The sequence below is a fragment of the Cellulosimicrobium sp. SL-1 genome, assembly GCF_011033075.1.
Lineage (GTDB): Bacteria > Actinomycetota > Actinomycetes > Actinomycetales > Cellulomonadaceae > Cellulosimicrobium > Cellulosimicrobium funkei.
The window spans coordinates 55,432-148,865 of sequence record NZ_JAACJC010000013.1; the positions used below are offsets into that span (position 1 = coordinate 55,432).

68 protein-coding genes and 1 pseudogene are annotated in these 93,434 nt (G+C 74.4%); 57 read left to right on the forward strand and 12 right to left on the reverse strand.

Going from position 1 to position 93,434, the window contains the following annotated elements; translation table 11 throughout:
* Nucleotides 1–2,466 (forward strand): VWA domain-containing protein, encoded by a 2,466-nt coding sequence (locus tag GWJ10_RS18445; RefSeq protein ID WP_206158444.1) that lies wholly within the window; start codon nucleotides 1–3, stop codon nucleotides 2,464–2,466.
* An 85-nt stretch (nucleotides 2,467–2,551) separates the two neighbouring features.
* Here GWJ10_RS18445 and GWJ10_RS18450 read toward each other — a convergent pair whose 3' ends face one another.
* A complete protein-coding gene (locus GWJ10_RS18450) occupies nucleotides 2,552–4,015 on the reverse strand; it encodes a DNA repair protein RadA (protein WP_163188850.1) in 1,464 nt (487 codons plus the stop codon).
* Nucleotides 4,016–4,099: 84 nt separating this feature from the next.
* On the opposite strand from GWJ10_RS18450, the gene GWJ10_RS18455 reads away from it, so the two are divergent.
* From GWJ10_RS18455 to GWJ10_RS18540, 18 genes are all read left to right on the forward strand, one after another.
* Nucleotides 4,100–4,636 carry a potassium channel family protein gene (locus GWJ10_RS18455; protein ID WP_085388456.1) on the forward strand — a complete coding sequence of 179 codons (537 nt, stop codon included), beginning with the start codon at nucleotides 4,100–4,102 and terminating at the stop codon, nucleotides 4,634–4,636.
* Nucleotides 4,637–4,879: 243 nt separating this feature from the next.
* On the forward strand, nucleotides 4,880–5,611 hold the full coding sequence (locus GWJ10_RS18460; RefSeq protein ID WP_163188851.1) for a hypothetical protein: 732 nt from the start codon (nucleotides 4,880–4,882) through the stop codon (nucleotides 5,609–5,611).
* Between the two features lie 79 nt (nucleotides 5,612–5,690).
* A complete protein-coding gene (gene proC, locus GWJ10_RS18465) occupies nucleotides 5,691–6,566 on the forward strand; it encodes a pyrroline-5-carboxylate reductase (RefSeq protein WP_163188852.1) in 876 nt (291 codons plus the stop codon).
* A 35-nt stretch (nucleotides 6,567–6,601) separates the two neighbouring features.
* Nucleotides 6,602–7,654: a LacI family DNA-binding transcriptional regulator gene (locus GWJ10_RS18470; protein ID WP_137281595.1), complete on the forward strand. Its 1,053-nt coding sequence runs from the start codon at nucleotides 6,602–6,604 to the stop codon at nucleotides 7,652–7,654.
* Nucleotides 7,655–7,767: 113 nt separating this feature from the next.
* On the forward strand, nucleotides 7,768–9,441 hold the full coding sequence (locus GWJ10_RS18475) for an FGGY-family carbohydrate kinase (RefSeq protein ID WP_163188853.1): 1,674 nt from the start codon (nucleotides 7,768–7,770) through the stop codon (nucleotides 9,439–9,441).
* The gene (locus GWJ10_RS18480; protein WP_163188854.1) at nucleotides 9,438–10,196 is read left to right on the forward strand and encodes an L-ribulose-5-phosphate 4-epimerase; all 759 of its coding nucleotides are present in this window, start codon (nucleotides 9,438–9,440) and stop codon (nucleotides 10,194–10,196) included. Before GWJ10_RS18475 ends, GWJ10_RS18480 begins: the two co-directional genes overlap by 4 nt.
* 124 nt (nucleotides 10,197–10,320) lie before the next feature.
* Nucleotides 10,321–11,829, forward strand: a complete 1,509-nt coding sequence (gene araA, locus GWJ10_RS18485; RefSeq protein ID WP_163188855.1) for an L-arabinose isomerase — start codon at nucleotides 10,321–10,323, stop codon at nucleotides 11,827–11,829.
* A 381-nt stretch (nucleotides 11,830–12,210) separates the two neighbouring features.
* The gene (locus GWJ10_RS18490) at nucleotides 12,211–13,230 is read left to right on the forward strand and encodes an ABC transporter substrate-binding protein (RefSeq protein WP_031315144.1); all 1,020 of its coding nucleotides are present in this window, start codon (nucleotides 12,211–12,213) and stop codon (nucleotides 13,228–13,230) included.
* Nucleotides 13,231–13,465: 235 nt separating this feature from the next.
* The gene (locus GWJ10_RS18495) at nucleotides 13,466–15,004 is read left to right on the forward strand and encodes a sugar ABC transporter ATP-binding protein (protein ID WP_061269177.1); all 1,539 of its coding nucleotides are present in this window, start codon (nucleotides 13,466–13,468) and stop codon (nucleotides 15,002–15,004) included.
* A complete protein-coding gene (locus tag GWJ10_RS18500) occupies nucleotides 15,001–16,059 on the forward strand; it encodes an ABC transporter permease (protein WP_043655183.1) in 1,059 nt (352 codons plus the stop codon). The genes GWJ10_RS18495 and GWJ10_RS18500 overlap by 4 nt, the downstream gene beginning before the upstream one ends.
* An 83-nt stretch (nucleotides 16,060–16,142) precedes the next feature.
* Nucleotides 16,143–17,120: a galactofuranose ABC transporter, permease protein YjfF gene (gene yjfF / locus GWJ10_RS18505; protein ID WP_021482614.1), complete on the forward strand. Its 978-nt coding sequence runs from the start codon at nucleotides 16,143–16,145 to the stop codon at nucleotides 17,118–17,120.
* A 263-nt stretch (nucleotides 17,121–17,383) separates the two neighbouring features.
* Nucleotides 17,384–21,265, forward strand: a complete 3,882-nt coding sequence (locus GWJ10_RS18510) for an alpha-L-arabinofuranosidase C-terminal domain-containing protein (protein ID WP_163188856.1) — start codon at nucleotides 17,384–17,386, stop codon at nucleotides 21,263–21,265.
* Nucleotides 21,266–21,473: 208 nt separating this feature from the next.
* Nucleotides 21,474–25,652, forward strand: coding sequence for a beta-L-arabinofuranosidase domain-containing protein (locus tag GWJ10_RS18515; RefSeq protein WP_163188857.1), 4,179 nt, complete (start codon nucleotides 21,474–21,476; stop codon nucleotides 25,650–25,652).
* 156 nt (nucleotides 25,653–25,808) lie between these two features.
* Entirely contained in the window at nucleotides 25,809–28,706 is a 2,898-nt protein-coding gene (locus GWJ10_RS18520) for a family 43 glycosylhydrolase (protein WP_163188858.1), read from the forward strand.
* Nucleotides 28,707–28,858: 152 nt separating this feature from the next.
* Nucleotides 28,859–31,273 carry a family 43 glycosylhydrolase gene (locus tag GWJ10_RS18525; RefSeq protein ID WP_163188859.1) on the forward strand — a complete coding sequence of 805 codons (2,415 nt, stop codon included), beginning with the start codon at nucleotides 28,859–28,861 and terminating at the stop codon, nucleotides 31,271–31,273.
* A gap of 224 nt (nucleotides 31,274–31,497) precedes the next feature.
* Nucleotides 31,498–36,435 (forward strand): family 43 glycosylhydrolase, encoded by a 4,938-nt coding sequence (locus GWJ10_RS19930; RefSeq protein ID WP_163188860.1) that lies wholly within the window; start codon nucleotides 31,498–31,500, stop codon nucleotides 36,433–36,435.
* Nucleotides 36,436–36,558: 123 nt separating this feature from the next.
* Nucleotides 36,559–39,135, forward strand: coding sequence for an immunoglobulin-like domain-containing protein (locus GWJ10_RS18535; protein ID WP_163188861.1), 2,577 nt, complete (start codon nucleotides 36,559–36,561; stop codon nucleotides 39,133–39,135).
* 282 nt (nucleotides 39,136–39,417) lie between these two features.
* Nucleotides 39,418–40,113 carry a hypothetical protein gene (locus GWJ10_RS18540; RefSeq protein WP_163188862.1) on the forward strand — a complete coding sequence of 232 codons (696 nt, stop codon included), beginning with the start codon at nucleotides 39,418–39,420 and terminating at the stop codon, nucleotides 40,111–40,113.
* 58 nt (nucleotides 40,114–40,171) lie between these two features.
* Here GWJ10_RS18540 and GWJ10_RS18545 read toward each other — a convergent pair whose 3' ends face one another.
* Entirely contained in the window at nucleotides 40,172–41,497 is a 1,326-nt protein-coding gene (locus tag GWJ10_RS18545) for an MFS transporter (protein ID WP_163188863.1), read from the reverse strand.
* 77 nt (nucleotides 41,498–41,574) lie between these two features.
* Between GWJ10_RS18545 and GWJ10_RS18550 the strand changes: the two genes are divergently transcribed.
* On the forward strand, nucleotides 41,575–42,153 hold the full coding sequence (locus tag GWJ10_RS18550; protein ID WP_163188864.1) for a winged helix-turn-helix domain-containing protein: 579 nt from the start codon (nucleotides 41,575–41,577) through the stop codon (nucleotides 42,151–42,153).
* A 420-nt stretch (nucleotides 42,154–42,573) separates the two neighbouring features.
* Here the strand turns inward: GWJ10_RS18550 and GWJ10_RS18555 are convergent, their stop codons facing one another.
* On the reverse strand, nucleotides 42,574–43,278 hold the full coding sequence (locus GWJ10_RS18555; RefSeq protein ID WP_061269154.1) for a TrkA family potassium uptake protein: 705 nt from the start codon (nucleotides 43,276–43,278) through the stop codon (nucleotides 42,574–42,576).
* Between the two features lie 172 nt (nucleotides 43,279–43,450).
* Nucleotides 43,451–44,827, reverse strand: coding sequence for a potassium transporter TrkG (locus tag GWJ10_RS18560; RefSeq protein ID WP_021483424.1), 1,377 nt, complete (start codon nucleotides 44,825–44,827; stop codon nucleotides 43,451–43,453).
* A gap of 210 nt (nucleotides 44,828–45,037) precedes the next feature.
* Between GWJ10_RS18560 and GWJ10_RS18565 the strand changes: the two genes are divergently transcribed.
* On the forward strand, nucleotides 45,038–46,264 hold the full coding sequence (locus GWJ10_RS18565) for an acetoin utilization protein AcuC (protein ID WP_163188865.1): 1,227 nt from the start codon (nucleotides 45,038–45,040) through the stop codon (nucleotides 46,262–46,264).
* A 185-nt stretch (nucleotides 46,265–46,449) separates the two neighbouring features.
* Entirely contained in the window at nucleotides 46,450–46,548 is a 99-nt protein-coding gene (locus GWJ10_RS18570; protein WP_003792170.1) for an AURKAIP1/COX24 domain-containing protein, read from the forward strand.
* A gap of 94 nt (nucleotides 46,549–46,642) precedes the next feature.
* Here GWJ10_RS18570 and GWJ10_RS18575 read toward each other — a convergent pair whose 3' ends face one another.
* Complete coding sequence (locus GWJ10_RS18575) at nucleotides 46,643–47,515, reverse strand: HAD-IB family hydrolase (protein WP_163188866.1); 873 nt, start codon at nucleotides 47,513–47,515, stop codon at nucleotides 46,643–46,645.
* Nucleotides 47,516–47,564: 49 nt separating this feature from the next.
* Here GWJ10_RS18575 and GWJ10_RS18580 point away from each other — a divergent pair, with 49 nt between their 5' ends.
* Both GWJ10_RS18580 and GWJ10_RS18585 read left to right on the forward strand, forming a co-directional pair.
* Complete coding sequence (locus tag GWJ10_RS18580; protein ID WP_241005903.1) at nucleotides 47,565–47,855, forward strand: glutaredoxin family protein; 291 nt, start codon at nucleotides 47,565–47,567, stop codon at nucleotides 47,853–47,855.
* Between the two features lie 56 nt (nucleotides 47,856–47,911).
* Nucleotides 47,912–48,586, forward strand: coding sequence for a redox-sensing transcriptional repressor Rex (locus GWJ10_RS18585; protein ID WP_021482510.1), 675 nt, complete (start codon nucleotides 47,912–47,914; stop codon nucleotides 48,584–48,586).
* A gap of 121 nt (nucleotides 48,587–48,707) precedes the next feature.
* Here the strand turns inward: GWJ10_RS18585 and GWJ10_RS18590 are convergent, their stop codons facing one another.
* Nucleotides 48,708–49,259, reverse strand: a complete 552-nt coding sequence (locus GWJ10_RS18590) for a YceI family protein (RefSeq protein WP_009862579.1) — start codon at nucleotides 49,257–49,259, stop codon at nucleotides 48,708–48,710.
* Between the two features lie 162 nt (nucleotides 49,260–49,421).
* Between GWJ10_RS18590 and GWJ10_RS18595 the strand changes: the two genes are divergently transcribed.
* From GWJ10_RS18595 to ccsB, 6 genes are all read left to right on the forward strand, one after another.
* Nucleotides 49,422–49,949 carry a MarR family transcriptional regulator gene (locus GWJ10_RS18595; protein WP_163188867.1) on the forward strand — a complete coding sequence of 176 codons (528 nt, stop codon included), beginning with the start codon at nucleotides 49,422–49,424 and terminating at the stop codon, nucleotides 49,947–49,949.
* A 71-nt stretch (nucleotides 49,950–50,020) separates the two neighbouring features.
* Nucleotides 50,021–50,692 carry a histidine phosphatase family protein gene (locus GWJ10_RS18600; RefSeq protein WP_043655743.1) on the forward strand — a complete coding sequence of 224 codons (672 nt, stop codon included), beginning with the start codon at nucleotides 50,021–50,023 and terminating at the stop codon, nucleotides 50,690–50,692.
* Between the two features lie 211 nt (nucleotides 50,693–50,903).
* Nucleotides 50,904–51,479 (forward strand): TlpA disulfide reductase family protein, encoded by a 576-nt coding sequence (locus GWJ10_RS18605; RefSeq protein ID WP_061269150.1) that lies wholly within the window; start codon nucleotides 50,904–50,906, stop codon nucleotides 51,477–51,479.
* Between the two features lie 95 nt (nucleotides 51,480–51,574).
* Entirely contained in the window at nucleotides 51,575–52,330 is a 756-nt protein-coding gene (locus tag GWJ10_RS18610; RefSeq protein WP_163188887.1) for a cytochrome c biogenesis protein CcdA, read from the forward strand.
* Nucleotide 52,331: 1 nt separating this feature from the next.
* Entirely contained in the window at nucleotides 52,332–54,272 is a 1,941-nt protein-coding gene (locus GWJ10_RS18615; RefSeq protein WP_163188868.1) for a cytochrome c biogenesis protein ResB, read from the forward strand.
* Nucleotides 54,269–55,303 carry a c-type cytochrome biogenesis protein CcsB gene (gene ccsB / locus GWJ10_RS18620; protein WP_061269144.1) on the forward strand — a complete coding sequence of 345 codons (1,035 nt, stop codon included), beginning with the start codon at nucleotides 54,269–54,271 and terminating at the stop codon, nucleotides 55,301–55,303. Before GWJ10_RS18615 ends, ccsB begins: the two co-directional genes overlap by 4 nt.
* Before the next feature lie 205 nt (nucleotides 55,304–55,508).
* On the opposite strand, the gene GWJ10_RS18625 is transcribed toward ccsB, so the two are convergent.
* Nucleotides 55,509–55,973, reverse strand: coding sequence for a PLDc N-terminal domain-containing protein (locus tag GWJ10_RS18625; RefSeq protein ID WP_163188869.1), 465 nt, complete (start codon nucleotides 55,971–55,973; stop codon nucleotides 55,509–55,511).
* A gap of 31 nt (nucleotides 55,974–56,004) precedes the next feature.
* Between GWJ10_RS18625 and GWJ10_RS18630 the strand changes: the two genes are divergently transcribed.
* Nucleotides 56,005–56,379: a DUF4229 domain-containing protein gene (locus GWJ10_RS18630; protein ID WP_206158445.1), complete on the forward strand. Its 375-nt coding sequence runs from the start codon at nucleotides 56,005–56,007 to the stop codon at nucleotides 56,377–56,379.
* A 91-nt stretch (nucleotides 56,380–56,470) separates the two neighbouring features.
* Here the strand turns inward: GWJ10_RS18630 and GWJ10_RS18635 are convergent, their stop codons facing one another.
* Both GWJ10_RS18635 and GWJ10_RS18640 read right to left on the reverse strand, forming a co-directional pair.
* The gene (locus GWJ10_RS18635; protein ID WP_043660717.1) at nucleotides 56,471–57,340 is read right to left on the reverse strand and encodes a 1,4-dihydroxy-2-naphthoate polyprenyltransferase; all 870 of its coding nucleotides are present in this window, start codon (nucleotides 57,338–57,340) and stop codon (nucleotides 56,471–56,473) included.
* 80 nt (nucleotides 57,341–57,420) lie between these two features.
* Nucleotides 57,421–58,716 carry an AMP-binding protein gene (locus GWJ10_RS18640; protein WP_163188871.1) on the reverse strand — a complete coding sequence of 432 codons (1,296 nt, stop codon included), beginning with the start codon at nucleotides 58,714–58,716 and terminating at the stop codon, nucleotides 57,421–57,423.
* 95 nt (nucleotides 58,717–58,811) lie between these two features.
* Here GWJ10_RS18640 and GWJ10_RS18645 point away from each other — a divergent pair, with 95 nt between their 5' ends.
* Both GWJ10_RS18645 and GWJ10_RS18650 read left to right on the forward strand, forming a co-directional pair.
* Entirely contained in the window at nucleotides 58,812–59,882 is a 1,071-nt protein-coding gene (locus GWJ10_RS18645) for a DUF3048 domain-containing protein (protein WP_076403219.1), read from the forward strand.
* A 131-nt stretch (nucleotides 59,883–60,013) separates the two neighbouring features.
* The gene (locus GWJ10_RS18650; RefSeq protein ID WP_076403217.1) at nucleotides 60,014–60,271 is read left to right on the forward strand and encodes a hypothetical protein; all 258 of its coding nucleotides are present in this window, start codon (nucleotides 60,014–60,016) and stop codon (nucleotides 60,269–60,271) included.
* 10 nt (nucleotides 60,272–60,281) lie between these two features.
* Here GWJ10_RS18650 and GWJ10_RS18655 read toward each other — a convergent pair whose 3' ends face one another.
* Nucleotides 60,282–61,289 (reverse strand): 1,4-dihydroxy-2-naphthoyl-CoA synthase, encoded by a 1,008-nt coding sequence (locus GWJ10_RS18655; RefSeq protein ID WP_061269147.1) that lies wholly within the window; start codon nucleotides 61,287–61,289, stop codon nucleotides 60,282–60,284.
* Nucleotides 61,290–61,312: 23 nt separating this feature from the next.
* The gene (locus GWJ10_RS18660; RefSeq protein WP_082774789.1) at nucleotides 61,313–62,242 is read right to left on the reverse strand and encodes a DMT family transporter; all 930 of its coding nucleotides are present in this window, start codon (nucleotides 62,240–62,242) and stop codon (nucleotides 61,313–61,315) included.
* 66 nt (nucleotides 62,243–62,308) lie between these two features.
* Between GWJ10_RS18660 and GWJ10_RS18665 the strand changes: the two genes are divergently transcribed.
* The 6 genes from GWJ10_RS18665 (at nucleotide 62,309) to GWJ10_RS18690 (ending at nucleotide 69,892) form a co-directional block, all read left to right on the forward strand.
* Complete coding sequence (locus GWJ10_RS18665) at nucleotides 62,309–63,781, forward strand: PLP-dependent aminotransferase family protein (RefSeq protein ID WP_163188872.1); 1,473 nt, start codon at nucleotides 62,309–62,311, stop codon at nucleotides 63,779–63,781.
* Nucleotides 63,782–63,813: 32 nt separating this feature from the next.
* Nucleotides 63,814–64,425, forward strand: coding sequence for a TetR family transcriptional regulator (locus GWJ10_RS18670; protein ID WP_061269140.1), 612 nt, complete (start codon nucleotides 63,814–63,816; stop codon nucleotides 64,423–64,425).
* 32 nt (nucleotides 64,426–64,457) lie between these two features.
* Complete coding sequence (locus GWJ10_RS18675; RefSeq protein ID WP_163188873.1) at nucleotides 64,458–65,177, forward strand: DUF1345 domain-containing protein; 720 nt, start codon at nucleotides 64,458–64,460, stop codon at nucleotides 65,175–65,177.
* Nucleotides 65,178–65,272: 95 nt separating this feature from the next.
* The gene (locus GWJ10_RS18680; protein WP_163188874.1) at nucleotides 65,273–66,271 is read left to right on the forward strand and encodes an o-succinylbenzoate synthase; all 999 of its coding nucleotides are present in this window, start codon (nucleotides 65,273–65,275) and stop codon (nucleotides 66,269–66,271) included.
* Nucleotides 66,268–68,154 (forward strand): 2-succinyl-5-enolpyruvyl-6-hydroxy-3-cyclohexene-1-carboxylic-acid synthase, encoded by a 1,887-nt coding sequence (menD, locus tag GWJ10_RS18685; RefSeq protein WP_163188875.1) that lies wholly within the window; start codon nucleotides 66,268–66,270, stop codon nucleotides 68,152–68,154. Before GWJ10_RS18680 ends, menD begins: the two co-directional genes overlap by 4 nt.
* A 94-nt stretch (nucleotides 68,155–68,248) precedes the next feature.
* Nucleotides 68,249–69,892, forward strand: coding sequence for a trypsin-like peptidase domain-containing protein (locus GWJ10_RS18690; protein WP_163188876.1), 1,644 nt, complete (start codon nucleotides 68,249–68,251; stop codon nucleotides 69,890–69,892).
* A 167-nt stretch (nucleotides 69,893–70,059) separates the two neighbouring features.
* Here GWJ10_RS18690 and GWJ10_RS18695 read toward each other — a convergent pair whose 3' ends face one another.
* Complete coding sequence (locus GWJ10_RS18695; RefSeq protein WP_061269253.1) at nucleotides 70,060–71,424, reverse strand: isochorismate synthase; 1,365 nt, start codon at nucleotides 71,422–71,424, stop codon at nucleotides 70,060–70,062.
* A 63-nt stretch (nucleotides 71,425–71,487) separates the two neighbouring features.
* Between GWJ10_RS18695 and GWJ10_RS18700 the strand changes: the two genes are divergently transcribed.
* From GWJ10_RS18700 to GWJ10_RS18785, 18 genes and pseudogenes are all read left to right on the forward strand, one after another.
* Entirely contained in the window at nucleotides 71,488–72,183 is a 696-nt protein-coding gene (locus GWJ10_RS18700) for a demethylmenaquinone methyltransferase (protein WP_043653744.1), read from the forward strand.
* Nucleotides 72,184–72,579: 396 nt separating this feature from the next.
* On the forward strand, nucleotides 72,580–73,881 hold the full coding sequence (locus GWJ10_RS18705; protein WP_233139588.1) for a geranylgeranyl reductase family protein: 1,302 nt from the start codon (nucleotides 72,580–72,582) through the stop codon (nucleotides 73,879–73,881).
* 121 nt (nucleotides 73,882–74,002) lie between these two features.
* On the forward strand, nucleotides 74,003–74,365 hold the full coding sequence (locus GWJ10_RS18710; protein WP_021481795.1) for an NADH-quinone oxidoreductase subunit A: 363 nt from the start codon (nucleotides 74,003–74,005) through the stop codon (nucleotides 74,363–74,365).
* A gap of 57 nt (nucleotides 74,366–74,422) precedes the next feature.
* Complete coding sequence (locus GWJ10_RS18715) at nucleotides 74,423–74,974, forward strand: NADH-quinone oxidoreductase subunit B (protein WP_021481794.1); 552 nt, start codon at nucleotides 74,423–74,425, stop codon at nucleotides 74,972–74,974.
* 47 nt (nucleotides 74,975–75,021) lie between these two features.
* Entirely contained in the window at nucleotides 75,022–75,747 is a 726-nt protein-coding gene (locus GWJ10_RS18720) for an NADH-quinone oxidoreductase subunit C (RefSeq protein WP_076404018.1), read from the forward strand.
* Between the two features lie 113 nt (nucleotides 75,748–75,860).
* A complete protein-coding gene (locus GWJ10_RS18725) occupies nucleotides 75,861–77,123 on the forward strand; it encodes an NADH-quinone oxidoreductase subunit D (protein ID WP_232322817.1) in 1,263 nt (420 codons plus the stop codon).
* Nucleotides 77,120–78,004, forward strand: a complete 885-nt coding sequence (gene nuoE, locus GWJ10_RS18730) for an NADH-quinone oxidoreductase subunit NuoE (protein ID WP_061269251.1) — start codon at nucleotides 77,120–77,122, stop codon at nucleotides 78,002–78,004. The genes GWJ10_RS18725 and nuoE overlap by 4 nt, the downstream gene beginning before the upstream one ends.
* The gene (gene nuoF, locus GWJ10_RS18735; protein ID WP_163188877.1) at nucleotides 78,001–79,368 is read left to right on the forward strand and encodes an NADH-quinone oxidoreductase subunit NuoF; all 1,368 of its coding nucleotides are present in this window, start codon (nucleotides 78,001–78,003) and stop codon (nucleotides 79,366–79,368) included. Before nuoE ends, nuoF begins: the two co-directional genes overlap by 4 nt.
* Entirely contained in the window at nucleotides 79,368–82,052 is a 2,685-nt protein-coding gene (locus GWJ10_RS18740) for an NADH-quinone oxidoreductase subunit G (RefSeq protein ID WP_163188878.1), read from the forward strand. The genes nuoF and GWJ10_RS18740 overlap by 1 nt, the downstream gene beginning before the upstream one ends.
* Nucleotides 82,049–83,461 carry an NADH-quinone oxidoreductase subunit NuoH gene (gene nuoH, locus GWJ10_RS18745; protein WP_085388429.1) on the forward strand — a complete coding sequence of 471 codons (1,413 nt, stop codon included), beginning with the start codon at nucleotides 82,049–82,051 and terminating at the stop codon, nucleotides 83,459–83,461. Before GWJ10_RS18740 ends, nuoH begins: the two co-directional genes overlap by 4 nt.
* Nucleotides 83,454–84,185, forward strand: a complete 732-nt coding sequence (gene nuoI / locus GWJ10_RS18750; RefSeq protein ID WP_076403183.1) for an NADH-quinone oxidoreductase subunit NuoI — start codon at nucleotides 83,454–83,456, stop codon at nucleotides 84,183–84,185. Before nuoH ends, nuoI begins: the two co-directional genes overlap by 8 nt.
* The gene (locus GWJ10_RS18755) at nucleotides 84,182–85,111 is read left to right on the forward strand and encodes an NADH-quinone oxidoreductase subunit J (protein ID WP_163188879.1); all 930 of its coding nucleotides are present in this window, start codon (nucleotides 84,182–84,184) and stop codon (nucleotides 85,109–85,111) included. The genes nuoI and GWJ10_RS18755 overlap by 4 nt, the downstream gene beginning before the upstream one ends.
* On the forward strand, nucleotides 85,111–85,410 hold the full coding sequence (nuoK, locus tag GWJ10_RS18760) for an NADH-quinone oxidoreductase subunit NuoK (protein ID WP_021482715.1): 300 nt from the start codon (nucleotides 85,111–85,113) through the stop codon (nucleotides 85,408–85,410). The genes GWJ10_RS18755 and nuoK overlap by 1 nt, the downstream gene beginning before the upstream one ends.
* Before the next feature lie 13 nt (nucleotides 85,411–85,423).
* Entirely contained in the window at nucleotides 85,424–87,454 is a 2,031-nt protein-coding gene (gene nuoL, locus GWJ10_RS18765) for an NADH-quinone oxidoreductase subunit L (RefSeq protein ID WP_083711178.1), read from the forward strand.
* A gap of 13 nt (nucleotides 87,455–87,467) precedes the next feature.
* Nucleotides 87,468–89,138: an NADH-quinone oxidoreductase subunit M gene (locus GWJ10_RS18770; RefSeq protein ID WP_163188880.1), complete on the forward strand. Its 1,671-nt coding sequence runs from the start codon at nucleotides 87,468–87,470 to the stop codon at nucleotides 89,136–89,138.
* Nucleotides 89,135–90,916, forward strand: coding sequence for an NADH-quinone oxidoreductase subunit NuoN (nuoN, locus tag GWJ10_RS18775; RefSeq protein ID WP_163188881.1), 1,782 nt, complete (start codon nucleotides 89,135–89,137; stop codon nucleotides 90,914–90,916). Before GWJ10_RS18770 ends, nuoN begins: the two co-directional genes overlap by 4 nt.
* A 65-nt stretch (nucleotides 90,917–90,981) precedes the next feature.
* Nucleotides 90,982–91,986 (forward strand): polyprenyl synthetase family protein, encoded by a 1,005-nt coding sequence (locus tag GWJ10_RS18780; protein WP_034652106.1) that lies wholly within the window; start codon nucleotides 90,982–90,984, stop codon nucleotides 91,984–91,986.
* Between the two features lie 355 nt (nucleotides 91,987–92,341).
* Nucleotides 92,342–93,434 (forward strand): annotated as a pseudogene (locus tag GWJ10_RS18785) (fibronectin type III domain-containing protein); the annotation flags it as partial.

Consider the following 93,434-nt stretch of genomic DNA (forward strand, 5'->3'; position numbering starts at 1 on the left):
GTGCACCGTCGTCGGTCGTTCGCACAGGTCGGGAGGTCCGCCGCGGCGGGCGCCGCGGCGCTCGTCCTCGTGGGCCTCGCCGCCCTCGCCACGGGCACCTCGGCCGTGGCCGAGGTACCCGAGCCCGGGGAGGGCGAGGCCGTCGTCACCGTCCGCGTGGGCGGGGACCGGGTCGGGACCCGGGAGGTCGCCCCGCTGCCCGGCGTCGTGCTCGGGTTGTACACCGAGGGGGCGACGCCCGAGCCGGTCGACCAGCCTTGGGCGCTGTGCACCTCCGACGCCGACGGGGACTGCTCGTTCGTCGTCCCGGCTACGGGCCCGGGGGGCGCGAACGCCGGTGCGCGGTTCCTCGTCCGCCAGCTGTCGGCGCCCGCGGGGTGGTACACCAACCCGACCCTGCGGACGGGAGCGGGGAGCGGGTCGGGCTCCGTCGCCCGGCCGTACGAGTTCCTCACGCCGCCGCTCGAGGCGGGCCAGACGTACAGCTCCCTGGCGGCCGAGCCGCCCTTCATGTTCGGCAGCGCCGGCAGCGGCCGACCCGAGACGGACTCGGAAGGGGTGTGGCAGCAGTCGCGCACGAACCCGGAGTTCGCCGCGCAGTGCGGGGTAGACGTCGCGCTCGTGCTCGACCTGTCGGCGTCCCTGGGCAGCCAGGTGACGAACCTCAAGGCCGCGACCGACTCGATCGCGGACGCGCTCGTCGGGACGCCGTCGCGGATGGCGGTCTTCTCGTTCGACGGGACGTCGCCCGCGACGAACGGCGGCAACGCCCCGACGCTCGTCCCCGTCTCGACGCAGGGCGGCGCGGACGCGTTCAAGGCACAGTACGCGGGCTGGGCGACAGGGTCCGGGACCAACTGGGACCAGGCGCTGTGGGCCGTCGCGCAGGCCGCGCCGGACTACCAGGTGGTCGTCCTGCTCACCGACGGCAACCCGACGCGGTTCAGCGCCGACCCGCTGCTCGGCAGCGGCGGCACCACGCACTTCCGCGACGTCGAGAACGGGATCTACTCCGCCGACGCCGTCAAGGCACGGGGATCCCGGCTCCTCGCGCTCGGCGTCGGCAGCGGGATCGACGACGTGACGCGCCTCAACCTGCGAGCGCTCTCCGGCGAGACCTTCTACGAGGGCGGCGACCCGCGGTCGGCCGACTACTTCGACCTGGCCGACTTCGAGTCCGCGGGGTCCGCGCTCCGTGACGTGCTCCTCTCGGGCTGCGCGTCGCGGCTCACCGTGACGAAGGAGCTGGTCCCCGCGGAGAACCTCGGCGAGGACGTGACGGGCGCGGTGCCCGCGGGACCGGGGTGGGAGATCTCGGCCGGCACGACGACGGCCGGGGTCACGGTCACGCCGCCGACGCAGACGACGCCCGACGACGGCACCGGCAGCGTGGTGTTCGACGTCGACTACGGCGGCCAGCCCCAGACCGCGACCCTGACCGTCGCGGAGACCCAGCAGGACGGCTACGACCTCGTCACGGCCGCCGGGGCGAACGCCGTGTGCGTCGACAAGCTCGCGCAGGACGCCCCGGTCGCGGTCGAGAGCTCCGGTGCCACCGGCTTCACGGTCGACCTCCCGCCCTCGGGGTTCGTGAGCTGCACGATCCGCAACCGGCCGCAGTCCGCGGTCGTCGTCGACAAGACGTGGGTCGTGCGCGGCGAGACCTTCGCCGAGGGCGAGCAGCCGGAGGGCCTGGAGGCCGCGCTCACGCTCACCGGGCCCGACGGCGCGGGCCCCAGCGCCCAGCCGTGGGGCGCCGAGCGGGGCGGGTACGCGGGCGCGCAGGAGGTCGTCGTGGACGAGACGACGACCCTTCCCGCGGGCTGCGTCCTCACCGGTGCGCGCGTGACGTCCGTCGACGGCGAGACGGTCGACGAGGCGCTGCCCTTCACGACGACGGCGGGGTCGCCGACGCGCGAGGTGGAGGTGACGAACGAGGTCGTGTGCCCGCCGATGCTCACGCTGGTCAAGGAGGTCGTCAACGACGACGGCGGCACCGCCGCGCCTGCCGACTGGACGCTCACGGCGTCCGGGTCTGCCGAGACCGGCGACCTCGTCGTCACGGGGGCGTCGGGGAGCGACGACGTCACCGCGGTGCCCGTCGAGGAGGGGACGTACGCGCTGGCCGAGGACGGGCCGGCGGGCTACACCACGCTCGGGTGGGAGTGCGCCGACGGGGAGGGTGCGGCGCTCGCGGTCGAGGACGAGGTCGTCGTCGTCGGGCCCGACGACGCCGTGACGTGCACCGTGACCAACGACGACGACCCGGTGCCGCCCACGACGCCGGCGCCCGAGCCCTCCGAGCCGGGAGCCACGGCCGCACCCGCCCCCGGTGGCGGCGGCCCGCTCGCGACCACGGGCGCGAGCGTCGCGCTGCTCACGGCGCTCGCTGGCCTGGCCGTAGCCGTCGGGACGGGGACGGTCCTGCTGGTGCGGCGCCGTCGCTCGGCCGGCGTCGAGGGCTGACGACCGCGGCGGGGCGGCCGTCGGGCCCCGCGCGCGGGCCCCGCTCGGTGGCTGCCCGGCAGCTACCCCGCCGCGGCCTGTGCGCTCAGCTCCGCGCGAGCTCGACCGCCTCGCCGAGGTGCCGCGCCGGGTGGATCGTCATGCCCTCGACGGGGCGCGGGAACGACCCCCGCGGCACGACGGCGCGCGTGAAGCCGAGGCGCGCGGCCTCGGCCAGCCTGCGGTCGAGGCCGGCGACGGGGCGGATGTCCCCGGCGAGGCCGACCTCGCCGAACGCGACGGTGCCCTGCGGGAGGGCCTCGTCCTCCCGCGCGGACAGGACGGCGAGCGCGATCGAGAGGTCGGCGGCCGGCTCGGTCACCTTGGCGCCGCCCACGGTCGACGCGTAGACGTCCTGGTCGACGAGCCGCACGCCCGCGTGCCGGTGCATGACGGCGAGGATCATCGCGAGGCGGCTCGAGTCGACGCCGCTCGTGGTGCGGCGCGGGTTCGTCAGCGAGCTCGGCACGACGAGCGACTGGATCTCGAGCGCGAGCGGCCGGCGGCCCTCGAGCGTCACGGTGACGCACGTGCCCGGTACGCCCGCGCCGGTGTGCGAGAGGAAGAGGCCGCTCGGGTCGGCGAGCCCCACGATCCCGTTCTCGGTGAGGTCGAAGCAACCGACCTCGTCCGTGGGCCCGTAGCGGTTCTTCACCGCGCGGACGAGGCGCAGGCGCGAGTGCCGGTCGCCCTCGAACTGGCACACGACGTCGACGAGGTGCTCGAGCGTGCGCGGGCCGGCGACCGAGCCGTCCTTCGTGACGTGACCGACGAGGATCACGGGCAGGTCGCGGGCCTTCGCCGCGGTGATGAGCGACGCCGCGACCTCGCGCACCTGGCTCACGCCGCCGGGCGCGCCCTCGACCTGCGCGGACGCGACGGTCTGGACGGAGTCGACGACCAGCAGGTCGGGCTCCGTGGCCTCGATGTGCCCGAGGACGGTCGCGAGGTCCGTCTCGGCCGCGAGCAGCAGCCCGGGCGCGAGGGCGCCGACGCGCTCGGCGCGCAGGCGCACCTGCCCGGCCGACTCCTCGCCCGTGACGTAGAGGACGCGCCGCGGGACGGGCGCCGGGCGCGCGGGCTCCGCGGGCGCGGGCTCTCCGGCGGGCCGGACCGTCGGCAGGTCGGAGCCGCCCGCGGCGACGTTGCTCGCCACGGCGAGCAGGAGCGTCGACTTGCCGACGCCCGGCTCCCCGGCGAGGAGCACGACGGCGCCCGGCACGATGCCGCCGCCGAGCACGCGGTCGAACTCGGACACGCCGGTGGGCGTGGCGCGCGCGGCCTCGACGCTGATCTCGCCGATGGGGCGCGCAGGGGAGCGCGTGGGGGACACGGCCGTGGTGCGGGGGCCCGAGGCGGCCGGGGCGTCCTCCGTCACCGTGCCCCACTCCTGGCACTCGCCGCACCGGCCCACCCACTTCGCGGTGGTCCACCCGCACTCGCTGCAGCGGTAGGCGGGGCGGGCTCGCTTGGCGGCCGCGGAGCGGGCCGCGGTGGTCGACGACGTCACGCGCCCCAACCTAGCCAGCGCCCCTGACACCGGCACGCCGCCGCACGCCGCGACGAGCGGGCGTCGGCGCGGGATGCTGGGCCCATGCGCAAGCGCGGCCTCCCGCACGACAGCCCGTGGTGGACGCCGATCCTCACGGTGACCTCGACGGCCGCGTGCCTCACGGTCTACTACGGCGTGCCGCTGCCCGACGACGACGCGCCCGAGGTGGTCCAGCTCGTCTCCTTCGGCGTCGGGCTGGCGCTGCTGTGCGGGCTCCTCGTGGTCCAGGTGCGGCGCCAGCTCCGCGCGTGGGAGACGCCGAGCGTGCGGGTCCAGTCCGTCATGGGCCTGCTGCTGCCGGTCGTGACGTTCTTCGCCCTCGTCTACTACCTCCTCGCGGACCAGTTCGTGGGGATCGAGAACCGGACCGACGCCCTGTACTTCGCCGTCGTGACGCTCGGGACGGTCGGCTACGGCGACGTCCACCCGACGGGCGAGGCCGCCAAGATGGTGGCGATGGTCCAGATCGTGCTGGACCTCGTCGTCGTCGGCGTCCTGGTGTCGATCGCCACGTCGCGCGCGCGGGCCCGGGCGGAGCACCGCGAGCGCGCGGTGCGCACCGAGCGACGCCCCGACTGACGTCACCGGCCGGCGGCCCGTGGCCCACGGTCCCGGGCGGGCGGTCCCCGGCGGGCGGTCCCCGGCGGGCGGTCCCCGAGGCGGACGCCGGGGCACGACGGCCGGGTGAACCCGCTCCGCCCGGACGACACCCCGCGTCACCGCAGGGGGTCGGGCCCGCGCGCGTCCTACGCTGGGCCGCGGGGCCAGGCCCCGGAGGATCGGCGGCCCACGAGGACGGCCGGGAGCAGAGAGGTGCGCGCGATGAGCCAGCCGCCCGGCGGGGGCACGCTAGGACGGGCCGCCACCCCGGCGCGCCCCGGGGCGACGGCGGGCCCGTCGGGTCCCCGCCGTCCCGCCGACGCGACGGGCGCGCGCGACCGGCGGCACTCCCGCCCCCCGTCGGCGGCGGTGTACCGGCGCCGGCGGCTCGTCGTGCTGGTCGGCCTCCTGGTCGTCGTCGGCCTCGTGCTGGCGCTCCTCGCCTGGGTGTGGCCCGGGTTCGCCCGCTCGGACGCCGCTGCGGAGCCCGAGCCGACGGTCACCGTCACCGCCGACCCGCCCACGCCGACGCTCGAGCCCGTGGCACGCACCGGCACGACCGCGTTCGCGCAGGCGCTCCCGGACACCGTGCTCGACCTCGTGCTCCGCAGTGACTCGGCGACGGACGCGTGGACCGCCGCGCGCGCCCTGGAGGCGTACCAGCTCGAGTACGCCGACGGCGAGGGGGACGACGCGACCCGGGTCACCGTCGTCGCGGGCCAGTGGCCGACGTCCGCGGAGGCGGAGGCCGCGGCGGACGACCTCGTCGCCGCGGCGGGCACGCCCACGGAGGAGGGCGACGTCGAGGTCGCCGGGGAGGTCGCGGGCCGGTACGCCGTGACCGACGCGGGCGACGGCCGGGCCACCGTCACGTGGCGCAACGACACGGCCGTCCTCCAGGCGACGGGGCCCGCCGACGTCGTGGCCGACGTCTACGCCGCCTTCCCGCTCTGAGCACCGGGGCCCTCGCGGCGGCCCGGACTCTCCGGGTGCGCAAGAATGCCCTTCACCGACTCCCGGGAGCTGATCGCCCATGACCGACCTGCCCACCCCCTCCGCGCCCCGGCTCGCCGTCCTCGGCACGGGCGTCATGGGCGAGACCGTCCTCGCGGGTGCGCTCGCGTCCGGGTGGCGACCCGACGACGTCGTCGCGACGGTCCGCCGGCCCGAGCGCGCCGACGAGCTCGCCGCGCGCCACGGCATCCGGACGACGCGCGACAACGTCGAGGCCGTGCGCGGCGCCGGGGTCGTCGTCGTCGCGGTGAAGCCGAAGGACGTGGCCGCGCTGCTCGCCGAGGTCCACGACGCGGTGGGCGAGGGCACGGTCGTCGTGAGCGTCGTCGTCGGCCTCCCGACCGCCTTCTACGAGGAGCGGCTGCCCGCGGGCACCGCCGTCGTGCGGGTCATGCCGAACACGCCGTCCGTCGTGGGTGCGGGCGTGAGCGCCGTGAGCGGCGGGAGCGCCGCGGACGACGACGACGTCGCGGTCGTCGAGCGGCTGCTCGCCGCGACGGGCCTCGTCGTGCGCGTCGCGGAGAAGGACCAGGACGCCGTCGGCGCGCTCTCCGGCTCCGGGCCCGCGTACGTCTTCTACGTCATCGACGCGCTCGCCGAGGCGGGCGTGCTGCTCGGCCTGACGCGCGCGACGGCGCTCGAGCTCGCGACCGCGACCGTGCACGGCGCGGCCACGATGCTGCGCGAGACGGGCGAGCACCCGGCGATCGCGCGCGAGCGCGTCTCGTCGCCGGGCGGCACGACGGTCGCGGCGCTGCGCCGTCTCGACGCCGGCGGGGTGCGCGCCGCGTTCCTCGACGCGCTCGAGGCCGCGCGCGACCGCTCGGCCGAGCTCGCGGCGGCGCTCGCGGACGCCCCGGCGCCGCGCGCGGGGACCGAGGGGGCGGGGTCGTGAGCGACGGGCCGTCGCCCCGCACGCGCCCGCCCGCGATGTCGGACGTCGCGCGGCTCGCCGGCGTCTCGCACCAGACCGTGTCCCGCGTGCTCAACGACCACCCGAGCGTGCGGCCCGAGACCCGCGACCGCGTCCTCGACGCGATCGCGACGCTCGGCTACCGCCGCAACAGCGCGGCGCGCGCCCTCGTGACGATGCGCTCGGGCACGATCGGCGTGGTCACCACCGGCTCCGCGCTGTACGGGCCGACGTCGACCCTCATCGCGGTCGAGGAGGCCGCGCGCGAGCAGGGCTACTTCGTGAGCGTCGCGACGATCCGGCGCTACGACGCCGACACGATGCACCGGGTGCTCGAGCACTTCATGGACCAGGGTGTCGAGGGCATCGTCGTCATCGCGCCGCAGACGGACGTCGCGGCGGCGGTCGACTCGTTCCGCGCGCCGGTCCCCGTCATCATGATCGCCGCGCGCGACCTCCCCGCCGACGGCGAGGCGACCGACGTCGTGCGCCCCGCGCCCGGTGCGCTCGGTGCGCCGGGGGCGATCCTGTCCATCGCTGTGGACCAGCGTCTGGGTGCGCGCGTCGCGACGGAGCACCTGCTCGGTCTGGGCCACCGCACGGTGCTCCACCTGTCCGGGCCGCTCGACTGGTTCGACGCGCGCGAGCGCGAGACGGGCTGGCGCGCCGCGCTCGAGGAGCGCGGCGCCCCGGTGCCCGAGCCGGTGCGGGGCGACTGGTCGTCGGACCGCGGGTACGCCGTCGGGCGCGAGCTCGCGGCCGCGGTCCGCGCGGGCGACGGCCCGACGGCGGTGTTCGCGGGCAACGACCAGCTCGCGCTCGGCCTGCTGCGCGCGTTCTGGGAGCAGGGCGTGCGGGTGCCGGCGGACGTCTCGGTGGTCGGGTTCGACGACGTCGCGGGCGCCGGGCACTTCATCCCGCCGCTGACGACGGTGCGCCAGCCGTTCGGGTCCCTGGGCCGCCGGTGCATGGGGATGATGATCGACGCGCTGGCGGGCGCGACGGTCCGTCCCGTCTCCATCCCGCCCGAGCTCATGGTGCGCGAGAGCACGGGAACGCCGCGCGACTGACCGCGCGCTCGCACGGGCGAGCGCGGAGGGAGTTGGCCTCGCCGGTTGTGAGCGCTAACATTCGAAGGACACTCAACGACCGAGGCGCGACGCCGCGACGAGGAGAAGCAGCAATGGTGCAGCAGGACGAGGTCGGGCGCCGTCGGGCGGCCGTCGTGGCGGGGGACACCGCGCTCGGGATCGAGCTCGGGTCGACGCGGATCAAGGCGTGCCTCGTGGACGGCGACGGCACGCCGCTCGCGAGCGGGAGCCACGCCTGGGAGAACCGGTTCGAGGACGGCGTTTGGACGTACCCGCTCGACGCCGTGGAGGCGGGGCTGCGCGAGTGCTACGCGCGCCTCGTGGCCGACGTCGAGGAGCGGTACGGCGTGCGACCCACGACGTACGGGGCGCTCGGCGTCTCCGCGATGATGCACGGCTACCTCGCGTTCGACGCCGACGGCGAGCTCCTCGTCCCGTTCCGCACGTGGCGCAACACCTCGACCGGCCCGGCCGCCGCCGAGCTCACCGAGCTGCTGGGGTACAACGTCCCGCTGCGCTGGTCGGTCGCGCACTGGTACCAGGCGATCCTCGACGCCGAGCCGCACGCGGCGAGCGTCGCGTCGCTCACGACGCTCGCCGGGTACGTCCACCGGCGGCTCACGGGCCGCCACGTGCTCGGCGTCGGCGACGCGTCCGGCATGTTCCCGGTCGACCCGGCGACGCGCGACTACGACCACGCGCTCCTCGCGCTCGTCGACGAGCGCGCCGCCACCCACCGGGCCGGGCCGAAGCTCGCCGAGCTGCTGCCCGACGTGCTCGTCGCGGGCGAGAGCGCCGGGCGCCTGACCGCCGAGGGCGCGGCCTGGCTCGACCCCACCGGGTCGCTGGAGCCCGGCGTCCTGCTGTGCCCGCCCGAGGGCGACGCGGGCACGGGCATGGTCGCGACGAACGCCGTCGCGCCGCGCACGGGCAACGTCAGCGCGGGCACGAGCATCTTCGCGATGGTCGTGCTCGAGGGCCCGCTCGCCGCCGTGCACCACGAGCTCGACCTCGTCACGACGCCGGCGGGCGACCTCGTCGCGATGGTCCACTGCAACAACGGCGCGAGCGAGCTCGAGGCGTGGGCCGGCCTGCTCGGCGAGCTCGCCGCGGCCGTCGGCAGCGACGCGGGCCCGGACGACGTGTTCGGCGCGCTGTTCCGCGCCGCGCTCGACGGCGACGCCGACGGCGGCGGGCTGCTCGCCTACAACTACCTCGCGGGGGAGCCGATCACCGGGCTCGACGAGGGGCGCCCCCTGGTCGTCCGCACGCCCGGCAGCCGCCTGACGCTCGCCAACTTCGCGCGGACGCAGGTGTACGGCGCGTTCGGGACCCTCGCGCTCGGCATGCGCGTGCTCGCGCGGGAGGGCGTCCGGATCGACGGGATGCTCGCCCACGGCGGGATGTTCCGCACCGCGGGCGTCGCGCAGCGGCTCCTCGCGGCGGCGATCGGCGCGCCCGTCAGCGTGGGGCGCACCGCGGGCGAGGGCGGGGCCTGGGGCATCGCGGTGCTCGCGGCCTTCGCGCGCGCCCGTGCCGGGGAGCGCGCGCCGGGCGCCGACGTGGGCGCCGACCCGGGTGCGGACCTGGGCGACTACCTGCGCGACCACGTCTTCGCGGCGGCCGAGACCGTGACGGTCGAGCCCGACCCCGCGGACGTCGCCGGCTTCGCCGCGTACCTCGAGCGGTACGCGGCCGGGCTCGCCGTCGAGCGTGCCGCCGTGACAGCGCTGCCCACCCGCACCGGAGGAGAGGACCCCGCATGAGCACGCCCACCCCGCCCGCGGACGCGACGGCCGCGCGACCCGCCGTCCCGGCGGTGCCCGCGCACCTGCGCGACGCCGTCGACGCCGCCAAGGAGCGCGTCGCCGCGCTGCACGCCGAGCTGCCCCGCTGGGAGCTCGTGGTGTGGACCGCGGGCAACGTGTCCGAGCGCGTCCGGGACACCACACGGCCCGACGGCGCGGGCGACCTGCTCGTCATCAAGCCGTCGGGCGTCGCGTACGACGACATCACCCCCGGCGCGATGGTCGTGTGCGACCTCGACGGCGCCCTCGTCGAGGGCGACCGGTCGCCGTCGTCGGACACGGCGGCGCACGCGTACGTGTACCGCCACCTGCCCGAGGTGGGCGGCGTGGTGCACACGCACTCGACCTACGCGACGGCCTGGGCCGCGCGCGGCGAGCCCGTGCCGTGCGTCCTGACGATGATGGCCGACGAGTTCGGGGGCGACATCCCCGTCGGACCGTTCGCGCTCATCGGCGACGACTCGATCGGGCGCGGCATCGTGGAGACGCTGCGCGGGTCGCGCAGCCCCGCGGTCCTCATGCGCAACCACGGGCCGTTCACCATCGGCAAGGACGCGCGCGCGGCGGTCAAGGCGGCCGTGATGTGCGAGGAGGTCGCCCGCACCGTGCACGTCAGCCGCCAGCTCGGCGAGCCCACGCGCATCCCGCAGGACGACGTCGACGCGCTCTACACGCGCTACCAGCACGTCTACGGGCAGCAGCCCGCGCGCTGACCGGCGGGCCGCTCCGACCCGGTTCCCCCGGGCCCGGCGGCGCACCGGCACGACACGCAGCACGACCACCGGGACGGGACCGCAGCGGTGCGGCCCTCGCCCACGACACGAGAGATGGACCGACATGAGCAAGCCCTACGCGGACCGCGAGATCTGGTTCCTCACCGGCAGCCAGGACCTGTACGGAGAGGAGACGCTGCGGCAGGTCGCCGAGCAGTCGCAGGAGGTCGCGCGCGCCCTCGACGCGTCGCCGGACGTCCCGGCGACCGTCGTCTGGAAGCCCGTCCTCAAGGACGCCGGCGCGATCCGCCGCGCGATGCTCGACGCGAACGCCGACGACCGCGTGCTCGGCGTCGTAACGTGGATGCACACGTTCAGCCCCGCGAAGATGTGGATCGGCGGCCTCGACCAGCTCCGCAAGCCGCTCCTGCACCTGCACACGCAGGCGAACGTCGAGCTGCCGTGGGACACGATCGACTTCGACTTCATGAACCTCAACCAGGCCGCGCACGGCGACCGGGAGTACGCGTACGTCGCGACGCGGCTCGGGGTGGCGCGCACGACGGTCGTCGGGCACGTCTCGAACCCGGCGGTCACCGCGCGCGTCGGCTCGTGGGTGCGCGGCGCCGCCGGCTGGGCGGCGACGCACGAGCTGCGCCTGGCCCGCTTCGGCGACAACATGCGCAACGTCGCGGTGACCGAGGGCGACAAGACCGAGGCCGAGCTCCGGTTCGGTGTGAGCGTGAACACGTGGGGCGTGAACGACCTCGTGCGCGCGGTCGAGGAGGTCTCCGAGGCCGACGTCGACGCGCTCGTCGCCGAGTACGAGGACCTCTACGACGTGGTCCCCGAGCTGCGCAAGGACGGCGACCGGCACGCCTCGCTGCGGTACGCGGCGCGGCAGGAGATCGCGCTCGAGACGTTCCTCGAGTCCGTCGGCGCCAAGGCGTTCACGACCAACTTCGAGGACCTGGGCGACCTGCGCCAGCTCCCCGGCATCGCCGTCCAGCGACTCATGGAGAAGGGCTACGGGTTCGGGGCCGAGGGCGACTGGAAGACGGCCGTGCTCGTGCGCGCCGCGAAGGTCATGGGCGAGGGGCTGCCCGGCGGCGCGTCGCTCATGGAGGACTACACCTACGACCTGACCCCGGGCAGCGAGAAGATCCTCGGCGCGCACATGCTGGAGATCTGCCCGTCGCTCACGACCTCGACGCCCCGCGTCGAGATCCACCCGCTCGGCATCGGCGGCAAGGAGGACCCGGTCCGCATGGTGTTCGACGCCGACCCGGGCGTCGGTGTCGTCGTGTCCCTCGCGGACATGCGCGACCGCTTCCGGCTCACGGCGAACGTCGTGGACGTCGTCCCGCCGAGCGCGCCGCTGCCGCACCTGCCGGTGGCACGCGCGGTGTGGGAGCCGCGGCCGGACTTCACGACGTCCGCCGAGGCCTGGCTGACGGCGGGCGGCGCGCACCACACGGTGCTCTCCACGGCCGCGGGCATCGACGCGTTCGAGGTCTTCGCGGACATCGCGCGCACGGAGCTCCTGGTCATCGACGAGAGCACGACGCGGCGGGGCTTCCGCGACCAGGTGCGGTGGAACCAGGTCTACTACCGCCTCGCGCAGGGCCTCTGACGCCTGGGGGAGCCGTCCGCGCACGGTCCCGTCACGGCCACCGGCCGTGACCGAACCGTGACGGGGCGGCGGCTTCCCCTGGAGCTGTGTGAGCGCTAACATCGTCTCTCGGGAGGGTGTGAGCGATCACATCCGCGGGCCCGGGGTCCTGCCCTTCGCCTGGCTCCGCAGCTCGAGCACGTCGCAGTGCCGAGCGGTGACCGGAATGGTTACCGAACGGTGATGCGGAATGCCGAGTGGGGGCTTGCGGGAGCGGCCCTGACACCGCTAGACATTGACACAAGCAAACATGTATCAACAAGAGTCAACAGTCCGATGAGGGGCTGGCACGACCCGACGGTCCTCGGCACGGCGCCGAGGTCGCATCTCAAGGAGGAGAGCATGTTCAGCACGACCAAGGCGCGCACGCGTCTGACGGGTGTCCTCGCCGGCGTGGCGGTCCTCGCGCTCGCGGCGTGCAGCAGCGGGGGCGGCAGCACGGACGGCAGCAGCAACGACGCGGGCGGCGACGGCGGCGGTGGCGGCGACACGATCTCCGTCGGCTTCTCGCAGGTCGGCGCCGAGTCCGGCTGGCGCGCGGCGAACACCAAGTCCATCCAGGACACGCTCACGGCCGAGAACGGCTTCGACCTCAAGTTCTCCGACGCGCAGCAGAAGCAGGAGAACCAGATCCAGGCGATCCGCTCCTACATCGCGCAGGGCGTCGACGTCATCGCGTTCTCCCCGGTCGTCGAGTCCGGCTGGGACGCGGTGCTCGAGGAGGCCAAGCAGGCCGGCATCCCCGTGATCCTCACCGACCGCGCGGTCGACTCCGAGGACGACACCCTCTACGAGTCGTTCATCGGCTCCGACTTCGTCCTCGAGGGCGAGATGGCCGGCGACTGGGTCTCCGAGAACCTCGCGACCGAGCCCATCAACGTCGTCGAGCTCCAGGGCACCACGGGCGCCGCGCCCGCGATCGACCGCAAGACCGGTTTCGAGAACGCCACGGCGGACAACCCCAACGTGACGATCATCGACTCGCAGACCGGCAACTTCACGCGTGCCGAGGGCAAGACGGTCATGGAGGGCTTCCTCCAGGCGCACGACGACATCGACCTCGTGTACGCGCACAACGACGACATGGGTCTCGGCGCCATCGAGGCCATCGAGGCCGCCGGTCTCGTCCCGGGCGAGGACATCAAGATCGTCACCGTCGACGCGGTCAAGGACGGCATGCAGGCCCTCGCCGACGGCAAGATCAACTTCATCGTCGAGTGCAACCCGCTCCTCGGCCCGGACCTGGCCGACATCATCAAGAAGGTCGTCGCGGGCGAGGAGGTCGAGAAGCGCATCGTCGTCAAGGACGAGTCCTTCACGCAGGAGCAGGCGATCGAGGCGCTCCCGACGCGCGAGTACTGAGCGCACCGCGCGCGCCGAGCGGGCGCCCCGGACCTCCGGGCACCCGCTCCGCACCGCCCCGGCGGGGCCGGTCGACGCCGACCGGCCCCGCCACCACGGACGGGTCGCGCGCCGGGAGAGCACGGCTCCCCGGCGCGCGGCCGACGCACCACCGCCGGCATGCCGACCCCGCCGGCGTCCTGAGGCGCCCCGGGGCCCGGCAGCCCCGCCGCCACCGCTGCACGGAAGGTCACCCATGACTACCGCCGTCCCCGACGGTCGGCCCGTCGTCGAGATGACCGGGATCTCGATCGAGTTCCCGGGCGTCAAGGCGCTCGACGGAGTCGACCTCACGCTCCGGCCCGGAGAGGTCCACGCCCTCATGGGCGAGAACGGCGCCGGCAAGTCGACGCTCATCAAGGCGCTCACCGGCGTCTACTCGATCGACTCCGGTCGCATCCTCGTCGACGGCGCCGAGCACACGTTCTCCGGCCCGGGCGAGGCCCAGGCCGCCGGCGTCTCGCCGGTGTACCAGGAGGTCAACCTCTGCGAGAACCTCTCGGTCGCCGAGAACATCATGCTCGGCCACGAGCCGCGCCGCCTCGGCGCGATCGACTGGCGGGCCACGCGCCGTCGGGCGGGGGAGATGCTCGCGCGCCTCAACCTCGACATCGACCCGGCGTCCTCGCTCTCGAGCCACTCCCTCGCCGTGCAGCAGCTCGTGGCGATCTGCCGCGCGCTCGTCGTCGAGTGCAAGGTGCTCATCCTCGACGAGCCGACGTCCAGCCTCGACGCGGACGAGGTCGCGCAGCTCTTCGCCGTCGTGCGGCGCCTGCGCGACGAGGGCGTCGCGATCCTCTTCGTCTCGCACTTCCTCGAGCAGGTGTACGAGATCTCCGACCGCATGACCGTGCTGCGCAACGGGAGGCTCGTCGGCGAGTACGTGACCGCCGAGCTCCCGCGCCTCGAGCTCGTCTCCAAGATGATCGGCACCTCGCTCGAGGTGCTCGAGGAGCTCGAGGAGGCGCCCAAGCGCTCGGTCGCCGACCGCGAGGCGACGCCGTTCGTCCAGGCTCTCGGCGTCGGCCGCAAGGGCTCGGTGCAGCCGTTCGACCTCGACGTCTACCCGGGCGAGGTCGTCGGGCTCGCGGGCCTCCTCGGCTCGGGCCGCACCGAGCTCGCCCGGCTGCTCGCAGGCGCGGACCGCGCGGACAGCGGCCAGGTCCGCGTCGGCGGCTCGCTCGCCCGGCTGCGTACGCCGCGCTCCGCGATGCAGCGCAAGATCGCGTTCTCCTCGGAGCACCGCAAGGCCGAGGGCATCGTGGGCGACCTGACGATCCGCGAGAACATCGTGCTCGGTCTCCAGGCCGAGCGCGGGTGGGCCCGGCGCCTGCCGCGCAAGCAGGTCGACGAGATCGTCGAGAAGTACATCAGCGCGCTCGCGATCCGCCCCGCCAACCCGGACGCGCTCATCAAGAACCTCTCGGGCGGCAACCAGCAGAAGGTGCTCCTCGCGCGCTGGCTCGCGACGGCGCCCAGGCTGCTCATCCTCGACGAGCCGACGCGCGGCATCGACGTCGGGGCGAAGGCCGAGATCCAGAAGCTCGTCGCCCAGCTCTCGGGCGAGGGCATGTCGGTCGTGTTCATCTCGGCCGAGCTCGAGGAGGTGCTGCGGCTCAGCCACCGCATCGCCGTCATGCGCGACCGCGTCAAGGTCGCGGAGATCACCAACGACGAGGACGTCACGGTCGAGGACGTCGTCGAGCTCATCGCGAGCGGAGGGCAGGAGTCATGAGCACCACGGCACCCGCCTGGCAGCGCGCCGTCCAGCACCGGCTCTTCTGGCCGATCGTCGCGCTGGTCGTGCTGCTGGCGGTCAACACGGTCAACCGGCCGAGCTTCCTGTCCATCAGGCTGCAGGACGGCCACCTCTTCGGGTCGCTCGTCAACCTGCTGAAGAACGGCGCACCGCTGCTGCTCGTCGCGCTCGGCATGACCCTCGTCATCGCGACGCGCGGCATCGACCTCTCGGTCGGCGCGGTGGTCGCTATCTCCGGGGCCGTCGCGCTGAGCTTCATCGCGTCGTCGCCCACGCCGGACAGCCTGACGACCGTCCTCGTCGCCGTGGGGATCGCGCTCGCGCTGTCCTTCGTCCTCGGCGTGTGGAACGGGTTCCTCGTCTCCGTCCTCGGGATCCAGCCCATCATCGCGACGCTCGTGCTCATGACCGCGGGCCGCGGCGTCGCGATGCTCATCACGGGCGGCCAGATCACGACGGTCAACAGCGCACCGTTCAAGTCGATCGGGTCCGGGTTCTGGTTCGGGATCCCCGTCGCGGTCGTGCTGGCCGGCATCGTCTTCGCGGCCGTCGCGCTGCTCACCCGGCGCACCGCGCTCGGCATGCTCATCGAGTCCGTCGGCATCAACCCCGAGGCGAGCCGCCTCGCGGGCGTCAAGGCGCGCAGCATCATCTGGACCGTCTACGCGGTCTGCGCGCTCTTCGCGGGCCTCGCCGGCCTCATGATCTCGTCGAGCACCATGGCGGCCGACGCCAACAACGCCGGGCTCTTCATCGAGCTCGACGCGATCCTCGCCGTCGTGATCGGCGGCACGTCGCTCGCGGGCGGGAAGTTCTCGCTCTCCGGCACCCTGGTCGGCGTCCTCATCATCCAGACGCTCACCCTCACGGTGACCATGCTCGGCATCTCGCCGTCCGTCACGCCCCTGTTCAAGGCGATCGTCGTCATCGCGGTCTGCCTCGCGCAGTCCCCGAAGGTGCGCGACCTGGTCGCCGCCCGACGACGTCGCGCGGCCCCGACGGCCGCCGCGGCCGCGGAGGTGAGCGCCTGATGTCCGCCGTGCAGACCCCTGCCCCGACCTCGCCGCCCGACCCCCGGGGCGCCGAGACCGCCGCCCCCGGAGGCCGACCGACCATGACCGAGCGACTCACGAGCCGCGTGCGCCTCGACCGGCGCTACCTCCCGGTCCTCGGCACGTTCGCGGTGCTCGCGCTCATGCTCGTCGTGGGCGGGAGCCGGTACGAGAACTTCCTCTCGGCCCGCGTCGTCTCGAACCTGTTCATCAACAACTCGTTCCTCATCGTGCTCGCGGTCGGGATGACGTTCGTCATCCTCACCGGCGGCATCGATCTCTCCGTGGGCGCCGTGGTGGCGCTGTCCGGCATCACGACGGCGTCGCTCCTGCAGAGCGGGTGGCCGGTCGCGGTGGTGCTCGTCATCGCGGTCCTCATCGGCACCGTGCTGGGACTCGCCGTCGGGCTCATGGTCCACGTGTTCGACATCCAGCCGTTCATCGCGACGCTGGCCGCGATGTTCCTCGCGCGCGGCTTGTGCTACGTCATCAGCCTCCAGTCCATCCCGATCACGAACGAGTCGTTCGTCGCGCTCGCGGGCTGGAGCCAGGAGATCGGCGACGGCTGGCGCCTGACGACCGCGGTCATCATCGCGCTCGTCGTCGTGGCGATCGCGTTCTACGTGCTGCACTACACGCAGTTCGGCCGCACGGTCTACGCGATCGGCGGCGGCGAGCAGTCGGCGATGCTCATGGGCCTGCCCGTCGCGCGCACCAAGGTGCTCGTCTACGTGGTGAGCGGCACGTGCGCCGGCATCGGCGGCCTGCTGTTCGCGATGTTCTCGCGGTCGGGCTACTCGCTCACGGGCGTCGGCATGGAGCTCGACGCGATCGCGGCGGTCGTCATCGGCGGCACGCTCCTCACGGGCGGGACGGGCTTCGTGCTCGGGTCCGTGCTCGGCGTGCTCGTGCTGGGCCTCATCCAGACGATCATCACGTTCGAGGGCACCCTGAGCTCGTGGTGGACGAAGATCGTCATCGGCGTGCTGCTGCTGGTCTTCGTGATCCTGCAGCGCGTCCTCGTCGTCAGGCGGAGGTGAGCCGGCGGCACCGGCCCCCGCCCCGGGCGTCCTCGTGACGTCCGCGGCGCGGGGCCGGTGCCGCGGCCGTCTGCCCGGGCCGACGGCCCGGGGTCACCGGAGCAGGACGGGGGCCGGCACCCCTGGGTCGTTCGGGCGCACGCCCGACCGGCGGTGTCATGACGCCGCCCTTGTAGAATGTGAGCGCTCACACTAGGCTCGGGCCGAACTTGTGAACGCTCACACGCAACGGTGCGTGTCTCTCGACGATGAGAGGAAGCCCTATGGAAACGTCTGTTCACCCGTCCCTCCCCACGCCCCGGCGCAGACCGGCGCGCCGCCGGTCCGTCGCGGTCGCCCTCGTGGCGGGCATGGTCGGCACGGTCGCGCTCGCGACGTCGCTGCCGGCCGCCGCCGCGGAGCCCGACCTGCCCGACGGCGCATGGGTCGACACGTTCGACGACGCCGCGCTCGGCTCGGCCTGGACCGTCGTCAACCCCGTGCCCGAGGCGCTGTCCGTCGGCGGGGGGAAGCTCACGCTGACCTCGCAGCCGGGCGACACGTACCAGGACGCGAACAGCGCGAAGAACGTCGTGCTGCTCGACGTGCCGGCGGGCGACTTCACCGTCGTCACCCGGCTCGAGGCGCCCGTCACCTCCGTCTACCAGGGCGCCGGCCTCGTCGCGTGGCAGGACATGGACAACTACGTCCGGTCGGGCCTGACCTTCGTGGGTGACCTCTCGCCGTCGGGCCGCGCGATCGAGAACGACGTCGAGACCGGCGGCGTCTTCAGCGCGGCGGCCTTCACCGACCGCCCGGGCTCCACCGGGGAGACGCTGCGCATGCAGCGCACCGGCGACACGATCGCGACGAGCTTCTGGGACGGCACCGCGTGGCAGCCCGCGGGCTCCGTGACCGTCGACTTCCCGACGACGCACGTCGGCCTCTACGCGCTCGCCGCGCAGAGCGGCGCGGCGCACACCGCGGCGTTCGACTACGTCGCGGTCCAGGCCGCCGAGGGCGCGGACCAGGTGCCCGACGGCACGTTCACGCTCGCGGGCCCGGGCGACGCCCGGTACATCGTGGCGACCGACGACGGCCTCGTCCTCGACGACGAGCGCCCCGCGACGACCGTCGCGCTCGCCGCGACGGCGGTCGACGGCGCCGAGGGCACGTCCCCGGTGACGCTCGCCGTCGGCGACCGGCCCGTCGTCGTCTCCGGCGCGTCCCGGCTCTCCCTCGGGGCCGCGGGCGCGGACGCGACGGCGCTGCGGCTCACCGACGCGGGCGGCGGCACGGTCTGGCTGCGCAGCGCGGCCGACCCCGAGCGGTACGCCGGGGTGCGCGCTTCCGACGGCGCGCTCGTCCTCGGTCCGCGCGACGCGGCCACGAAGCTCACGATCACGCCCGCCACGAGCGCGGACCACGAGATCACCGTGGACCTCGCGGGCGAGCGCACCCAGATGAGCGACGAGCTGTACGGCATCTTCTACGAGGACATCAACTACGCGGCCGACGGCGGCCTGTACGCCGAGCTCGTGCGCAACCGGTCGTTCGAGTTCAGCAACCAGGACAACGGGTCGTTCACCGGCCTCACCGCGTGGAGCGCCGCGAACCGCGGCGGCGCGACGGCGACGACCCAGGTCGTGAACGACGCCGGGCGGCTCAACGCGACGAACCGCAACTACCTCAACCTGACGACGACCGGCGCGGGCGCCGGGGTGCGCAACGCCGGGTACAACACGGGGCTGTTCGTCGAGGAGGGGGAGTCCTACGACTTCTCCGTCTGGGCGCGGTCGGCGACGGCGCAGACCGTCACCGTGCGCGTCGAGGACGCCGCCGGGACCACGGCGTACGCGACCGGCCAGGTCGCCGTCGACGGCTCGAACGCGTGGAAGAGGTACGACGTCACGCTCACCGCGACGGGCACGACGAACGCCGGGCGGCTCGCGCTGCTCTCCGGCGCGGCGGGCACGCTCGCGCTCGACCAGGTGTCGCTCTTCCCGCAGGACACGTGGGTCGGCCCGGTCAACGGGAAGTCCGTGCTCCGCAAGGACCTCGCCGAGAAGATCGACGCGCTCGACCCGCAGTTCCTGCGCTTCCCCGGCGGCTGCGTGACGAACGTCGGCACGTTCCGCACGTACGAGGAGTCGGGCTTCACCGACCGTCGCCGCACGTACCAGTGGAAGGAGACGATCGGCCCGGTCGAGGAGCGCGCGACCAACTGGAACTTCTGGGGCTACAACCAGTCCTACGGCATCGGGTACCTCGAGTACTTCCTCCTCGCCGAGGACCTCGGCGCGACGCCGCTGCCCGTGGTGTCGGTCGGCGCCAACGGCTGCGGCAGCACCATCCCCGAGATGACCGACCCCGCGCAGATCCAGCGGTGGGTGGACGACACGGTCGACCTGATCGAGTTCGCCAACGGCGACGTGACGACCGAGTGGGGCGCCGTGCGGGCCGAGCTGGGCCACCCCGAGCCGTTCGGCCTGAAGTACGTCGGGCTCGGCAACGAGGAGAACACGAAGACGTTCGAGGCCAACTTCCCGGCGTTCCGCGACGCGATCGCGGCCGCCTACCCGGACGTCCAGATCATCTCGAACTCCGGGCCGGACGACACGGGCCAGCGCTTCGACGAGCTGTGGGAGTTCAACCGCGAGCAGGACGTCGACCTCGTCGACGAGCACTACTACAACGACCCGCAGTGGTTCCTCGAGAACGACGAGCGCTACGACTCCTACGACCGCGAGGGGCCGCACGTCTTCCTCGGCGAGTACGCGTCGCGCGGCAACACGTTCGCCAACGCGCTGTCCGAGGCCGCCTTCATGACGGGCCTCGAGCGCAACTCCGACGTCGTGCGGCTCGCGTCGTACGCGCCGCTGCTCGCGAACGAGTCGTACGTCCAGTGGTCGCCCGACGCGATCTGGTTCGACAACGACGAGTCCTGGGGCTCGGTGAACTACTACGTCCAGCAGCTGTTCTCCGCGAACGCGGGCGACGAGGTCGTGCCCAGCACGCACTCCGGCCCGGCGCCCGCCGACGCGACGCTCGACGGCGGTGTCTTCCTCTCCACGTGGAACACGGCCGCGCAGTACGACAACGTGCGCGTCACCGACAACGCGAGCGGCGACGTGCTCTTCGCGGACGACTTCGAGTCCGGCGCGTCGCAGTGGGAGCCGCAGTCGGGCACGTGGGCGGCGCAGGACGGCGCCTACGTCCAGTCGGCGACGAACGTCACCGACGCCCGGTCGATCGTCGCCGGCGCGTACGCGAAGGACTGGTCGAGCTACACGCTCGAGCTCGACGCGCGCAAGACGTCGGGCGCGGAGGGCTTCCTCGTCGGCTTCGCCGCCGGCGGCCCGAACGACTACTACTGGTGGAACCTCGGCGGGTGGAACAACACGCGCCAGGCCCTCCAGCGCGCGTCGGGCGGGAGCGCCAACGAGGTGCAGGCCGTCGAGAACCACAGCATCGAGGCCGGTCAGCCGTACCACGTCAAGGTCGTCGTCGAGGGCTCGACCATCGAGCTCTACCTCGACGGCGAGCTCCAGATGTCCTACGAGCAGCCGTCGACCAAGTCGCTCTACCAGGTCGTCACGCGCGACGACGAGACGGGTGACGTCGTGGTCAAGGTCGTCAACCCCACCGCGACCGCGGCGCGCACGCAGGTGCACGTCGAGGGCTCCGACGGCATCGCGGACCAGGCGACGGTGACCGAGATGGTGGGCGCGCCGTCGGACACCAACACCAAGGCCGACCCGGAGCGGGTCGTCCCGGTGGAGCGGACGCTCACGGGCGTGGGGGAGGAGTTCTCCTACGAGTTCCCCGCGTACTCGATCACGTTCGTCCGGCTGCACGCGTCCGACACGGAGCCCGAGCTCGACCTCGCGGTCGACGTCGCGCCGCGCTGCCTGGCGGGCACGGCGTACGTCGCCGTGCGCGCGACGAACGGCGAGGACGTCCCGGTCTCGGTGACGCTCGCGACGCCGTTCGGGCAGAAGGCGTTCGCGAACGTGGCGCCCGGCAGGAACGCGTACCAGTCGTTCGCGGCGCGCGCGACGTCGGCCCCGGCCGGCAACGCGACGGTGACGGGCACGGTGACGCTCGACGGCGAGCAGGTCACCTCGACCGTCGACGTCGCCTACGACGCGCTCGACTGCGGCTGACCTCGTGACGTAGCACCGCAGGTGCCGAGGTAGAGGCGTGGTCACGACCACGCCTCTACCTCGGCCAGGAGGCACCCTCGTGGCCGGTCCGGCGGGCCACGAGGGCGCGGCCCGCGCTCCCCGCGCGGGCCGCCACAGCACGACATCGCACGACACCGCACGTCTCGACGCGCGGGCGACGACGCCCGCGCCGACCAGAGGAGCACCGATGCACCCCCGACCGACCGACGGCGTCCGCCGTCGACCCGGCGGCGTGGCCCGGCTGGCGGCCGTGGCGGCCGCCGCCGCGCTCGCCGTGACCGCGTGGGCACCGTCCGCCGTCGCGGCCGACGCCCTGCCCGCGCCCGTCCTCGACCTCGCGTTCGACGGCGACGTCGCCGACGCGAGCCCCCTCGCGCACCCCGTGGCCCTGCGCGGCCACACGGGCTCCGCGCCGACCGGCTTCTCCTACGTCGACGGCGTCGACGGGGCGGGGCAGGCCCTGCGCCTGAGCGGCAGCACGTACCTCGACCTCGGGTCGTCGACGGCGCTCCAGCCCGAGGACCTGACCCTCTCGTTCTGGGTGGAGCCCAGCGGGAAGCTGTCCGGGGAGCACGTCATCACGTGGAACAAGCGGGCCTACAACTCCGACGGCTGGTACCTGTCGTCCGAGTCGGACACGGTGCCGCTCGCGCTGTCGGTGGGGCCGGCGTCGGGCCAGCCGTACAAGGTGCGGGTCGCGAGCTCCGACCGCGCGGCGTTCTTCCCCGCGGACGAGTGGACGCACGTCGTCGTCACGTACGACCACGCGACGAAGGCCGTCGCGTTCTACCGCAACGGCGAGCAGGTCCCGTCGACGGTGGCCAGCGCGGTCGCCGGCGACGCGACGGGGGTCCTGGGCTCCGACCCGGCGCTGCCGAAGACGATCGGGTTCAACGGGCCCCAGTACAACGGCGCCTACCTCAAGGCCGCGCTGGACGACTACCGCCTGTACGACGCGGTGGCGGACCTGGGCGACGTCGTCGGGCTGTACGAGGAGAGCGGGCGCACGGTGGACCGCGACGCGATCGCGCAGGACGACGCCGACACGCTGTCCCTGCCGGAGCGCGCGACGGTCGCGCTCGTGCTCCCGGCGACCGGCTCGCGCGGGTCGACCGTGACGTGGCGGTCGTCGCATCCCGAGGTCGTCGCGACCGACGGGACCGTGGTCCGGCCCGCGATCGGGGAGGACGACGCGCACGTCACGCTGACCGCGACGGTGCGCTACCTCGACGGCGAGCCGGTGACGCGCGACCTCGAGGTCGTCGTGCCCGCGATCGTCGACGAGACGCCGCTCGAGGAGGCCGCGCTGCCGTCGGTGCTGCTCTCCGACGACTTCCTCCAGAACGCTGCCGCGAAGGAGCACGAGTACCTGCTGAGCCTGGACTCCGAGACGTTCCTCTACGAGTTCTACAAGGTCGGCGGGCTGACCCCGACCACGGCCGCCGGGTACGGCGGCTGGGAGCGCAGCAACGCCGTGAACTTCCGCGGCCACGCGTTCGGCCACTACCTCTCGGCGCTCGCGATGTCGTGGTCCTCGACGCAGGACGAGGCGACGAAGGACGCGCTGTTCACCGAGATCGAGGAGGGCGTGGGCGGGCTCGCGCGCGTGCAGGACGCGTACGCCGCCGCGCACCCCGGCTCGGCCGGGTACGTCTCCGCGTTCCGCGAGTCGATCCTCGACCAGGTGCAGGGCACCGGGACGTCGGACGAGAACGTCATCGTGCCCTGGTACAACCTGCACAAGGTGCTCGCCGGGCTGCTCGACGTCGCCGAGCACGTCGACGGCCCGGTCGGCGACCAGGCGCTCGCCGTCGCGACCGACTTCGGGCTCTACGTCCAGGGGCGCGTGGCGAAGCTGCCGAGCACCGACGTCATGCTCCGCACCGAGTACGGCGGCATGAACGAGGCGCTGTACGAGCTGTTCGACCTCACGGGCGACGTCCGGATCAAGGAGGCGGCCGAGGCGTTCGACGAGGTGACGTTCTTCCGTCAGCTCGCCGCGGGCCAGGACGTGCTGCCGGGCAAGCACGCCAACACGCAGATCCCCAAGCTGCTCGGCGCGCTCAAGCGCTACCAGGTGTTCACGCAGAACCCCGCCTACTACGACCTGCTCACGCCCGCCGAGAAGGACGAGCTGCCGATGTACCTCGCGGCGGCGGAGAACTTCTTCGACATCGTGGTGCGCGACCACACCTACGTCACCGGCGCGAACAGCCAGGCGGAGCACTTCCACGCGCCCGGGTCGCTGCACGAGCGCGCGGACGAGCAGGGCACCGCGCGCAACGCCGAGACGGCCGAGACGTGCAACGAGTACAACATGCTCAAGCTCGCGCGCGAGCTCTTCACCCTGAGCAAGGACGTGCGGTACGCGGACTACTACGAGAACGCGTTCATCAACACGATCCTCGCGTCGCAGAACCCGGAGACCGGGACGACGACGTACTTCAACCCCATGGCGTCGGGCTACCACCGCGTCTACAACCTGCCGTTCACCGAGTTCTGGTGCTGCACCGGGACAGGCATGGAGAGCTTCTCCAAGCTCGGCGACTCGATCTACTTCACCGGCCAGGGCTCGGTGTGGGTCAACATGTTCTTCTCCTCGACGGTCGAGCACGTGGAGCAGAACCTGCGGCTCACGCAGGAGGCGAACCTGCCGAACGAGGACACCGTGACCTTCCGCGTCGACGCGCTCGACGGCGGTGCGGTCGCCGAGGACGCGACGCTGCGCCTGCGCGTGCCGTCGTGGATCGCGGGCGAGCCCGCGGTCGAGGTGAACGGCGCCGCCGTCGAGCCGCACGCGTCGCGCGGGTACGTCGTGCTGCCCGTCGCCGCGGGCGACGTGGTCCGGTACACGATGCCGATGGCGGCGTCCGTCGTCGACACCCCGGACAACCCGTACTTCGTGGCCTTCCGGTACGGGCCCGTCGTCCTCTCCGCGAACCTCGGCGAGGTCCCCGAGCCGGCGTGGCAGGGCACGGGCATCCTCGTCCGCTCGTCCACGCGCGACGCCGACGCCCAGACGACGATCACGGCCGCGAACATGGGCGCCGACGAGTGGAAGGAGCGGATCGCGGAGAACCTCGTCCGCGTCGAGGACGACGCCGAGGGTCGGGTCCAGCTCGAGCTGCGGAACACCGCCGACGGCGGCGACCTCGTCTTCACGCCCCACCACACCAACTGGGACGTGACGTACGGGCTCTACCTCCACCTCGACGAGCCGGACTCGGCCGCGTCGCAGGAGCGCATCCTGCGCGCCAAGCAGGAGCTGCGCGACGCCGACCGCACCGTCGACAGCCTGACGAGCTTCGACAACAACAACTTCGAGAACGCGAAGAACCTCCAGCAGAGCGGGTCGTCGGTCGGGACGTTCTCCGGCCGTCAGTTCCGCCACGCGAACGGCACGGGCTGGTTCAGCTACGACCTCATGGTCGACCCGGCCTCGGCGTCGAACCACCTGGGCGTCACGCTCTACTCGGGCGACCAGGGCCGCGTGTTCGACCTGTACGTGAACGACGAGAAGCTGAAGACGATCACCACGGTCGCGAACGCCCCGACCAAGGACGAGCAGGGGTTCTACGTCGACACGACGCAGCTCCCGGCGAAGTACCTCGAGATCGGCGAGGGCACGCGCTGGAAGGTCGACAGCGCGGGGGAGTACGTGCTCGACGAGGACGGCGAGCGCATCCCCGTGGTCACCGTCCGCTTCCAGGCGACGGGCGGCTGGGCCGGAGGCGTGTTCGGCGTCCGGGTCGACCGCGCGGCGTCGTACGACGCGACGCCCGGGCTCGCGGCGCTCGCGTTCGACACCGGGTCGCTCGCCCCTGCGTTCGACCCGGCGGTGACGGACTACACCCTCACCGTCCCCGCGGGCACGACGAGCGTCGTGCTCGACGCCGACCCGCACGTGCCGAGCGGCCTGGTCCGCGTCGACGGCGTGCTCATCGACGACACGCAGGGTCGCGTCGTGCCGCTCCCGGCGGACGGGAGCGCCCGGACCGTGGAGGTCGTCGGCGTCGCGCAGGACCACGAGACCGCCACGACCTACCGGGTCGAGATCGTGCCGGGGGCGACGGCCGTCGTCCCGCTTGACGTCGAGGTCTCGTCGCGCTGCCTCGCCGGCAGGGCCTACGTGGCGGTCCGGGCGACGAACACAGGCGCCACGCCGGTGGACGTCACCCTGGCGACGCCGTACGGGGAGAGGTCGTCCACGGGCGTCGCCCCGGGCGCGAGCGCGTACCAGTCGTTCGCGTCGCGCGCGACGGCGGTCCCCGCCGGCACCGCGACGGTCACCGCGACGGCGGTGCTCGACGGCGCCCCGGTCACCACGAGGCACGACGTCGACATCGAGCCGCGCACCTGCGGCTGAGCGACCCGCGCGCCGCACCGGCGTCCTCGCGGTCGGTCCGACGGGCCGCGAGGACGCCGCACCACGGCGACGCGGCGTCAGTCGATATCGGTACCGACATCGATATCCCCGGCATGAACCCACGACAGCAGCAGGACCTCGACGAGGAGGAACGACATGAGCAGGCACCGGAGACGACGAGCCGCAGCGACGATCGTGGCGGGGGTGCTGGCGCTCGGGGCCGGCCTGCCCGCGGCGCACGCCACCGCGACGGCCGACGACGCGCCCCCGGCGGCGACCGCCCTCACCGGGCTGACCACGACGGACCGCGGCGACGGGACCTACGACGTCCCGCTCCTGCGCAGCGACGTCCCCGACATCAGCGTCACGCGCGTCCCCGCGGCCGAGAACGACGAGGGCCGCGACCTCTACTACATGATCAGCACGACGATGCACCTCGCGCCCGGCGCCCCGATCATGAAGTCGTACGACCTCGTGAGCTGGGAGATCGTCGGCTACGTCTACGACCGTCTCGGCGTCGGCGACGTGTCGTCGCTGCGCAACGGGAAGAACGGCTACGGCAACGGGCAGTGGGCGTCCTCGCTGCGCTACCGCGACGGCACGTTCTACGTGGTGTTCAACACCAACGACCTCGGGGGGTCGTACCTCTTCCGCACGGACGACGTCGAGCACGGCGCGTGGGAGCGCACCGCGCTCGGCCGGGGGTTCCACGACCCGTCGCTGTTCTTCGACGAGGCCGACGGGGGGACGCCCTACATCTTCTACGGCTCGGGCGCGACGAGCGCCGTCCGGCTGAACGACGACCTCACCGCGATCGAGGCGGACTTCCCGAACATCTTCCGCGCCGCGGACTACGCGGGCGAGCCGTTCGTCGGCGGGCTGTTCGAGGGCGCGCAGGTGCACTACATCGACGGCGAGTACTACGTCGCGATCATCACGTGGCCCAGCGGCCAGAACCGGCAGGAGGTGCTCTTCCGCTCGCCGCACCTGCTGGGCCGCTACGAGACCGCCGACGGCTCGAACCCGTACGAGGCGCGCAGCGCGCTGAACTCGGACGGCTTCGCGCAGGGCGGGCTGGTCGAGGTGCCCGACGGCGCGGGCGGCTACGAGTGGTGGGGGATGTTCTTCCGCGACACCTACCCTCTCGGCCGCATCCCCGCGCTCATCCCCGCGACGTGGGAGGACGGCTGGCCGACGTTCGGCGACGACGGCGTCGTCCGTGTCGGCGACACGTTCGCCAAGCCGATCGTGCTGGACCCGGCGACGGAGCGCCGGGAGCGGCTGAAGAGCATCGTCGCCTCCGACGACTTCGCGAACGACGCCGAGCACCGCGCGTTCAGCGACACCGTCTGGGAGGTCCCCGACGCGCCCACGTACGACGAGTCGCTGCTCGGCGTCGAGCTCGTCGCCAACCCGGGGTTCGAGGACGCCGGGACCGCCCCGTGGGCCGCGCAGTTCGGGGCGACGCTGTCGCGCGAGACGAGCGGCGCGGCGTCGGGCACGGGCGCGCTGCGCGTCGCGGGCCGGACGCTCAACGGCTCCGGGCCGAACCAGCAGCTCGGCGGGAAGATCCAGGCGGGCGTGACGTACGAGGTCTCGGCCCGGGTCCGCTACCTCTCCGGGCCCGCGCAGGTCCGCTTCAACCTCGTCGGCGACTGGGGCGCGGGCGTCACCACGCTCGCGTGGGCGAACGCCACGCCGGGGGAGTGGACGACCGTGCGGGGCACCTACACCGTCCCGCAGGACGCGGACGTCCGGACCTTCAAGCTCGCGGTCGAGACGCCGTGGGGCAACCCGCAGCCGCCGTCGTCGAGCGTCGAGTACCTGCTCGACGACGTGTCCGTGGTCGGCCGCGCGCCGGCCGTCGAGACGCCCACGCTCGAGGAGGTGTCGTACAACGGCTCGGACCTCGACCTCGCCTGGCAGTGGAACCACGCGCCGGACAACCGGTACTGGTCCCTCACCGAGCGCGAGGGCTGGCTGCGCCTGACCAACGGGCACGTCGTGACCGGCGAGGCGGAGTACACGAAGGCGCCCGGGCGCGACCTCACCTATCTCGAGGAGGCGCGCAACACGCTCGGTCAGCGCACCTTCGGGCCGACGGCCTCCGCGGAGACCCGCCTCGACGTGTCGGGGATGCTCGACGGCGACGTCGCCGGCCTGGCCGTCTACGGTCGCAGCTTCGCGTACGCGGGCGTCCAGCAGGTCGACGGCGAGCGCACGCTCGGCCTCGTCACGCGGCTCCAGCCGTTCACCGACACGATCGACCGCGAGGCGGTCGAGTCGTTCGTCCCCGGGTCGCAGGTCCCGCTCGGCGAGCGCACGGACGTGCACCTCAAGGCGGACGCGGACTTCGCCTCGCCGAACGGCCAGCTCTGGGTGCAGTACTCCTACAGCCTCGACGGGCGGACGTGGCAGCCGCTCGGGCCGCGCCAGGGGCCGCTCGTCATGGACTGGAGCCTGTCCCACTTCATGGGCTACCGGTTCGGCCTCTTCTCCTACGCCAAGGAGCAGACCGGCGGGCACGTCGACTTCGACCACTTCCTCCTCAGCGACGTGCTCGACGCCGACGGCGGCGCCGACCGGACGGCGCTCGACGCCGTCGTCGCCGAGGCCGAAGGGCTCGACCCGGCGGACCACACGGCCGAGTCGTGGGCCGCCGTCGAGCAGGCCCTCGCCTGGGCGCGGTCGACGACCGCGCCGTCGACGCAGAACCAGGCCGACGCCCCCGCGCGGGCGCTCGCGCTCGCCGTCGCGTCGCTGGAGCCGACGACGTCCCCGGACGTCGCGTTCGCGGCGGAGGCGAGCCTGCGCGCGCTCGCCGGCACCGACTACGTCGCCGTGCGCGTCGTGAACGAGGAGGACGTCCCGGTGGACGTGGTGGTCACCACGCCGTACGGCAGCCGCACGTTCGCCGACGTCCGACCGGGGGCGAGCGCCTACCAGGCGTTCCCGACGCGACGGCCGCATGCGCCGGCCGGGGAGGCCACCGTCACCGTCACGCGCTCGACCGACGCCGCGACGACGACCCGCACCGTGCCGTTCGGCCGCTGACCCGCGCCCGACCCGGCGGCCGCGCAGGCCGCGCCGGGTCGGGCGCGCGAGGAGGGAGGACGCAGGACGACGGCGGGGGACCGCCGTCGGGCACGACCGTCCGCGCGAGGCGCGCGGACGCGCAGGACACCCACATCGATCGAGGAGGATCCATGGACACGCACCACCGCAGACGACGTCGCCTGCGCGGCGCCGTCGCCGGGGCCGCGCTCGTGACGCTGCTCTCCGCGTCGCTCGCCGCGCTGCCGTCGTACGCCGCGGACGAGGAGCTGGTCGTCAACGGCGGCTTCGAGGACGGCACGACCGGCTGGTTCGTCAACAACGGCAACGCGACCGACAAGGCCGTGCTGTCGACCACCGACCAGGCGTTCGCGGGCGAGGCCGCTGCACTGACCACCGAGCGCGCGACGACCGGCTCCGGTCCGATGCAGGACCTCAGCGGCAAGGTCCGCGCGGGCGAGACGTACGAGCTCACCGCGAAGATCCGGTACGACGCCGCCGCAGCGCCGGCCACCAAGCAGTTCTTCGCCACGATGCACTACGGCGGCGGCACGTACACGAACCTGGTGAGCGTCACCGCGACCAAGGGCCAGTGGGCGACGTTCGACGGCCGGTTCACGATCCCGGCCGACCAGAACGTCGGCACCGCGCGGCTGTTCTTCGAGACGCCGTGGACGAGCAACCCGTCGGCCGACCCGGCGACGCACCTCATGGACTTCGTGCTCGACGACGTCTCCGTCGTCGGCGCGGCCCCGCCCGGACCACCCTCGAAGACGATCGAGGTGCTCGGCAAGCTGCCCGGCGAGCACAACCCGCTCATCTCCCACAAGTTCGGGGCCGACGGGTTCGGGTTCGTCGAGGACGGGCGCGTGTACATGTACATGACGAACGACACCCAGGGCTACGCGCCCGACCCGGTGACGGGCGTCTCGCCGCAGATCAACTACGGCAGCATCAACCAGATCACGCTCATCTCGTCCGAGGACCTCGTGAACTGGACGGACCACGGCGAGATCCAGGTCGCGGGGCCGCAGGGCGTCGCGCCCTTCACGAACAACTCGTGGGCGCCGGGCGTGGCGAAGAAGACGGTCGACGGCGTCGACAAGTACTTCCTCTACTACGCCAACGGCGGCGGGTCGTCGAACGTCATCACGGGCGCCTCGCCGCTCGGGCCGTGGACGAGCGAGCGCGACAGCACGCTCATCGACGGGCGCACCCCGGGCGCCGAGGCCGTGGCCTGGAAGTTCGACCCGGCGCCGCTCGTCACCGACGACGGCGCGTACCTCTACTTCGGCGGCGGCCCGGCGTCGACGTCGATGCCCGCGGCGGAGCGGTTCAACAACCCCAAGAACATCCGCGTCATCGAGCTCGGCGACGACATGGTCTCCACGCAGGGCACGGCGGCCGTCGTGGACGCGCCCGTGGCGTTCGAGGCGGCGCAGGTCTTCGAGCGCGACGGGAAGTACTACCTGTCGTACTCGTCGCACTTCGGCGGCAACGACTTCGGCGGCAACCAGGCCACGCTCCCGGGGTACCCGGGCGGCGGGCAGATCGGCTACATGATCTCCGACGACCCGATGTCGTTCCCCAAGGAGACGTACGCCGGCGTGATGTTCCCGAACCAGTCGCAGTTCTTCGGCGCGGGCACCGGCGGCAACAACCACCAGTCGGTGTTCGAGCTGGACGGCAAGTACTACTTCACGTACCACGCGCCCACGCTCAACAAGCGCATCAACGGCAGCACCACGCAGGGCTACCGCAGCCCGCACATCCAGGAGCTGACGTTCAACGCGGACGGCACGGTCCAGCAGGTCGTCGGCGACTACGCGGGCGTGGACCAGGTCAAGGACCTCGACCCGTTCCAGGTGCTCGAGGCGGAGACGTTCGCGTGGCAGCAGGGCCTCACGACCGCGAAGGTCGACGGCGGCTCGGCGCAGTTCGGCGACCAGGCGCCGAACCTCGTCGTCCGCGACGTCGACGCCGACGACTGGTCGGCGCTGTCGTCGGTCGACTTCAGCGACGGTGCCGCGAGCGTCACGGCGCGCGTGAAGCCGCTCGTCGAGGGCGCCACCGTCGAGGTGCGCCTCGACGACCGCGAGGGTGCGGTCGTCGGCACGCTCGACCTCGACACCCCCGTGGGCGAGTGGGCGGACGTGACCGCCGCCCTGGAGGGCGTGAGCGGCGTCCACGACGTGTACTTCACGTTCGCCGGCCCCGCGGGCGTCGACCTCGTCGAGGTGGACACGTGGGAGTTCGCGGCCGAGGCCGCCGGCCCGGCCGTCGAGCTCGACGTGACCGCGTCCGCACGCTGCCTCGCGGGCAAGGCCTACGTGGCGGTGCGCGCGACGAACCTCGCCGACGTCGCGGCCGACGTCGAGCTCGTCACCCCGTTCGGCACGCGCGTCGTGCGCGACGTCGGGCCGGGGGCGAACGCGTACCAGTCGTTCGCCACGCGGTCCGGGTCGCTCGCGGCCGGGGTCGCGACCGCCACGGGCGCCGCGGTGCTCGACGGCGTCACGGTCGAGACCGCGCACGAGGCCGCCTACGGCGATCTCTCCTGCGGCTGACACCGGACGACCAGCACTGCCCGACGGCGGCCCGCACCCCACCCGGTGGTGCGGGCCGCCGTCGGCGTCCGGGTGCGCCCGGGAGTCCTCACGCGCTTTTCGACATCGTTGTCGGTCTCGGGGTCCCTAGGCATGTTTGCGTTCACATGTTAGCGTTCACACGCGCGTCCGACGGCGGACCCGCGACCGGCGCCGACGCCGGGCACGACGACGAGGAGTCACCGATGACCTCACGCCACGAACCACCCCCGACGCCCGCGGAGCCCCGCGCCCGACGCCGACGCCGCTCGCTCGCGGCGCTGCTCGGCCTCGCGCTCGTCGCCCCGCTCGCGCCCGTGGGCGCGGCGGCCGCCGGCCCGATGCCCGCGGCGCCCGCACCGGTCCCCGCCGCGGCCGAGCCGACCACGGACGGTCTGCGGCTCTGGCTCCCGCTCGACGAGACCGAGGGCGCCGTCGCGCACGACGCGTCGGGTCACGGCCTCGACGCCGCGCTCGTCGGCACGGGCGGCGGGTGGCGCGCGGGACAGGGCCTCACGTTCGGCGGCGCGAACCACGTGGACCTGCCCGACGACCTCCTGGCCGGCTACGACGCCGTGACGGTGAGCGCGGACGTGTGGGTCGACACGTCGCTGAGCGGCAACTACTTCTTCTACACCCTCGGCAACCCGGCGGTCGGCACCCCGCAGTCCGGGAACGGCTACCTGTTCTCGACGGGCAACGCGAACTACCGCGCGACGATCTCCGACCTCGCGTGGGGCCGCGAGCAGAACACGGCCAAGACCCCCGCGGGCGCCCTCGAGCGGGGCGTGTGGAAGACCGTCACCTACACGCTCGCGGGCGGCACGGCGCGGCTGTACGAGGACGGCACCCAGGTCGGGCAGAACACCGCGGTGACGATCACGCCCGGCGCGATCGGCGGCGGCACCACGACCGCGAACGCGCTCGGGAAGTCGGCTTACGCCGCCGACAACCTCTTCAAGGGGCGCATGAAGGACTTCCGGCTCTACGACCGCGCGCTCACCGCGCAGGAGGTCGCCGACCTCGCGTCGGACGCCGCGCAGGACGCCGTCACGGCCGACGCCGCCGCGCTCGACCTGGGCGACACGAGCGCCGTCGGCACGGACCTCGTGCTCCCCGCGAAGGGCGTCGGTGGCTCCGCCGTCGCGTGGTCGAGCTCCGACGCGGGCGTCGTCTCGGCGAGCGGCGCGGTGACGCGCCCCGCGGGCGACGAGCCGGCGACCGCGACGCTCACCGCCACGGTGACGTTGCGCGGCGCGACCGCGACCCGCACGTTCGACGTCACGGTCCTGCCGGGCGACGGCGACCAGGCGAAGGCCGACGCCGCGGCCGCCGCGCTCGAGGTGACGAACCTCGACGACGTGCGCGGCAACCTCACGCTGCCCACCACGGGGCTGCACGGCGCGAGCGTGACGTGGGAGTCGTCGTCGGGCACGATCACCCCGACGGGCGAGGTGACGCGCCCGGCGCACGGCGAGGACGCCGAGACCGTGGCCCTCACCGCGACGGTGACGGTCGGCGCGGCCACCGCGACGCGCGAGCTCGCGGCGCACGTGCCGCCGCTGCCCGAGCAGGAGGACCTCGCGGGCTACCTGTTCTCCTACTTCGTGGGCGAGGGCACCGCCACGGGCGAGCAGGTCTACTTCGGGCTCAGCCAGGGCAACGACCCGCTGAAGTACCAGAACCTCAACGACAACCAGCCCGTCCTCACGTCGGAGCTGGGGGAGAAGGGCCTGCGGGACCCGTTCGTCATCCGCTCGCCCGAGGGCGACAAGTTCTACCAGATCGCCACCGACCTCAAGATCTACGGCAACGGGAACTGGGACGCGTCCCAGCGCACCGGCTCGAAGTCGATCATGGTGTGGGAGTCCACGGACCTCGTGAACTGGACCGACCAGCGCCTCGTGCAGGTCTCGCCCGACACCGCGGGCAACACGTGGGCGCCGGAGGCGTACTACGACGAGACGATCGGCGCGTACGTCGTGTTCTGGGCCTCGAAGCTCTACGCGGAGGACGACCCGGACCACACCGGCAACACCTACAACCGGATGATGTACGCCACGACGCGCGACTTCGTGACGTTCAGCGAGGCGCAGGTGTGGGTCGACCCGGGCTACTCGGTCATCGACTCGACCGTGACGCAGCACGACGGCCAGTACTACCGGTTCACCAAGGACGAGCGGAACAACACGTCGTCCACGCCGTGCTCCAAGTTCATCCTCGCGGAGAAGGCGGCCGAGCTGCGCTCGACGGACTACGACTTCATCACCGACTGCATCGGCAAGGCGAACTCGCTCGGCGGCGGGATCAACCAGGGCGAGGGCCCGACGATCTTCAAGTCGAACACCGAGGAGAAGTGGTACCTCTTCATCGACGAGTTCGGCGGCCGCGGCTACGTGCCGTTCGAGTCGACCTCGCTCGACGCGGCCGAGTGGACCATGTCCACCGACTACGAGATGCCGTCGCGACCGCGCCACGGCACGGTGCTCCCCGTGACGCAGGCCGAGTACGACCGCCTGCTGCGCACGTACCAGCCCGACGCGTTCGTCGAGTCCGTCGAGGACGTCGCCGTGACCGTCCAGACCGGCTCCGCGCCGGTGCTGCCCGCGAGCGTCACGGCGCGCTTCGCCGACGGCTCCACGGGCTCGGCGGATGTCACGTGGGACGCGGTCGACCCGGCGTCGTACGCGCAGGCGGGCTCGTTCGAGGTGCTGGGCACGCTCGGCGGCGGGGTGAGCGTCCGCGCCCGCGCGGTCGTCACCGTGACCGACGACGTCGTCCCCGTCGAGGGCCTCAGCGTCACCCCCGAGTCGCTCGAGGTGGGCGTCGGCGGCACGCGGCAGCTCACCGCGACCGTCACGCCCGCGAACGCGACGGCGCGCGCGATCACGTGGGCGTCGGACGACGCGGACGTCGCCGCGGTCTCGGCCGACGGCGTCGTGACGGGCGTCGGCGAGGGCCACGCGCTCGTCACGGCGACGACCGCCGACGGGTCGCGCACCGCGTACGTGGCGGTCGAGGTGACGGCCGACGTGCCGGGCCTCGTGGTGCGGTACGCGTTCGACGAGACGAGCGGCACGGCGGCGGCGAACACCGCGCCCGGGTCGTCGTTCGGCCCGGCGACGCTGACCAACGGCGCGGCCTTCTCCGGCACCGGGGAGGGCGTCCGGCTCGACGGGACGGACGACTACGTCGACCTGCCCGACCACCTGCTCGCCGGGCTCACCGACGTCACGGTCGCGCTCGACGTCAAGGTCGCGACGGACCAGGCGACGCCGTACTTCGTCTACGGCCTCGGCAACACGAGCGGCACGGCGGGCGACGGGTACCTGTTCACCACGGGCAACGCGTACCGCACGTCGATCGCGACGGGGAACTGGACCACCGAGCAGACCGTCACGAAGAACGCGAACCTCCAGCGCGGGGTGTGGAAGCACCTCACGTACACCCTGTCCGGCACGACGGCCGTGCTCTACGAGGACGGCGTCGAGGTGGGCCGCCAGACCGGCGTCACCATCGACCCGAAGGACATCGGGAACGGCTCGACGCTCGCCAACTACATCGGCCGCTCCCTGTACTCGGGCGACCGCTACCTCAAGGGCTCGGTGCGCGACTTCCGGGTCTACGACCGTGCGCTCACGGCCGACGAGGTCTACCAGGTCGGGGCGGACCACACGGCCGTCACGGGCGCCGAGCTCGACGCGCTCAAGGTCCCCGCGATCGTCGACCGGGCGAGCTCGACCGTGACGCTCGCCGTCGTGCCGGGCACGGACGTCTCCGCGCTCGCGCCGGTCCTCACGGTCTCGCCGCGCGCGACCGTCACGCCCGGGAACGGCTCGGTGCAGGACCTCACGCAGCCCGTGGAGTACACCGTGACCGGGCCGGACGGGTCGTCGCGCACGTGGACGGTCCAGGCCAAGCAGATGGGCAGCCCGGTACTCCCCGGGACGTACGCCGACCCGAACATCGCGCAGTTCGGCGACACGTTCTACCTCTATGCCACGACCGACGGCACGCCGGGCTGGGGCGGCAAGGACTTCTACGTGTGGAAGTCCACCGACCTCGTGACGTGGGAGCGCTCGGAGCGGCCTTTCCTCACGCTCGACGGCGCGAACGGGAACGTCCCGTGGGCGACGGGCAACGCGTGGGCGCCCACGATCATCGAGCGGGACGGGAAGTACTGGTTCTACTTCTCGGGCCACAACCCGACGTACGACCGGAAGACGATCGGCGTCGCGGTGGCCGACAGCCCCGAGGGGCCGTTCACCGCGCAGCCGACGGCGATGATCACGAACGGCGAGGCGGTCACGTCCGGCCAGGCCATCGACCCGGCCGCGTTCCGCGACCCGGAGACCGGGAAGTACTGGCTCCTGTGGGGCAACGGCGGGCCGTCGAACGGCCCGGTCATGGCGGAGCTGGACGACGACATGACGTCGATCAAGCAGGACACGCTGCGACGCATCCCCGGCCTGACCGACTTCCGCGAGGGCCTGTTCCTCAACTACCGGGACGGCGTCTACCACCTCACGTACTCGATCGACGACACGGGCTCGGAGAACTACCGCGTCGGCTACGCGACGTCGGACAGCATCGACGGCCCGTGGACGTACCGCGGCGTGATCCTCGAGAAGGACGCCTCGCAGGGCATCCTCGGGACCGGGCACAGCTCGATCCTCAACGTCGAGGGCACCGACGACTGGTACATCGCCTACCACCGCTTCGCGATCCCCGGCGGCGACGGGACCCACCGCGAGACGACGATCGACCGCCTCACGTTCGGCGAGGACGGCCTCATCCAGAAGGTCGTGCCGACGCTCGAGAGCGTGGACCCGGTCGACGTCGCCCCCGCGCCCCGGGTCGAGCTGACCGTCGAGGCCACCCCGCGGTGCCTCGCGGGCAAGGTCTACGTCGCGGTGCGGGCGACGAACGCGGGCGACGTGCCCGCCGACGTCACCCTCACGACCCCGTACGGCACGAGGACGTTCGCGGGCGTCGCCCCGGGAGCGAACGCCTACCAGTCGTTCGCGACGAGGGCGACGTCGGTCCCGGCCGGCACCGTGACGGTCACCGGCACGGCCGTGCTCGACGGCACCCCGGTCACCACGCCCTACGACATCGCCTACGACGCCCACCCCTGCGGCTGACGACCCCCCCGAGGTAGAGCCCCGGTGAGCCGAGGTAGAGGCGTGGTCACGACCACGCCTCTACCTCGCGGGACCGGGGCTCTACCTCGCGACACACCTGCATCTCGACGAGGAGAGGACGACATGGACCTGACACATCGAGCACGCTCGGCGCTCGCCGCCGGGCTCGTGGGGGCGCTCGCCGCCACGACGCTCGCCGCCGCCGTCGCGGCGCCGGCCGCGGCCGACGTCGGCGGCCCCACCGACGACGGGCTCGTCGCGTGGTACCCGCTCGACGCCGCGAGCACGACCGGCGGCACGACGGCGAACCGCGCCGAGGGCTCGACGTTCGGCCCGGCCGCGGTGGTGGGCGGCACGACGACGGCCGACGGCACGACGCTCGACGGGACCGACGACTACGTCGACCTGCCCGACCACCTGCTCGCGGGCCTCACGGACGCCACCGTGAGCCTCGACGTGCTCGTGAGCCAGGACCAGGGCACGCCGTACTTCGTCTACGGGCTCGGCAACACGAGCGGGTCGAACGGCAACGGTTACCTGTTCACGACCGGCAACGCGTACCGCACGTCGATCGCGACCGGGAGCTGGACCACCGAGCAGACCGTCACCAAGGGCGCGAACCTCCAGCGCGGCGTCTGGAAGACGCTCACGTACACGCTCTCCGGCACGACGGCGACGCTCTACGAGGACGGCGTGCAGGTCAAGCAGGCCACGAACGTCACGACCGACCCCGGCCAGATCGGCGGCGGTCAGACGACCGCGAACTACGTCGGCCGCTCGCTCTACTCCGGCGACCGCTACCTCAAGGGCCAGGTGCGCGACTTCCGCCTCTACGACCGTGCGTTGAGCCCGGCCGAGGCGGCCGAGCTCGCGGCCCGGACCTCCACGGCCGCCGCGGACGCCGACCTCGCCGCGCTCGACCTCGGCGACACGAGCGCGGTCACCGCCGACCTCGTGCTGCCCGCCACGGGGGCGCAGGGCTCGCTCGTCACGTGGACGTCGTCGGACGCGGGCGTCGTCAGCGCCAGGGGGAAGGTCACCCGGCCCGCCGCGGGCGAGGACGACGCGACCGTGACCCTCACGGCCCTCGTCACGCGCGGCGCGGTCGCGCGCACCGCGCAGATCGACGTCACGGTCCTGGCCCACCTCGCGCCCGCCGAGGCCGTGGCGTGGGACGCGAGCCACGTCGTCGTGCCGCACCTCGACGACGTGCGCGGCAACCTCACGCTGCCCGCGGAGGGGGCCAACGGCTCCGCCCTCACGTGGGAGAGCTCCGACCCCTCGACCGTCTCGGCCACGGGCGAGGTGACGCGGCCCGCCCACGGCGAGCCGGCCGCCGTCGTGCGGCTCACCGTCACGGCGACGAAGGACGGTGCGACCGCGACGCACACCTACGACGCGACGGTCCGCCCGCTGCCCGCCGCGGCCGACTACGAGGGCTACTTCTTCCCGTACTTCGAGGGCGAGAGCACCGCGGACGGCGAGTCGGTCTACTTCAGCGCGAGCAACGGGAACGACCCGCTCGACTGGGTCGAGCTCAACGACGGCGAGCCCGTGCTCACGTCGACGCTCGGCGAGAAGGGCCTGCGCGACCCGTTCATCATCCGCTCGCCCGAGGGCGACCGGTTCTTCCTCCTCGCGACCGACCTGCGCATCTACGGCGGCAACGACTTCGGCAACGCGCAGGAGCGCGGGTCGCGCGCGCTGATGATCTGGGAGTCGACCGACCTCGTGCACTGGTCCGACCAGCGCATGGTCACGGTGTCGAGCGCGTACGCGGGCAACACGTGGGCGCCCGAGGCGTTCTGGGACGCGCAGCGCGGCGAGTACATCGTCTACTGGGCCTCGGCGCTCTACCCGACGACGTCGACCGACGGCCGCCGCATCGCCGACTCCTACCAGCGCATGATGTACGCCACGACGCGCGACTTCGTGACGTTCTCCGAGCCGCAGGTGTGGATCGACGAGAAGCGCGGCAACGGGCTGGGGATGATCGACTCGTCGATCGTCGAGCACGACGGCACGTACTACCGGTTCACCAAGGACGAGGCCTACATGATCCCGCGCCTCGAGAAGTCGACGGACCTGCGCTCGACCGACTGGGACCTCGTCGCCGAGAAGATCGGCTACGGCCAGCCCAACCCGTGGGGCGGCACGCTCACCGCGGGTGAGGGCCCGACCGTCTTCAGGTCGAACACCGAGGAGAAGTGGTACCTCTTCGTCGACCAGCCGAGCTATCACGGCGGCCAGGGCTACCTGCCGCTCGAGTCCACCGACCTCGACTCGGGCGTGTGGACGTCGGTCGACGCGCACCTGCCGAGCAGCCCGCGCCACGGCACCGTCCTGCCGATCACGGCCGCCGAGCACGCCGCGCTCCTCGCGGCGTACGGCGAGCAGCCGCCGGCGCCCGAGCTCGACCTCGCGGTCGAGGTCGCGCCGCGCTGCCTCGCGGGGAAGGCGTACGTCGCGGTCCGCGCGACGAACGGGGAGGACGTCCCCGTCACGCTGACGCTCACGACGCCGTACGGGGAGAAGACGGTCGCCGACGTCGCGCCGGGGAAGAACGCGTACCAGTCGTTCGCCGCCCGCACGACGGCGGTCCCGGCGGGCACGGTCACGGTGACCGGCGTGGCGACCCTCGACGGCCGGGAGGTGACGGCCACGCGCGAGGCGGCGGTCGACGCGCTCGACTGCGCCTGACCGTCCCCCGGTCCGGCCTCGGCCGGGCCGGGGGTGCCGGACCCCCGGGTGGTGTGCCGGCACGGCCCGGGTCCGGGCTCGGCCCCCGTCGCTCCGCGGAGCGGCGGGGGCCGAGCCGTGCCCGCCTGTCGACGAGGGCGCGTCGCGTGGGTGAACAAACTGGACGGGTGTTCAGTTCGAGCGTCCAGGATGGCAGGATGTCCGTGAACTGGACGCCCGTCCAGTCGGGTTCGGGGGCGACCCAGCGGTGCCCGCCCCGGGCCGGACGAAGAGGTTCCCCGCGTGACGACGACCACCCGCAGGCTGCTCGCCGCCCTCGTGCTCGCCGGCTCGCTCGTCGTGCCCGCGGGCGCGGCCGGCGCCACGACGCCGACCACCATCCCCCCAGCGGCCGCCGCCCCGGCCGCCACCCCGGTCGCGATCTCGGTCACGGACCCCGCCGACGGCGTGCGCGTCAGCGTCGAGATCACCGAGCGCGCGGCGCCGACGGCGCCGCGCGTGGCGGTCGTCGGCTCCGGGCCGTTCGTCGTCGGCGGCAGGCTCGAGCTGCGCGGGACCGGCCTCGCGCCGCACTCCGTCCACGAGGTCTGGCTCGAGAGCGATCCCGTGCTCCTGGGCACCGTCACGACGGACGCCGCCGGGGCGTTCCTCTTCGTCGCGACGATCCCCGCCGGCACGACGCCGGGCGAGCACCACGTGCGCCTCGTGCCGACGGCGGGCGGCGCCGACGTGGTGTCCGAGCCTTTCCTCGTGCTCGCCGCCCCCGGCGAGCCGCACGAGCCCGGGACGACGCCGTCCGCGGGGCCCGGGGGAGCGGGCGGGTCGGGTGGTGCGGCGGCGGGCGGCGGGCCGGGCTCCTCGCGCCCGGGCCTGGCGACGACGGGCGCGGGCCTGGGCCTCGCCGCGGCGCTGGCCGGGGCGGCGGTCCTGGCCGGGGCGGCGCTGCGCCGTCGGGCAGGCAGGGGCGGCGCGGCCTGAGCCTGCGCACCTCTCCGGGCGCACCTCGTCGGCGCGCCCCTCCGGCGCGCCCGCAGGGTCAGCTCTCCGGTTGCGGCTCCGCGTCGGCGCCAGGCCGCGCGGCCTCGGCCAGGCGTGCGTCGGCGTCGCGTGCGTCCGCGGCAGCCTCCGCGGCGTCCATCGCCCGGTCGTCGACGACGAGCATCCCCAGGAGCGTCGCGCCGGACACCACCGCCATGACCACGAACACCGTGCGCAGGCCGAAGAGCTCGCCGAGCAGGCCGCCCACGGCGGCGCCGAGGGGCAGCGTCCCCCACGCGAGGAGCCGGTAGCACGCGTTGAGCCGGCCCAGCAGGGCGTCGGGCGTGATGCGCTGCCGCAGGGACAGCGTCACGACGTTCCACACGGCGATCCCGGCACCGCCGACCGCGGAGACGGCGCCGATCACCCACGCGTTCGTCGTGACCGCGGGGACGCCGACGAAGGCCACCGTGCCGAGGATCGTCAGCGCGAGGGAGCGCGCGCGCCCGATCGTCCCGACGACGCGCTCGGCGACGAACGACCCGGCGAACGCCCCGACCGCCGTCGCGGTGAGGAGCACGCCGTACGCCGGCTCCGACAGGCCCAGGGGCGAGTCGGGGCCGACCGCGTAGAGCACGAACACCGCGAACGCGGCGTTGCTCGCGAAGTTGATGCCGCCGACCATCATCGCGAGGGTGCGCAGGATGCGGTCGTGCCACAGGAAGCGCAGGCCCTCGGCGACGTCGGCGCGCAGCGTCGTCCGGGTCGTGCGCACCGTCCGGTACGTGCCGGGCAGCCCGAGCAGCATCACGACGGCGAGCGCCCAGAGCGCGCCGGGGACGCCGAACGCGAGGGCGGCGCCCGCAGCCACGAGCAGCCCGCCCAGGGGCGGTCCCACGAACTGGTTCGTCGTGAGCTCCGCCGCGTAGAGGCGCCCGTTGGCCCGGGGGAGCGCGGTGCGCGGCACGACCTGCGGGAGGATCGACTGCGCCGAGGTGTCGTACAGCGTCTCGGTGACGCCGACGCCGAACGCGACGACGTACAGCACGGCGATGCTCCCGGCGTCGGGCACGAGCGCGACGGCCGCGAGCGCGACGACGAGCACCGCGCGCGCCACGTTCGCTCCGACCATCGCGAGCCGCCGGTCGAGGCGGTCGGCGAGCGCGCCCGCGGGCAGCGCGAAGAGCAGCCACGGGAGCGTGAGGGCGAACGTCAGCCCTGCGACCAGCGCCGGCGACTCGGTGTACCGGACCGCGACGAGCGGGAGCGCGACCTTGAGCACCCCGTCGGCAAGGTTGGAGACGGCGGACGCGGCCCACAGGCGCCGGAACGGGGCACCGAGCGGTGCGGCGGCGGGGCGTCGGCGCCCGGGTCGAGAGGCCATGGCGCCCAGCATGGCACAGTGATCGAGAAATCCCAATCGATCGAGCGCTCTCGATCGGAGTTCCGTACGATGTCTCCATGACCGCCGAGCCCACCCCTGAGCCCGCGCCGGGGCGCGTCCCCGGTCCGCGTGCGGCCACCGTGCCGAGCCGTCGTCCGCCCACCGCGCTCGAGGCCAAGGCGCTCGCGCACCCGCTGCGCCAGCGCATCGTGCGGCAGTGCGGCACGCGCGAGATGACGAACAAGGAGCTCGCCGACCACCTCGGCGTCCCGCCGGGCACGGCCCTGCACCACGTCCGGCTGCTCGTGCGCGCCGGGCTGCTCGAGCCCGCCGAGGTCCGCACGGGTGCGGGCGGCGCGCTCGAGCGCCCCTACCGCGCCACGGGCGCCACGTGGTGGCTCGACGACCCCCTGCGCGACGCCGCGCCCGGCGTGCAGTTCGGTCCCGTCGCCGCAGCGCTCGACGACGCCCTCGCCGCCGGTCCGGACGCCGTCACCACCTCTGCGGCGTTCTACCTGCACCTCTCCGACGACGACGTCGCCGAGCTCGACCGCCGCATCCTCGCCGTCCTCGACGAGTACGTCGCGACCGACGCCGACCGCCACGACCGCCCCCTGCACCGAGGCCTCTTCGTCCTGCACCGCCCACCCTCCTGACGACCGGCCGGACGAGCCGGGCAGACCGAGCGGCGAGGATCTCGGCGATGCGTGCCCCCACGCGGCGCGACAGCCCTGTGCTCCCGTGGCACGACGGCGCCAGACCGACCTCGAGGGACCACCGGACCGAGGCCCGAACCACGGGACGAAGGGCGACGGCCAGGACGAGCGGTGGGGTCAGACCGTGCGCGAAGGACGTCGAGGCGCACTCCTTCGACCTCCGCCCGGAAGACCAGGGCGACGGCCAGGACGAGCGGTGGGGTCGGACCGTGCGCGAAGGACGTCAAGGCGCACTCCTCAGACCTTCGCCCGGAAGACCAGGGCGACGGTGCGCCAGTCCGAGCGCACGGTCCGACCCCACCGCGGACCCGACCCGCGGGCTGTGAACCCGACCGAACCCGACCGGACCCCGCCCGACCCTCACGGCCGAGCGGCGAACCGCTCCAGGAGGTCGGCGTGACCCGACACGATGAGCAGGTCGTTCGCGCTGATCCGGGTCTCGGGGGTCGCGTAGAGGAACTCCTCGCCGGGCGACTTCACGCCGATCACGGTGACGCCGTACCGCTCGCGCACCTTCGACTGCGCGAGCGTGAACCCCTGCACCTCGCGGGGCGGCCGCATCTTGACGATCGTGAACCCGTCCTCGACCTCGATGTAGTCGAGCAGCTTCCCGGAGACGAGGTGCGCGACGCGCGATCCGGCGTCGGCCTCGGGGAACACGACGTGGTGCGCGCCGATGCGCTGGAGGATGCGCCCGTGCTCCGCCGAGATCGCTTTGGCCCAGATCTGGGGCGTGCCCATGTCGACGAGGTTGCCGGTGATGAGCACGCTCGCCTCGAGCGACGTGCCCACGCCCACGACCGCGACGGGGAAGTCGCGCGCGCCGAGCTGTTCGAGCGCCACCGGGTTGGAGGCGTCGGCCTCGACGAGCGGGAGCTGCCCGCTCCACTGGGCGACGAGGTCGGGGTCGCGCTCGACGGCGAGGACGTCCTGCCCGAGACGGTCGAGGGTCGCGGCGATCGCCGTCCCGAAGCGGCCGAGGCCGATGACGAGGACGCCCGCGTCCTTGCGCGGGGCCTTCGCCTCGTCCCGGCGCGCGCGCTCCGCGCGGCCGCGCTCGACGATGCGCTGGGCGACGGGGTCCGCGGACGCGCCGTCCTTCCCGTCGGCGGCGCGGGTGAACGGGTCGGTCACGGTGGGGCCTTTCGTCGGTCCGCTGGTGCGGTGGGGTGTCGGTCAGGTCTCGTGCGGCGGTCGCGTCCGGCCCGACGGCGGTCGCGCCGCCGGGCGGGGCTGCTCACCCGATGATGGGGCGCTCCTCGGGGTAGCGCACGATGCGACGGCGGTCGCGCAGCGCGAGCGCGGCGGCGAACGTCATGGTGCCCGTGCGCCCGACGAACATGAGCGCGATGAGGACGTACTTCCCGGCGTCGGGCAGGTCGGGCGTGATGCCGGTCGACAGGCCCACGGTCGCGAACGCCGAGATGGTCTCGAAGAGGATGACGTCGAGCGTCTCGCCGGTGATCTCCAGCAGGAGCAGGCTCGACAGGAGCACCGCCGTCGCGCCGACGAACGACACCGCGACCGCGAGCCGGAGGGTGTCGCGCGGGATGCGCCGCCCGAACGCCTCCATGTCCCGGTCGCCGCGCGCCTCGGACACGATGGCGATGAGCATGACGGCGAGCGTCGTGACCTTGATGCCGCCCGCGGTCGACGCGGAGCCGCCGCCGACGAACATCAGCGCGTCGGTGATGAGCCAGCTCGCCTCGTGCATGCCGCCGGTGTCCACGGTCGAGAAGCCGCCGGAGCGCGGCATGACGCCCGCGAAGAGCGACGCGAGGAGCTTCTCGCCGAGGTCGAGGGGGCCGAGGGTCCGCTGGTTCCCCCACTCGACGGCCGCGAAGAGCACCGTGCCCACGACGACGAGCGCTGCGCTCGTCGTGAGCGTGAGCTTGGTGTGCAGGCTCCACTTGGAGGCGCGGCGGCGGTTGCGCATGACGTTGAGAATGACGGGGAAGCCGAGCGACCCGATGAACACGCCGAGGATGATCGGCAGGCACAGCATCCAGTCGCCGACGTACGGGGCGAGGCCGTGCTCCGTCGGGATGAACCCCGCGTTGTTGAAGGCGGAGATGCCGTAGAAGATGCCGTGCCACGCGGCCTCGCCGAACGTCTCCTCCAGCACGACGAACCGCGGCAGCAGGAGCAGCGCGATGAGGAGCTCGAGCGACGTCGAGGTGATGATGACGACCCGCACGAGCGAGCCGACCTCGCCGAGCCGCGTCGTCTTCGTCTCCGACGCGGTGAGGAGCTTCTGCGTGAGGCCGATGCGCCGGGACACGGCCATGCCGAGGATCGACGCGAGCGTCATGACGCCGAGGCCGCCGATCTTGATGCCGAGCAGGATGACGACCTGCCCGTACCCCGACCAGTAGGTCCCCGTGGGGACCACGACGAGACCGGTGACGCACACGGCGGACGTGGCGGTGAAGAACGCGTCGACGAACGGCGCGGACCGGCCGCTCGCCGTCGCCCAGGGCGCCATGAGCAGCGCGGTGAAGACGGCGATGACGGCGGCGAACACGGTGACGGCGAGGCGGGCGGGGGACTGCCGGGCGAGGCGGTCGACGATCTCCCGCCCCCTGAACAGGCGCCCGGTCATGCTCGTCGGCATGGAGCCTCCCTCACCACTCGCGCCACTCTGCCACGGGCCCGGTGGCCCGTCATGTCGCCGCTCCGGCGCCGGGACATCATGCCCGCTCGCGGGCCCGGACGCCGCACCGGGGGCTCGCGGAGACCCGGCGGAGGCCCGGACCGGCGGCCCCGCGCGGTCCGGCGCGCGGTCGGTGGGGCGGGGGCGCGCCGTCGGGCGTTACCGTGAGCCATGCCCACGACCGACCCGACGTCGTCGCCCGCCCCGACCGGGGCGGCTGCGGCGCCCGGAGCCTGCGTCGTGTGGAGCCCCGAGCTCCTCGGCTACGACTTCGGTCCCGGCCACCCGATGGCGCCGGCCCGGCTCGACCTGACGATGGGGCTCGTGCGCGCCCTCGGCCTGCTCGACGACGACGCGGACCTGCGGGTCGTGCGGCCCGAGCCCGCGCCCGACGACGTGCTCGAGCTCGTGCACGAGCCCGCGTACGTCGCGGCGGTGCGCGCGGCGTCCGAGCACGGCACGCCCGACCCGGCCCGCGGCCTCGGCACCGAGGACGACCCGGTCTTCCGTGGGATGCACGAGGCCGCCGCGCGGATCGTCGCGGGCTCGTACGAGGCGGCGGGCGAGATCGCGGCGGGCCGCACCCGGCACGCGGTGAACGTCGCGGGCGGCATGCACCACGCGAAGGCGGGCGCGGCGTCGGGCTTCTGCGTCTACAACGACGCGGCCGTCGCGATCCGGCGCCTGCTCGACGACGGCGTCGAGCGCGTCGCGTACGTCGACCTCGACGCCCACCACGGCGACGGCGTCGAGGAGGCGTTCTGGGACGACCCGCGCGTCCTCACCGTCTCCGTCCACCAGAGCGGCGCGACGCTCTTCCCGGGGACGGGCCACCCGACGGACCTCGGGGGCCCCGGCGCCGAGGGGACGGCGGTCAACGTCGCGCTCCCGCGCCGCACCGACGGTGCCCGCTGGCTGCGCGCGGTCGACGCCGTCGTGCCGCCCGTGCTGCGCGCGTTCCGTCCCGAGGTGCTCGTCACCCAGCACGGGTGCGACGCGCACGGCGAGGACCCGTTGTCCGACCTCGACGTGTCCGTCGACGCGCAGCGCACGGCCACGACCTGGATGCACGGGCTCGCGCACGAGCTGACCGACGGGCGGTGGCTCGCGCTCGGCGGGGGCGGGTACGCGATCGCGCGCGTCGTGCCGCTCGTGTGGTCGGCCGTCGTGGGGGAGGTCGTGCACCGGCCCGTCACCGCGGGCGTGCCCCTGCCCATGGAGTGGCGCGAGCGCGTCGCGGAGGTCGCCGGGTTCGACGCACCGCTCGCGTTCGGGCCCGAGGTCGAGGTCCGGCGGTGGAGCAGCGGGTACGACCCGGACGACGACGTCGACCGCGCCGTCGCGGCCACGCGCCGGGCCGTCTTCCCGCTGCTGGGCCTCGACGCGCACTTCGACTGAGGCGCCCCGCGACCGGTCGCGTACCGGGGCACGGGCGCGAGCGGGTAGGCTAGGGGGCGGATTTCTCTCGTGTTGGTCGGCTTGCGGCGCCCTCGTGGTCGCCGGGGCCCCGATCAACCGTGGACCACCCGCGGCCGGTCGACCGGTCGCCGACCGACACGCCGCTCGAGCATTGCGAGGACCGTATGGGCTCCGTCATCAAGAAGCGCCGCAAGCGCATGGCCAAGAAGAAGCACCGCAAGCTGCTTCGCAAGACGCGTCACCAGCGTCGCAACAAGAAGTGACGTCGCGCGCGTCCTGACGCGCCGACCCGTCGTCGAGCCCGGCCCCTCCCGAGGGACCGGGCTCGACGCGTCTCCGGGCGCGGCCCGGGCGGGGTCAGAGGCGGGCGATGCGCCGGTCGACGGCGCGGCGCACGGAGCGCAGGACGAGCGCGGCTGCCCAGGCGGCGCCGGCCCAGCTCGCGGTGCGGACGCTGCTGCGCGTGACACGGCGGCGGCGCCCGCGGAACTCGCGGATGGGCCAGCCGACGTCCTGCGCGTGGCGGCGCAGGCGGGCGTCCGGGTTGATGGGGCACGGGTGCCCCACGGCCTCCATCATCGTCACGTCGTTGAGCGAGTCGCCGTACGCGTACGACGCCTCGAGGTCGATGTCCTCGCGCTCGGCGAGCGCCCGCACCCCGGCGGCCTTCGCGCGGCCGTGCATCATGTCGCCGACGAGCCGCCCCGTGTAGAAGCCGTCCTCGTGCTCGGCGACGGTGCCGAGCGCGCCCGTCGTGCCGAGCCGGCGCGCGATGAGCTCGCCGATCTCGACGGGGGTCGCGGAGACGAGCCACACCTGGTGGCCGGCCGCGAGGTGCTCGTCGAGGAGGCGGCGCGTGCCGGGGTAGATGCGCAGCGACAGGACGGTGTCGTAGACCTCCTCGCCGATCGCGGTGACCTCGGCGACGGAGCGCCCGGCGATGAGCGCGAGCGCGCGCGACCGGATGCGGTCGATCTGCTGCTTGTTCTCGCCGAACACGAGGTAACGGGCCTGGTGCACGGCGAAGCGCACGATGTCGAGCGTCGAGAAGAACTCGCGCTGGTACAGGGCGCGCGCGAGGTGGAACGACGAGGCGCCGCGGATGATCGTGTTGTCGACGTCGAAGAACGCGGCGGTGCGGTGCGGCGGCCCGGGGGCGCGCGCGGGCGCCTCCTCGGGGAGCGTCGGCCGGGAGGTCGGGTCGGGGCCCGGGCCGGGAGACGTCGCCATGCCTCCACTCTAGGCGGTCGGGCCGCCGGGGCCTCGTACCCTGGGAGGCGTGAGCACCTCCGACGCCCCCGCCCCCGTCCTGCTGTTCGGTCGCGCGGGCTGTCACCTGTGCGACGACGCGCGGACGGTCGTCGAGGACGTGTGCGCCGAGGCGGGCGTCGCGTGGGCGGAGCTCGACCTGGACGCGCCGGGCACCGACCCGGCGCTGCGCGAGCAGTACGGCGAGTACGTGCCGGTCGTCACGGTCGGCGGGGTGCAGCAGGGGTTCTGGCGCGTGGACGCGCGCCGGCTGGCGCGTGCGGTGGCCCGGATTTCGGCGCCGCGCGCGGACCTGGGATGATTCCTCCCGTGGAGCGTGACCGTCGACGAGGACGGTCCCTGGACGACGGAGTGACGGTGGCTGAGCAGGTAGTCGGTGAGGTGACGGCGCCGGGGATCCCGAGCGCGACGGTGGCGCGGCTCCCGTCCTACCTGCGCGCGCTGCGGGACCTCGTGGCGCGGGGCGTCGGGACGACGTCGTCGGTCGAGCTCGCGGAGCTGTCCGGCGTGGGCCCGGCGCAGCTGCGCAAGGACCTGTCGTTCCTCGGGTCGTTCGGCACGCGCGGCGTGGGCTACGACGTCGACTCGCTGGCGCAGTACATCACCGAGGCCCTGGGCCTCGTCGACGAGCACCGCATCGCGATCGTCGGGATCGGCAACCTGGGGCACGCGCTCGCGAACTACTCGGGCTACGAGCAGCGCGGCTTCCACGTGGCGGCGCTCCTCGACGCGTCGCCGGACGTCGTCGGGACGCGGGCCGCGGGCCTCGTCGTCGAGCACGTCGACGCGCTCGAGGAGGTCGTGGAGCGCGAGAAGGTGTCGATCGTCGTCCTCGCGACCCCTGCGGCGCACGCCCAGGCGGTCGCGGACCGCGTGGTCGCGGCGGGGGTGCGCGAGATCCTCAACTTCGCGCCGCGCGCGCTCCAGGTCCCGGCGGACGTCGACGTGCGCGGCGTCGACGTGGGCAGCGAGCTGCAGATCCTCGCGTTCCACTCGCAGGCCCGCGCCCTCGCGGCGTCGCAGGAGCGCTGAGCGGCCCCGGCGCCTGGGCCCGGGGGACGACGAAGGGCCGCGTGCCGGTGCACGCGGCCCCTCGGGGCGGCACCCCTGCCGGAGGGCGCCGGTCTCGCCCGGGACGTGCCCGGGACGACGGTCAGGCCTGCTTGATGGCCGAGACGTCGAGCGCGATCTTGATCTTGTCGCCGACGAGCACGCCGCCGGTCTCGAGCGCGGCGTTCCAGGTGAGGCCGAACTCCTTGCGCGAGATCTCGGTGGTCGCCTCGAAGCCGGCGCGCGGGTTGCCGAACGGGTCGGTCGCGGTGCCCGCGAACTCCGTCTCGAGCTCGACCGGCTTGGTGACGCCGTTGATCGTCAGGTCGCCGGCCACGACGTAGTCGTCGCCGTCGCCCGTGATGCGCGTCGACGTGAACGTCCACGTCGGCTTGTTCTCCGCGTCCCAGAAGTCGGCGCTGCGCAGGTGGTTGTCGCGGTTCTCGTCGCCCGTGCTCACGGACGCGGCGTCGAGCTGGGCGGTCACGGACGTTGACTCGAGGTCGTCGCCGACGGTGATCGTGCCGTCGGTGATCGCGAGGGTGCCGCGGACCTTCGAGATCCCGGCGTGGCGGACGGTGAACGACGCCTGCGAGTGCGACGCGTCGAGGGCGTAGGTACCGGCGGTGAGGCCGGCGGGCAGCGACGAGGCCATGGGTGCTCCTGCGGGTGGTCGGGGTCCTGGCGGACCAAGTGGTTGAACGTTCAACTTCGGAACGAGCGTATCAACAGCACCCCTCGGTCCGTCTATTCCCGTGGGGTGGAACAATGTTCCGACCCCCCACGCCCCCAGCCCCTCCCGCACCGCCGAGGACCCATGACCCGCAACGACGTCGACACCCCGACGGCGAGCACCGTCCGCACCCCCGCCGCCCACGCCGCCGAGCCACGCTGGCTCGACGCGGAGCAGCAGCGCCTGTGGCGCGCGTACCTCGACGGGAGCGTGCGCTTCATCGAGGCGCTCGGCCGTGACCACGAGGAACGGTCCGAGGTGTCGCTCAACGAGTACGAGCTGCTCGTGCGCCTCTCCGAGAGCCCCGACCACACGCTGCGCATGTCGGCGCTCGCGGACGGGCTCGCCCGCTCGCGCAGCCGCGTGACGCACACCGTCGCGCGCATGGAGGCGCGCGGCCTGGTCCGGCGCTCCGCGAGCTCGGGCGACCGCCGCGGCGTGAACTGCGCGATGACGAGCGAGGGCTACCGCGTGCTCGTCGCGTCGGCGCCCGCCCACGTCGCGGCCGTGCGCCGGTACCTGGTCGACGTGCTCACGCCGGAGCAGTTCCGGGCGCTGGGCGAGGCGATGGCGGCCGTCGCGGAGGCGTGCAAGGCCGACCGCGACGCCTGACCACCCGTCCCGGCCCGTCGCGCCGGCCCGCGGTGGCGTGCGCTCGCCCCGAGTGCGGGACACTGGTGGGCATGGTCTCCACCATCGTCCACCTCCTGCGCCACGGCGAGGTCCACAACCCCGACGGCGTCCTCTACGGCCGGATCCCCGGCTACCACCTCTCCGAGCGCGGCCACGAGATGGCCCGCCGCGTCGCCGCGCACCTCGCGGGCGAGCCCGGGCCCGACGGCACGTCGCGCCCCCGCGCCGACCTCACGGTCGTCGTGGCCTCGCCGCTGCAGCGCGCGCAGGAGACCGCGACGCCCGCCGCCGAGGCGTTCGGCCTCGAGCTGGGCACGGACGAGCGGCTCATCGAGGCCGCGAACCACTTCGAGGGCAAGACCTTCGGCGTCGGCGACGGCTCGCTGCGGCACCCGCAGCACTGGCCCTACCTGTGGAACCCGTTCCGCCCGTCGTGGGGCGAGCCGTACGTGGAGCAGGTCGCGCGCATGCGGGCCGCCGTCGCCGACGCGCGGGACAAGGCGGCCGGGCACGAGGCGCTGCTCGTCAGCCACCAGCTCCCCGTGTGGCTCACGCGCCTGAGCTTCGAGAACCGCCGGCTCTGGCACGACCCGCGCAAGCGCGAGTGCTCGCTCGCGTCGCTCACGTCGCTGCACTTCGAGGACGACCGCCTGGTCGGCCTGCACTACACCGAGCCGGTCGCGGACCTCCTCCCGGGCGCGGCGACCGTCTCCGGGGCGTGACGTCGGTCATGTCCAGCGCTGTCGCCACGGCCGTCGCGCCCGAACTGCACGGTTCGGGCGTGGCGGAGGTCACGTCTCTCAGGTCCCGTTCAGGAAGCGCGGGCAGGGTGCGTCCCGTGATGCCGTCGTGACCGCCGACTCGCGCGCGCGTGCCGCGCGCCCCCTCTCCGTCGAGGCGCGGGCCGCTGCCCTGCCGTCGCGTCGGCGACCCGTGCGCCGTGCGCTGACGGGCGCCGTCGTGCTCGCCGCGACCCTCGGTCTCGCGGCGTGCGCCCAGGACTCCGGCGCCTCGACCGACGTCGTGGGGCAGGGCTTCGTCTCGGGCGACGGGTCGGTCCGCACGTGGGACGCCGACGAGCGCGGCGACGTCGTCGCGCTCACGGGCACGGACTACGAGGGCGAGCAGGTCGACACGAGCGCGTGGCTCGGGGACGTCGTCGTGCTCAACACCTGGTACGCGGCGTGCGCGCCGTGCCGGGCCGAGGCGCCCGACCTCGTGGCGCTCGCCAACGACCGCGCCGACGACGGCGTGCAGGTGCTCGGGATCAACACGACCGACGAGGCGGGCGCCGCCCAGGCGTTCCAGCGCCGGTTCGACGTCCCCTACCCGTCGATCGACGACCGGTCCGGCGAGGTCGTCGCGGCGCTCTCGGGCACCGTCCCGCTCCAGGCCGTGCCGTCCACCGTCGTGCTCGACCGCGAGGGCCGCGTCGCGGCGCGCGTCATCGGGCTCGTCGAGGGCTCGACGCTCACCGCCCTGGTCGACGACGTCCTCGCCGAGAGCTGACCGTGCCCGTCCTCACGCCCCTCGCCGCCGCGGTCCCCGCAGGCGCCGCGTCGAGCATCGGCGACACCTTCGCGACGACCGTGTGGAGCGGCTCGATGCTGCTCGCGGTGCCCGTCGCGGTCATCGCGGGCCTCGTCTCGTTCGCGTCCCCGTGCGTGCTGCCGCTGGTGCCGGGGTACGTCGGCTACGTCTCGGGCATGGCCGCCGCCACCACCGGCGACGGGGGCAAGGCGTCCGGGGGCACGACGACGGCCACCCGGGTCGCGGCACCGAGCCGGGGCCGCGTGCTCGCGGGCGTCGGGCTGTTCGTCGCCGGGTTCACGCTCGTGTTCGTGGCGCTCATGTTCGCCGCGGGCGCGATCGGCGTGCACCTGGTCCGCTGGGAGGACGTCATCACGCGCGTGCTCGGCGTGGTCGTCATCCTCATGGGCTTCGCGTTCCTCGGCGCGCTGCCCTTCCTCCAGCGCGAGCGGCGCCTGCACGTGAGCCCGCAGGCCGGGCTGTGGGGGGCGCCGCTGCTCGGCATCGTGTTCGGGCTCGGGTGGACCCCGTGCCTCGGCCCGACGCTCGTCGCCGTCCAGGCGCTGTCGCTCAGCGAGGCGTCGGCGGGGCGCGGCGCGATCCTCGGCGTCGCGTACTGCCTCGGGCTGGGCGTGCCCTTCCTCCTCATCGCGCTGGGGCTGCAGAGCTCGCAGCGCATGCTCGGGTTCCTGCGCCGGCACCGTCTCGCGATCATGCGGATCGGCGGCGGGCTGCTGGTGCTCATCGGTCTGGCGCTGGTCACGGGCCTGTGGACGACGTGGACGACGTCGCTGCAGGGCTGGATCGGCGGATACGTGACGGTGGTGTGAGATGAGCCGGCGGACCGGGGAGCCCGGGAACACCGAGAGGACCGAGAAGTCCGAGCAGGTCGAGCAGGCCGAGGAGGCCCGCACGACCGTGCGGACGGGCTACCGCCCCGAGGGCATCGACGACGCGTTCTCCGCGGGCGACGCCCCGGGGGACCGGACGCCGTCGGGCGGGAAGGGCGGCGCGGGAGGTGACGGCGGCCCGGCGCTCCCGTCGCTCGGGTGGCGCGGTGCGCTGCGCTGGACGTGGCGCCAGCTCACGAGCATGCGGGTCGCGCTCATGCTCCTCATGCTGCTCGCGGTCGCCGCGGTGCCCGGCTCGGTCCTGCCGCAGCGCCCGCAGGACCCGGCGGCGGTGCTGCGCTACCTCCAGGAGAACCCCACGACGGGGGAGTGGCTCGACCGTCTCGGCTTCTTCGACGTCTACGCGTCGGTGTGGTTCTCGGCGATCTACATCCTGCTGTTCGTCTCGCTCGTCGGGTGCATCCTGCCGCGCACCAAGGCGCACCTGCAGGCGCTCCGCTCCCGACCGCCCCGCACGCCCCGCCGCTTCGACCGGTTCCCCGCGCAGGGCCGGGCCGTCACGGACGCGACGCCCGACGAGGTCGTCGAGGCGGCGAGCACGCACCTGCGCGGACGCCTGTCCTGGCTCCCGACCTTCCGCGTCGACACCGGCGCCGAGGACGCGACGCCCGCCCGCGGACGCGCCGCCGCGCGGCCCGCCGCGCGGACGGTCTCCGCGGAGCGCGGGTACCTGCGCGAGAGCGGGAACCTGCTGTTCCACCTGTCGCTCGTCGGGCTGCTCGTCGCGGTCGCGACCGGCCAGCTCCTGCACTACCGCGGCCAGGCGATCGTCACCGAGGGCCGCGGGTTCGCGAACGCGGTCGTCGACTACGACACGTTCGAGAACGGGGCCTGGTTCCGCCCGTCGTCGCTCGTCCCGTTCTCCATGACGCTCGACGCGTTCGAGTCGGAGTTCGCGGCCGACGCCGCCGCGTTCGCCCAGTCGCGCGACTTCACGGCGTTCGTCACGGTGCGCGACCCCGACGGCGCCCGCCACGAGGAGACCATCAAGGTCAACCACCCGCTCACCGCGGGCGGCGCGAAGATCTACCTCCAGGGCAACGGGTTCGCGCCCGAGGTCACGGTGCGCGACGCCGACGGCGAGACCGCGTTCTCGGGCCGCGTGCCGTTCCTCCCGGAGGACACGATGTACACGTCGCGCGGCGTCATCAAGGTGCCCGACGTGTCGGACGGCCTCGACCAGATCGGGCTCGTCGGGTACTTCCTGCCGACGGCCGAGATCAGCGAGGACGGCGAGACGGCAGCCTCGATCTACCCGCAGCCCATCAACCCGCTCCTCGTGCTCGAGGTGTACCGGGGTGACCTGGGCCTCGACGAGGGCCTGCCCCAGAACGTCTACCGCCTCGACACCGACGACCTCACGCCGTCGGTCGACGAGGACGGCGAGCGCGTGAAGATCCTCGTCGCGCCCGGCGAGACCGTCGACCTCCCCGACGGGCTCGGCACCATCACGTTCGACTCCCTGCCGCGCTACGTGGCCCTCGACCTGCGGCACGACCCGTCGCTGACGTGGGTGCTCGTCTTCTCGCTCGGCGCCCTGCTGGGCCTCGCCGTCTCGCTCTTCACGCCCCGCCGCCGCGTCTGGGTGCGGGCGTGGCGCGAGGAGGTGCCCGGCACGGGCGACGACGACGCCCCGCGCGAGCGGACCGTCGTCGCCGTCGCAGGGCTCGCCCGGGGCGACGACGCCGGGCTGCAGGGCGAGGTCGACTCGCTTCTCGCCGCGCTCCCGGGCGTGGCACCATCGGACGAGGGCGACCTCACCTCGTCGCCGGGGCGTACCCCGGCGGACGGCACCCGCCCCACCGGGCGTCCCGCACAGGACCCGACCTCGCGCGACCGCGCACGAAAGGCTGACCGATGACCCTCGCCGAGCTGAGCCAGGACCTCGTCTGGGCCGCAGCGACCGCGCTGACCGTCGCGCTCGTCGCGTTCGCGATCGACCTCGCGCGCCTCGCGGGCCGCGCAGATCTCGAACGCGCCGACGCCCGGGCCGACGACGCGCGCGAGCGCACCGCGGACCGCGCCGAGGTGCTCGCCGCCGCGGGCGCCTCGTCGGCCTCCCCGTACGGGCCCGGCACGACGGGCGCCGTCGAGGCGGACCCGGCGGACGCCGCGTCGCCGTCGCGCAAGGCCGCGAACATCGGCGTCTCGCTGACGTGGCTCGGTACCGCGCTGCTGCTCGTCGCGATCGTCACGCGCGGCATCGCGGCCGGGCGCACCCCCTGGGCCAACATGTACGAGTTCACGCTCGTGGGCACGTTCGTCGCGCTCGCGGCGTTCCTCGCCGTCTCCCTCAAGCGCGACGTGCGCTTCCTGGGCTCGTTCGTCACGGGGCTGTCGGTCCTGTTCCTCGTGCTCGCCCAGAACGCGTTCTTCGTCGTCGCGACGGGCGTGCAGCCGGCGCTCCAGTCCTACTGGCTCGTCATCCACGTCGGGGTCGCGATCATCGCGACGGGCATCTTCACCGTCGCGTTCGTCACCTCGGTGCTCCAGCTGCTGCGCGACTCGCGCGACTCGGGCAACGCGTTCCTCGGGGCCCGCGGGTGGCGCTGGCTCGACTCCACGCCGGGCGCGCTCCAGCTCGAGGCGCTGAGCTTCCGGCTCAACGCGGTCGCGTTCGTGCTGTGGACGTTCACGATCATCGGCGGGGCGATCTGGGCCGAGCACGCGTGGGGACGCTACTGGGGCTGGGACCCCAAGGAGGTCTGGAGCTTCGTCGTCTGGATCGTCTACGCGGCCTACCTGCACGCGCGCACGACCCGCGGGTGGTCCGGACGTCGTGCGGCGTACTTCGTGATCGTCGGCTACGCGTGCGTGCTCTTCAACTTCACCGGCGTCAACCTGCTGTTCAACGGCAAGCACTCGTACTCGGGCCTCAACCCGGGCGACTGACCGACCGCCGCGCAGCACACCACGGCGCCGCACGACGAAGGGGGCCGCCGTCCGATCCGGACGGCGGCCCCCTTGTGTCATACCGAGGGCGGGGTGGCGCGAGCCTTCGTGGTGCTGCGGGCGGGGTGGTGCGAGGCGCGTGGTGTCGCGGACCCGGTGGTGCGAGCCTCGTCGTGGCGGGAGCCCTCAGGTCGCGCCAGGCGCCTCAGCGCGTCGCGTCGTCGCCGTCCTCCGAGGGGTTGCTCGCGCCGGGGCGGCGCGCGTCGCCGTCGTCGGTGCGCTCGTCCCCGGGCGTCGCGTCCGTGGCCGGAGCGTCGTCGGCGGGCGCCGGGGAGTCGTCGCGTGCCTGGCGGCGCTGCTGCTGCTCCAGCCGCCAGAGGAACTCCGGGTCGTCGTCGGGCGCGACGGGCGCGTTGCGACGACGCCGCGCGCCCCCGGCGGCCGAGCCGGGGCCGGGGCGGCCGGCGGGGCGGGAGCGCGCGCCGGACCGCGACGCCGAGCGCTTGACGAGGATCCACGCGATGGGGCCGAGGAGCGGCAGAAGGATGATGAGCACGACCCACAGCCCCTTGGGGATGCCGCCGCGCTCCTCCTCGTCGCTCGAGGCGAGGTCGACGAGCGCGTAGACGGCGAGACCGACGGCGAGCAGCGGGAGCAGGACGCGGAGCATGGCTCCAGCCTACGGGCCGTACCCTGGAGTCGTGCCTGTCGTCGTCTACTCCGTCCTGCGTCTGCTCCTCTTCGCGGTGGCGCTCGGCGCCCTCTGGTTCGCCGGCCTGCGCGGCTGGCTGCTCGTGCTCGTCGCGGCCGCCGTCGCGCTCATGCTGTCGTACCTGACGCTGAGCAAGCCCCGCGAGGCGGCCTCGCGCTACCTCGCCGCCCGTGCCGAGCACCGCGCCCGCACGGGCGAGCGGTTCTCCCGGGAGATCGAGGACGACGCGGCGGCCGAGGACGCGGCCGTCGACGGCGCCGCGGCTGCCGCCGGGTCCGCGGACCCCGCCGCGGTGGACAGGACGTCCAGCCCCCAGGCCGAGGCCGACGCGACCGGCCGCCCGGGCGCCTCCCCGGCGCGCTGACCGACCGGGGGCGCCGGAGCCGGCCCGGCCGGGCCCGCCCCCGCGCAGACCCCGCCGGGGCAGAGCCCGCCGACCCCGAGCGGGCCCGCGCTCAGAGCGCCAGCCCGACCCCCAGCAGGACGCCGTAGCCGAGCTCGAACAGGCCGGTGCCCGCGAGCACCGGGACGAGCAGCGGACCGCGCGCACCCGCGACCACCGGGACGGTGAGGAGCGCGGCGGGCAGCAGGAGCACGAGCGTGCCGAGCGCCCACGGCGACGCGAACGCGCACACCACCGCCAGCAGGAGCGGCACCCAGATCATCGCGACGTAGGCGCGGCGCGCCCGGAAGTCGCCGAGCCGCACCGCGAGCGTGCGCTTGCCCGCGACGACGTCGGTCGGGATGTCGCGGATGTTGTTGACCATGAGGATCGCGCACGCGAGCAGCCCGACGGCGACCGCGCCGACCGCGGACGGCCACGTGACCACCCCGGCCTGCGTGTACGTGGTGCCGAGCGTCGCGACGAGGCCGAAGAACACGAACACCCCGACCTCGCCGAGGCCGCGGTAGCCGTAGGGGTTGCGCCCGCCCGTGTAGTACCAGGCGGCGAGGATCGCGACGGCGCCGACCGCCAGGAGCCACCAGTGGCCCGTGACCGCGCAGAGGACGAGCCCCAGGACGCCCGCGACACCGAACGCGGCGAACGCCGCGGCGCGCACCTGCGCGGGCCGCGCGAGCCCGGACGCGGTGAGCCGCAGCGGGCCGACGCGGTCGAGGTCGGTGCCGCGCACGCCGTCCGAGTAGTCGTTGGCGTAGTTCACGCCGACCTGGAGCGCGAGCGCGACCCCGAGGGCGAGCAGCGCGGGCCAGAACGCGAACCCGTCCACCTGGGCCGCGGCGCCGGAACCCACGATGACGGGCGTCGCGGCGGCAGGGAGGGTGCGCGGGCGTGCGCCCGCGACCCACTGGGTGGTGCTGGCCATGGTGCTCCGTCTCGGTCGTGCGTCTCGGTCGTGCGTCTCGGGTCGTGCTGCTCGGTCGTGCCCGGGGTGGTCCGGCCGGCTCAGCCGGGCAGGGTGCGCCCGTGCCCGACGGCGATCCGGGCCACCGCGGCGCGGTCCACCTTGCCGGGCCCGCGCCGGGGGAGGTCCGGGACGACGAGCACGCGGCGGGGTGCGGCCGCCCGCTCCAGCCTATCCGCGACGCGGCCCCGCACGGCGGCGACGAGCTCGGGCGGGGCGCTCGTCACGCCCCCGGCGCCCGCCGTGCCCGCCGTGCCCGCCGTGCCCGACGCGGCACCGTCGTCGCGCTGCGCGCCCGCCAGCGTGACGACCGCGACGACCTCCTGGCCCCACTCGGGGTGCGGCACCCCGACGACGCACGCCTCCCCGACGCCCCCGACCTCGCCGACCACGGCCTCGACAGCCGCCGGGGCGACGTTCACGCCGCCCGAGACGATCACGTCGTCCGCGCGGCCGAGGACGGTGAGCACCGGCGCGTCCGCGGGGCCGTCGAGCCGCCCGAGGTCGCTCGTGCGGAACCAGCGCGTGCCGTCGTCGTCGGTGCGGAACGCGGCCGCGGTCCCGTCCGGCTCCCCGAGGTAGCCGTGCGCGAGGAACGGGCCGGAGAGCTCGACGACGCCCGCCCCCTCGCCCTCGGCGTCGCCCGCCGGGACCAGCCGGACGCGCGCGCCCGGGAGGGGGACGCCGTCGTACACGCAGCCGCCGCACGTCTCCGTCATGCCGTACGTGGTGACGACGCGCGCTCCCGCGGACCGCGCGCGGCGCAGCAGCGCGGGCGGTGTCGCGGCGCCGCCGAGGAGCACGGCGTCGAGCGAGCGGAGCGCGTCGAGGCCCGCGGCGCCGTCGGCGGACCCGGCGTCGGCCGCCTCGACGAGGCGGTGGAGCTGGGTCGGGACGAGCGAGACGTACCGCCGCTCGCCGCGCGGGGCGCGCGCGACGAGCGCCGCGAACCCGCCGGGGGTGAAGGGCTCGCCCGCGGGCGCGACCGTGAGGCCCCGCCCCGCGGCGTGGGCCCGCGCGACGACCTGCACCCCCGCGACGTGCGTCGGGGGCAGCGTGAGGAGCCAGTGCCCCGGGCCGCCCAGCCGCTCGTGCGTCGCGGCGCCCGACGCGCGCAGGGCGTCGGCGCCGAGCAGCACCTCCCGGGGCGCGCCCGTCGAGCCCGACGTGCGCAGCACGAGCGCGGTGCCCGCGGGCACGTCGCCCGAGGTCGGCCCGGAGCCCTGGGGGCGGGGGAGCAGCGGGACGGGCGCGACGGGCGGGCCGTCGCCGTCGAGCGCGGCCCCGACCGCCGCGACGAGGGCGTCCAGATCGGCGGGGACGACGGCGCGGTTCACCGGATCAGCCTAGGTCGGGTCGTACCGTGGCCGAGGACACAGGTCCGTCGTGGTGCCGGCACGGGCAGGGGCCCCGGGCCGTCGGGAGGTCGAGGGTGACGAGGACGGGACGAGGAGTCCGGGGGAGCGCGCTCGCCGCGGTCGTGGTGGCGGCGGTGGTCGCGCTCGCCGGGTGCGCGGGCGAGCCGACGGCGCCGAGCACCACGACGGTCGAGCCCGACGTGTCGGGCACCAAGGAGGTGCCCCCGACGCCGGACGTCCCCCTCGTGTGGCCGCTCACGGGCGTCGCGGCCGACGAGGTCGCGGACCGGCCGGCGCTCGCGGTGAAGATCGAGAACGCGCCCCAGGCGCGCCCGCAGACGGGGCTCGAGCAGGCCGACGTCGTGTGGGAGGAGGTCGTCGAGGGCGGCATCACGCGCTTCGTCGCCGTCTACCACTCGCAGGTGCCCGAGAGCGTGGGCCCCGTCCGCTCGGTGCGGCCCATGGACCCGGCGATCGTCGCGCCGCTGCACGGCGTCCTCGCGTACACCGGCGGGCAGCAGCCGTTCATCGACGCCTTGGGTGCCGCGGGCGTCCAGTCGGTCGTCATGGACGAGGGCGACGACGGCTTCACGACCACGCGCGCGCGGCGCGCCCCGCACAACGTGTACGGCAGCCCGGAGGCGTTCTGGGCCCAGGCCGACGGCGACCGCACGTCCCCGCCGCCCGCGCAGCTCGTGTTCGCCCGCGAGCCCGGGACGGCGACCGCGACGGTCGCGGGCGACGCGGCGACCCGGCTCGACGTGCGTCTCACGCACGCGAGCCGCGCGGTGTGGGAGTGGGACGGCGGCGAGGGCCGCTACGTGCGCAGCGAGGGCGACCGCCCGGCCGTCTCCGCGGACGAGGTGCGGCTGTCGGCGACGAACGTCGTGCTGCTCGCCGCGACGATGGTGGACACGCGGTTCAAGGACCCGGCGGGGGTGGCGGTCCCCGAGACCCAGCTCGTCGGGACGGGCAAGGGTGTCGTCGCGAGCGGCGGCAAGCAGGTCGCGGTGACGTGGTCCAAGGAGGGCGTCGAGGCCCCGCTCGTGCTCAGCGGCGCCGACGGGGCACCCGTCGAGCTCGAGCCGGGCACGTCGTGGATCGAGCTCGTGCCCACGGGGTCCGGGAGCTGGACGGTGGGCTGACCCTCCGCCGTCGGGCGGACGGCGTCCTCCCCACGGCGTACGTCCGCTCCGCCCCGAGGGGGACCGTCCGCCGCGCAGGTCGAGCCGCGGGGCCGACGCGCGGCAGGGGTCCCGGGCGGCACCGTGGAGTCATGGCAACCGTCGTCCCGCACCCCGTCCACCCGTCCCAGCCCCGCACCCCGTCGGAGGGCAACCCGCAGCGCCCGGCCCCCACCTCGCTGCCGCCGTCGTACGCGCCGCGCACGTCGCGCGACGACGAGCCGGGCGCCGCCCGATCGGCCGTCCCGGTCGTCGTCTCGGTCGGGCTCCTGTTCGGCCTCGCCGTCGCGGCGGCGTTCGTCGGCCGCGGCCTCCTCGAGATGCTGACGAGCCTCGTCGGCGGCTCCTGAGCCGCGGCCGTCAGAACGCGTAGCCGAAGCGTCCCCAGTCCGGGTCGCGCCGCTCGAGGAACGCGTCGCGCCCCTCGACGGCCTCGTCCGTCATGTACGCAAGCCGCGTCGCCTCGCCCGCGAAGACCTGCTGCCCCATGAGTCCGTCGTCCGCGAGGTTGAACGCGAACTTCAGCATCCGGATCGCCTGCGGCGACTTCGTCGCGATCACGCGCGCGTACTCGATCGCGAGCGCCTCCAGGTCCGCGTGGTCCGCGACCTCGTTGACCGCGCCCCACTCGAACGCGTCCTGCGCGGAGTACTCCCGCGCGAGGAAGAAGATCTCCCGCGCGCGCTTCTGGCCCACCTGCCGCGCGAGGTACGCCGAGCCGTAGCCCCCGTCGAACGACCCGACGTTCGCGTCGGTCTGCTTGAACCGCGCGTGCTCGCGGCTCGCGATCGACAGGTCCGCGACGACGTGCAGCGAGTGCCCGCCGCCCGCGGCCCAGCCGTTGACGACCGCGACCACGACCTTCGGCATCGTCCGGATGAGGCGCTGCACCTCGAGGATGTGCAGGCGCCCCGCGCGGCCCGGGTCGACGGCGTCGCGCGTGTGCACGTCCCCGCCGCCGTCGGGCGCGGTCGTGTACTGGTAGCCGGAGCGCCCGCGGATGCGCTGGTCGCCGCCCGAGCAGAACGCCCACCCGCCGTCCTTGGGCGAGGGCCCGTTGCCCGTGAGGAGCACGGTCCCGACGTCGGACGTCATGCGCGCGTGGTCGAGGACGCGGTACAGCTCGTCCACGGTGTGGGGCCGGAACGCGTTGCGCACCTCGGGCCGGTCGAACGCGACGCGGACCACGGGCAGGTCCCGCACGACGGCGCCGTCGGCGTCGCGCTCGACGCCGCGGTGGTAGGTGAGGTCGGTGAGCGCCTCGAAGCCGTCGACCTCGCGCCAGGCGCGGGGGTCGAACGTCTCGGAGACCTGGCGGGGGAGCGCGTGCTCCCGGCCGGCGGGGGCGCGGCTCGCGTCGTCGGGCACGGCGGGGGTGGGGTCGGTGCTGCTCACGCCCGCCACGGTAGCCGGTGGGCGAGCGGGCGGCGTGCGCGCGCCGGGGCGAGGCCGAGCACGAGCCCCGCTCCCACGACGAGCGTCCCGACGACCGACCGCGCGGTCGGCTCCTCGAACCCGAGCACGACCGACGCGACGAGCGCTGCCACGGGCAGCAGGCCCGCGAACAGCCCGGCGCGCGCGGGCCCGATCGTCGCGAGCCCGGAGTACCAGAGGAGGAACGCGACGGCCGTGACGACGACGGCGAGGTACGCGAGCGCGGCGAGCTCGGCGCCGTCGGGCACCGCGAGGAACGGGCTCCCCGACACCTGCTGCCGCACGAGCCCGAGCACGGCGAGCTGCGGCACGGCGAGGACGCACGCGTAGGCGGAGACGCGCAGCGCGCCGAGCGTCGGCAGGAGGGGGACGGCGAGGAGCGAGAAGCACACCTCGCACGCGAGCGCGCCGAGCGCGAGCGCGACGCCGACGGGGTCGCCCGCGCCGCCGCCCTCGACGACCACGACCCCGGCGGTCACCACGACGGCGGCCGCGAGGGTGCGGACCGCGAGCCGTCGGGCCCGCAGCGCGCCCGCGGCCGCGAGGACGACGGGCGAGGCGCCCACGACGGCCCCGACGAGCGACGGGTCGGCGCGGCCCGCGCTCTCGACGACGAGGACGCTGAAGCCGACGAGCCCCGTGGCAGCGAGCGCGGTCAGGCGCCCGAGCGCGCGGGGCGAGGGGAGCACCCAGGGGACCCGGCGCACGGCGAGGACGGCGAGCAGGACGAGCGCGGCGACGGCGTAGCGCGCGGCCTGGCCGCCCAGCACCGGGAACCCGGCGAGGGCCGCGGACGCGACGAACGACGAGCCGACGATCGCCATGCCCGCGGCGCAGCGCAGGTCGCCGGTCCGCAGGCTGCCGGGACGCTCGGGTGCGGGTGTCATGCCTCGACGGTAGGAGCATCGTGGACCAGGGTGCAGGGCCAGGTCGTGCCTGGTTCACTGGGCCAGATGACGACCCGGCTCGCGCCCGAGGCCCTGCTGCTCGTGCTCGGCCCGCGCCCCGCGCGCGACGTCGGCCGCTGGCTCCAGGACGGCCTGCGCGCGGCCGTCGTCGAGGGACGGGTCGCGGCGGGCACGGTCCTGCCGTCGGGCCGGGACGCGGCCGTCGCGCTCGGGCTCTCGCGCGGCACGGTGACGACGGCGGTCGACGTGCTCGTCGGCGAGGGGCTGCTCGTTTCCCGGCCGCGGTCGGGCGTCGTCGTCGCGTCGCTCCCCGCGGCGCCGTCCCCCCGGGGGGCGCCGCCCGCACGGAGCCCGGGGACCGGGAGCACCCGGCACGGCACGGCGGGCCCCCGGCCCGTGAGCGTCGGGACCCCGGACCCGGCGCTGTTCCCCCGGGCGGCCTGGGCGCGCGCGGTCCGCGACGGCGTCCGCGGGCTCGTGGACGCCGACCTCGGCTACCCGGACCCCCAGGGGCTGCCCGCGCTGCGCGAGGCGCTCGCGGAGCACCTGCGCCGCAGCCGTGGCGCGCACGTGACCGCGCACGACGTCGTCGTGGTGAGCGGCGTCGCCCAGGCGCTCGCGCTGCTCGCGCGGCTGCTCGCCGCGGGCCGGGTGGCGCCCGCGCCGGGGTCAGGGCCAGGGGCAGGGGCAGGGACAGAGCCCGTCACGGTCGCCGTCGAGGACCCGTCGTCGCGGGGCGCGCTCGAGCTCCTGCGCGACGCGGGGACCCGGCCCGCGGGCGTGCCCGTCGACGCCGACGGGCTCCGGACCGACCTGCTCCCCGAGGACGCGCGCGCCGCGCTCGTGACGCCCGCGCACCAGTTCCCGCTCGGCGTCGTGCTCGCCCCGGCGCGCCGTCGTGCGCTGCTCGCGTGGGCCGCCGCGGGGGACCGCCTCGTGCTCGAGGACGACTACGACGCCGAGCTGCGCTACGACCGCCGGCCCGTCGCGTCGGTGCAGCCCCTGGACCCCGAGCGGGTCGTGCTCCTCGGGTCCGTCTCCAAGCTCCTGTCGCCCGCGCTGCGGCTCGGCTGGGTCGTCGCGCCGCCGCACGTCGTCGGGCCGCTCGTCGAGGCCAAGCGCCACGCCGACCTCGGCACGTCCGTCCCCGAGCAGGCGGCGCTCGCGGCGCTCCTCGGCTCGGGCGCGTACCAGCGGCACCTGCGCCGGGCCCGGGTCGTCTACCAGCGGCGGCGCCGCGCGCTGCTCGCCGTGCTCGGCGAGGCCCTGCCCGGCGTCACGGTCGGGGGCGTCGCGGCGGGTCTCCACCTCGTCGTCCCGCTCCCCGGCCCGGCGGCCGAGGACGTGGCGGTCGACGGGCTGCGCGCGGCCGGCGTCCCCGTCGAGCCCCTGAGCGGGACGAGCGTCGAGCGCGTCGAGCACGGCGTGGTCGTCGGCACGGCGCGCGTGCGCGAGCCCGACGTCGCGCGGGTCGTCGACGCGCTGCGGGCGGCGGGCGCGGGACGCCCGCCGGCCTGACGAGCGCGCGGCCGGTGCCCTACGGTGTGCGGGTGGGGACGACGCCGACCGAGACCGCCGACCGACGACCCGGACCGCGGCGCCAGGCGCGCGGTGTCGCGCGCCGGGACGCGATCGTCCGCGCCGCCGCGGACCTCATCCTGCAGGACGGCCCCGCGGCGGTAACCCACCGCGCCGTCGCGACGCGCGCCGACGTCCCGCTCGCCGCCACCACCTACTACTTCACCGGCCTCGACGACCTCATGGGCGCGGCCGGCGAGCTCATCGTCACCGGGTGGGCGGAGCACGCGCACGGCGCCGCGGAGCGCGCGGCGCGCGGCGGGGACCGGGCCCGGGAGGACGCGCGCGTCCTCGTCGACGCCGTCCTGCCGCCCGGCGGGGAGAGCGAGCTGCGGGGCTTCTACGAGCACCTCGTCGGCGCGGGCCGCTACCCGGCGCTCGCCCGGGCCTACGGGAAGGGCCGGCAGGGGCTGGACGACGCCGTCGCGCAGCTCCTCGCCGTGCGGGGCCTCGGCCACGTCGCGGCGTCGCTCCTCGTCGCGGTCGTCGACGGCGCCGCCGTGAGCGCGCTGAGCGAGGGCCGTGACGCGCGCGCGCTCGCGGTCCGCCTCGTCGGCGAGCTCGTGGCACCCGGACCGCGCTGAGTCCGCGCCGCCGCCGGGTAGCCTCGCGGCCCATGACCCGACGCCCGTCCACCGCCCGACCCGCCCTGCGCGACCGCCTCGTCCCCGAGACCACCCGGACCCTCGTCTCGACCGTCGTCGCGCTCGTGACCGGTCCGGTCGTCGTGCTCCTCGCGGAGGGCCCGCTCGGCCTCGACGACCGGACCGTCCCCGTGGCGGCGGGCCTCCTCGTGTGGGTCGTGCTCGCCGGGCTCTCCTGCACGCTGACGTGCGTCGCGTTCGCCGGGCGCCGCGGCCCCGAGCTCGAGCGGGCCCTGCTGCGCGCGCACCCCGACGGGCGCGGCCGCGTCCGCACGCTGCTCCTCGGCGGCGGGTCGACGGCGTGGTCCGTCCAGTTCGCGGTCATGGCGCTGCTCGTCGGGTTCGCGCTCGCGCAGGGCGTCGCGTGGGCCGCGGCTCCCGCGCTGACCGTGCTCGGCGTCGCGGTCATCGTCGTGTCGTGGGTCGCGGTGCTCGTGTCCCACTCCGTGCACTACGCTCGCCGCGACCTCGCGGCCGGCGACGGCCTCGGGTTCGCGTTCCCCGGCGAGGGACCGCGCGCCTACGCCGACTACGTGTACCTGGCCGCGGGCGTGAGCACGACCTTCTCGACCGCCGACGTCACGGTGCTCGACTCCGTCACGCGCCGGATGGTCACGACCCACGCCGTCGTCGCGTTCGCGTTCAACGCGGTGATCGTCGCGCTCGTCGTCGTGGTGCTCGTCAACGCGTGAGCGTCGTGCCCGTGCCCGTGCCCGTGCCCGTGCCCGTGCGCCGCGCACGTGCCCGGGCCGCGGGCCGACGACGACGCGTGGCATAGCCTGGGCGCGTGCCCGACTCCCGCGCCGTCGTCTACCGCACCCGACTCACCACCCGGTTCCGCGGGCTTGACGCGCGCGACGGCGTCCTCCTGCGCGGAGACGCCGGCTGGGGCGAGTTCTCGCCCTTCTGGGACTACGACGACGCCGAGTCCGCCTCCTGGCTGCGCGCCGCGCACGAGGCGGCCGACGACGGCTGGCCCGCCCCCGTCCGCGACCGGGTCCCCGTGAACGTGACCGTCCCGGCGGTCGGGCCCGACCGCGCCCGGGAGCTCGTCGCCGCGTCCGGCGGGTGCCGCACCGCCAAGGTCAAGGTCGCGCAGCGTGGGCCCGACGGCACGCTCGAAGCCCTCGACGCCGAGGTCGCGCGCCTCGAGGCCGTGCGCGACGCGCTCGGACCGGGCGGTCGGGTGCGCGTCGACGCGAACGGCGCCTGGGACCCCGAGGAGGCGCTGCGCCGCCTCCCGCACCTCGACCGCGCGGCGGGGGGGCTCGAGTACGTCGAGCAGCCGTGCCCCGACGTGGCCGGTCTCGCGGCCGTGCGGCGCGGCCAGCGCGGCGACACCGCCGTGCCCGTCGCCGCCGACGAGTCGATCCGGCGCGCCGAGGACCCGCTCGCCGTCGTGCGCGCGGACGCGGCCGACGTCGTGGTGCTCAAGGTGCAGCCGCTCGGCGGCGTGCGCGCGTGCCTCGACCTCGCCGAGCAGGTGCGGCTGCCCGTCGTCGTGTCGTCGGCGCTCGAGTCGTCGGTCGGCATCGCCGCGGGCGTCGCGCTCGCCGCCGCGCTCCCCGCGCTGCCGTACGCGTGCGGCCTCGCGACCGTGAACCTGTTCGCCGCCGACGTCGTGCCCGCGCCGCTCGTGCCCGCCGACGGGGCCCTGCTCGTGACGCGTCCCGCACCGAGCGCGGAGGCGCTCGCCGCGACCGCGCCCGACCCGGAGACCGACCGACGGTGGCGCGCGCGGCTTGAGCGCGTCGCCGGCCTCGTGGCCACCGGGGGTGCGCGATGAGCGCCGCCCTCGACCCGCTGCTCGACGGCCTGGACGCGCAGCCGCCCGCGGTGCGCAGCGCGTTCGCGCTCGTGCACCGCCTCGCGCTCGAGGGCGTCGCGGACGTCGTGCTCGCCCCCGGCTCGCGCAGCGCGCCGCTCGCGTACGCGCTCGCGGCGGCGGCCGACCTCGGCCACCTCACGCTGCACGTGCGCGTCGACGAGCGCGCGGCCGGGTTCCTCGCCGTCGGGCTCTCGCGCGGCGCGGGCCCGCTCGTGCGCGGCGGCGTCGCGCTGCCCCGGGCCGTCGCGGTCGTCACGACGTCGGGGACGGCCGTCGCGAACCTGCACCCCGCGGTCCTCGAGGCGCACCACACGGGCGTCCCGCTCGTGCTCCTCACCGCCGACCGGCCGCACGAGCTGCGCGGCACGGGCGCGAACCAGACGACCCACCAGGCCGGGATCTTCGGCCCCGCGACGCGGTTCGCGGCGGACGTCCCGGCACCCGACGGACGCCCGGGCGAGGTCCGTGACCTCCTCGCCGTCGCGGCGCGCGCGCTCGCCGAGGCCGTGGGCGCGCGCTCGGGGCACCCCGGCCCGGTGCACCTCGACCTCGCGTACCGCGAGCCGCTCGTGCCCGTCGGCCTGCCCGACACTCCTCCCGACGTCGCGCTCGGTGGGCCCACCGCGCCCACCGCGCCCGACCCGGACCTTCCCGGTGTCCGCTCGGTCGTCGTCGTGCCGGCCGCCCCCGCGGCCGTGCCGACAGGCGTCGCGCCGGGCGACGTCACGGAGCCGCTCGGAACCCCCGTCGGCCCCATCGAGATGCCGGTCCCCGGCGAGCGGACGGTCGTCGTCGCGGGCGACGGCGCGGGCCCCGTCGCGCGCGATCTCGCCGAGGCGCGCGGCTGGCCGCTGCTCGCCGAGCCGTCGTCCGGGGCGGCGGGCGGCCGGCACCTCGTCGTCGGGCACCCGCTCGTGCTCGGGGTCGACGCGCTCGTGGACGACGTGGAGCACGTCGTCGTGCTGGGGCGGCCGACGCTCTCGCGGCCGGTGCAGCGGCTGCTCGGGCGCGGGGACGTCGCGGTGACCGTCGTGGCACCGGGCTCGCGCCCCTGGCCCGACGCCGCGCGCAACGCCTCGACGGTGCTCCCCGTGGTGCCCGCGGGGTGGCTCGAGCCCGCGCCCGCCACGGGCTGGGCCGAGCGCTGGGGAACGGCGTCGGCCGCGGCGGCGGCCGTCATCAAGGCGGCGACCGACGGGGCCCGGACGGACGGCCCGAGCGTCGCGCGCGCGGTCGCCGCGGCGGGTGCCCCGGACGACCTGCTCGTGGTCGGCTCGTCGAGCCCGGTGCGCGACCTGGGCCTCGTGCTCGGCCTCGACGGGCACGGCCCGCGCGTGCTCGCCAACCGCGGCCTCGCGGGCATCGACGGCACCGTGTCGACGGCGCTCGGCGCGGCCCTCGCGACGGGTCGTGGCCACCGGCGCACCCGCGCGCTGCTCGGCGACCTCACCTTCCTCCACGACGTCGGCGGGCTGCTGCGCGGACCCGACGAGCCGCACGCGGACCTCCAGCTCGTCGTCGTGAACGACGACGGCGGCGCGATCTTCGCGGGGCTCGAGCCCGGGGCGCTGGGGGAGTCGTCCGAGGGCGCGCACCGCACGTTCGAGCGCGTCTTCGCGACGCCGCACGGCGCGCACCTCGCGCCGCTGTGCGCCGGGTACGGGGTGGACCACCAGCTCGTCCAGGACGTCCCCTCGTTGCGGCACGCGCTCGCGGCGCCGAGCCACGGCGTGCAGGTCCTCGAGGTGCGTATCGGGCGCGCGGACCGCCGTCGCGAGGGCCTGGTCCTGGCGGACGACGTCCGGGCGGCGGTGCGCGCGGGGCTGTCCTCGGGCGGCTAGGGGCGCGGAAAAACTCGCAGCGGACTCCCAGGTTCGTTCAAGCGTCGTTCAAGCGCGGCGGTGTGAAGTAGTGGGCAGAAGAAGGAGGCCCACCATGACGAACACCCCGGGCACCGAGCCCACCCCCGTCCCGACGCCCGACGCCACGCAGCCGCTGCCGGCCGCGACCGCGGGCGAGCAGGCACCGGCCCAGCCGTCGGCGCACCCGACCGGCCACCCGACGCAGCCGCTCCCGCCGCACCCCGTGCAGCACCTCACGACGCCGCAGCCCGCCCCGACGGGCCACGCCACCGCACCCGCGGGGCACACGCCCGCCACGCCGCCGGCGAACCCGTACGCGCGACCCGCGCAGGGCGCGCCCGGCGCGCACACGCCGTCCGGCAGCTTCGGCCCGCCGCCCGCACCGCCGGCCCCGGCCACCGCCGGGGAGAGCGGCGCCCCGCAGCGCCGCCGCACCTGGGTGCCGGTCGTCAGCGCCGCGGCCGCCGCGGCGCTCCTCGCGAGCGTCGGCACCGCCGGCCTCACCGGCGCGTTCGGCGCCGACCAGGACTCCGCGTCGCTCGCCGACGTCGGCCAGCAGCACGAGACGTCGGCCGCGCCCGTCGCCGACTCGTCGTCGCAGAACCCCGACTGGGAGGCCGTGACCAAGGCCGTCGCGCCGTCGGTCGTGGCGATCCAGGTCCAGACCCCGCAGGGCGGGGCCGAGGGCTCCGGCGTCATCATCGACGACAAGGGCCACGTGGTGACGAACAACCACGTGGTGTCCGGCGCCGAGAACGACACGGTCCAGGTCACGCTCAGCGACGGCCGCCTGTTCGACGCGAAGATCGTCGGGCTCGACCCGGCGACGGACCTCGCCGTCGTGCAGCTCGTCGACGCCCCCGACGACCTCCAGCCCGCGACGCTCGGCGACTCCGACGACGTGACCGTCGGCGAGTCGGTCCTCGCGGTCGGCAACCCGCTCGGCCTCGCGAACACGGCCACGACCGGCATCGTGTCGGCCGTCGACCGCCCGGTGTCCGCGTCCGGCGAGGGCGGCGGCACGTCCGTCGTCACGAACGCGATCCAGATCGACGCCGCGATCAACCCGGGCAACTCCGGCGGCCCGCTGTTCGACGCGCAGGGCCGTGTCATCGGCATCACGTCGTCGATCGCGACGCTGTCGAGCGGCGGTGGCCAGTCCGGCTCGATCGGCCTCGGGTTCGCCATCCCGGTGAACCTCGCCAAGACGATCGGTCAGCAGCTCGTCGACAACGGGACCGCGGAGCACGCGTTCCTCGGCGTGACGCTCGCCGACGCGACCGCGACGGCCGACGGCGTGACGCGCCGCGGCGCCGAGGTCCAGGAGGTCACCGACGGCTCGCCGGCCGCCGACGCGGGCATCCGCTCGGGCGACGTCATCGTCGCCATCGACGGCCACCCGGTCGGCGGGGCGGAGTCGCTCACGGCGTTCGTGCGCGAGCGGGCCGCGGGCGCCGAGTCGAAGCTCACCGTCGTCCGCGACGGCAAGACGCTCGAGCTCGACGTCACCCTCGCGACGCGCCCGGCGGACGACGAGACCACCGGCCAGGGGTCGCAGGGCGGCCAGGGGCAGACGCCGGGCCAGGACGGCCAGGGGCAGCTCCCCGGCCAGGGTGACCAGGGCGGCCAGCAGGGCGACCAGGGTCAGCAGGGCGACCCGACCGACCCGGGCAACGTCCCGAACCCGTTCGACTGGTTCTTCGGCGGCCAGGGCTGACCCGGCGCCGCACCCCGTCCCGCCACCACCTCTGACCGTGGCGGGACGGTGGGCCGTCGGGGGACGTCCCCGCCCCGACGGCCCACCGCAACGAGCGGCCGGCACGGATCTCCGTGCCGGCCGCTCGTCGTCGTCCGGGGGGTCTCGCGGCGCGGGTCTGCGGTGCGTCAGGCGCCGAGCGCGTAGCGCATCGGCTCGAGCTTCGCCTCGGACTCGGCGACCTCGGCCGCCGGGTCGGACGCCGCGACGATGCCGCACCCGGCGAAGAGCCGCACGGAGCGCGGGTCGGTGCCCGACAGCTCGGCCGAGCGCAGCGCGATGCCCCACTCGCCGTCGCCGTCGGCGCCCAGCCACCCGACCGGGCCGGCGTACCGTCCGCGGTCCATGCCCTCGATCTCGCGGATGAGGTCGCGCGCGACGACCGTCGGCGTGCCGCACACCGCCGCGGAGGGGTGCAGCGCCGCCGCGAGCGCCAGGCTCGTCGGCCCGGCCGCGGCGCCGCCCGACGTCCCGGGCGCGCTCGCGCCGCGCGCGAGGACGGCCGTCACGTCGGACGCGAGGTGCATGACGTTCGGCAGGTGCAGCACGAACGGGGAGTCGGGGACGTTCATCGACGAGCAGAACGGGGCGAGCGCCTGCGCCACGGACCGGACGGCGTACTCGTGCTCCTCCAGGTCCTTCGACGACCGGGCGAGCTGCGCGGCCCGCAGGAGCGCCTCGTCGTCGGACAGGCCGCCGCGCCGGATCGTGCCGGCGAGCACGCGGGACGTCACGAGGCCCTTCTCGCTGCGGACGAGCAGCTCGGGGGTCGCGCCGACGAGCCCGTCGACCGAGAACGTCCAGCACGCCTCGTAGGCGGAGGCGAGGCGCGCGAGCAGCCAGCGCGGGTCCACGGGCTCGCTCGTGTGGGCGACGACGTCGCGCGCGAGCACCACCTTCTCCAGCGCGCCCGAGCGGATGCGCTCGACGCCCTCCGCGACGACGGCGGCCCAGTCGTCGGCGCCGAGCGCGCCGTCGTGCCAGGCCACCTCGCCCGGCGCGCGCACGGGCTCGCGCGGCGTGCGGCGCAGGGCGTCCGTGGGGGAGGAGGACAGGGAGCCGGCGGTGTCGACCGTCGTGAGCCACGCGTGGCCGTCACGTCGCCCGACGACGACGCGCGGCACGACGAGGACCCCGCCGGCCCGCACCGGGTCGTGCGCGTCGTCGCCCGGCGCGGAGTCGTCGAACGCGAACGAGCCGAACGCGACGGGGCCCGTGCCGGGCAGGCCCACCTCGTCGCGCACGACCGCGCGCGCGAGCGTCTCGTGCCACGCGGCCTCGGCGTCGGCGAACCGGCCGGGGCCCCACGTCTCGAGCCGCAGAGCCTCGCCCCAGCCGACGATCCCGTCGCCGCGGCGCACCCACGCGAGGGGCCGCGTGTCCGGCAGGAGGTCGACGAGGGCGTCGAGACCGCCGGGCAGGTCGGGGATCCGGGTGGTCCTCACGACCAGCGGGTGGGGCTGTGCGGCCGTGGCCGACGGTTCTGCGCTCATCGCCTCCCAGCGTAAGCCGCGGCGGTGCGACCGCGGGCGCGGGGACGTGGAAGCATGGGCGCCATGCCCCGTGCCAACCTGGACAAGAAGCCCTCCGAGGTCGCGTCGATGTTCGACGGGATCGCCTCCCGGTACGACCTGACCAACGACATCCTGTCGCTCGGGCAGGACCGCGCGTGGCGCCGGGCGACGGTCCGCGCGGTCGGTGCGCTGCCGGGCGAGAAGGTCCTGGACCTGGCGGCCGGAACGGGCACGTCCTCGGAGCCGTTCGCCGACGACGGCGTGCGCGTCGTCCCGTGCGACTTCTCCATCGGCATGCTCCAGGTCGGCAAGGAGCGCCGCCCGGACCTCCCGTTCGTCGCCGGGGACGCGACGCGGCTCCCGTTCGCGGACGGCACGTTCGACGCGGTGACCATCTCGTTCGGGCTGCGCAACGTCGTCGACACCGAGGGGGCGCTGCGCGAGATGCTGCGCGTCGTGCGGCCGGGCGGGCGCGTGGTGATCTGCGAGTTCTCGACCCCCACGTGGGCGCCGTTCCGCGTCCTGTACCAGGAGTACCTGGTCCAGGCGCTGCCGCGCATCGCCTCGGCGGTGACGCGCGAGGGCGGGTCGTACGAGTACCTCGCCGAGTCGATCGCCGCGTGGCCGGACCAGCAGGGCCTGGGTCGTCTCCTGCTGCGCGCGGGCTGGGAGAAGGTCGCCTACCGCAACCTCTCCGGCGGGATCGTCGCGCTGCACCGGGGCGTGCGCCCGGCCTGACGCCACACCAGGACGAGGCCCCCGCGCGTGCTGCGCGGGGCCTCGTCGTCGACCCCGGCGGCGTGCTGCTGCGTCGGCGCGCGTGCGCGTCCCTGACCTGGGGCGACGGTGCTCCGGGGCGGGCGCGGACGCGCGGGAGGCTAGGCCATCGCGGCGCCGGCCCCCTTGCCCGCGAGTCCTCGTCCCCAGGGCCGGTCGTCGCCGGGTGCCAGGACCTTCGTCACAGGATCTCCCAGGGAAGGGTCGCCTTGCTACACATCTCCCGTCCGGAGTGACTAGAGTGGCGGTGTCCATTGTGACCGACTTCACAAGGACTGTGGGTGCATCGTGTCCCGAGCCGGGTCACGGTGGAGCACCGCACGAGGACCGAGACGACGGGACGGCGAGGTGAGCACGGTGGGCGCGAGGCTCGACGACGCCGACGTGATCGTCGTGGGCGCCGGCCCGGCCGGCTCCGCGGCCGCCCACTACTGCGCCGCCGCGGGCCTGAGCGTCCTCCTCCTCGAGAAGTCGGCGTTCCCGCGCGACAAGATCTGCGGCGACGGCCTGACGCCGCGCGCGGTCGCCGAGCTCGTGCGCATGGGCGTCCCCACGCGCGCCGAGGACGGCTGGATCCGCAACCGCGGGCTGCGCGTCGTCGCGAGCGGCCGCTCGTGGGAGCTCGCGTGGCCGGACCTCGCGTCCTACCCCAGCTACGGCATGGCCCGCGCGCGCCACTCGTTCGACCGCACGCTCGCCGAGCACGCGCAGCGCACCGGCGCCAAGCTGCTCGAGCGCACCGCCGTCACCGGCCCCGTCCTCGACGAGCGCACGGGCCGCGTCGTCGGCGTCACGGCGCGCCCCGTCGACGAGAAGGGCCGGCGCGCCGGGGACGAGGTCACCTACCGGGCGCCCGTCGTCATCGCGGCCGACGGCGTCTCGTCCCGCTTCGCGCTCGCCCTCGGCCTCGCGCGGCGCGAGGACCGCCCGATCGGCGTCGCCGTCCGGACCTACTTCCGCACGCCCCGCCACGACGACCCGTGGATGGAGTCCCACCTCGAGCTGTGGGACGGCACGCCGCGCGAGTCGAACCTCCTGCCGGGGTACGGCTGGATCTTCTCGCTCGGCGACGGCACGGCGAACGTCGGCCTCGGCTCGGTGAGCTCGACGCCCGCGCGGCAGTCCGCGGCGAACGTCGACTACAAGGACCTGTTCGCCACCTGGATGCGCAACGCGCCCGCCGAGTGGGAGTTCACGGAGGAGAACCGGCTCGCCCCGGTGCGCGGCGCGGCGCTGCCCATGGGCTTCAACCGCACGCCGCTGTACACGCGCGGCGTGCTGCTCGTCGGGGACTCGGGCGGCATGGTCAGCCCCTTCAACGGCGAGGGCATCGCCTACGCGATGCAGGCCGGGCGGGCGGCGGCCGACGTCGTCGCCCAGTCCCGCGCGCGGCTCACCGACGGCGGTCGCGAGCGCGCGCTGCAGACGTACCCGCGCCTCATGCGGCGCGAGCTCGGCGGCTACTACACGCTCGGCCGGTACTTCGTGAAGCTCATCGAGCACCCCGAGATCATGCGGATCTGCACGCGCTACGGGCTCCCGCGCCCGGTCGTCATGCGGTTCGTGCTCAAGCTCCTGTCGGACTGCTACGAGCCCCGCGGCGGTGACTGGGTCGATCGCGTCATCGCCGGGCTGACCAGGGTGGTGCCATCGTCATGAGCCCACGAGGTGGGCCGGCACCCGCGCACCGCGCAGCGCCGGCACTCGCACCACCTGACAGCGGACCCGGACGACGTCGTCCGGGGAGACCCGTCCCGAGCCCCCACTCGAGGAGTCGACGATGACCAACCCGTACGTCCCGCTGCTCGTCCTCATGGGCGTGGCCGCCGTGCTGGCGCTCGGCGGCGTCGCCGCGAGCGCGGTCATCGGCCCCAAGCGGTACAACCGCGCCAAGCTCGACGCCTACGAGTGCGGCATCGAGCCCACGCCCCACGCCGTCGGCGGCGGGCGCTTCCCGATCAAGTACTACCTCGTCGCGATGACGTTCATCGTCTTCGACATCGAGGTCGTCTTCCTCTACCCGTGGGCCGTCGACTTCGCGACGCTCGCGACGTTCGGGCTGGTGGCGATGCTCGCGTTCCTCGCGCTCATCACCGTCCCGTTCGTCTACGAGTGGCGCCGCGGCGGCCTCGAGTGGGACTGACGGTGGCACCCAGCGGGGGCCCCGGCGGGCACCGGCGAGAGAACTAGGAGAGACACCATGGGGATCGAGGAAGCTCCCTCGGGCTTCTTGCTCACCACGATCGAGGACCTCGCGGGGTACCTGCGCAAGGCGTCGCTGTGGCCCGTGACCTTCGGCCTCGCGTGCTGCGCCATCGAGATGATGGCGGCGGGCGCGTCGCGGTTCGACCTGTCGCGCTTCGGCATGGAGGTCTTCCGCGCGTCGCCGCGCCAGGCGGACCTCATGATCGTGGCCGGGCGCGTGAGCCAGAAGATGGCGCCGGTCGTGCGGCAGGTCTACGACCAGATGAGCGAGCCCAAGTGGGTCCTGTCCATGGGCGTGTGCGCGTCGAGCGGCGGCATGTTCAACAACTACGCGATCGTCCAGGGCGTCGACCACGTCGTCCCGGTGGACATCTACCTGCCCGGCTGCCCGCCGCGGCCGGAGATGCTCATCAACGCGATCCTCGCGCTGCACGACCAGATCCAGCACGAGCCGCTCGGCGTGAACCGCAAGGAGGCGGCGCGCGCCGCCGAGGCGGCGGCGCTCGAGGCGACGCCCACGTTCCAGATGAAGGGGCTGCTGCGGTGACGGACGAGAAGAGCGGCGCCGGCACGCCGGTGCCGCAGCCGGAGGAGGTGAACGGCCCCCGGTCGGCCGACCTCGTGACCGGTGCCGGGTCGCCCCGCACGCTCGAGGTCGTCGAGGTCCGCGAGGGCATGTTCGGCGTCCACGGCTCGGGCGACACGTCCGGCTACGGCGGCCTGGTGCAGCCCGTCGCGATGCCGGGCGCGAGCGCCCGTCCGTACGGCGGCTGGTTCGACGAGGTCGTGGACGTCCTCGCGGAGGTGCTCGAGACGTCCGGCGTCCGGTTCGACGCGGCGGTCGAGCGCGTCGTCGTCGACCCGCCCGGCGCGCACGCCGAGCTCACGCTGCACGTGCACCGCGACCACCTCGTCGAGGTGTGCCGGGCGCTGCGCGACGACCAGGACCTGCGCTTCGAGCTGAGCCTGGGCGTGAGCGGCGTGCACTTCCCGCACGACGTCGGCCGCGAGCTGCACGCCGTCTACCACCTGACCTCGATCACCCACGGCCGGCGGCTGCGGCTCGAGGTGTCGGTGCCCGACGCGGACCCGCACGTGCCGACCACGACGTCCGTCTACCCGACGAACGACTGGCACGAGCGCGAGACGTGGGACTTCTTCGGCATCGTCTTCGACGGCCACCCGTCGCTCGCGCGCATCGAGATGCCCGACGACTGGCCGGGCCACCCGCAGCGCAAGGACTACCCGCTCGGCGGGATCCCCGTCGAGTACAAGGGCGCGACCGTGCCCCCGCCCGACACGAGGAGGTCGTACTCGTGAGCACGCACACCACCGGTGCCCCCGGCGGCGCCCCGCACGCCACCCGTCCGCCCGTCGGCGACTTCGACCCCGGCGTCCCGAGCTTCGAGGCGTCCGGCGGCGACTGGGCCGAGATCGCGGAGAGCGCCGTCGCGGCCGCCGCGCTCGGCGAGGAGCGCATCGTCGTCAACATGGGGCCGCAGCACCCGTCGACGCACGGCGTGCTGCGTCTCATGCTCGAGATCGACGGCGAGACGGTCACCGAGGCGCGCTGCGGCATCGGCTACCTGCACACGGGCATCGAGAAGAACATGGAGTTCCGGACGTGGACGCAGGGCGTCACGTTCTGCACCCGCATGGACTACCTCGCGCCGCTGTTCCAGGAGACGGCGTACTGCCTCGCGGTCGAGAAGCTCCTCGGCATCACGGACGACGTGCCCGAACGGGCGAGCGTCATCCGCGTGCTGATGATGGAGCTCAACCGCATCGCGTCCCACCTCGTGTGCCTCGGCACGGGCGGCAACGAGATGGGCGCGACGACCGTCATGACCATCGCGTTCACCGCGCGCGAGGAGATCCTGCGGATCTTCGAGGCGGTCACGGGGCTGCGCATGAACCACGCGTACGTCCGCCCGGGCGGCGTCGCGCAGGACGTGCCGCCGGACCTCGTCGAGCAGGTGCGCCGGGCGGACCCGCTCGTGCGCCGCTACCTCGGCCAGCTCGGCGACCTCATGCTCGCCAACCCCATCTTCAAGGGGCGCCTCGTCGGGGTCGGGCACCTCAACCTCGCGGGCTGCATGGCGCTCGGCGTCACCGGCCCGGTGCTGCGCTCGACGGGCCACCCGTACGACGTGCGCAAGGCCGACCCGTACTGCGGCTACGAGACGTACGACTTCGACGTCCCGACCGCGACGGGCGCCGACTGCTACGACCGCGTCGTACTGCGGCTCGAGGAGTGCTACCAGTCGCTGCACATCGTCGCGCAGTGCCTGGACCGCCTCGAGGCGACGGCGGGGCAGCCCGTCATGGTCGGCGACCGCAAGATCGCGTGGCCCGCGCAGCTCGCGATCGGGAGCGACGGCCAGGGCAACTCGCTCGAGCACATCAAGGAGATCATGGGCTCCTCGATGGAGGCCCTGATCCACCACTTCAAGCTCGTCACCGAGGGCTTCCGGGTCCCCGTGGGGCAGGCGTGGCAGACCGTGGAGCACCCGCGCGGCGAGCTCGGGGTGCATCTCGTGTCCGACGGCGGCACCCGCCCCTACCGGGCGCACTTCCGCGACCCGTCGTTCAACAACCTCCAGGCCGTGGCGGCGATGTGCGAGGGCGGCCAGGTGGCCGACGTCGTGGTCGCGGTCGCGTCCCTGGACCCCGTGCTGGGAGGGGTGGACCGATGACCATCGACGCCGGACCTGCGACGGACGGGACGCCCGCCGGGCGCTCCCGCCCCGGGTACGACGCGGAGACGACGGCGCGGCTCGCCGCCGACGCCGCGCAGATCGTCGCGCGCTACCCCGAGTCCCGCTCCGCGCTGCTGCCGATGCTGCACCTCGTGCAGTCCGAGGACGGCTACGTGTCGCGCGACGGCATCCTGTTCTGCGCGGAGCAGCTCGGGCTCACCGCGGCGGAGGTCTCCGCCGTCGCGACGTTCTACACGCAGTACAAGCGCCACCCCAACGGCACCTACACCGTGGGCGTCTGCACGAACACGCTCTGCGCGATCATGGGCGGCGACGCGATCTTCGACGAGCTGTCGGACCACCTCGGCGTCGGGCACGACGAGACCACCGAGGACGGCGCGATCACGCTCGAGCGCGTGGAGTGCAACGCGGCCTGCGACTACGCGCCCGTGATGATGGTCAACTGGGAGTTCTTCGACAACCAGACCCCCGGCAGCGCGACGGACGTCGTGGACCGGCTCCGGGCCGGCGAGCCCGTCGCCCCGACGCGCGGCGCGGCAAGCGTGTGCACGTTCAAGCAGATGAGCCGCGTGCTCGCCGGCTTCCCCGACGGCCGCGCCGACGAGGGCGTCGGCGCGGGCGAGCCCACCCTCGCCGGCCTGCGGCTCGCGCGCGAGCACGGCTGGACCGCCCCGGCCGACGAGACGGACGCCGAGGCGGCCCCCGACGGCGGCGCTCCCGCCGGCGGTGCGCCCGACGCCGGCGAGGCGCAGTCGAGCGCCGAGCGGAAGCCGACGACCGACGCCGACGTCGACCCCGGCGGCAAGGCCGAGTCGCCCGGCACGAAGCCCGACCCGTCGAAGGGAGCGGACGCATGAGCGAGCAGCAGAGCACCGAGACCCGCCCGGCGCCGGACCCGCTGACCCCGGTCCTGTCGGACACGTGGGACGCGGACCGGTCCTGGACGCTCGCGTCCTACCTGGACCGCGGCGGCTACGCGGGCCTGCGCGCCGCGCTCGGGCAGGACCCGGGCGACGTCGTCGCGACGGTCAAGGCGTCCGGCCTGCGCGGCCGTGGCGGCGCCGGGTTCCCCACGGGCATGAAGTGGGGCTTCCTGCCCGCGCCCGACGGCGGCCCGCGCTACCTCGTCGTCAACGCGGACGAGTCCGAGCCGGGCACGTGCAAGGACATCCCGCTCATGCTCGCGAGCCCGCAGGCGCTCGTCGAGGGCGTCGCGATCACGTCGTACGCGATCGGGTGCCGGCACGCCTTCATCTACGTGCGCGGCGAGGTGCTGCACGTGTACCGCCGCCTGCTGCGCGCGGTCGAGGAGGCGTACGAGGCGGGCTACCTCGGCAAGGACGTGCTCGGGTCGGGCTTCGACCTCGACGTCACCGTCCACGCCGGGGCCGGCGCGTACATCTGCGGCGAGGAGACGGCGCTGCTCGACTCGCTCGAGGGCCGCCGCGGGCAGCCGCGGCTCAAGCCGCCGTTCCCCGCGGTCGCGGGCCTGTACGCGCGCCCGACGGTCGTCAACAACGTCGAGTCGATCGCGAGCGTGCCGTCGATCGTCGCGCGCGGCGCGGACTGGTTCACCTCGATGGGCACGGAGCGCTCGGCCGGCGTCGGCCTGTTCTCGCTCTCCGGGCACGTGACGCGGCCGGGGCAGTACGAGGCCCCGCTCGGCACGACGCTGCGCGAGCTGCTCGGCCTCGCGGGCGGGATGCGCGGGGGCAAGGCGCTGAAGTTCTGGACGCCGGGCGGCTCGTCGACGCCGCTGTTCACCGACGCGCACCTCGACACCCCGCTCGACTACGAGTCGGTCGCCGCGGCGGGCTCGATGCTCGGCACGCGCGCGCTCCAGCTCTTCGACGAGACGACGTGCGTCGTGCGGGCCGTGAGCCGGTGGACCGACTTCTACGCGCACGAGTCGTGCGGCAAGTGCACGCCGTGCCGCGAGGGCACGTACTGGATGAAGCAGGTGCTGGCGCGCATCGAGGCGGGCCAGGGCACGGAGGCCGACCTCGACCTGCTCCTCGACACGTGCGACAACATCCTGGGCCGCGCGTTCTGCGCGCTCGGCGACGGCGCCACGTCGCCCGTCACGAGCAGCATCGCGCTGTTCCGCGACGAGTACGAGGCGCACATCACGGAGCACCGCTGCCCGTTCGACCCGGCGGCCTCGGCGCTCTTCGACTACACGCCCCGCCCGGCCCGCGTCCTGACGGCAGGAGTGCACTGATGACGACCACGACCCCCGCCCCGGGCACCGGCTCCTCGGCCGTCGCGCCCTCGGGCGGCGCGGCCAAGCCCCCGGCCCCCGCGGACCAGGTGACGTTCACGATCGACGACATCGAGATGTCGGTGCCCAAGGGCACGCTCGTGATCCGCGCGGCCGAGCAGATCGGGATCCAGATCCCGCGGTTCTGCGACCACCCGCTGCTCGAGCCCGCCGGGGCGTGCCGCCAGTGCCTCGTCGAGGTCGCGGCGCCCGACCGCGAGGGCAACGTGCGGCCCATGCCGAAGCCGCAGGCGTCGTGCACGCTCGAGGCGACGCCGGGCATGGTGGTGAAGACCCAGCGCACGAGCCCGGTCGCCGACAAGGCGCAGCACGGGATCATGGAGCTGCTGCTCATCAACCACCCGCTCGACTGCCCGGTGTGCGACAAGGGCGGCGAGTGCCCCCTGCAGAACCAGGCGATGAGCAACGGGCGCGCGACCAGCCGGTTCGTCGACGTCAAGCGCACGTTCCCCAAGCCGATCGCCGTCTCGACGACGATCCTGCTCGACCGCGAGCGCTGCGTCCTGTGCCAGCGGTGCACGCGCTTCTCCCAGGAGATCGCGGGCGACGCGTTCATCGACCTGCAGAAGCGTGGCGCCGCGCAGCAGATCGGGCGCTTCGACGAGGCCGTGCTCGACTTCGCGCCGCCCGCGGGCCAGGCGCCCGGCGACCGCCCGGTGGGCCTGGCCCTGGAGGACGAGTCGGGCCTCCCGTTCGCGTCGTACTTCTCCGGCAACACCGTGCAGATCTGCCCGGTCGGCGCGCTCACGGGGGCGGCGTACCGCTTCCGGTCGCGCCCGTTCGACCTGGTCTCGACGCCGTCGGTCGCCGAGCACGACTCGTCCGGGTCGGCGATCCGCGTCGACCACCGCCGGGGCGTCGTGCTGCGCCGCCTCGCGGGCCAGGACCCGCTGGTCAACGAGGAGTGGATCACCGACCGGGACCGCTTCGCCTTCACGTGGCAGTCCGCGCCGGACCGCCTCACGCACCCGCTCGTGCGCGACCGCGAGGTCGCGCCCGACGGGACCGTCACGCGCGGCGAGCTGCGCCCGGCCTCGTGGGCCGAGGCGCTCGAGGTCGCGGCCGACGCCCTGACCCGGGCCCGCGACGCGGGCGGGGTCGGCGTCCTGCCGGGCGGGCGGCTCACGGTCGAGGACGCGTACGCGTACGCCAAGCTCGCGCGCACGTGGCTGCGCACGAACGACGTCGACCACCGGGCCCGCGCGCACAGCGCGGAGGAGGCGGACTTCCTCGCGCACGCCGTGGCCGGCACGGGTCTCGGCGTGACCTTCCCCGACCTCGAGAAGGCCCCCGCGGTCCTGCTCGTCGGCCTCGAGGCCGAGGAGGAGGCGGGCGTCGCGTTCCTGCGCCTGCGCAAGGGCGCGCTGCGGCACCGGGTCCGCGTGTTCTCCGTGGCGCCGTTCGCGTCGCGCGGCGTGCAGCGCATGCACGGCACGCTGCTCCCCGCCGCCCCGGGCACCGAGGCCGAGTGGCTCGACGGCATCGCCGCGGGCGACCGGGTCCGCACGCTCGACGAGGCGAGCGGCACCGACGACGTCCTCGCCGACGCGAGCGACGCGCTCCGCCAGCCGGGGGCGGTCGTCCTCGTGGGCGAGCGGCTCGCCGCGACGCCCGGCGGGTACAGCGCGCTGCTGCGTGCGGTCGCCGCGACGGGCGCACGCCTCGCCTGGGTCCCGCGCCGAGCGGGCGAGCGCGGCGGCGTCGAGGCGGGCACGCTGCCCAACCTCCTGCCGGGCGGACGCCCGGTCGCCGACGCCGCGGCCCGCGTGGACGTCGCGACCGTGTGGGGCGCGGCGACGACCGAGGACCACCCCGCGGGGCTGCCCACGGCCCCGGGCCGCGACCTGGGGGAGATGCTCGACGCGCTCTCGGTCGGCCAGCTCGCGGGCGTGCTCGTGGGCGGGCTCGAGCTCGACGACCTGCCCGACCCGGCGCACGCGCGCCGCGCGCTCGAGGCGGCGGACGTCGTCGTCTCGCTCGAGGTGCGACGCTCGGCGGTGACGGAGTACGCCGACGTCGTGCTCCCGGTCGCGCCGCCCGTGGAGCGGGCCGGGGCGTTCGTCAGCTGGGAGGGGCGCGTGCGCCCGTTCCCGGCCGCGCTCGCCTCGACCGCGATGCCCGACCACCGCGTGCTCGACGCGCTCGCGGACGCCGCCGGCGCCCCGCTCGGCCTGCCGACGCTCGAGGCCGTGCGCGCCGAGCTCGAGCAGCTCGTGGGCGACGGCGCGTGGGACGGCGCGCGCGCCGCGGCGCCCACGGTCGACGCGACCGAGCCGCCCGCCGTCGCGCCGGGGACCGCGGTCCTCGCGAGCTGGCGCCTCCTGCTCGACGACGCGCGCGGCCAGGACGGCGAGCGGTACCTCGCCGGCACGGCCAAGCGTCCCGTGGCCCGCCTGTCGGCGGCCACGGCCGCCGCGGTCGACGTGTTCGACGGCGAGCTCGTGCGCGTCGTCACCGACCGGGGCGCGGTCACGCTCCCCGTGGTGGTGACCGACATGGTCGACCACGTGGTGTGGCTGCCGCTGCGCTCGCCGGGGTCGTCCGTGCACGCCACGCTCGGCGCGGTGCCGGGCGACCTCGTCCGGCTCGAGCCGGGGACCACCGACGGAGGGGAGGGCGCATGAGCGGCCTGCACGCGCTCCACGCGCTGGCCACCGAGACGCCGGCGGTGCCCGGCATCACGGCGAACTTCTCGCAGGACAACGGCTGGACGTACCTCGTCAAGGCCGTCCTCATCCTCGTCTTCCTGCTGACGAGCGTGCTCTTCGCGATCTGGTTCGAGCGCAAGGTCGTCGCCCGCATGCAGGTGCGGCCCGGCCCGAACTGGCACGGCCCGTTCGGCCTGCTGCAGTCGCTCGCCGACGCGATGAAGCTCCTGCTCAAGGAGGACATCACCGTCAAGGCGGCCGACAAGTTCGTCTACCTGCTCGCGCCGATGATCTCCGTGTTCTGCGCGCTCCTCGTGTTCGCGGTCATCCCGTTCGGGCCCGAGGTGCAGATCCCGTTCACGGACTACGTGACGCCCGCCCAGCTCACCGACTTCCCGGTCGCGACGCTCTACATCCTCGCGTGCGCGTCGCTCGGCGTGTACGGGATCGTGCTCGGCGGCTGGTCGTCCGGCTCGACGTACCCGCTGCTCGGGTCTGTCCGCTCGACGGCCCAGGTCATCAGCTACGAGCTCGCGATGGGCCTCTCGCTCGTCTCCGTCTTCCTCATGGCGGGGTCGATGTCGACCTCGCGCATCGTCGACTCGCAGACGCAGCTGTGGTGGTTCCTCCCGCTCCTGCCGGCGTTCGTCATCTACGTCATCTCCATGGTCGGCGAGACGAACCGCCTGCCGTTCGACCTCCCCGAGGCCGAGGGCGAGCTCGTGTCCGGGTACATGACCGAGTACTCGTCGATGAAGTTCGCGTGGTTCTTCCTCGCGGAGTACATCAACATGCTCAACGTCTCCGCGGTCGCGACGACGCTGTTCCTCGGCGGGTGGCGGGCCCCGTGGCCGCTCTCGGCGATCAACGACGGGATGTTCAACGAGGGCTGGTGGCCCATCCTCTGGTTCCTCGTCAAGGTCTGGGCCGTCATGTTCTTCTTCGTGTGGGTGCGCGGCACGCTGCTGCGACTGCGCTACGACCAGTTCATGCGCTTCGGCTGGAAGGTCCTCATCCCCTTCGCGCTCGCGTGGCTCGTGCTCCTCGCCGTCGCCCAGGCCGTGCGCCAGTTCCTCGACGTGGACCTGCGCGTGTTCATCGGGATCGCGGTCGCGATAGCCCTCGTGGTCGTGGTCGTCGTCTGGTTCTGGCCCGAGAAGAAGGCGCCACCCGGCGCCGCTCCGCGCGCCGCGGGCGCCGCGCCCGAGCCGTTCGACGCGTTCGCCGGCGGCTTCCCCGTCCCGCCGCTGCCCGGCCAGTCGCTCCCGCCCTCGCCGCGCCGTCGGGCCCTCGTGCCCGACGACGCGGGCGCGGCCAGGACGTCCGCACCGGGTGCCGGTGCTCCCCGCGACACACCGCACGACAAGGAGGTCGACCGTGGCTGACGACCAGAAGCCGGACCGGCCGGGCGAGTACGAGGTCCGCCGCCCGCAGGCGAAGGGCTTTCGCGAGCTCGTCGCGCCCGTCGCCGGGTTCGGCGTGACCTTCTCCTCGATGTTCCGGCCGACCGTGACGGAGCAGTACCCGCGCCAGAAGGTGCCGCCCAAGCCGCGCTACCACGGCCGGCACCAGCTCAACCGGTACCCCGACGGGCTCGAGAAGTGCATCGGGTGCGAGCTGTGCGCCTGGGCATGCCCCGCGGACGCGATCTACGTCGAGGGCGCGGACAACGCCGACCTGCCCGACGGCGGCCACATGTCGCCCGGCGAGCGGTACGGCCGCGTCTACCAGATCAACTACCTGCGCTGCATCTTCTGCGGGCTGTGCATCGAGGCGTGCCCGACGCGCGCGCTGACGATGACCAACGAGTACGAGCTCGCCGGGCCGACGCGCGAGGGCATGATCTGGGAGAAGCAGGACCTGCTCGCGCCGCTGCGCGAGGGCATGCTCGCCGCGCCGCACCCGATGGTGCCCGGGACGTCGGACACCGAGTACTACCGCGGAGAGGTGAGCGGCCCGGTGGCCGAGCAGGTGGAGTGGGTGCGCGAGCACAGGCCGGACGACCCGACGCTCCCGCCGGAGCCGGCGGGCCGCGAGCCGGAGGTCCGGCGGGTCACGCAGCCGTCCGGGCGGTCCGCCCGTCCGTCGGCCCGGAAGGGCGCGCGGTGATCGGGGGCGGCGGCGAGGCGGTCCTCTTCTGGGTCCTCGCCCCCCTCATGGTGCTCGCGGCGCTCTCGCTGCTCTTCGCGCGCAAGGCGGTGCACGCCGCCATCGCGGTCATGTTCGTCATGGTCGACCTCGCGATCCTCTACATCGCGCAGGAGGCGCCGTTCCTCGGCGTCGTCCAGGTGGTCGTCTACACGGGCGCCGTGATGATGCTGTTCCTCTTCGTGCTCATGCTCGTCGGCGTCGACGCGTCGGACTCGCTCGTCGAGACGATCCGCGGTCAGCGCTGGATCGGCGTGCTGCTCGGGCTCGGGCTCGGGGCCGTGCTGGTCGGCGTCGTCTCGCAGGCGGCGTTCCCGCCCGCGGTCGGTCTCGAGGCCGCGAACGCGGTGACGAACCCGACGGCGCTCGCGCGCGTGCTCTTCGCGGACTACGTGTTCGCGATGGAGGTCGTGGGCGTCCTGCTCATCACCGCCGCGGTCTCGGCGCTCGTGCTCACGCACCGGCGCCGCCTCACCCCGAAGGTCGGCCAGCGCGAGCAGGCGGACGCGAAGGTCGCGGCCCTGCCCTCGGGCGGCCGGCTCACGCCGCTCGCCGCGCCCGGCGTCTACGCGCAGAACAACGCGATGGACACGCCGGCCCTCGACCCGCAGGGGCGGCCCATCGAGGAGTCGGTGTCCCGGATCCTGCGGATCCGTGGCCAGGAGCGCTCGGCCGGCACGATCCTCGAGGCCGAGCGCGACGTGCTCGTCGAGCACGAGCCGCACCGCGCCCTGCCCGCGCTGCGGGCGCAGGACGCGAACGAGCGCGTGGTGCAGGCCGCGACGGCCGACCAGCCCGAGGGCGAGCCGCCCGCCGGCGACGTCGGGGGCCCCGACGACCCGGGCCGGTCCCGCGTGCCCGGCGCGACCCCGGGAGGAGAGGACTGATGGAGCTCACCCACTACCTCGTGCTGGCCGCGATCCTCTTCGCGATCGGCGCCGCCACGGTCCTGCTGCGCCGCAACGCGATCATCGTGTTCATGGGCATCGAGCTCATGCTCAACGCGACCAACCTCGCGTTCGTCACGTTCGCCCGCATCCACGGCGACGTGACCGGCCAGGTCCTCGCGTTCTTCGTCATGGTGGTCGCGGCGGCGGAGGTCGTCGTCGGCCTCGCGATCATCGTGTCCATCTTCCGCACCCGTCGGTCCGCCTCGGTCGACGACGTCAACCTGCTCAAGAGCTGAGGGGCCGGCACCGATGACGATGCTCCTTCCCGCCCTGCCGTCGGCGGGCGGACTGCTGACCGCGACCGACGTCGTGCCCGCGACCGAGACGGTCCCGGGCGCGTTCCTCGCCGCACCGCTGCTCGTGCTGCTCCCGCTCGTCGGGGCGGCGGTCCTGCTGCTCGCGGGCCGCCGCAGCGACCGTTGGGGCGCCTGGTTCGGCGTGCTCATGTCCGCCGCGGCGTTCGTCGTGGGCCTGGTCCTCTTCGTGTCGATGCTCGGCCTCCCGGTCGACGAGCGCGTCGTGGACTACCGGCTGTTCGACTGGATCGCGTCCGGCGGGCTCGACCTCGCCGTCGGGCTGCGGATCGACCCGCTGTCCCTGACCTTCGTGCTCCTCGTGACGTTCGTCGGGACGCTCATCCACGTGTACGCGGTCGCCTACATGGCGCACGACCGCGACCGGCGCCGGTTCTTCGCGTACCTCAACCTGTTCATCGCGGCGATGCTCGTCCTCGTCCTCGCCGACTCGTTCCTCCTGCTGTTCGTCGGCTGGGAGGGCGTGGGCCTCGCGTCGTACCTGCTCATCGGGTTCTGGAACCACAACCGGGCGTACGCGGTCGCGGCGAAGAAGGCGTTCGTCATGAACCGCGTGGGCGACATCGGCCTCATCGTCGCGATGATGCTCATGTTCGCGACGTTCGGCGCGCTCGACTTCAGCACGGTGTTCGCCCGCGTGCCGGAGGCCTCGACCGCGCTGCTCACGGCGACGGGCCTCGCGCTCCTGCTCGCGGCCTGCGGCAAGTCGGCGCAGTTCCCGCTCCAGGCGTGGCTCGGGGACGCGATGGCCGGCCCGACGCCGGTCTCCGCGCTCATCCACGCCGCGACCATGGTCACGGCGGGCGTCTACCTCGTCGTGCGGTCCGCGCCGATCTTCGAGGGCGCGCCGACGGCGCAGCTCGTCGTGGTGGTCGTGGGTGCGGTGACGCTGCTCTTCGGGGCGATCGTCGGCTGCGCGAAGGACGACATCAAGAAGGCGCTCGCCGCGTCGACCATGTCGCAGATCGGCTACATGATCCTCGCCGCCGGGCTCGGCCCGATCGGCTACGCGTTCGCGATCTTCCACCTCGTGACGCACGGCTTCTTCAAGGCCGGGATGTTCCTCGGCGCGGGGTCCGTCATGCACGGCATGGACGACCAGGTCGACATGCGCCGGTTCGGCGGCCTCGCGCGGTACATGAAGGTCACGTGGATCACCTTCATGATGGGCTGGCTCGCGATCCTCGGGATCCCGCCGTTCTCGGGCTTCTGGAGCAAGGACAAGATCATCGAGGCCGCGTTCGTCCCCGTCGACGGCGAGCCGTGGCGGGCGTGGGTCTTCGGCGGCGTGGCGCTGCTCGGCGCGGGCATCACCGCGTTCTACATGTCGCGCCTGTTCTTCATGACGTTCTCCGGTCGCCGCCGCTGGAACGACGGCAGCGGCTCCGTGGACGGCCTCGGCCCGCAGGACGGTCCGGTCCAGCACCCGCACGAGTCCCCGCGCCTCATGACGTGGCCGATGATCGTCCTCGCCGTCGGGTCGGTGGCCCTGGGCGGCATCCTCGCCGCGGGCTCGCGCTTCGTCACGTGGCTCGAGCCCGTCACGGGGCACGCCGAGCACCACGAGCCCGTGCTGCCCGTCTGGTCGCTCATCGCCCTGACGCTCCTGCTCGTCCTCGCGGGCGCGGCCCTCGCGTGGCGCCAGTACGCGATGTCGAGCGTCCCGGTCCGCGCCCCGCGCGGCTCCGTGCTCACGCGCGCGGCCCGCCGCGACCTGTACCAGGACGACGTCAACGAGACGGTGTTCATGCGTCCCGGCCAGTACCTCACGCGCTCGCTCGTCTATGCCGACAAGGAGATGGTCGACGGCGGCTGGATGGGCCTGGCGGGCCTCGTCGGCAAGGTGGGGGAGTGGCTCCGCGGGTGGCAGAACGGCTACGTGCGCTCGTACGGCGCGACGATGCTCGGTGGCCTCGTGGTCGTCGTCGCCGTCGTCCTCGCCCTGACCACCGGCTCCGCGAGCTGAGAGGGAGACACCCATGACCACCTCCGTCCCCTGGTTGTCCCTGCTCATCGCCTGGCCCCTGGTGGGTGCCGCGGCGGTGTGGCTCACGGCCGCGGCCCGCACACGCGGCGTCGGCGCGGGCGCGCTGCGTGCCGTGCGCGGCATCGCGCTCGGCGCGGCGCTCGTCGAGCTCGGCCTGCTCGTGGGCGCGTTCACGGCGTTCGACACGTCCGCGGCCGGCACCCACCAGCTCGCCGAGACGTACCGCTGGATCCCGCAGATCGGGGCGAGCTACGCGGTCGGCGCCGACGGCGTCGCGCTCGCGCTCGTCGCGCTGTCGGTGCTGCTGGTCCCGCTCGTCGTGCTCGCCGCGTGGAAGGAGCAGGACGGCGACGTCCGCCGCCTGCGCCACTACCTCGCGCTCGTGCTGCTCCTCGAGGCGTTCATGGTCGCGGTGTTCGTCGCGCGCGACGTGTTCCTCTTCTACGTGCTGTTCGAGGCCATGCTCATCCCGGTCTACTTCATGATCGGCGGGTTCGGCGTCGGGGCGCGGCGGCGCTACGCCGCGGTGAAGTTCCTGCTGTTCTCGCTCGCGGGCGGCCTGATCATGCTCGCGGCCGTCATCGCGCTCTACGTGCAGGTGCCGATCGACCCGGCCACGGGCGCGCGGCCCGAGGACGCGTTCCTCACGACGAACCTCGTGGGGTACTTCGCGGAGAACCCGATGCCGGTCACGATCGAGCGGCTGCTGTTCCTCGGCTTCTTCCTCGCGTTCGCCATCAAGGCGCCGCTCTTCCCCGTGCACACCTGGCTGCCCGACGCCGCGCAGCACGCGCCCGCAGGCACGTCCACGCTGCTCGTCGGCGTCCTGGACAAGGTGGGCACGTTCGGGATGCTCACGCTGTGCCTGCCGCTGTTCCCGAACGCGAGCAGGTGGGCGGCGCCCGTCGTCGTCGTGCTCGCCGTCGTGTCGATCCTGTACGGCGCGCTCATGGCGATCGGGCAGAGCGACCTCATGCGGCTCATCGCCTACACGTCGGTGTCGCACTTCGGGTTCATCGTGCTCGGCATCTTCGCGTTCACGTCGCTCAGCGTGTCCGGCTCGTCGCTCTACATGGTCAACCACGGGATCTCGACCGGGGCGCTGTTCCTCCTGGCGGGCTTCCTCGTCGCGCGGCACCCCGAGCGCTCGCAGCGCATCGCGGACTACGGCGGCCTGCAGAAGGTCGTCCCGGTGCTCGCGGGCACGTTCCTCGTGGCGGGCCTGTCCGCGCTGTCGCTGCCCGGCCTGTCGACGTTCGTCAGCGAGATCATGGTCCTCGTCGGGACGTTCGCGCGCAGCCCGTGGGCCGCGCTCGTCGCGGTGCTCGGCGTCGTGCTCGCCGCCCTCTACGTGCTGCTGACCTACCAGCGGATCTTCACGGGCGCCACGCGCGAGGGGCTCGACCGGCTCCCCGACCTGGGCGCGCGCGAGAAGTGGGTCGTCGCGCCGCTGCTCGTCGCCCTCCTCGTCCTCGGGTTCTACCCGGCGCCCGCGCTCGACCTCGTGCGCGAGCCCGCCGAGGTGACGCTCTCCGACCTCGCGGTCGCGGGCGTCGAGGACCCGCCGCGCTCCGACCCGTTCGCCGCGGGGACCGAGCAGGTCGCCTCCTCGAGCCAGGGCACGTCCGTCACTCGTAGCTCCGACGAAGGGAGCGAGTCGTGAACGACTCCTTCGTGGCCCCCACGGTCGACTGGCTGTACCTCGCCCCGGTCCTCGTCGTGCTCGGCGCCGGCGTCGTCGGCGTGCTCGTCGAGGCGTTCGTCCCGGCGCGCGTCCGGCGCACGGTGCAGGTCGTCCTGGCCCTGCTCGCGACCGCCGCGGCGCTCGCGCTCGTCGTCGTGCTGTGGCGCGACCCCGCCGTCCAGGGCACCGACGGCGCCGCCTACGGCGTGCGGGTGCTCGGCGGGTCGATGGTCATCGACCCCTTCGGGCTCGCGATCCAGGGGATCGTCGTGCTGCTCGCGTTCCTGGCGATCCTCGTGATCGCCGACCGGACGTCGACCGGCCAGGACGCGTTCGCGCCGTCCGCGGCCGCCGTCCCCGGCTCGCCGTACGAGGACCTCACGCGGCGCAAGGGGCTGGAGCAGACCGAGGTCTACCCGCTCGTGCTGTTCGCCGTCGGCGGCATGATGATCTTCCCCGCCACGGGGAACCTGCTCGTGATGTTCGTCGCGCTCGAGGTGCTCTCGCTCCCGCTGTACGTGCTGTCCGCGATGTCCCGGCGTCGCCGCCTGCTGTCGCAGGAGGCGTCGTTCAAGTACTTCCTGCTCGGCGCGTTCGCGTCCGCGCTGTTCGTGTTCGGCGTCGCCCTCGTCTACGGGTTCGCCGGCTCGGTGGACCTCGTCGAGGTGTACCGGTCGCTCGCGACGCCCGAGGGCCCGCTCGCGAGCATGCCCGGGCTGGTCGTCGTCGGTGCCCTGCTCGTCCTCGCGGGACTGCTGTTCAAGATCGGCGCCGCGCCGTTCCACTCGTGGACGCCCGACGTCTACCAGGGGGCCCCGACGCCGATCACCGGCTTCATGGCGGCGTGCACCAAGGCCGCGGCGTTCGGCGCGCTCCTGCGCGTGCTGTACGTCGTGAGCCTCGGTCTGGCGCAGTCGTCGCCGGCCACGCGCGAGGACCTGTTCGTCGCGCTGTGGATCGTCACGCTGCTCACCATGGTCGTCGGGACCGTCGTCGGTGCCGTCCAGACCGACGTCAAGCGGCTCCTCGCGTACTCGTCGATCGCCCACGCGGGGTTCATCCTCGTCGGCGTCCTGGGGTTCTCCCAGCTCTCGCTGCGGGCGACGGTGTTCTACCTCCTCGTCTACGGCCTCGCGACGGTCGGCGCCTTCGCGGTCGTCACGCTCGTCCGCGAGACGGCCCCCGTCCGGGAGCGGGTGCCCGTGACCGTCGGGGCGGGCGCCGGGGGAGCCGACGGCTCGGACGCGGCGGACAACGTCACGGACGGCCCGTCCCGGGAGCCCGTCGCCGTGCTCGGCGAGGCCACCCACCTCGCCCAGTGGGCGGGTCTCGGACGCCGCAGCCCGTGGCTCGCCGGCGTCTTCTCGCTCTTCCTGCTCTCCATGGCGGGCATCCCGCTGACCGCCGGGTTCGTGGCGAAGTTCACCGCGTTCGGTGCGGCGATCGCCGGCCCCGACGGGCAGGGCGGCGGCTCCACGTGGGTGCTCGCGGTGGTCGGCGTGCTCGCCTCGGCCGTGGCGGTGTTCTTCTACGTCCGCCTCATCGTGCTGATGTTCTTCACGGCGCCGTCCGGCGGCGTGGGCGACGGCGCGGACGGCGGCGCGGAGGCCTCCGAGGGCACCGGCGTGACCGTCGTGCGGTCGACCGGACCGACGACCGTGGCGATCGCCGTGTGCGCGATCGGGGTGCTCCTCCTCGGTGTGTTCCCCTCCCCGGTTCTCGATCTGGCGGCCGAGGCGGTTAAGTTCGTCCCGTGACCTCCGTGCCTCCCGTCCCCTCCGCGCCCGCCGGGTCCCGCGGCCCGCGCGAGCGGACCGCTCCCGTGACGACCACCGCGATCCCGATCTCGGACCCCGAGCTCGCGGCCGCCCTCACCGAGCGCCTGGCGGAGGTCGAGACCCGGCTCCGGGCCGCCGTCGCGCACGCCGACCCGCTCGCGGACTCGGCGTCGCGGCACCTCGTGAACGCCGGGGGCAAGCGCCTGCGCCCCCTGCTCACGCTGCTCGCGGCCGAGCTGGGGGACGGGACGCGGCCCGAGGTCGCGGAGGCGGCCGTCGTCGTCGAGCTCACGCACCTCGCGTCGCTCTACCACGACGACGTCATGGACTCCGCGCCCGTGCGGCGCGGTGCGCCGTCCGCGCACGCGGTGTGGGGCAACTCCGTCGCGATCATGGTCGGCGACCTGCTCTTCGCGCGCGCCGCGTCGACCGTGGCGGCGCTCGGCCCGGAGGCCGTGCTCATCCAGGCGCGGACGTTCGAGCGGCTCTGCCTCGGCCAGCTCCACGAGACCACGGGGCCGGGCGAGGGCGACGACCCCGTCGAGCACTACCTCGAGGTCCTCGCGGACAAGACGGCGTCGCTCCTGTCGACGTCCGCGCGGCTCGGCGCGATGTTCGCCGGCTGCCCGGCCGACGTCGTCGAGACGGTCGCGGCGTACGGGGAGCGGCTGGGGGTCGCCTTCCAGCTCGCCGACGACGTCCTGGACCTCGCGTCCTCCGGCGACGAATCGGGCAAGACGCCCGGCACCGACCTGCGCGAGAAGGTCCCCACGATGCCGGTCCTCCTGCTGCGCGCGCGCATCGCCCAGGGGACCGCGACGGAGGACGACGCGGCGCTCGTCGAGCTGCTCGACTCCGACCTGACCGACGACGCCGCGCTCGCGGCGGCCGTCGCGGCGCTGCGCCGACACGAGGTGCTCGCCGAGACGCGCGCGCTCGCCGTCCGGTGGGCGCGCTCCGCCGTCGACGAACTCGACACGCTGCCCCCCGGACCGGTGAGCGACGCGCTGCGGTCCTTCGCGGAGGCCCTGGCGGACCGCGCCGCCTGACGCGCCGAGAGGGTGAACTTTCCGGTCGCGGGTGTCGTGGGCGCGAGGGCGTCCCGGTGCCCGGGCCGGTTGCCCGGGACACCCGTCCGGCCCGGCCGGTAGCGGCACACCCGACGGCGGTCCGCGCCGGTGGGCCCGGGGCGCGCGGACCGAGAGGGGAGTTCTCCCCATGGGACGGGTGTCGGATCTCACTCGCCCTCCCGTTATCCTCGGTTGCGCGATCGGTGGGGCCGCCTGGCAAGTGCGAGATCGAGGGGGGCCGGCGAAGGGGACCGGTCGCCTCCCGATCCGGCACCTCGGAGGACTTGTGGGTTTCCTGGCGCGCCTGCGTGAGCACCGCCGTACCGTCGCGTCCGTGAGCACCGTCTCGGTGTTCTCCACGGCGCTGGTGGGACTCGCGCTGTTCACCGAGGGCGAGGCCACGGCGGACGTGGACCTCAACGACTCGGGCGTGTGGGTGACGAAGACGTCGGCCGGCCTGGTGGGGCGGTTCAACTACGAGTCCCAGGCGATGGACGGCACGCTCAACGCGGGCAGCGCGTCGTTCGACGTGCAGCAGGACGCGGGCCGCGTGCTCCTCGAGGACGCGGGCACCGGGACCGCCTCGCCCGTGGACGTCGCCCACCTCAAGCTCGACGGCCAGGTGCGGCTGCCGGCCGGGGCGCAGGTCGCCTCCGGCGGCGCGACGACCGCGATCCTCGACGGCGAGGAGGGCCTGCTGTGGGTCCTGCCGTTCGACGGCGCCACCTCGTTCGACGCCGAGGAGCTCGACCCGACGGTCGAGGTCGAGGGCGACGGGGACGTCGTCGTCGCGCAGGACGGCACGGTGTTCGTCGCGGTCCCGTCGACCGGGACGCTCTGGACGGTCCGCACGACGGCGCGCGGCGCGGTCTCGGGGGAGCCCGCGTCCACCACGCTGCCCGTGGGGTCGGGTGCCGAGGTCGAGGTGACCGCGGTCGGCGACGAGCCGGTCGTGCTGGACCGCTCCGCGTCGCAGCTCGTGCTGCCCGGCGGCCGCACCGTGGCGCTCGAGGACGGCGCGGAGGCGCGGTTGCAGCAGCCCTCGGCGGCGTCCGACGACGTGGTGGTCGCGACGTCGCGCGGTCTCGTCACGCAGCCGCTCGCCGGCGGCGACGCGGTCCGCCGCACGGCTGAGGGCCGCCCGGCGGCGCCCGTGCAGCTCGGGTCGTGCACGTACGGGGCGTGGGCCTCGACCGGCCAGGTGGTCCGTGACTGCGAGGGCACCGACCGCGACCTGGACACCCGCCTGGAGGGGATCGACCCGCAGGCTCGCCTGGAGTACCGGGTGAACCGGCAGGTGATCGTGCTCAACGACCTGTCGGCGGGGACGTTGTGGATGGCGGCGGACGAGTACCAGAAGGTCGACGACTGGGACGTCCAGATGCCGGAGGAGGCCGAGGGCGAGGAGGCCGACGCGGAGCTGACGA

Bases quoted from the DNA above. Each gene is read 5' to 3' on its own strand.
- GWJ10_RS18455 (WP_085388456.1), top strand. From the start codon at position 4,100: ATGCGCAAGCGCGGCCTCCCGCACGACAGCCCGTGGTGGACGCCGATC.
- GWJ10_RS18460 (WP_163188851.1), top strand. From the start codon at position 4,880: ATGAGCCAGCCGCCCGGCGGGGGCACGCTAGGACGGGCCGCCACCCCG.
- proC (WP_163188852.1), top strand. From the start codon at position 5,691: ATGACCGACCTGCCCACCCCCTCCGCGCCCCGGCTCGCCGTCCTCGGC.
- GWJ10_RS18470 (WP_137281595.1), top strand. From the start codon at position 6,602: ATGTCGGACGTCGCGCGGCTCGCCGGCGTCTCGCACCAGACCGTGTCC.
- GWJ10_RS18475 (WP_163188853.1), top strand. From the start codon at position 7,768: ATGGTGCAGCAGGACGAGGTCGGGCGCCGTCGGGCGGCCGTCGTGGCG.
- GWJ10_RS18480 (WP_163188854.1), top strand. From the start codon at position 9,438: ATGAGCACGCCCACCCCGCCCGCGGACGCGACGGCCGCGCGACCCGCC.
- araA (WP_163188855.1), top strand. From the start codon at position 10,321: ATGAGCAAGCCCTACGCGGACCGCGAGATCTGGTTCCTCACCGGCAGC.
- GWJ10_RS18490 (WP_031315144.1), top strand. From the start codon at position 12,211: ATGTTCAGCACGACCAAGGCGCGCACGCGTCTGACGGGTGTCCTCGCC.
- GWJ10_RS18495 (WP_061269177.1), top strand. From the start codon at position 13,466: ATGACTACCGCCGTCCCCGACGGTCGGCCCGTCGTCGAGATGACCGGG.
- GWJ10_RS18500 (WP_043655183.1), top strand. From the start codon at position 15,001: ATGAGCACCACGGCACCCGCCTGGCAGCGCGCCGTCCAGCACCGGCTC.
- yjfF (WP_021482614.1), top strand. From the start codon at position 16,143: ATGACCGAGCGACTCACGAGCCGCGTGCGCCTCGACCGGCGCTACCTC.
- GWJ10_RS18510 (WP_163188856.1), top strand. From the start codon at position 17,384: ATGGAAACGTCTGTTCACCCGTCCCTCCCCACGCCCCGGCGCAGACCG.
- GWJ10_RS18515 (WP_163188857.1), top strand. From the start codon at position 21,474: ATGCACCCCCGACCGACCGACGGCGTCCGCCGTCGACCCGGCGGCGTG.
- GWJ10_RS18520 (WP_163188858.1), top strand. From the start codon at position 25,809: ATGAGCAGGCACCGGAGACGACGAGCCGCAGCGACGATCGTGGCGGGG.
- GWJ10_RS18525 (WP_163188859.1), top strand. From the start codon at position 28,859: ATGGACACGCACCACCGCAGACGACGTCGCCTGCGCGGCGCCGTCGCC.
- GWJ10_RS19930 (WP_163188860.1), top strand. From the start codon at position 31,498: ATGACCTCACGCCACGAACCACCCCCGACGCCCGCGGAGCCCCGCGCC.
- GWJ10_RS18535 (WP_163188861.1), top strand. From the start codon at position 36,559: ATGGACCTGACACATCGAGCACGCTCGGCGCTCGCCGCCGGGCTCGTG.
- GWJ10_RS18545 (WP_163188863.1), bottom strand. From the start codon at position 41,497: ATGGCCTCTCGACCCGGGCGCCGACGCCCCGCCGCCGCACCGCTCGGT.
- GWJ10_RS18550 (WP_163188864.1), top strand. From the start codon at position 41,575: ATGACCGCCGAGCCCACCCCTGAGCCCGCGCCGGGGCGCGTCCCCGGT.
- GWJ10_RS18560 (WP_021483424.1), bottom strand. From the start codon at position 44,827: ATGCCGACGAGCATGACCGGGCGCCTGTTCAGGGGGCGGGAGATCGTC.
- GWJ10_RS18565 (WP_163188865.1), top strand. From the start codon at position 45,038: ATGCCCACGACCGACCCGACGTCGTCGCCCGCCCCGACCGGGGCGGCT.
- GWJ10_RS18570 (WP_003792170.1), top strand. From the start codon at position 46,450: ATGGGCTCCGTCATCAAGAAGCGCCGCAAGCGCATGGCCAAGAAGAAG.
- GWJ10_RS18575 (WP_163188866.1), bottom strand. From the start codon at position 47,515: ATGGCGACGTCTCCCGGCCCGGGCCCCGACCCGACCTCCCGGCCGACG.
- GWJ10_RS18590 (WP_009862579.1), bottom strand. From the start codon at position 49,259: ATGGCCTCGTCGCTGCCCGCCGGCCTCACCGCCGGTACCTACGCCCTC.
- GWJ10_RS18595 (WP_163188867.1), top strand. From the start codon at position 49,422: ATGACCCGCAACGACGTCGACACCCCGACGGCGAGCACCGTCCGCACC.
- GWJ10_RS18600 (WP_043655743.1), top strand. From the start codon at position 50,021: ATGGTCTCCACCATCGTCCACCTCCTGCGCCACGGCGAGGTCCACAAC.
- GWJ10_RS18610 (WP_163188887.1), top strand. From the start codon at position 51,575: ATGCTGCTCGCGGTGCCCGTCGCGGTCATCGCGGGCCTCGTCTCGTTC.
- GWJ10_RS18615 (WP_163188868.1), top strand. From the start codon at position 52,332: ATGAGCCGGCGGACCGGGGAGCCCGGGAACACCGAGAGGACCGAGAAG.
- ccsB (WP_061269144.1), top strand. From the start codon at position 54,269: ATGACCCTCGCCGAGCTGAGCCAGGACCTCGTCTGGGCCGCAGCGACC.
- GWJ10_RS18625 (WP_163188869.1), bottom strand. From the start codon at position 55,973: ATGCTCCGCGTCCTGCTCCCGCTGCTCGCCGTCGGTCTCGCCGTCTAC.
- GWJ10_RS18635 (WP_043660717.1), bottom strand. From the start codon at position 57,340: ATGGCCAGCACCACCCAGTGGGTCGCGGGCGCACGCCCGCGCACCCTC.
- GWJ10_RS18650 (WP_076403217.1), top strand. From the start codon at position 60,014: ATGGCAACCGTCGTCCCGCACCCCGTCCACCCGTCCCAGCCCCGCACC.
- GWJ10_RS18660 (WP_082774789.1), bottom strand. From the start codon at position 62,242: ATGACACCCGCACCCGAGCGTCCCGGCAGCCTGCGGACCGGCGACCTG.
- GWJ10_RS18665 (WP_163188872.1), top strand. From the start codon at position 62,309: ATGACGACCCGGCTCGCGCCCGAGGCCCTGCTGCTCGTGCTCGGCCCG.
- GWJ10_RS18675 (WP_163188873.1), top strand. From the start codon at position 64,458: ATGACCCGACGCCCGTCCACCGCCCGACCCGCCCTGCGCGACCGCCTC.
- menD (WP_163188875.1), top strand. From the start codon at position 66,268: ATGAGCGCCGCCCTCGACCCGCTGCTCGACGGCCTGGACGCGCAGCCG.
- GWJ10_RS18690 (WP_163188876.1), top strand. From the start codon at position 68,249: ATGACGAACACCCCGGGCACCGAGCCCACCCCCGTCCCGACGCCCGAC.
- GWJ10_RS18695 (WP_061269253.1), bottom strand. From the start codon at position 71,424: ATGAGCGCAGAACCGTCGGCCACGGCCGCACAGCCCCACCCGCTGGTC.
- GWJ10_RS18700 (WP_043653744.1), top strand. From the start codon at position 71,488: ATGCCCCGTGCCAACCTGGACAAGAAGCCCTCCGAGGTCGCGTCGATG.
- GWJ10_RS18710 (WP_021481795.1), top strand. From the start codon at position 74,003: ATGACCAACCCGTACGTCCCGCTGCTCGTCCTCATGGGCGTGGCCGCC.
- GWJ10_RS18715 (WP_021481794.1), top strand. From the start codon at position 74,423: ATGGGGATCGAGGAAGCTCCCTCGGGCTTCTTGCTCACCACGATCGAG.
- nuoE (WP_061269251.1), top strand. From the start codon at position 77,120: ATGACCATCGACGCCGGACCTGCGACGGACGGGACGCCCGCCGGGCGC.
- nuoF (WP_163188877.1), top strand. From the start codon at position 78,001: ATGAGCGAGCAGCAGAGCACCGAGACCCGCCCGGCGCCGGACCCGCTG.
- GWJ10_RS18740 (WP_163188878.1), top strand. From the start codon at position 79,368: ATGACGACCACGACCCCCGCCCCGGGCACCGGCTCCTCGGCCGTCGCG.
- nuoH (WP_085388429.1), top strand. From the start codon at position 82,049: ATGAGCGGCCTGCACGCGCTCCACGCGCTGGCCACCGAGACGCCGGCG.
- nuoK (WP_021482715.1), top strand. From the start codon at position 85,111: ATGGAGCTCACCCACTACCTCGTGCTGGCCGCGATCCTCTTCGCGATC.
- nuoL (WP_083711178.1), top strand. From the start codon at position 85,424: ATGACGATGCTCCTTCCCGCCCTGCCGTCGGCGGGCGGACTGCTGACC.
- GWJ10_RS18770 (WP_163188880.1), top strand. From the start codon at position 87,468: ATGACCACCTCCGTCCCCTGGTTGTCCCTGCTCATCGCCTGGCCCCTG.